Raw genomic sequence first — 115,343 nt, forward strand, 5'->3', positions numbered from 1 at the left:
CCGGATTTAGTGCTGCTCGATTACCATATGCCGCATTGGGACGGCCTGAAAACCACAAAAGAAATGAGGGAAATCAATCAAAAAATCCCGATTATTATCCTCACGGTTGATGAACGTCAGGCAATCGCGGATGCCTTTTTGCAAGCCGGTGCAAGTGACTTCGCCCTTAAACCGATCAAAGCACCGGATCTCATTTCCCGCATTCGCGTCAATTTGAAGATAGCGAGGCTTACAGCTGCGGATGATGATCAGGTGTTTGTCGAAAAGGGCATCAACACATCAACCCTCACATCGGTCAAGCAAACCCTCATTCAGCAAGATGTGCCGATAAGCATCGACGAAATCAGGAAAGAATTGCCCATTGCCTATCAAACCATCCACCGTTATTTAAGCTATCTGGAAACCAAAGGCGAGGTCGAGGTCATTTCCCAATATGGAAAACAGGGCCGGCCAAAAAACACATACAGGTTGCTCCTATGAATGAAGCAAGGTTCTCATATACTCCTGTAGGTAAGAAAGCAATCAAAAATTCTTTCAGAGCTTTCGGAAGGTTCGTGGACAAAATAAGTGTTTATCGAGGAGGGGAACAAAATGAATGTTTGGTATGTCAGTTATGGATCCAACATTTGTGAAGATCGGTTTTTATGCTACATTTATGGGGGTGCACCAGAAGGGTCCAATCAAGCTGAGGCAGGCTGTTCCGACAAGACGCCTCCCAAAAGCACCGGGATAGCGGAACTCCCTTATAAACTATATTTTGCTAAAGAAGAAAGCAAATGGGGTAAAGGCGGCGTTGCTTTTATTGATCATGAAAAGAACACTGAATCCAAGACGTTTGCCAGAAAATATTTAATTACGGCTGAACAATTCACAGGCGTCGTTGAACAAGAAAACAACGCCAAGTGCCTTACCATTGATGTGAATAAGATTATCAATAACGGATACCTGGACATCACAGCTGGCTGGTATGGACGGTTAATTTATCTTGGCGATAACGCCGGCTCACCTATGATGACATTCACCGATACGAAGGATATGAAACGACAAATCATCACCCCGCCTCCCACCTCCTATTTAACAACGGTTGCACGAGGGCTAAAAGAGCTGGGTCTAACAAAAGAAGAAATCATCGATTATTTTTTAACAACAAAAGGGATTGAAAGTTTTTTTACTAGGGATTCCCTTTATCAGTATATGTTTAATTAGAAACGCGCTGCATTCCGTCCCTTGATAGAGGGTGGTGCTAACTTTTGAAAGCCTCGATAGGCTGCAGCTAATTTCGGTATTGAAAACGTCGTCGAAAACTTTTTGCTTCCTTATTTTTCACAGAAAAAAGCTCTGCTGACCGCAGAGCTTTTACCTGTATGCTCCTTATTTACTTTCCAATAAACTGCTGTGTCCAGTGGTTGCCTTGTTCAACATAGCCGACACCGATGTGCGTGAAGTTCGGATTCATGATGTTCTCACGGTGTCCGTCACTGTTCATCCACCCGTTAACGACCTGTTCCGGTGTACGCTGTCCTCTGGCAATGTTTTCACCGGCTGTTTGATATGAAATGCCGAAGTCTTTCATCATATCAAATGGTGAGCCATAGGTCGGGCTGTCGTGTGAGAAGTAGTTACTATACGCCATATCACGGGATTTCTCACGTGCCACTTTGCTTAACTCTGTATCAATTTTGAGCGGATCCAGACCCTGTGCCGTGCGCTCCTCGTTTGTCAGTTCAACCACTTGCTGTTCAAATTCACTTAGCTGCTGTGATTGTGATTGACTTTGTTGTTCTTGCTGCTGTTCAGCTGGCTGCTGTGGTGCCTGTGCTTCAGGCTGCTCAGCCGGCTGTTCTTGTTTGTCTGTTTTCTGTTCTGAGTCACCTTGTTGTTCAGACTGATCCTGCTTCTGTTCTGAAGTGTTTTGGTTTTCAGGCTGTTGCTGATTCTGGTCCGGTTTTTCCTGCTTTGATTCCGCTTTTTGCTCCCCATCATGCTGCTGCTTATCCGAATTCCAATTAATTTGCGGGAAGTACTTATGCAAGTTGCTGAATCGGTCAGATGATAGCTCCGTCCAGTCACTTCCATTAATCGAATAATGAACGTTATACTGATGGGATTGATTTTGCGATTTATCGACATTTGCGGATGCGTCGGCCGTTGTTTGCCATGCGCCCCCAAATAGCAATGCTGCGGTTAGTGAACCGGTCATTAGTTTGTTAAACATGCTTTTTCCCCTCTCCTCTTTTTGATTTGCAACATCATCGTACCATGCTTTTTTTGTAATATTACTGGCACACATTGCCATAAGGTTTTTTCCATTCAGCGACTTTTCAAAAAAGATTATCACAGCAGACTATTAATTCTTTTAAACCAGGCGATTGATAGGAAAAGTTTTTATGGGGTGGTAAAATTTACAACAAAATGGCGGTTGACACTTCTTAAAATTGCATGCATATATTACAAACAGCTGCTAAATGTAAACGAAATGTTACTTGATTTTTCATAGATTATCATTTGAAATAGAGGGGGAGTGAAAGGTTTCCGGGAGACTTGAACAGACAATATTTGTCAGCTATATTTCCACCTCCCGGAATCGATGATATAGTATAATAATGTATAGTCGTTTTTTGCATAACACAGATTGTTTTTAAATCGATTAATATACATCATTGGAGGAACATAATATGTTATCAACTGCAGAAATCGGAATTGATTTGGGAACTGCTAATATATTGATCTATTCCAAGTCAAAAGGAATTGTATTGAACGAGCCATCAGTCGTGGCAATTGATTTAAATACGAAGAATGTGGTGGCTGTCGGATCGGAAGCAAAGGAAATGGTCGGCAAAACACCACAGAATATCATCCCGATCCGGCCATTGAAAGACGGTGTTATAGCGGATTACGATGTGACCGCTCAAATGCTGAAGGCGTTTTTAAAAAAAGTGAGCAAGAAAATGGGACTCTCCATGCGCAAGCCGACTGTTGTCGTATGCACCCCATCCGGTAGCACAAGCGTCGAGCGCCGTGCCATCCATAATGCTGTGTCCAGCTACGGTGCGAAACATGTGCATTTGATTGAAGAGCCGGTGGCAGCTGCCATTGGCGCGGACTTGCCGGTCGATGAACCACTCGCCAATGTGGTTGTCGATATTGGCGGGGGAACGTCCGAAGTGGGCATCATCTCATTCGGCGGTGTCGTCTCCTGCAATTCCATTCGCACCGGCGGCGACAAAATGGATGACGAAATCGTTAATTACATCCGTAAGAAATACAATATTCTAATTGGCGAACGCACAGCAGAAAATATAAAAATGGAAATCGGCCATGCCGATGAAGATCATATTGAGGAATCCATGGATGTCCGTGGCCGTGATATGGTATCAGGCTTGCCGAGAACGGTGACGGTTTCATCTAAAGAAGTATATGCAGCGCTGAAAGAATCCCTTGAACAAATACTGGAAACAATCCGGACAACCTTGGAAAACTGCCCGCCTGAACTGAGTGGTGACATTGTCGATCATGGCATCGTGCTCACCGGCGGCGGAGCTATGTTAAATGGGCTGAAAGATTGGCTCTCAGAGGAAATTTTCGTGCCGGTTCACATTGCGCCAAGCCCGCTTGAATCCGTGGCGATCGGAACAGGCCGTTCACTGAAGATGATTTCCAAATTGCAGAAAGCTGCGAAATAATAACGAGACATGTCCAGACAGGGCCGCGCTTACCAGTAATGGTACGCGGTCTCTTATGATGGATGTGAACTGCTTTCTGTTTCTTCTGTTCATTCTTTCTGGTGTCAATTCCGTTACGCTGCAAAACCACTCCACTCCCCTATTTCCCAACAGAAAATTAACCATAACGGTTTACAAATTTTTCAGAATACCATATAATAAAACCAATCACGCTAAAAGCGCTTCCACGCTATAACGCATGATACTGCCGAAGCAAAAAATCGGCAGCAGACTAATTTTATCAACCGTCTCTGGTTCCATATGAGACAGCCTGACAATCAATAACTGCCTAATCTGTTTTCAGTTCAACGCCAGTTCTGAAGCAACAGACAAAAGCCAGTTCAAAGTAGACTTACAGATGTCTGTAGTCTTTTTGAACTGGCTTATTTTATTTTCAGGAAAGGAGTGAGGCAGTGGCTGGAGCACTCGAAAACATTAAAATTCTCGATCTGTCGCGTGTGCTTGCTGGGCCATATTGCACGATGATTCTTGGTGACCTCGGTGCTGACGTTATCAAAGTGGAAGCACCGGGTGGCAGCGATGAAACACGCAAATGGGGACCTCCGTTTCAGAACGGTGTCAGTGCGTATTACCTTTGTGCCAACCGGAATAAAAAAAGCATCACACTTGATTTAAAATCTAAAGAAGGTCACAAGGCGATTAAAGAGCTCGTCCGTGAAAGTGATGTGATCATCAATAATTTTAAAACCGGCACGATGCAGCGGCTTGGGCTCGATTACGAAGCACTATCCGACATCAATCCGGGAATTGTCTACTGTTCAATCACCGGTTTTGGCGAAACAGGGCCTTATAAAGACATGCCGGGCTATGATTTTATCATCCAGGCAATGAGCGGTTTGATGAGTATTACCGGGGACAGTCAATCCGGCCCACAAAAAGTCGGTGTGGCCATTACGGACATTTTAACTGGTCTGTATGCGTGCATCGGCATTCAGGGAGCCCTAATCGAACGAATACAATCGGGCAAAGGACAAAAGCTCGATCTTTCCCTGTATGATTCAGCTGTCAGTGCGCTTGTCAATGTTGGCAGCAACTATTTGATGGCCGGAAAAACACCGGAAGCCCTAGGCAATCAACACGCCAATATCGTCCCATACCAGACATTTGCAACAATGGATGGGCAAATGGTGATTGCCGTTGGAAATGATCATCAGTTTAAACGACTGTGCACGATTTTGGAAAAACCGGAATATGCAGCAGATGGACGTTTCCGAACCAACCCTGACCGTGTAGCAAACCGGGAAACATTAATACCGATGCTGCGAGACGTCTTCGCGACCAAATCAACTGCCTATTGGCAGGAAAAATGTCAGGAAAACAACATCCCGTGCGGCCCGATCCAAACGATTGATGAGGTAGCCGGTGACCCGCAACTAAATGCGCGGGATATGTTCATTGGTGCCGACCATCCAACAGCAGGCGATATCCGCATGATCGGCAGCCCGCTGAAATTATCACGGACACCGGTTAATGCTAAGCGTCACCCACCGGATGCCGGCGAACACACGGATGACGTACTGGCACAATTAGATTTGACGCAACAAAACATTAGGAGATGATAAAATGGATTTCAATTTTTCAGAAGAACAGAATATGCTGCGCAGTACAGTCAGAAGCTTTGTCGACAACGAAATTATGCCATACATTGCCGAATGGGACCGCGAAGGAAAATTTGACCCTGCCATTATGCAGCGGCTTGCTGATCTTGGTTTGATGGGCGTCTGCATTCCGGAAGAATATGGCGGCAGCGGTATGGATTACAACTCACTGGCCATCGTCTGCGAGGAACTTGAACGCGGTGACACGGCATTCAGAACCGCCGTGTCTGTACACACCGGCCTGAACAGCATGACACTGCTGCAATGGGGAACCGAAGAACAAAAGCAGAAATATCTCGTTCCCCAGGCCAAGGGTGAAAAAGTCGGCGCGTATGGTCTGACAGAGCCTGGGGCCGGTTCTGATGTTGCCTCTTTGCTATCAACTGCGGTCAAAGATGGCGACCATTACATCCTGAATGGCTCAAAAGCATGGATTTCGCTTTGTGATACAGCCGACCACTTCCTTGTATTTGCCTACACTGATAAAGAAAAGCGCCATAAAGGCATTTCCGCTTTCATCGTCGAGCGCGATTGGGAAGGGTTTGACTCAAAAGCGACCAAAGGCAAGCTGGGAATCCGTTCCGGTAACACCGGTGAAATCTTCTTCGATCATGTGAAAGTCCCGAAAGAAAATCTGCTCGGCGAAGAAGGTGAAGGGTTCAAAATCGCCATGGCCGCGCTGGATAACGGACGGTTCACAGTTGCTGCAGGCGCTGTCGGCCAAATCCGGGCCTGCCTGGAAGCCAGTGTCAACTATGCCCATGAGCGCGAAACATTCGGAAAGCCAATCGGGAAACATCAGCTTGTGCAGCAAATGATCGCCAATATGAAAGCAGGCCTGGAAATGAGCAGCTTGCTTGTCTACCGTGCGGGTGAGATGAAAAATACCGGCAAACGCAATACAGAAGAAACATCGATGGCCAAATGGCAGGCGTGTGATTTTGCCAATAAAGCGGCTGATGATGCCATCCAGGTTCACGGCGCATATGGCTACTCGGATGAGTATCCGGTTGAGCGGTATTTGCGTAACTCGAAAGCACCGGTTATTTACGAAGGCACACGCGAAATTCATACGATCATGCAGGCGGAATATGCGCTCAGCTACCGACAGGATAAACCATTAAATAAAATGCTGCCGGCATGGGACGGTAACCATACGACAGTCTGAACAAAACGCGATTATGGCATTGTCGGCGTCCATGACGTCTTCCTTGCCGTCGCCGCAGCCCGTTCAGCGGCATCAAATAGTCCGGCATTGGCAATGAAGGCGGGCACCACGGCATGGACGAATTTTTAGAGATGAAGTATGTCTCGATAGGCATCGACAGCAACTGAATAAAAAATGATAGCCGCATTCCCAGTTTGGATGCGGCTATCATTTTGAATCGCTGTAGATTTATATAAACCCCTTTGAAATCATCGTTTCATCGCAAAAAATAACATCCAGGCTGTATTCTATAAGATGATGAGGCAAAACCTTTTTTCATACGCTTAGCGGCCCGAATTCATAACAACAATGTATACATAAAGAGCCAAAAGAAAATCAAAGGTTGAGAGAAACTTACCGTAAAAACTTAGCTCACGCTCGATTAAAAATTGACAGTATACTTATTTCATTTTATAATCTACTTAGAAATAAGGTGCCGAGTAGCGTTAACTACTCGGCACCGGCAGTTGGCCAGCTGTCTGGCTTGTCGATCCTGAGAAGTAATCGCTGACCTTTGGGGTAGGAGCGGTTACTTTTTTTAATGAATGAATACCAATAAAAGAATATTTGTTCTATTCATCTTTGTTTCTCCTGTCATTTCTTACCTGACAGGATTTTTAATTATGATTCGCCTTATAATGCTCATACTGCCGATACAAATCATGCAATGCCGAGACAAGCGCATTCCCGGCCTTTCCTAAATAATGTGCTTTCATCGTCTCAGAAGGCTTATCAATGCCGTCCTGTAAACTGTGCCCTCTTAACAGTTGATGGACAAACTGCCTCCCGTGATCGGTTGCCAAGGTACAGTTAGCTGCTACAATGACACCATATTTTTTATCAATTTCCGCCGTGATGGTCAGTGTTTCATAGATGCTTTTTGCTGCCATGCCGGATGGTAGTCTGGCGTGACCTGCGATAAAAACCGTATTCATCAATATCGTCCCCTCCCGCTAGAAATCCGGTCCACGATAGCCAAGTTTTCTGGAAATTGTCTCAGCCGTCTCCTTTGTTTCAGCTTTCAAACGCTTCAGGTTGTCCCCTGCAAAACGGCTGGATAGACCGCTTACTGCCAGAGCCGCTATGACACGATCGCTATAATCATAGATTGGATACGAGATGCCCGTTGTATCCGCATCCTGTTCACCAATACTGTATGCATAACCGTCTGCATAAATGGTTTCTAGTTCTTCCAGCATTGCCTTTTGATCAATCGTACCGCGATTTACGGGATGATGCAATTCGGATTCTCCCAAAATCGTTTCCTGCTGTTCACGGGACATATGTGCTAGCAACATTTTCGGGCCCGAACCCAAGTAAAGCGGCGAGCTTTTGCCTACCCTGGTGTTCAACCGGAGGGCTCTTGAACTGTCAACCTTTTCAATATAGGTGGCTTCACCCTGATTAACGATGACTAAGTGAATAACCTCATTAATATCACCAGCCAGCTTCTGCATATCGGGCAAGGCCATTTCCCGAATCTCCAGCTGGTCGGCAACAATCTGACCGAGCTCCAGAAGTTTAAGCCCCAGACGATACTTGCTGTCATGTTCGTTCTCCTTTGTTTTATATAAAAAATCACCAGATTCAAGTGCTGATAACAGCCGGTAAGCAGTCGGTTTCGGGATATCTGCCTTGTTGGCAATTTCTTTCAGCGTTAATTCCGGGGTATCGACTGAAAAATAATTTAATAAGTTGAGTGCTTTGATGACGCTTTGATTCATAGCAAAAACTCCTTGTAGTTGTCTTAATAAGAAAAACTCGGCTCCCGCCTCGTCTTTCTAGAGGTCAGAGGCCGGAAGTCAGACTGGAAGAAATCGGCAAATTAGCCGATTTCGGTACTGAAAACGTACCTAAAACGATATACTCCCTTATCTTAAAAAAGGCTGTCGCATGACAGAAAAACAGCCTACATCACCTATTAGTTGTTGGCACGTACTTTTTCTTTATTGGTTAATTCATAAATAGTAACACCACGTTTAGCCATTTCTTTAATATAGGTGTCACCAGGGACGATCTGCTCAGGCGGGTAAACGCCCCGTTTCATGATCGTTCCGTTTGCAATCATCTGGGCGACAACTGAAATCGTATTGGCTGTCGCCCGAGCCATGGCCGTCACATTATGTTCCCTGTCTTTATAAGTCGTCATTTCGAATACATGCGTTTCAGGCTGACCGTCTTTCTCGCCACCTACTTTAACCCTTAAAAGAACGACATCATCTTTATCGCCAAGTTCGACAATCGGATCAAGCACCTTAAGCAGTATTTCCCTCGGATTGATTTCCTGTCCGTTCACATCAACGGAATAATCCATCCGGGTCAGGTTCAAATCAACGAGCAATTTAAACTTTTCGGCATGACCCGGATAGCGGATGGTTTTATATTCGAGTGTTTTCAATTGCGGATACGATATGGATAATGTCGACGTTCCACCTGATGTATGAAATGCTTCCAGCGGGCCGAATTTTTCGAAGTGAACACGTTCCACCTCGCTTAAAGATTCAATCTCCTGTTTCATCCCATTACGGATAATCAATGCCGGGTCAGTATAGTGATCGAAAACCCCTTCCATTGAAAACACATGGTTATATTCAAACGGCGGTTCTGGGTTAACCGGGATACCGCCGACATATAATTTAATGGCTTCCAGATCATCAAGTTTACTTGCACCATGGCCCGACAAAATGTTGATCATACCAGGGGCAACACCCAAGTCCGGAATAATTGTCACGCCGGTAGCTTGAGCATCTTCTTTCAACGCCAGCACTTTATCGGTGACATGCCCAATATGGCCACCTAAATCGACCGTGTTCACCCCAACGTCAATGGCCGTTTTGGCAACGACTTCATTAAATGAATAAAATAGGGCGTTAATTATCACGTCGAACTGTCGCATGTAGTTGGCCAGTTCCTGTTCGTCCTTGGCGTTTACCTGATACGCTATCAGTTTTGGCGAATTCAGCTGATTAACAACTTCCTGGGCACGTTGGAGGTTAATATCAGCCAGGCCGACTGCTGTCACACCCTCACTTGACACCAAATCGCGTGCTGCTTCTTTCCCCATCAGGCCTGATCCGAGTACACCAATTTTCACACGCATACACTCCCTATAAAAGTAGTCATTTTCAATCTTTCTTACAACGCTTCTCTTGCAAAGAAGGGCGTCCCCCATTTATGTCTGGATAACTCCTGGCATAAATGGGAAAACAGCCTATTCTCACATTATAGCGTTTCTGAATGTCAGCTTAATCTGCCTCGATGCTTTACTCCGTATCAATCTGGGCACGCTGCAGCTTGCCACTGTAATCGATATAGACAGCTTTCCACTCGGTAAAGACATCCAACGCCTGCACACCGGAATCACGATGCCCATTTCCGGTACCCTTTGTGCCACCGAATGGCAAGTGAATTTCTGCACCTGTCGTACCAGCATTAACATAAACAATGCCCGTATCCAGATCGCGCTGAGCTTTGAAGACACGGTTGGCATCCGTTGTGAAAATGGAGCTCGACAAGCCATATGACACGCCGTTATTAACCTCAATCGCTTCATTAAAATTTTTTACCGGGATCAGGGAAACAACTGGGCCGAAGATTTCTTCCTGGGAAATGCGCATATCTGCCGTGCAATCAGTAAACAGCGTCGGGGCAAAATAATGACCGTTTGCATATTTGTCTTCATCCAAAACATATCCGCCGGCCATCAGTTTAGCACCTTCTTCTTTGCCGATTTGCATGTATTTTTCAATTTTATCAAGAGCTGCTTTGTTGATGATCGGGCCGACTTTGTTCGATTCGTCCAAACCATCACCAATTGTCAATTTTTCGATTTCCGCGAGCAGCCGCTCCTCGAGCCGCTTTTTCACGTCCTCATGCACAATGACCCGGCTGGCTGCCGTACAGCGCTGCCCACTGGTGCCGTATGCACTCCAGATGATACCTTCAACGGCTAAATCAAGATCAGCGTCATCCATAACGATGACAGCATTCTTGCCACCCATTTCGAGCGACACTTTCTTCAATTGCTTACCGCACTCACTGGCGATATTGCGGCCCGTGTCATTCGATCCGGTAAAGGAAATCACCCGAATATCGTCATGGTGCACCATCACATCGCCAACAGTAGAGCCCTTGCCATAGACCACATTCAAGATGCCTTTTGGCAGACCGGCTTCTTCAAATATTTTTGACAGCTCATAGGCCATAATCGGTGTTTCCGTGGCCGGTTTCCAGATGACGGCGTTGCCGGCTACAATCGCCGGGAAAGACTTCCAAGTGGCAATCGCAATCGGAAAGTTCCATGGGGTGATAATCCCCACGACACCAACAGGACAGCGCTGACTCATGGAAAATTTATTCGGCAGTTCAGCAGGGGTCGTATGGCCGAACAAACGACGTCCCTCACCTGCCATGTAAAAGGCCATATCGATGCCTTCCTGCACTTCGCCGCGTGCTTCTTCCAGCACTTTACCGTTTTCCATTGTCAACAGCTGGGAAAGGCGCTCTTTACGTTCTTTCATCAACTGGCCAACGTTGAACAAAACGTCCGCTCGTTGCGGTGCAGGTACCAGTGCCCACTCTTTTTGCGCTGTTTTTGCCGCTTCGACCGCACGATTCACGGCCCCGCTATCTGAGAGCGGCACCTTGACAACCGTTTCCCCGTTTGCCGGGTTAATCACATCAGCTGAATCGTTTTCTTCCACCCATTCCCCGTCAATAAAATTGTTCAGCTTTTCGGTTACAAGTAAGCTTTGAGCCATGCAAAATACCTCCTATTTTTGGTTAGGTTGATTTATCCCGCCTTGACAGGCAGGTCGACAAAAACTCGGGCGTCCTGTTGCATTGTCGACACTAGCACGTCCTGTCCGTCGTAAGACCCCCACTTCAGGATTTTAAGGGAAAATGAAAAAAGATAAGTGGGGGCGGGCTGCCTGGCCGATAATAACGCGACGTCCTGTCGCATTATCGGCACTAGCACGTCCTGTCCGTCGTAAATGTCCGATTCTGTTCGGGCCTACAGGATGTAGGTCACAAAGGCGTTGCAACAGGACAAGGAAAGCTACGACAGCCATACACCGCACGAAGAAAAAGTGCTTTCCCTTTTCGAGGACGCCCGCGTACTTAGCCTTTGTTCGGGCCTACAGGATGTAGGTCACAAAGGCGTTGCAACAGGACAAGGAAAACTTCGGCAGCGATACATCGCACGAAGAAAAAGTGCTTTCCCTTTTTCGAGGACGTTGCGAACTTAGCCTTTGTTCGGGCCTACAGGATGTAGGTCACAAAGGCGTTGCAACAGGACGTTGCGAACTTAGCCTTTGTTCCTTAATATCAGCAGGAAAATACACCCAGCTGAATGACGTTTCACTTTATTTCTTGGCACGATCACGGAGTTTTGTAATCGTGGATGAAACAGAAATGTGTTCCTTATCTGTCATAATCTCGATGACGGCCGGCTTGTTCTTCTGTAATGCCGCTTCAAGCGTCTCAGCGAATTGTTCAAGTGTGTCGGCCGTATAGCCATCCGCCCCGACGTTTTGCGCCATCGCTTTAAACGACACATGGCCAAGATCCGTCCCGATAACCTTTTCCGGATAATGGATTTCCTGATGCATGCGAATTGTGCCATACATCTGATTGTTAAACACAAGGGTTATGACCGGGATCTGATAACGGACAGCCGTTTCCAGTTCCTGTATCGTCATCATGAAGCCGCCGTCACCAGCTAGCGCGATGACCGGCTTATCCGGTAGAGCGATTTTGGCTCCCAATGCTGCCGGCATCCCATACCCCATCGCACCTGACGTTGGACCGACATACGTATGTTTTTTCTTAAACGGATAATAAGCATGGAGCCAGCCGGCAAAATTTCCAGCATCATTGGTTAACAGCGCATCATCTGGCAAAATGTATTCCATCATTGCCACTATATGCTTGTTGATGACATCATTATGCGAAACATCGAGACAACTGATTTCTTCAAAAGCCTGGCGCCGCTCAGTCACCCAGCTATTCCAATTACCCTGCACATCGATGTCGGCCAGTTTCTTTAACGCCTGACGAGCATCCGCCACAATGCCAACATCCGGGCTGAAAACCTTGCCGATATTATCATAGCTGATGTCAATATGAATGAGCTTTTTATCCGGTGTGATCACTTGATAGTCCTGTGTGGTCACTTCGGATAGCCGCGTGCCAATTGCCAGAATCGTATCCGCTTCCTCCACAGTCTGCAAAATAGTCGGGTTGGTTCCCAATCCTAGATGCCCAGCATATAACGGGTGATCATTCGGGAATGCATCCTGCCGGCGAAAAGCGGCGATAACCGGTAAGTGGTATTGTTCAGCAAATGTCACCAGCGCTTTTTCAGCCTGTGAACTTTTGATACCTCCCCCGGCAATGATCAGCGGTTTTTCGGCTGAAGAAAGCAAGTTTGCCACCTGGCTGATCTCCTCATCAGCAGGTGCTGGTTTTGGATTGACAGCAGGCGGGCCAAATGTCATTTCCGCTTCAGCCGGGAGGACATCCTCAGGCAGTGAGACGACAACCGGCCCTGGTCTCCCTGTTTTGGCAATGCGGAATGCTCGCTGCACAATCTCCGGCATACGTTCCGGATCCTTCACTTCAACGGCCCATTTGGCGATATGCCCGAAATACTGGTCAAGATCAACTTCCTGAAATCCCTCTCGACCGCGGAATTTGCTGTGCACTTGCCCCAAAAACACAACCATTGGTGTTGAATCCTGGTAGGCTGTATGAACCCCGATGGACAAATTGGATGCTCCCACACCACGTGTGGCCATCACGATGCCTGGCTTTAACGATGATTTGGCATAGCCTTCAGCCATAAATGCAGCGCCACTTTCATGCCTTGCTGATATGAGTTGAATAGACGCTTCATCATGCAGTGCATCTAATAATGGCAAATAACTTTCGCCGGGAACACAGAACACATCACTTACCCCTTCCAATTTCATACAGTCCACAATAGCCTGGGCTGCTGTGACGGTTTTGGTTGATCTTGTTGCTGTGGTTGTTTTCATTTAATTGGTCACCTCCTTGAAATCTAGTTGCGCCATGCGACTGACAGCCTCATCCAATCGTTCGACTGAAACCGTCAATGCCACCCGGAAATACCCTTCTCCCCGCTGCCCAAACGCATTGCCGGGTGTCACGATCACACCAGCGTCCTGCAGTAATTTATCGGCAAAGGCTATCGAGGTGAAGCCATCCGGTACCTTTGCCCAGAGAAAAATCGTTCCGTGTGGCTTTGCTGCCTTAATACCGAGCTTTTGTAACCCTTCATGCAATCTTTCCATGCGTTCCTGATAAACATGATTATGCGCCGCGACAGCGGAAAAGTCACTTGTCAATGCGGTAGCAGCAGCTTTTTGAATTGGAATAAACTGGCTTGTGTCAATATTGCTCTTAAACGTTGCCAGCGCTTGAATGACTTCCTTGTTACCAACGGCATAACCGATTCGCCAGCCGGTCATGTTGAAACTTTTCGATAATGAGCCAAATTCCACCGCCTGTTCCTTAGCGCCGGGAACCTGCATCACACTCGGTGCTTTGGAATCGTGAAACGTGATTAAATCATAGGCCGCATCATGTACGAGCAAAAGCTGATTTTCCCAGGAAAATGCAACCGCTTTCAAAAATGTGTCATAATCTGCCGAGGCCGCAGTTGGGTTGCTTGGGTAATTCAGCAGCATCAATTTCGCCTGTTCAATCGCTTCATGATCGACCTGATCATATAACGGCACATAGCCATTCATATTATCCAGCGGCAAAGAAGCGCTTCTCCCGCCAGCCAGATGAACGGCCGTTCTGTATACTGGATAACCAGGGTCGGGAATGAGAACAGTTTCTCCTGGGTTTAGCGTCGCATGCATCAAATTGGCGATCCCTTCTTTTGAGCCGATAACGGCAAGGATCTCTGAATCCGGATCCAATTCGACGTCATACTGCGTTTGATAAAAGTGCGCAACCGCCTCCCGAAATTCCTGGCAGCCACTGTACGTGGAATAGCGATGATTGGCAGGGTCCCTGGATTCTTCATGAAGCCGGTCAATAATAAAATCAGGTGTCGGCAAATCCGGTGCCCCAATTCCCAAATCAATGACATCAACATCGTCTGCCTGTAACGTCTTTTTCTTTTGCTGAAACTCGGAAAATAAATAAGGCGGCAAATTGGTCACACTATCCGAGATAAATGACATGCCATCCTCCTTATTTCATTTAATGAAACGATATTTCATATATCTGTCATTAGTATAAAGCAGTGACCTAAAAATTGCAATTATTGGACAAGTATTAATTTTGGCTCTTCACCAAAATCTATGTTTGACAAACTGGATTTAAGTAAGTGATGATCCATCGCTGCGGAAGAACACTTGGTGCTCGTCGTGTTGCAAGTTGTTCGGTGAAGCGGCACTCCTCGCAGGTTGAAGCGAACTCGGTGCAGCTTTGCTTGGTGCTCGTCGTGTTGCAAGTTTTTCAGTGAAGCGGCACTCCTCGCAGGTTGAAGCTGACTCGGTGAAGCTTTGCTTTGTGCTCGTCGTGTTGCAAGTTGTTCGGTGAAGCGGCACTCCTCGCAGGTTGAAGCGAACTCGGTGCAGCTTTGCTTGGTGCTCGTCGTGTTGCAAGTTGTTCGGTGAAGCGGCACTCCTCGCAGGTTGAAGCGAACTCGGTGCAGCTTTGCTTGGTGCTCGTCGTGTTGCAAGTTTTTCAGTGAAGCGGCACTCCTCGCAGGTTGAAGCTGACTCGGTGAAGCTTTGCTTTGTGCTCGTCGTGTTGCAAGTTGTTCGGTGAAGCGGCACTCCTCGCAGTAAAGATTGCTCGTCACACTGCGGAGTCTCACCTATGCCTGTGTTCCCGCTGGGAGTCTCCGTGTATTTCCTACGCTCGTTTGGATTACTAACCGTTAATTATGGCAGTAATAGGAAATCGCATCACGCAACTTAACTAGTCCGGGTGAGCGAAGGGCGGTGACTCCTGCGGGAATAGCACGTGCCCGAAGACCCCGCAGAAAAGCGGTCTTTGCTTTTCGAGGAGGCTGAGGCCGTGCCCGCGGAAAGCATCCGCCCGAAGCGATCCCGGACGGCGGGAATGACACGTACTTATAGAAAACTACCAAGCAGCAGTTACGTCGCTGTTTATGGATTTTATGTCAAGAACAACAACCTTCTAGAAAACAGTCTTGTAAAATAGTAACCCGGCTGTTTCTTGACAGGATTGTAGAACCTTCGTGAAATGGTATATAATATTGGGGTATGTATATTTAGAAGGGAGTCAATTATGCGCGAACAATGGTCTTCCAGGATCGGTTTTATTTTATCTTCCGCCGGAGCGGCGATCGGTCTTGGGGCAATATGGAAATTTCCTTATATGACGGGGATGAATGGCGGCGGTGCTTTTTTTCTTTTGTTCATCCTGTTCACGTTAATCATCGGACTGCCGCTATTGATTGCCGAATTCATCATTGGACGAGGGGCGCAAAAAGAGGCGATCAGTGCTTACCAGAAGCTTGCACCAAATAGCGGCTGGTCTGGTATTGGCTACTGGGGAGTTGCCGGAGCGTTTATCTTGCTATCTTTTTATGGTGTTGTCGGCGGATGGGTGCTCATTTATAGTTTTCTGTCCCTATTTGGCTCTGTTATTACTGACAATGCCGATTATCAGCAATTATTTGCGTCAATAACCGGGGATCCGCTTATCGCTATTTCCGGATTAGGCCTCTTTTTGATCACCAGCGTCACCATCGTTTCATTTGGTATCAAAGATGGTATTGAAAAAGCCAGCAAAGTCATGATGCCGTTATTATTTATCTTTTTTATTGTATTGGTCATCCGTTCTGTAACATTTGATGGAGCTGCTGAAGGATTGGTATTCTTCCTGCAGCCTGATTTTTCCCAAATCACCGCGGAAGGAATGCTTTATGCCCTCGGCCAATCCTTTTTCGCGCTGGCTGTCGGTTTTTCGGTGATGGTCACATATAGTTCTTATTTAGGAAAAGACGTCAGTTTGCCTTTCTCCGCAGGTTCTGTTTCGATCATGAACATTTTCGTATCATTATTGGCCGGGCTGGCCATTTTTCCTGTTGTTTTTTCATTTGACCTTGAACCAACAGACGGACCGGGCCTATTATTTATGGTGCTGCCGGAAGCCTTTGCCCAAATGCCATTTGGTGAAGTATTCCTAAGTTTATTCTTATTATTGTTTCTGTTTGCGATCTTCACCTCCGCGTTCAGCATGTTGGAGATTATGACCGCAGCGGTTACGGCCAAACGGAACTATTCGCGCATCAAAGTGACGTGGACTGCCGGTTTAATTGTTTTTATCGCGGGCGTTCCCGCTGCCCTATCATCCAGTGCCCTAGCGGATTTTACTATTTTTGGATTGACGGTATTTGATGCCAGCGATTTTCTTGTCAGTAACATGTTACTCCCGGGTGGCTGTTTACTGATTACCCTGTTTATCGGACTTAAAATGGATCGGCGCTTGATGAAACAGGAATTTTCATATGGCAATAACCTGACTGGCGGTTCGTTTCAGCTCTGGTTTCAGGTGATGCGCTGGCTTGTGCCAATCACGATCGTCATCGTCTTTTTAAATTCATTGGGCATTATCTAAGGAAGTCTCTCGGGTGGCTTCCTTTATTATGAAATTCAGGAAATGAGGTTAATATACGTCACAAAAGGGAATTTTAACTGGGAAGGAGGTCATCATATGTCAAGGAAAATCGTCATTGTCGGCGGTGTTGCCGGGGGTGCCAATGTTGCTGCCCAACTTCGCCGTGATGACAGCGAATCGGAAATTAGCCTGTTTGATAAAGGGGAACATATCGCTTTTTCAACGTGTGGCATGCCCTATTACATAGGTGGCGTTGTTGAGAAGCGGGATCATCTACTCGTTAACAGTGAGAAAATCGCACAAAAATATAACATAGACGTCAACACCAATACAGAAGTGACAGCCATCGATCGGAAAAACAAGCAGCTGACCTACCTTAATACGGCCGGGGAGCAAACAACGGGCTATGATAAGCTCATCCTCGCGCCTGGGGCATCTGCCGTCAAGCCCGATTTAGAGGGGTTGAATGATGATCGTGTGTTCACACTCCACACCATTCCGGATATGGACGACATCAAGAATGCCATTGCAACAAACAAACCCCAAACTTGTGCCGTTGTCGGAGCTGGTTTTGTCGGATTGGAAATGGTGGAAAACTTAAAGGCACACGGTATGAACTGTACGATCATTGATCGCTCCGAACAGGTGATGAAACTTATAGACAACGATATGGCGGCCATTATTGAAGATCACATGAAGGCGAAAGATGTTAACCTTCTGCTGGATGATGGACTGAAGGCATTTTCTAACGACGGTGCCACTCTACATTTAACAAGCGGAAAACGTATTCAGGCTGACATGACCATTCTGGCGGTTGGTATCAAGCCTAACACAAAACTGGCTGAGGCCAGTGATCTGGCAATTGGCGAGACCGGCGCCATTAAAGTGAACAGCTACATGCAAACGAATGACCCGGATATCTATGCTCTGGGTGACGCTGTACAAACAAATGACGTTTTGACCGGAATACCACGGCATGTCGCTCTTGCAGGACCGGCACACCGCCAGGCAGCGATTGTGGCCGGCCATCTGAACGGTGAGGTGACAGCGTACACTGGTACACAAGGAACAGCTATTTTCAAAGTTTTTGATTTAAGCGTCGGCTCCACAGGTTTAAATAAAGCTGTCTTGGATCATTTAGGGGTCCATTATCAGGAAGTCACCCATGAGACGTTATCCCATGCCGGCTATTACCCCGGGGCAGAAAAAATTTGCATCAAACTTCTTTTTGATTCGGATAAAGGGCTTTTATACGGCGCGCAAGTTATCGGGAGAGAAGGGGTCGATAAGCGATTGGCTGTTTTGGCAACAGTTATGAAAGCAAAATTGACCGTCCATGTCCTTCCTGAATTGGAGCTCGGCTATGCACCGCCTTATTCCTCACCGAAGGATCCGATCAACGTTATCGGGTACAAAGCCGAAAGCAAGCTAAAAAAATGACATCGTGAAGCGTGATGAACACCTGCTGCTTCTTAACACTATAAACGCCCGAAAGCCAGAGCCTTCGGGCGTTTATTAAAACCCTTCTTCAAATCGGTAAACCAATCTGAATTTATCTTCATTCAGAAGATCTTTCATATGAACGTTGACATGATGGCCGAAATACACTTCATCTTCTGTCATCGCAACAATCATAGCTTTTGCATCGTTTTCCACATCAAGATAAATATCACCGACAACCGGCCTGTCGAAATTATCCTGTTCCGCCATTAATCCGGCCGATTCATCTTCCAAAAGCTGCTCTTCTGACACAAGCGCTTTATCATAATAGGCGATATCGTCACTATCCTCAGCTTTTCCAGGAACTAGCACGACATATTCGCTATGTTTCACACCATTATCCCGTGTTGTCACGACGTTGCCATCTTCCACATTGTCAACCTTTTCAATTTCGTTCAAGGAATAGTGGTCAAGAAAATCAGGTGCCGGTTTAATAATTAAAATATAGTCACCCGGCTCAGGTTTTTTATGCTTGTCAATGGTGTATCGATTTCCGTAAAAAATGAATGTATCGTTATGTTTGGGCCGGCATGGTTCAATGTTATTAGCACTTGTGATATCTTGATTCATATCCTTTAAACGGTACAAGTGAACGGACTGTTTGAACATTGGTTTTACGGAATAAACCTTATGAAGTTCATTTTTGTAAAAAACAAACTGGCCCTTCCTAACCTGAAATAATTTCATCATAACGCCTCCTTCGCTTTTATACATTATACCTTTTTTATTTTCCATCATACCATATAAATTAAACATAAATTTAGTGAATATGCCAATTTATTTCTCAGCTATGCGACTATTTGGGTAGATGACCAGGTGAAAAGTCTAATTGTTCCCTTGTTCTGCTGCCAATAAAGAAAGTTCCTCCCAGCGTTCCATTTTTTCTTCCAGCTTTGTCTCGGTATCCTGCTGTTCCTGATAGAGTGACTGTACCCTTTCGGCATCGCTCCCGGCGTTCGCTATCTGTCCCTGCAGCGTCTCAAGCGCCGCTTCCAGTTCCGTTATCTCATCTTCAATCGTTTCCCATTCCATCTTTTCATGGTACGACATTTTCTTTTTCCGGTCAGGTTTTGGCTGCGGTTTTTTGACGGTTCTGACCGATTCCTCTGTTTCCCGCTCCTTTTGCCGTTCCAAAAATTCACGATAATTGCCGTAGAAATGCTCAATCGGATCATTTTCTTTAAAAATCAGCATGTGATCAACGACACGATCAAGGAAATATCTGTCGTGTGATACCGTAATCACGACACCCGGGAATTGATCCAAATAGTCTTCCAGGACGCCCAATGTCTGCGTATCCAAATCATTCGTCGGCTCATCCAAAAGCAGCACGTTCGGTTCGGTCATCAGCACTTTCAATAGATACAGTCGGCGTTTCTCTCCGCCAGATAATTTGCGGATATAGTTCCATTGTTCGGAACGGGAAAATAAGAAACGTTCCAACATCTGCTCCGCTGTGATTTCTTGGCCATTTTTCGTATGGATAACCTCGGCAACATCCCGGATATAGTTGATCAGTCGTTTATCCCCGTCAAGGTCTTCGTCGTCTTGCGTGTAATAACCGATTTTAACAGTATGCCCGATATCCATTTCACCCTGATCAGGCGTCACACGGCCTGCCATAATATTTAACAGAGTCGTTTTGCCCGAGCCATTCGGTCCGATAATCCCCAGACGGTCACCGGGCACAACCAGAAAGTCAAAGTCTGTTATCAGCGGCTTGCCGTCATATCCTTTTTCAATCCCTTCAAGCTCGATCACCTTTTTGCCGAGCCGGGCTGATCCAGCTTCAAATGACACCTGCTGCTTTGTCGTATCAAACGTTTGTTTCTTCATTTCCTCTACACGCTCGACACGAGCCTTCTGCTTGGTCCCTCTTGCTTTTGGGCCCCGTTTCAGCCAGGCGAGTTCACGGCGCAATGTGTTCCGATGTTTCTCTTCATAACTCCTTTCCAGGGCTTCTCGCTCGGCTTTTTTCTCCAGAAACAATTTATAATTCCCTTCATACATGTACAGATTGCCCTTATCCAGTTCAAATATTTGGTTCGTCACCCGATTTAGGAAGTAACGGTCGTGTGTGACGAGCAGTAAAGCACCGTGATATGCCGCCAAGTAGTTTTCCAGCCATTCGACCGTTTCATTATCAAGGTGGTTCGTCGGCTCGTCAAGAATCAAAAGGTCAGCAGGCTGGATCAGTGCTTTGGCGATTGCCACCCGTTTCTTTTGACCACCCGAAAGCCCGGCAACATGTCGATGAAAGTCGGTAATCCCCAATTTTGTGAGGACTGTTTTGGCTGCTGTATTGGCTTCCCAAGCTTCATATTCGTCCATCTGTTGTTGTTTATCAAGAAGCCGCGCCTGGATTTTTTCGTTATTCGGATTTTCCTGCAGCTGAAGGAGAACTTGCTCATATTCGCGCATGACCTTCATGATCACCGCTTCACCGTAATAAATTTGCTCAATGACGGTCAGATCGGGTTCCAGCTCAGGCTCTTGCGCCAAATATTCAATATGATAGTCTTTAGCATGCTGGATAGCACCTTTTTCTGCTGTATCAAGGCCGGCGATCACTTTCAAGAAAGTTGATTTTCCTGTTCCATTGACACCAATCAGTCCAATGCGATCATTCGGTTTTATTGTGCAGGAAATATCATTCAGTAATGTTTTGTCCCCGTAGGATTTATATAAATTCTCAACCGTAAGCATATTAATCCCTTTCTAATGTCGAATCATCATTGGTCTTTCGCCTTTTGACCAGCTGGCTTATCAGTGTGACAATCAAAAATAACAGCCATGATGTCGCTACATAAAAGACGAACTTGCTTACCTGGTCCATTTCCTGAAAAAAGAAAGCCATCCCGATCCAGATAACACCTAATCCGATAATTTGGTAAACTAAAAATTTAATGGTGATTCCCCCCGACACGTCGATTCTCTCTCTATTTTATCTTACTGACGGCAACTTTACCATTCGAAACGTTTCAGTGCCGGGAAACGAAAAACATTGATGATTTAACGAGGCCAAATGTTATCCAAACAACTAAAAATGCCTGATGACATTTGCCGTTTCAATCGCCGCAACGGCTGCTTCCGACCCTTTATTACCTGCCTTTGTACCGGCGCGTTCAATCGCCTGTTCAATCGTTTCTGTTGTCAAAACGCCAAAAATGACCGGTTTTCCGGATTGCATGGCAGCATTGGCGATTCCTTTGGCCGCTTCACTGCAGACATAATCAAAGTGTGGCGTTGACCCGCGGATAACCGCGCCGAGTGTCACCACTGCATCATATTCTTCTTTTGCCGCCATTTTTTGGGCAACCACTGGAATTTCAAAGGCACCCGGCACCCAGGCAATATTGATGTTATCTTCTTTGACACCATGCCGTTTCAGCGTGTTTACAGCCCCGTCTAGCAATTTATTCGTTATGAAATCATTAAACCTGGCCACGACTATGCCAATTTTCAAATCCGATCCGACCAGGTCGCCCTCAAATGTTTTTACCATATGACTCATCTCCTTTAGTATTATGAAAACTGAATAAATGACCCATCTTTTGATACTTTGTATAAAGGTAACGCTTGTTTTCATGTCGTTCACCTGACTCAATCGGCAGGCGTGCGGCAATTTGAATGCCATAAGACTGCAAGCCTTGTAATTTTTGCGGATTGTTGGTCAGTAAATCTATATTTTGCACGCCGAGATCCTGTAAAATTAAAGCGCTGATAGGATACTCGCGCATGTCCGGGGCAAAGCCGAGCTGCTCATTCGCCTCAACCGTATCCAGTCCAGCATCCTGCAGCTGATAAGCACGCAGTTTATTGATAAGACCGATCCCGCGGCCTTCCTGTCGCATATAGACTAAAACGCCGGAACCCGCTTCATTAATTCTTTTCAGGGCTTCATGCAGTTGTGGCCCGCAATCGCAGCGATAAGAAGCGAACACATCACCGGTCAGGCACTCGGAATGTATGCGGGTCAGTACCGATTCCTTTCCAGAAATATCCCCTTTAATGAGTGCAATATGTTCCTTATCATCCAAATCATTGGTGTAGCCGCACACCTTAAATGTTCCAAACTCGGTTGGCAGCGTTGTTTCGACCACCCGCTTGACATGCACGTCATGCTGCTTGCGATAAGCAATCAGATCAGCAATCGAAATCAGCTTCAGATCAAACGTCTCGGCCATTTCCCGTAAATCAGGTAAACGGGCCATCGTACCGTCATCTTTTATAACTTCACAAATAACACCTGACGGAAAGGCCCCGCTTAATTTTGCCAGATCAACAGAAGCTTCCGTATGACCTTGTCGAGTCAGAACGCCGCCTGCTTTGGAAACGAGCGGAAAAACATGGCCCGGCTGCTTGAAATCTTCCTCTTTAATATCCGGATCAGCCAATGACTGAATCGTTTGCGACCGTTCCTGTGCGCTAATGCCTGTTGTCGTATCCTTATGATCAATGCTAATCGTAAACGCGGTTCCGAATGGATCACTGCTCTGACTTGCCATCAGCGGCAGCTTCAGTTTTTCGGCCAGGTCCTGTGTGATGGACGTACAGACGAGACCCTTTCCATACGTAATCATAAAATTGATGACGTCCGGTGTCGCCTTTTCCGACAAGGCAACCAGATCGCCTTCATTTTCCCGGTCCTCATCATCAACAACAATGACCGGTTTCCCTGTTTTTAAATCATTGATCGCTTCGTCTATCGTATGAAACATCTTGTCCACTTCCCTCGTTTTAGTCTTGATCATCTGGCTGTTTTGCTGAGCATATTTTCAACGTGTTTGGCCAGCATGTCACATTCAATATTGACGATGTCGCCCTTGTTTTTATCACCCAGGATCGTCTCAGAGACAGTATGCGGAATAAGCGACATGGTAAACGTATCACCGCTGGTATCAAAAACTGTCAAGCTGACACCATCCACTGCGACAGAGCCTTTCGTGATGAAGTAAATCGTCAGTTCATTAGGAACCTCGATATCGTAATAAATCGCATTTTCGTGTTGTTCTTTTCGGATGATTGTTCCTGTGCCATCCACATGACCAGAAACAAAATGTCCGCCAAATCTTCCGTCAGCAGGCATTGAACGCTCCAAGTTAACACGCGACCCCTCTTTCACCATCTTCAGCGAAGTGACTTTCAGTGTTTCCGGCATGACATCCACCTGAAACGACTCACTCGAAAAATCCGTGACCGTGAGACAGATGCCGTTGACTGCGATGCTATCGCCGATATGGATATCTTCCACGATGTTTGACGATCGAATTGTCATATGGATTGATTTTTCCGACACGTATTTCATTTGTTTAATGGTGCCCTTTTCTTCAATGATTCCTGTAAACATCTGCATCGCCCTTTCGCGGTTCCGCTATGATTTTAATGTCCTCACCGAGCATTTCCACGCTAATGATTTCAATCGGCTGTGTATCCGGCATACGCTTTAAGCCATTTCCAGCAATGGTTGTCGGAGCAGTTTTACCGCCGATCAGTTTAGGCGCCATGTATTGCACAAGCTGGTTGAACGTCCCGCATTCCATAAACGAGCCATTTACCTCGGCACCACCTTCCACCAGCAAGGACATGATTCGTTGACTTCCCAAATAGTTAAGCACATGATCGGGATCGAGCGCATCAAGCGGAATGACGCTAACACCTGCTTCCTCATATGGTCTGGTCCGTTGATTTGTTATGGCTGGTCCGGTAAAAATCCACGTATCAGCTTTTTGGTCCGCCACCACATTCGCATTTAGCGGCGTGCGGAGCTCCGTATCCAGGATAATGCGAAGCGGATTTTTGCCACCGTTTGGCAGACGTGCTGTCAGGTTCGGATTGTCTGCTACCACCGTGTTGACCCCTACAAGAATAGCGTCATGGGTATGACGGTAATGGTGAACATCATGTCTCGCCGCTTCACCGGTAATCCACTTGCTGTCACCCGTGTATGTTGCTGTTTTACCATCCAGACTGGCAGCTGTCTTCATCGTCACATAAGGTGTTTTGGTTTGAGTATAGTGGAAAAATACACGGTTCACCATTTCCGCTTCTTTCTGCAAGACACCTAATTCAACATCGATGCCGGCTGTCCTTAGTGTGTCGATCCCACGGCCGGCTACCTTCTCATTTGGATCCTTTACAGCAATAACTACCCGGCTGATCCCCTTTTCAATAATCAAATCGGCACACGGCGGCGTTTTGCCGTGATGGCTGCACGGTTCCAGCGTAACGTAGATGGTTGCTCCCTCTGCTTGGTCCCCAGCCATTTGGAGCGCGTGGACTTCCGCATGTGCTGTCCCTGCCTTCAGGTGGGCGCCAAAACCCAGAATGTCACCATGTTTAACAACTATCGCACCAACCGGAGGATTCGGACTCGTTTGCCCTGAAACAGCTCTTGCCAAGTTAAGGGCAAATTGCATATAGTATTCATCGTTCACAGTCATTCCCTCCTTCTGTTCCAAACAAGTTAATAAAGCGGCAACGGTTACCGATCACCGCTTTTCCAATCGCTTAAAAGAAATAAAAAAACCTCTGAATTCGCTTCAGAGGGTGTACGGGCAGAATTTTTTTACAAGTGTCGTATTATTGATACGTTTATAGCAATGGAAAAATACGCATTGCCTGTACTGGAAATTGATCATACGAAACAACCTGTAAAATTCCTTCTCCCATCCAGACTGTTACTGTCGGTCCCGGATTTTCACCGGGTCCACCGCTTGGTTTAATACCGCACGGGTCACGGACTCTGAAGCTATGCTCCATCACCGTCGGTCGGGAATTACACCCTGCCCCGAAGGAATGTTTTGCATTCATATTAAATTTTATTTGGCTCTTTTCGTAAGAATTGTTGTTATTTAACCCGCTGTCCGAATACACTTCGCTTTCCGCGGGAGTCTACGTGTATTCGGACTGCTCAGAGATTGCAAATGTTTTTCTTCTTATCTCAAAAGCAACAAACTTTGAGAAAACAGCCTTTTATTTATTAGTATAGCACCAGTCGGCCTGCTAATGCAAAAAAACTGCGCCGCCCCTCTTATAATGACAATCGAAAGAAAATGGCAAATGGGGGCGTGAACAAAATTTTTATTGTGTGACGCCCCCTTTTTCGGTCCCGGTTCGATTGTATATATAGAAGGAGCTATCGATTAAAAGGACACTAAACCACCTATGATTTATTGGGTGACAACACAAGATGCCACTATATTTGTTTAGAAAGTTCGCCGATTTCTGCTTTGCTGCCCACAAATCAAAGTGGAAGCTCAAACCAGAATGTATTATCGGACCCTTCCGATTCCAGACCGATTCTGCCGCCGTGATTGTCTATAATTTCCTTGGCAATCGCCAGGCCAAGACCACTTCCGCCTGTCGCCCTGTTTCTGGAATCATCCAGCCGGTAAAACCGTTTAAATATATTGTCAGCTTCTTTTTCAGGGATGACGTCACTTTGGCCGCTTACAGAGACAAAATAAACTGCGTTCCGCCATTCACCCCGTACCTCTATTGTTCCATTGCCGGTATAATAATGGATGGCGTTTTCCAGTAGATTGCTGATTACTTGCTGTAAGCCATCAACATGAACAGATAGTCGATAAGGATCGGCCTCCACCGTCATCGGTATGTTTTCCTGTTCCTGGCGCCAACTGAACATAGCCGTGCTTTGCCTAATTAAATCAGCCATATCTGTCTCTGTATACTGTACATAATTTGAGGATGCAGCATAATCCCATTCCTTGAGCTGCTCCAGCTGTTCCATCATCGCCGTCAGCCGCTTGGCCTCCTGATGCAACGAACTGTACAGTTCCTGGCTGCCTTCGATATCTCCGCGTTCCAGTGACTGAAGGTAACCATTTAAATTAGTCAGTGGCGTGCGCAATTCATGCGATAAATCCGATATAAGCTTTTGGCGATGTGCATCATTTGCCTTCAATTGTGTAATCAAGCCATTAAATTGTACGATGAGTTCGCCCACTTCGCCCTTAGCTGATTCTGCTACAGGATTGGGATAGGCACCTTTTTTCAGCTGTTTAGCTGATTCAATTAAACGTCTGACAGGTTTGATCAGTTTCCCGGTCAAATAAAAATGAAGCAGGCTGCCCCCAACAATTGATATAACGGAAAAAATCAATAAATAATTAAACAGGGCAGCATTGAATTGCCTTTGCTGCGAGTCATTCAACGTCCCCATGGCATCAACTAAAAAACAGGCTGTGTTATAAATGGCAAGGCCGCTGAGCACAATTGCTGAAGCAACGATTACAAAATTTAGCAGCGATAACCGCCACAGGAAACCGTTTGGAAACAGTGACAACACCCATTTACGCACTGACAAATTTATACCCCATTCCCCGGACTGTCTGGATGCGCTTCGGTTCAGATGGGATCTCCTCAATTTTTTCCCGGAGCTTTTTGATATGCGCATCAATAGTCCTATCGAGGACCGTATTATCCGCAAATGGATACAGCTCATTGACCAATTGTTCGCGGTCCAGGACAGTGTCCGGATGTTGCATAAAATAATAGAGGAGGTTAAATTCATGCTTTGTCAAATGCAGCTGCTTATCATAAAGCAGTACCTCACCTTTACGCGGTTTTATGCAAAGCCCGTCATGAACAACTTTTTGACAAAATTGCCCTGTCCGCCTTAGAACAGCTTCCACGTGAGCCATAAGCTCGTCCGGATCGAATGGCTTGGTAACGTAATCATCGGCACCCATCCTTAATCCGGCAATCTTGTCATCCGTCCGGGCTTTTGCCGAAAGCATTATAACCGAAACGTCATTCCGCTCCCGTTCATGCACCCATTGGCAAAATTCCTCGCCACTCGTTTTCGGTAGCATCAAATCAAGAATGACGAGGCACGGATGGTGTTCCAAAAAGGCTTCTTTTGCCTTTTCACCATCAGGGGCTTCAATCACATCATATTGATTTTTTTCCAGATGCAGACGGATCAGGTGCCTGATCATCTGATCGTCCTCCACGACTAAAATTGTCTGCTCCATCGTTAACACCTCTACACCGATTTTACGCCAGACGAGGCCATTATGACATCTTTTCAAACTCTTGCACCATCAGTTCATAATTCATGGCACCTAAAGCCTTAAACTGAATCCGTCCATCAGAATCAATCATAAAGGATGACGGGATTGGCTGTATTTGATACTGATTAGCAACTTCTGTATTTTCATCCAGCAATACCGGAAATGTCATGCCGAAATCCGCAACAAATTCCTGCACATCACTTCTGTTGCTTTCCGTATCAGTAAGGTTGACGGCTAAAATCTCAATATCCTTATTCTCATAAAATTTCTGCAGATCCGGTATCTCAGCACGGCAAGGCGGACACCAGGTTGCCCAGAAATTCACCATGACACGCTGGCCGCGCAGATCGGATAATTTCATTTGTTCCCCTTCCATTGTCTCCAGCTGGAAATCGGGTGCTATATTGCCTACTTCAAGCCCCACTTCGTCCGTGTCAGCAATCGCATCAGACGCATCGTTACTTTCCCGGGTCCCTTCCGAATCTTCAGTCAACTCTTCTTCAGCCGCATCTTCCTCAATAGTAAAATCATTTTCTTCTGTCTGCTGTGTGTCCTGTGAATCGGCGGTAAGATCATAAACCGCCCATGCAAACATCCCTGTTAAAACAACGATAATGATCGCTTTTTTCATTGTATGCCCTCCCATTATCCGAGATTTGATAACCAGGTATCTTCAACCAGTTTCAGCAGGAAATTGGAAATACGTGTCATCTGGCCTGTGAACAGCAGAACGCCCATAAAAATCATGACCGCGCCGCCTGCTTTCATGATTTTTTGACTGTATCGGACAATCAAGCGTGTTGATCCCAGGAAAAACGTCAATACGAGAAATGGAAGTGCAAAGCCAATCACATACACGATGGTATAAATCGTTCCCTGTGCCGGATTACTGGCTGCCACGACCAGTATCGACGCAAAAATTGGTCCAATACATGGCGTCCAACCCGCAGCAAACCCCATCCCGACAAAAATGGTGCCAAGATAGCCAGCAGGTTTACGTGCGAATTGCATGCGTTTTTCCTTCATAAAGGACGTAATATTGAGCCACCCCGCTACGAACAGGCCCATCACGATAATAAACATGCCGGCAATACGCTGGAGGAACAATCCTGAGTCGCCTGTCAGCATCCCTTGAATCCACTGACCGAGGAACGATACACCAACCCCTAGCCCAATAAACACGGTTGAAACACCAAGCAAAAACAATACGGACTGGAACAGCAACCGGCTGCGAATCTTCATATCCTGGTTGTTTTTCAGTTCTTTCACACTAATACCGGTTATATAAGACAGATAGGCCGGAAAAATCGGCAATGTGCACGGAGACAGGAATGAAAGGATCCCGGCTCCTAAAGCAAGCCAAATGGTTAAATCTGCAGCTGCAGTCATGACCTCACCCTCTTTCTGTTGTTGTAAATAAGAACAGTCACGCTTATGATAAATACAACGATTAAAAACCACCTGGCCACTATGTATCCGTATAGCGTCGAATACGGCAGCAGGCACGTTAACAAGAATTGTCCTGCGCTCCAGATGGCAAAAACGTTACCTGCCACGATAACGGCCGGTTTTCGCTCATTAATTGCTAAAAACATCACCGCCACAATCAAAAGTAAGCCCAAGTGCCCCCAGGATAGCGCATTACCATTCACAACAACATCGATAAACTCATAGACGAACGCCGATCCCAGAAATATCGGGACAAGGGCGGACAATAAGGGACTGATATTTAAATGTTTTCGCCTAACTTTGAAGACAACGTTTACAAGCAGCAAAAGAACAGCTGCATAAAAGGCGTACGAGTCGCTTGGGTAAGCCAGGACGGCCAGTGGGTCTGTGACAAAAATACCGATATTCAGCAAAATTTTCCCCACCCATATGAACAGGATAAAATTGATGATCAGTGAAATGCTCTCTTCCAATTGCTGTTTTTTCACGGGTTTTGCTGATTGACTTGTCACATAAAAAAAGGTCAGGCCAGCAACAATGCTGATAACGTTGTAAGCCATTTTGGCTAATACCCAAGCTGATATCATGATATGTATGTCCTCCGTTCAGTTCACATTCATTATAAACTATTTATGTGAAAGTTTGATGAAAAAACAAAGAAATCTTTATTAGTCTATGTCATTTCGTAACGGATAACAGCTTTCTGCATGCAACTGGAATAGTCTGCTATAATTACCTCTATAATCTTTCAGGAAAAGGAGTACCATCGTAATGCAACTGAGCGGGGGAACTTCGGCTCGAGTGGGAAAACTTCAGCCCGAGTGATGCATTGAATAGCAGCATAAGATCCACCTCTATTACGCCGTCATGTTTTTTTATGACTCGCCCGATTTAAATTCTCGCCGTTCATTTGAATCAGATTTAGACTTATTCTTAACTCGCTGATAAACAGCGTCCATTCGGTTAAACACCCATTGCAGCGCCAGTCCTTGAACAGCAATGCCAAGAACAGATACCACTGTCAATGTCCAGATCGAAATAGATTGTTCGATTTCAAAAACCCGGTGACCAAAAAAGAGCAAGTACCCGAGTACAACGAATAAGGCATCAACATAATGATGAACCGAGTTTTCCATTACTTGAATCAGCACAGCCTCGGCAAACAGCAGCAATAAGATGATAGACAAAATCAGTGATTTGGATTGAAACGTCATTTTCTCAGCCAATGGCACAACGTAATATTTGGTGATGGCTTTAATCCGGAATAAATAAATGATCCGTACAATTCTGGCAACCTGAAAGAACTGATCGAACGGAACGATCGCAATTAATAAAAACGGATTTTGTTTAATGAAGCCCCACTTCGCCTTTGTCATGATAAAACGGACCGTGAAATCAACAAAAAACACACCCCACACAACCCAGCTGATCGTGGCGTTATAGCTGTTATCCGTCCATATCGTTATAATTGTAAGCATCACAAGTATAATCATGACACTTTCATAAAACATTTTTGCCGTTTGTTGCATCGTTTGTCCCTCTCCCGGCCAGTTTCCGTACTATATTATCGTAAATAAGCCAGGGGTGTGGAACCCTGGCTTAAGTTCAAACATTTTTATAGCAGCTGTTATTCCGCAAGTAAATCCTGATACGCCGGTGTTTCCTCCATTTTCTTTTTGACATACGGACAGGTCGGATTGATTGTCTTGCCTTCTTCTCGGGCATAGGTGACCATTTTTTCAACAAGTTTACTGGCCATGCCCTCACCGCGTAATTCTTCCGATACATACGTGTGATCCACATTCAATTCATTGTTACCGGATTCCTTAAACGTAATCACCGCTTTCGGATGATGTTCATCATCACCGATATAAAACTTATGATCGCCTTTTTTGATGTCTGCCATCGTATCACTCCTTTGTAATAGTTTTCCCGATATTCAAGTAACTAATTCTTCCGGCTTTATCCAAACCAAGGAAGTGTGACGACAATCGCAGCCACAAAAATAACCATCAAATAATTGACCGATACCATGAACATTTTATCCGCCCATTTACGGGTATCCTTGGCAAACAGACCGCTGATCGCCAGTACGAGATAACCGATATTCAACAGCGTTGCAATGACAACGAATGCTGTTCCGAGTGAAAACAAATAAAACGGAAGCGGCAAGAGGCAAGCGATATAGATAACCATCTGGCGCTTCGTCATCTCCATTCCATGGACGACCGGCAGCATGGCAACATTGGCCGCCTTATACTCATCATATTTCCGGATAGCAATTGCGAACGTGTGCGGCATCTGCCAAATGAAAATGATTAAGGCCAGCACAATCGGCACAATATGTGACGCCGGCTCAAGTGCCGCCCAGCCAATCAATGGGGTCACCGCACCGGAAATACTGCCGATGACCGTATTCAGCGTATACCGGCGTTTGGACCACATCGTGTAAAACACAACATATGTTACCCAGCCAATCAGCGCATAAATGATGGCCTCAAGCGTCGTGAATGCAAGCAATAAAAAACCAAAGCCACTTGCAGCTATTCCGATCCAACGTATCGTCTGCATGGAAATATTTCCGGTCACTGTCGGGCGTCCTTTGGTCCTTTCCATAACCGTATCAATATCTGCCTCATACCAATTATTGAAAACAAGCGCACCGGCCATGACTAACGTACTACCGATAAGCGTCAATAAAAATATATTAAAATGGGTTGCAAAAGATGTTTCTGTAAAATATATCGCCAGCCAAAATCCAGCAAAGACCGGTACCGCATTGGCTATCAGGACAGGTAATTTAAAAAGAGACTTCAAATCTGTCACGATTGACGTTTGGTTGTCCTTATCTGGTGCAAAATCAGTTCTATTTATATCCGATGAGGTGACAATTTGCCTGCTCATCCTATTCATCCTCTCAGAAAACATGACAAATAAAATGCTTCCTCATATATTGTAATCGTTTGGCGCCATTTATGTAAGCAGAATGAACTGGCAGATTCAGCCACAAATGAACCTAAGCCAAAAAATTCAATTGAACAAGGGAACTCAATTGTTGCTGACAGTAAATCTACGACGTATTTTCTGATCCACTACACCGGTTCCAACGTTTCTTGATCATAGAATACATTCCTGTCGGCAAATTCTTTCGGTGCAGTTATGATCCTTTTCACACGTGCTACACTTTCTTCGGGGACTCCTGGTGTATAAGGTTTATCCAGCTTTAACTTTTCCGAATATATCCAGTTATATAATGTTGCTTTCGGCTGCCTGTTGCCGACATACTCAACGACTGCGGCAATCTTTGTCAGCGTTTCCCGCTCTGGCTCGCTCAAATCAGCTATTTTCTGTTCGTCAAAATCCAGCCCTAAGAAATGTTTTTTATAGTCAGATGAATACAAATCAATGAGCAGGTTGGTCAAAGCAACATTAAAATCATCTGCATGTATTAAACCGTAAACTCTTTCCATGGTTTACCAAGGTCCTTTCCAATATAGTTCAGGAACATCTTTTGCCTGTCATGGAGAAACTTTCGGCCAATATATTTATCAAACACATTGAGTACTTCCTCCAGGGTTTCAATGCCGATTAATTCAATCAAATATTCTGCATCGGCAAAGTCCCTGAATGGTTCCGGTCTTGATGATAAAATCTTCATTGCCAGCATTTGATCTGCACTTGGGCGTAAATACTTTGAGATAGTTGTATGTGTAAGTTTCTTTTAAATGCTCATGTTTAACATGTTTTAATGGCTCCTGAATATCCTGATTAATCCAATTTTCGTCCAATCCATATGTTTCTGCTATATCATTCAATATCGTTTTAATCTGTGGAAATGTTTCAAATATCTCATCAATATCTTTCGTTGCCGGCCTGACATCAAAACAAGCCATCATAACCGTCCCGCCATAGATATTTAACGACATACTCAATTTATTTTCTTCAAGCCGCTCATTCAATACTTCCAAAATTTCAAGAAACCGTTCTTTTGTGATTTTTGTCAAATGGAACATTCCCTTTATAACTATTATAACAGTAATGCAACGTCTGCACATCTTATAGCAATCATAATAAAAAGAGTGAAAATCGGCTCATTTTAGAAGTGGCAAGAACAGAAAAAATGTAGTCAACAGTAGTCTTCAAAACATACGGGAGTATAACAGATAACCTAAAATAAATTTTGAAAACTACTGGGTACTTTTTACCAATTATCAAAAAAGTGGAAAAAGTATGATTTGAATCACACCTTAATCTTTCACTATCTGTTAAATTCAATAATGAAACACGGGTAAGTAATTAATTTTGGCAGGGGATTGCTATGAGAAAGTTAAAAGTCGCAATTGTAGCATTGGTAGCTGGTTTTGTTATTTGGTCACTGAACACATCATTTACAACGGAAGCTTCTACACAGGAACACAACGATAGCGCATCTTCGAGGTCAGATAATCCAAAAGGGGAAATCATTTTGAAGTACACAGCAGAAGATATGGACTGGAAGAGTGCTACTAATAAGCAAAAAGAAATATTGAAAGAACAAGGATGGACGTTAGAGAATGGAATTCCTGTATTGTATGTTTCTGTTCCTGAAGAGCTTGAATATAACCAAGGACACGGCCATGATCACAGTCATGAAGGGCACCAAGGTACACTTCAAGTAAACGGTGTTGAAAAAGACATACACAATGGAACGTTTGACGTAGACAGCAACAATGAAACAATTGAAATAACGGTCGGGGAAGAAAAGAAGGAAGTTAAAAAACAAGAAGATGGAACCTATCAGGTTGTTGTAGAAAAGAATCTCAGCCAAATGTTTGAAAACATGGATAAAAAACAAAAAGAAGCTGTTGGGACGCTAGGATACGGCGACACATATTATCCTGGAGATTGGGTTCACTGTAATAGATTTAATGGACCTAATTCTGACGATAGACACCTAAGAAAATGGAATCCACAAGCCTATATTAATTTTTATAAAAGCGATTGCTATTATGGTGCTTTACTATTTTGCACCAATCATAATAATTGTAACATAAATGAAAGACCAGCATATTGCTCATATATGCAAAACCATTCTGTATTATACCATAGGCATTAATTATTTGCTTATAAAAGGGGGCTGACTAAATTTGGTCGGCTCCTTCAATTTGGTCCTTAGGAATACTAACTCTTCCTGATGTTGAAAATGAATCTCCATCATAGTCTAAATACGTAGAAGATTGTGCTGCAAATGTGGCGCTTGAAGGAAAAATAAGAAAACAGTTGCCAAAGCTACAATTGTACGTTTTAATTTTGTCATAATAACCCCATTAAGATATTATTCAAATAAGAAGTAGTAAGGGAGAAGAATGATTCTTATGAAAAAATTCTTTATTTTAATTTTGGTGGCGGTATCGATAGTAGGTTTATTAGGATGCAAAGATCAAGAGACGAAACAAGGAATGCCTATTAATCAAAATATAAAACATGTTGATATAGCAAATTCTTCCGGACTTGGAGGATTGAATGAAAACTTCTGGTTAAGTACAGATAAACCCGGCGTATTAGAGGCTTTACAAGAATTAATGAAGAGCGCAAAAAGAGAAAATATTGATATTGATGAACCAACTTATGATATGGAAATAATATACGAAGATGGCACAAGTAGAGGTTTACATTTATAGCAAAACAAAACCGGACAATTCATACTAATGTTCATCGGCAACGAAGAATATACTTATATTTCAACTCCAAAAGCATCAAAAAATGTAGAGGAAATACTAAACACCTATCATGAAAGAGGAAATAACCCTACCTAAAGGTTAGGGGTAACCTCCTTGCATACAAAGACTAAACCGCAAATCCAAAGGGAGTGATAGTAATCACATTATCATTAATATTTGGGTTAATTGTAGGAGCGATTATGCTTTTAGTATTTGTTGTTCCAGCATTTATAGCTGGTAAAAGTAATGAGAAGGGGGCGGCGCCTCGAAAAGTTTCCTATGGAATTTTAGGCCTGTTGGTATTGAATTGGGTGCTTTTCTTGACTGGATTCTACACTTTATTACCAACGAATATTGCTGACTTAATTTTCACCCCTTTATGGTTCGTGTTGTGTGCGGCAGGCGTGTTGGTAACTGCTTATGAATTTAAAAATAACAAAGGTTTTGCCTTGCCTGTTGCTGGATTAACAACCATTAGTATTTTATTTAGCATTTTAGCTAGCGGAATTTCTAAAATGTAGACTGTGGAGTAAAATCGAATAAAACGTGATATAATGGATAAAGAAATACCCCCTTTTGAATAAACTGATGAAAGACCGCAGTCACTACAATGTCTGCGGTCACAATACGATCCCCATCCGATAGGGTGGCGCAGGTCTAAAAATAACCCCTCACAATGGTCTTTTCGAGAAACCTGTCCATCACAAACCGCTGAAGCAAGCCGCCGATTCCTCTTCGCTGGAGCGGCTCCTAGACAGCCAAATCATCAATTTCCACAACTTCTTCCGACACAATCACATTCATTGTACCAGCCGGCTCTCCTTTATAGTAACCAATCACTTTCATGTTGTTTTTATCTTCAGCAAACTGTTTCTTATTCAACTTCACCTTTTCATTCGCAAAGGTTTCCCCATTCGCCTTATCGGTTTCATACTGCAAATTGATAAAATCATCCAAACTATCCTCAGTCACCTCAGCAACGCGGATATCCTGATTTTCCTTCTGAGCAGGGAAGTCTTTTGGTTCGATGGCATACAGTTCCAAAAACCGGTGTCATAACCGTTATCATCAAAATATTTTTGGAGGCCGGGATTCGGTTTTTTGTTGTCCGGGAATTCGAATTTCAAATGCGCCTGGTTATATTTTTGGTGGAATTTCTTTAAATTTGCCTCTGACTGCTTGAATTCCTCCAGCGACGACATTTATTTAAATTCGACGAAATTGCTGTCGTACTTGATGGGCATTTCCGGATAATGATAGTGCCTGTATTGCTCATTTTCCGTTATAATATAGTCGATTGTCTCAATAGCCCGAAATGTCGGCTTATTCATATGTATTCCCCTTGTATTGATTGTCCCCTTGTGTTTAGCCATTTTATTATTACAGAAAACAGGACACTTCCTGATGAAATGCCCTGTCTTCTTAACGTTTATCTTAACAAAATGAATCTTTCGGTTTTGGCACCGATAACCCGAACATCGGTCTGAGATAAAGCGCTATGAACGTTCCTGCTAGCGCCATCACGCCCCAAATGTAACCATGCAGACTAAAGGAAGCAATACCACCGAAGTAGGCCCCAATATTACAACCAAATGCCAGACGGGCACCATAGCCCATCAGCAAGCCACCGATGATAGAGGCCGTCGCATTCTTACCATTGACCTTGGACAATTTGAACAATCCGCCGGCTGTTGATGCCAGGAACGCCCCAAGAATGACACCAAGATTCAGAACTGTTGTTGAATCAGCAAAAATGGACGATTCCAGTGCAGCGGCATTGGTTCCTTGCCAATAGCCCCAGCTGGCCACATCGATTCCGAAAAACTGCGCTACTTTGGAACCCCATAACGCAAATGCCGATGTAATGCCCCACGGCGCACCACGGGTCATCAGCGTCAAAGCATTAAGTACCGCTAATACAGTGGCTGCTGCAAACAACGGCCATGATCCCCGGACAACACGTTTCCACCCGGTTGCTGACGGTTTTGCTGCCATTTTCGGAGGTCGTTTCTTTCTTTCTACAACGAGGGTAATCCAAGCGATCAGTCCGAATAACGCAATGGATAATATCCAGGCACCGGCATAGCCAAGTCCTGTTGATGTTGCGAGTGAAACAGGTTCAAATGCCGGCATATCGTCCGTCCAAAATGACAAATGATGGGCTCCTATCGTCGAGCCAATGATAAAGAATAATAGCGTGATAAACATGACAGAGTGACCGCCCCCAACGGCATAAAGGGTCCCGGATGCACATCCACCCCCAAGCTGCATCCCAATTCCAAACATAAAGGCACCAACCAAAAGACTGACGCCAACCGGTGACACATAACCGGAAACATCATCGCCAAAGAATGAATAACCGAATGCCAGAATGGGCGCGAACAATGTGACGGCAACCGCCAGCATTAACAAATGCGATCTTAACGCCTGCCCATTCCCAACACTCATCAGTCTGCGAAATGCCGATGTGAAGCCAAATCGGGCATGGAATAATGTAAACCCGAGCAGCAGACCAATGACAAGCAATAACGGCTGCACAACATTTTGCGTTGCCATAAGATAAATCATCAAAATTGCTCCGACAATCAGCCCGCCAATAATCAGCGGCATTTGCGGCTTATTCAAAGTTGTGCTTTTCTGCTGCACAGGCGCTTTCACGTCATTTATCGGTTGAACATTTGTCGTTGAACTCACTTTAAACACCCTTTTCTTATCATTTTAGTAGGTTTTACTTTCTTATCATAACGGCTGACTGATTTTGTGTCAAAAAAGTTTAGTCATCGTTTTGTTTAGGTATATAAACAATCTATTAACCATCATCCGGCATACGCTAGTGACAAAATGAAATAAGTTGTAAAGGGTGATGATAATGCAGGCAAACCAAGCCCCTCGAGGCATTTGTGTTTTTCCCGGCTACCGTTATTGCGGGCCGAGATGCAGTGGACCAGGTGCACCTGCCAATACTGTCGACGCTGCCTGCCAGGCGCATGATGCATGTTTGCAACGAGGCGGATCACCATGTTTTTGCGATCAGCAATTTCTCAGCCGGCTGCGTCCGTTAATTAATCCATATACGATAGAAGGCAGGCATGCAAGAACGATTTATAATGCTATGCGGATTGCGGCCCGTTTCAGGTGTTAATCAATCATTAAAGGATGCCATGCCATTTGACCAGAGCTGTTGTGCCGTATCTGCTATCAAGAGTCATCTTAATCATACATGTTTTGCTGATCTTCAAAAGGGGTATCGGGGTATGAGCAATAGAGGCAGCATTCATCCTTGGAGGTATCACAAATGCAAGATAATCTCGTTTGTTTTCAACATAACACCGAACAGTGCAGTTGCTCAGATGATGAATTGATCGAGGAAGTTCAAGAATTAATTTCCCGATTTCAGGATCCGGGCATATCCGAGAAAACCAGAAAAGAAATATTTAATAAAATTATTCAATTAACGGATCAGCTGACAGATTAATTGGATTGAATTTATCAACAGGTGAAAAGATCCTCCACTTCAAACAACGAAAGGTAAGTGGCGGGTCATTCACCATGCTCGTTTCCTTTGACAGACACTTAATCTACAATTGTAAAACGATTATGTAGAATAAGAAGGTAACTGATTACCTCCTCATTCCTCTCTCTTTAAGTTTTACTGTCGAAACATCGTTTTTCCCTTTAACATAATGATCATTATTTTTCGTTAAATCCTCTAATTTCCGGACAGCTTTATCAAATTCATGTTTTGTAAGTTGTTGAGTGGCTAGTAATGAACATAGCATGGCATATGCCATGGGTGTTGTGTCAATGAGTATACTTATATCAACATCTGAATTACCACTGTCTCTGATAATTGATTCAACCGATCTCTCAACGTCGGCCTTTCGCCTGGCGTCTAATGAATATAAATTATCTAAATTTTCCATGAGTATCCCCTCGCTTTGTAAGACATATATTACCAAAGTGGGATAGAATCATCCCACTTTGATAATTGTTATATTAATATTTTCTTTTCTTATGCTTTTTCCGTCGATTACCCTGATTATCTTGTACGCCGGCCACTTCGTCATCATCTTCAGCGTCTTCACCACATTCAGCTTCGGAATCGGCATCAACTTCCATATCCACATAGGAGTTCCCGCTGTTAACGACTCGAGCGATATTGATATTACGGTTTCTGTTTTTTAAATCATTTTCATTTTCGTTTTCGTTTTCATTTTCAAGCTTTATATCGCTGTCGAAATCAACCTTTGACTTTGAATCGGCATCAGCTTTAGCCTTAGCCTTTGAAAAACTGACCTCCTGATTCCCGTTTTCATCATATTGTTTCCACATACTTGGTCCCCCCTTTCACGGTTTACTGACAATGTATGCCAGTACTGTTCTGATAGGAAAGGCTTCTAACGTATGTCAATCGATGATTTGTTAGAGAATCGCTACCGCCCGAGGGTGTAAAATAATCGATATGACTTATTACGCTAAGGTTGTGCATGAAAAACCCGGAATTCGGAAATGGTTATTTTCACGAAAACCGGGTCTGATGGAAATAGTTATTTTTGGTTAAACACATTCTTCTCCAACCAACACACTGCTTCTACATGATGCGTCTGTGGGAACATATCCACCGGCTGGACTTCCTGTGTGGCATAGCCACCGTCTTCCAGTATGCGCAAATCGCGTGCCAATGTTGATGGGTTGCATGATACGTAAACGATTCGTTTTGGTTCCATGCCGAGCATGGCCTTCAGCAGTTCTTCATCACACCCTTTTCGGGGCGGATCGACGACGATCACGTCCGGACGCATGCCCTGCGCTGTCCACCATGGCATCACTTTTTCTGCTTCACCGACGTAAAACGTAGCATTTGTGATGCCATTCAATTTAGCATTTTTCTTCGCGTCATCAACTGCTTCCGGGACGACTTCCACGCCGTAAACCTTTTTAGCTTCTTGTGCCATAAACAGCGAAATAGTGCCGATTCCACAATAGGCATCGACAACGGTATCATGGCTACCAATTTTAGCATATTCCAGTGCTTTGTCGTATAGTTTCTTCGTTTGGGGCGGGTTGACTTGGTAAAAGGATCGGGCGGAGATGGCAAATTTAATATCGCCGATTTGATCGTAAATATAATCCTCACCCCAGATTGCATGGGATGTTTTGCCCCAAATGGAATTCGTTTTTCGATTGTTAATATTATGGACAATTGACTTGATGTGCGGATAAGTCTGAATTAGTTCCTTAACCAGCTCGTCTTGATGCGGCAACTCAGTTGTCCGTGTGATGATGACAATCATCGTATCGTTTGTCACCTCACCTGTACGGACGACGATATGCCTTAACACGCCGGTATCGTTCTGTTCGTCATAAGCTGAAATACCAAGCCGATCGGCTATCCGGCGTACGGCTTCCACCATGCGGTCATTCACTTCATCTTGGATATTGCACGTTTCCATACCCTCAATAATCCGGTGACTGCGTTTCTGATAAAAACCGGTCCTCAGTTCTCCATCATCCTTTTCCCCCACAGGCATTTGCACCTTATTGCGATAGCGCCATGGGTCCTCCATCCGTATGATCGGGTGAACCGGCACATCCGCCAGATGGGCAATTTTCCGCATTGCGTTTTTGACCTGTTCCTGTTTCATGTCCAGCTGCATGTCATAGCTCATATGCTGCACCTGACACCCGCCGCACTTATAAAATACATCACACGGCGGTTCTACACGTTCCGGGCTTGATTTTGTCAGGTTGAGCAATTTACCGAAACCGAAGTTCTTATTGACTTTAACGACTTTCACGTCGCCTTCTTCCCCCGGCAATGCAAATGGGACAAATAATGGATAGCCGTTAATTTTACCGACACCGCTCCCCTCATGGGTGAGATCTTCAAACTGGAGTGTTACGGTCTCGTTCTTTTTTACTGGTGCTGCTTGTTTCGCCATTGGTATCTTCCTTTTCGGGCATGAATGTGCTTCTTATCTTATCATACCCGTTTATTAAATTAAAAAGACTGCCATTCGTCAGCAGTCTTAGTTATTATGATTCGTCTCTTTTTCAACAAACTTGTCCGGCACAAAAAATTCAATATGCTGTTGCAGATTTTGGAATTCCCCGGGCAGCAGTCCGCCATATTCACCATCTATATTTAACTGCATTTTTTCATCAGTCGTTACGCTGATATTTTGGGCCTGTGTGTATATGATACGCTTGTCGTCAAGATGGGCACCTCTTACAGCAAGGCTGGCGATGCGGACAAATTCAGCCAGATTCATTTTCTTCAAAATCAGCAGATCAAAATAGCCGTCATCCAGCCGTGCATCAGGTGCAAGTTTTTCGAATCCGCCTACTGAATTGGTGTTGGAGACAAGAAACAGCATAATGTCTTCATCCAAAATTGTGCCGTCATATTCTACCCTGGTCCTTATCGGTTTTAATGACGGGAGCATTTCGATTCCCTTCACGTAGTAGGCTAACTGCCCAAGCATTGTTTTGAGCTTGCTTGGCACATCATACGTCAGTTCCGTCAGTTTTCCGCCCCCGGCAATGTTCACAAAGTAGTGCTCATTCACACGGCCGATATCGAGCAGCGTGGATTGGCCCGCCACAATGACATCAACAGCTTTTTCAATGTCACGGGGGATGCATAACGCCCTGGCAAAATCATTGGTCGTTCCGGTCGGAATGATGCCAAGTTTCGGACGATGATCCTGCTCAGCCAAACCATTGATGACCTCATTGATGGTCCCGTCGCCACCTGCTGCCACCACCAGATCAAAACGTCTTTCTACAGCCATTTTGACCGCTTCGATGGCGTCACCTTCACCTGTTGTAGCGTGTGCCGACGTTTCATAACCGGCTATTTCAAGCCGCTCCATCACCGTTGGCAACTCGCGTTTAAAGGCTTCCCGTCCGGACGTTGGATTATAAATGACCCGGGCTTTTCTCATGTTGCTCCCCCCTTCCCGCACAACAAATCAGCTTGGACACCTAACCTTCATCATAGCGCTTTTTATATCTTTTGAAAAGCTATTAACACCAAACGAGAGACTACTGCCATGAAGGTGACAGTAGTCCAATTGAATAATGCCCGTACGGGTTAATTCCACTGCAAGCTGGTCATTCGGCGAATTTGCTGTGAAGTCTGTTGTTTTTCGAGCGTATTTAGCGTTTTCGACACGACGGCCTTACCGCTTATCAATCTCCGCTTGCAAAATCTTGTTGACCATCGGTGGATTGGCCTGGCCTTTGGTCGCTTTCATCACCTGGCCGACAAGATATTTGATCGCCCGGTCTTTCCCGTTTTTATAGTCAATGATCGATTGCTCGTTTTCATCAAGGACCTTCGTGATGATTTCTGTTAGCTGACCTTCATCCGAAATTTGCACCAGTCCTTTATCTTTAACGATTTTCTCCGGAGCGCCGCCATTTTCCACCAGTTCGGCGAAAACTTTTTTAGCGATCTTGGATGAAATGGTCCCATCCTCAATCAGCTTGATCATTTTCGCCAGTGCTTCCGGCGTCAGAGCCAATTCGTCCAGCTCTTTATAATGCTTATTCATATAGGCAGAAACGTCACCCATCAGCCAGTTGGATGCTTGTTTAATGTCAGCACCGTGTTCAATCGCTTCCTCAAAGAAATCGGCCATTTCTTTATTATCGGTTAAAATACCTGCGTCATATTCTGGAAGCTCCAAATCGTCAATATAGCGCTGCTTGCGGGCATCAGGCAGCTCTGGGATTTCACCGCGGATCCGCTCTTTCCATTCCTCATCAATATAGAGCGGCACAAGATCCGGTTCAGGGAAATAGCGATAATCATCGGATCCTTCTTTGACACGCATAAGAATCGTTTCTTTTGTTTTTTCATCGTAACGACGTGTTTCCTGCAAGATTTCCCCACCTGACAGCAGTTCCTTCTCCTGACGCTTCTCTTCAAATTCCAGACCTTTTTGCACAAAGGAGAAGGAGTTGAGGTTTTTCAGTTCCGTTTTAACCCCGAATTCTTCCTGCCCGATCGGACGAATGGACAAGTTAGCATCACACCGGAGTGAACCCTCTTCCATTTTACAATCGGAAACACCTGTGTACTGGATGATATTTTTCAATTTTTCCAGATAAGCATACGCTTCCTCTGGTGAACGGATATCCGGCTCAGAAACAATTTCAATCAGCGGTGTCCCTTGACGGTTAAAGTCAACAAGAGAATGACCGTCATCCTGATGGGTCAGCTTGCCAGCGTCCTCTTCCATATGCAGCCGGGTAATGCCGATCCGCTTTTTCCCGCCATTCACGTCAATCTCAATCCAGCCATTTTCCCCAATTGGCTGATCAAACTGGGAAATTTGGTAGGCTTTCGGGTTATCCGGATAAAAGTAATTTTTCCGGTCGAACTTGGTGTCCGTCGTAATGTCGCAATTTAAGGCCATAGCCGCTTTCATGGCAAAATTGACTGCCTCTTCATTCAGGACCGGTAATACCCCTGGATAAGCGAGGTCAATTGGATTCACGTTCGCGTTTGGCTCATCCCCGAATGCATTCGGGCTTGGGCTGAAAATTTTCGATGCCGTTTTCAGCTCGACGTGTACCTCAAGTCCAATAATTGTTTCGAAGTTCATGATTTGGCACCTCCCAATTGAGGTCGTTTTGTATGATGCTCAGTTGCTTGTTCATAGGCATGTGCCGCACGATAAACCGTGCTTTCGGCAAACGGTTTTCCGATAATTTGCAGACCGATTGGCAATCCTTGTCCGGAAAATCCGCATGGAACGGAAATTCCCGGTACACCGGCCAGATTGACCGGAATGGTTAAAATATCGTTCGCATACATCGTCAATGGATCATCAACATTTTCACCAATTTTAAACGCAGGCGTCGGCGCAGTCGGTCCGATAATCACGTCATAGTCACGCAAAATGTTATCAAAGTCATTCTTGATTAAGGTGCGTACTTTTTGTGCCTTTTTGTAGTAGGCGTCATAATAACCGGAACTGAGCGCAAATGTCCCAAGCATAATCCGGCGTTTCACTTCATCGCCAAAACCTTCACTGCGAGAATAGGTGAACATGTCCATCATATTATCCGCCTTGTCGGAGCGTACACCATAACGGACCCCGTCAAAACGCGCCAAGTTGGCGGATGCTTCAGATGACGCCAGCAGGTAATACGCTGCGACAGCGTACTTGGAGTGCGGCAGCGACACTTCTTCCCACTCAGCCCCGAGCAATTCATAGACTTTTAAGGCATTCATGACTGCCTCTTTGACTTCCGGTGCGACGCCTTCTGCGAGGTATTCTTTAGGTACAGCAATTTTCATACCTTTCATGTCACCGTTCAGAGCATCCGTATATGATGGAACATCTACGTCAGCACTGGTTGAATCCATTTTGTCATGACCGGCAATCACTTCGAGCACACGCGCATTGTCCGCGACATTTCGTGTGATCGGGCCGATTTGATCAAGGGATGAGGCAAAGGCAACCAAGCCGGATCGTGACACACGCCCATATGTCGGTTTCATGCCGACAACACCGCAAAATGATGCCGGCTGGCGGATCGAACCGCCTGTATCCGAACCGAGCGAAAACAGTACCTCACCAGCTGAGACAGCAGCTGCCGAACCACCACTGGAACCGCCTGGCACATGGTCGGTGTTCCACGGGTTACGGGTCGGGTTATAGCTCGAATTCTCGGTGGATGAACCCATGGCAAACTCGTCCATATTTAATTTGCCGACTGTCACTGTTTTTTCTCTGTTCAGTTTGTCGATAACCGTCGCGTTGTAAAGCGGATCGTCGAAGTTGTTCAGAAATTGACTGCCGCATGTGGTCCGCAAGCCTTTGGTGACAATATTATCTTTAATACCGTTCGGGATGCCAAACAGACGGGCATCTGCATCCGGCGCTGCATCCAAATGTTTTGCCTGATTACGGGCATGTTCTTCATCCAGCGTCAAAAACGCCTGAACCTGACCATCAACTTCATTAATACGGTCATACGAAGCCTCAACCAGGTCTTCAGCGGAAATCTCTTTTTTATGTAACATGTCTTCCAATTGTTTGATGCTATGGTCAAATAATGCCATCATTTATTCCCTCCTTACTCCAAAATCGATGGGACACGGAAATAGCCTTCCTGCTCGTCCGGTGCGTTTTTCATTGCATCCTCTTTGGAAATCCATTCTTTCGGCTTGTCTTCGCGCAGAACATTTTTTAGATCCAGCACATGGGTCGTCGGCTCTACATTATCCGTATCCAGTTCATTGAGCTGCTCGGCATACTGTATGATTGAACTCAGATGATCTGTAAACATATCGGCTTCTTCTTCCGTAATGGCGAGCCTTGCTAAATTGGCAACATGTTTGACCTGATCTTTGGAAATATCGGCCAAGGTGAACACCTCCTGAAATTATATGGGTTTATCGTACTATCATATCATTACAATTCATTAAAGACACTTTTGATCATAGCAAAATTCGCCGTCAATAAGCAAACAAACAGAAAAAACCCGCCTCCACGCAGCAACGGGGAAAGCGGGTTTTAAATTTTTCACACCAGCCATCAGTCGTTCAATTTGGCAACAGCCTCATCATATTCTTCTGCCACCCCGGTCGATGGTTTGCCCGCCATACTGACCAATACAGCAACAATCAGGTTAAGCAGGAAACCGGGCGCAATCTCATACAAGTCGAAAACACCGCCTGACAGGATGCCACCCCAGATAATGACCGTCAAAGCTCCGGCCAGGATACCGGCAAATGCGCCATTCCTGGTGAATCTTTTCCAGAACAGGGCGAGTAAAATGGTTGGACCGAACGCCGCCCCGAAACCGGCCCATGCATAACTTACCAATTCAAGCACAGAACTTTCCGGATTCATGGCAATGACAGCAGCAATCAGGGCAATAACCAGCGTCGCCAGCCGGCCAACCCAAACCAGTTCTTTGTCTGTCGCCGCCCGCCTGAAAATCGCTTTATAAAAGTCTTCGGCGACCGCTGATGATGAGACAAGCAGCTGCGAGTCAATTGTACTCATAATGGCGGAAAGGATGGCCGCCAACAGGATGCCGGCAATCACCGGATGGAATAACAGCTGGGAAAAGGCAATGAAAATCTTTTCCGGATCGTCAAGCATTTGGACACCGTTATCCATCACAACGGTAATGCCATATTCACCTAAAACACTGACATCCTGTGTACTGATGAAGGCCAAGCCGACAAAACCGGTAAAGATGGCGCCATACAACCCCAGAACCATCCAAGTCGTGCCAATAAACCGGGCTTTCGGAACATCTTTCGGTGACCTTAATGCCATAAACCGGACGATAATATGCGGCTGGCCAAAATAACCAAGTCCCCATGCCAGAGATGAAATAATGGCCAGCATTCCGACGCCTTCAATCATATTGAGATGACCCGGACTTATATCGCCAACGGCCTGGACAGCCGTATCCCAGCCGCCCATCTGGTTAATCGCAATGATCGGCACGACAATCAGTGTTATAAGCATTAAACTGCCCTGAATAAAGTCAGTCCAAGCGACCGCCAGGAATCCACCCAGCAGCGTATATGAAACCACCACAAGGGTTCCAATCCATAAAGCTGCCTGATATTCCAGTCCGAACGACGCCTCAAACAATTTGGCTCCAGCCACCATTCCGGATGATGTGTAAAAGGTAAAAAACAATAAAATAACAAGTGCGGAAATCACCCGAAGTATATGTGAATGATCCTTGAAACGATTCTCCAGGAAATCCGGAATCGTAATGGCGTTATTGGAAACTTCCGTATAAACCCGCAGACGTTTTGCGACAATCTGCCAGTTTAAATAAGCGCCGATTGACAGGCCAATTGCCATCCAGGCTTCAGCGAGACCAGCCGCATACACAGCGCCCGGCAAACCTAACAAGAGCCATCCGCTCATGTCCGAAGCCCCTGCACTGAGCGCCGCCACCCCAGGACCTAATTTACGACCGCCCAGAACGTAATCGGATAAATTGTTCGTCATCCGGTACATGATGACACCGATTAGAAGGATACCTAGCAAATACACCATAAACGTGACTAGCGTAGCCTGGTCCATTTACTTCCGCCTCCCTTCCGTCCATAGTGTAATAGCCGATAGCAATACGATTATAGGCATCGGGATAAACATCCACATCCATGTTGCGCCCGAAATCGCATAGTCCATTTGTCGATCACTCCTCTCTGATTCATTGATCCTATTATATGTTACAACGATTGAAACTATTATAAAGTGTTGTTGTTCAGGGTTGCAAATGTGAATTAGCCGGATTAAAGACCAAAAAAACCTGAAACAGCTTTCCACACTGCTTCAGGCAAACTAAATTCATATACATATAGTAATAGGGTAAAAAAATTACTGACCTTGCGCTTCAAATAAGATTAAAAATGACTAACGTCCTGACCAACTGAAAAAATAGTAGGCTCCCACTCCATTGCAGAGTCGGCCGGCTTATCTTGTAGAGCCGAAAATCCGACTACGAGCAGAGCGCCAAACGCCACAGTTACCACTAGCTTTTTCATATTTCCCCCTCCTTTACAGGCTAATCAGTTCTTCATAAGTACTGTTAGCCAATTTGTAATATTTAACAGATTCTTTATATCTGTTATTCCCCTCGAAATGTTGTGCCAGCATGTTGGCATAAATAACCATGTTGGCATAATCCTTATGTTTCTTTAAAAAAGGTATGAATTCATCAATTACCAGCGATTCAAATTTTTCAGCTTCCTGATTGATCGCATAATTATAAGTATAGGTAATATAATAGAACAGTTGAAATGTGTCTTGATCATCAACTTCTTGTAATAATTCTAAGCTCAGCTCAACCATTTCTTTTGCCTTATCATAATGACAAATATTATAGTATTCTTTAATTAATGAAGTCTTTGCAAGGATACGTTCAAAAAAGAATATTCCTTCTTCTTTTATAATTTCCTCATAATGATAAATGGCTTTTTCGGTTTCACCTACCGTGGAGTAAAGATAACCTAAGTTTTGATTTGTTAATTGAATAACCTGTTCGTTATGCTTCAGTTCCCCCAAATGCTTGGCAAGATTATAGTTTTTAATCGCCTTATCATACATTCGGATTCTACGGTAGGAGATACCTAACACAATATGGCATTGTGCACACCGTGTAAAGTTATAGGTAATCTGATAAGTAGCAATCGCTTTATCGGCATAGTCAATCGCCTCAAGCGTATTGCGTAATTTACTGTGTGTCACGGCAATCGTGTACTGCAAATCAGCCACTTCTTCTTTTGACAAGTCCAATTGGTTCAACTTTTCTTCAGCCAGTTTATACATCCGCATTGCCTGATTAAATTCATTGTTAGCAGAATTATAATTCCCCTTAAACTTATACCAGTAAAAAAGATGCAGACTGTCAAAATTACCTGCCATTTCGGACAGTTTATTAATTTGACTTAAGGCTCTATCCATATCACCGATAACCAAAAAGTAGCGTATTTTGTATATCTCAAACATGACCAGACCGTCTGCCGAATGATTATCGTACATGAGCTCGTCCAGTTCCTGATAGAGCCGGACGATATCCGCCTGATCATGCTCTGAAGACAAAATACCAAACCATTCCTGCAGTTTTTCCCTGATCATTTCGTCTGTGCTGTTATCCAGCTGAATTCCTAGTCTGGTGCACAATAAACTGACCACATTCGGACTTGCTTCGGTTTTCTCATTTTCAATTTTTGATAAATAGGCACTTGAGACAATCCCTTCAGCCAGTTCTGCCTGGGTCATTTCCTGCTTAATTCGGTGAAGTTTGATATAGGGTCCGATTTCCATCTTTTTACCCACCCCACTAGCTGAATTTTTGAATGATTTGGTTATCGTTCTGTATATCTATCATAACATAAATTCCAAAAATTCATATTGGGAAAGTTAAGGGGTAAATATAGCGATAACCCCCTTCATAACTTGCGGACTTTCCTGAAATCAGGAAAGTTGGTTAAAAATAGCCCTTTTTCCACATACAATCATGAAAAAAAGGGCTTTTCCATTATTTTGGGTCTATTGAATTAAATGATTGACATTTTTTTCATTTATGAATCATAGATATGGACATCCGCTTGGCTACTGCCTGCCTCCCGATAAATCACACTTTCCATTTTTTCGGCGGAATTGATTTTGACTTCCAGATCATAGTAATCCTGGAACATTTCATCAACCAAACCTGACGTGTATTGCGTAAAGCCGATAACTTCACCCTTACTGTAAAACTCCAGCGGGATTTCCAACGTGAGCTTTTGCAATTCTTCGTCAATATAGAAGCCTTCACCAACGACACCTACATAGTTTGGAAAATACGTTTCAATCCGTGAACCAAAATTTTGAACTAATTGGTGTGTATCATAGTATTTTTCTTCACCTTCATCGGAAGGAAACAGAACGTTTTCTTCTTGAACGGTTTCCCACTCATCGATTGATGCCTGACCACTTTCCACGGATGTTTTGGCCACATAATTACCCGGTACCGGCGAGTTCTGGTCTTCTTCCCTGTACAGCGCGATCATGATCGGAATATCACGCATCTCTTCAATATCCCGGACGCGCTCCAGCACGGTTTGAGCAATCTCTTGTCCCTTTTCCAACATTTCTGATTGGGATATATCCTCATGATCGGGGTTTCCTTCAACTTCAAATCGATAGGTCGACTTTAACGCGATACCGATTGAAGCCCCGACCAGCTGGACGGTGTCATCCTCATTCCGCTGCAGAAAATTTTGCTCCAGAATGTGGGAAAGATACTTCGGATTGTTCTCATAATCTTCCTTTGTGGCTGTTTCCTCATTCAGCGGCGGGTTCAACGCCTGCTTTCGTGCATTTAAATCAGCTTCACTAAACGAATCCTTTTCATCTTCCACTCTTTCCTTCATTGTTTCAAGCTGCTCGTCGGTCGGATAGGTGTCCAACCAATTATATAGCATATCAGACGTTAAATACTGGCCTTCTTCAAAAAAGTATTGATCCGGATCATAATATGCTTTGGAAAGTCTTCTTAAACCTGTTTCCATCTCATCAATATCCACCCGGTTCCCCATCTGATTAATAATAACACCACGGGAAGCGCTTGGGCGATAGGGGAGGATTGTCCGATAATTTTCGTCCGACAATTTGCTTGAAACAATCGAGGTTTGCTTTTGCTGTGTCTCTTCTTCATTATTTTGGACAACCTCATCTTCATTGTTGATCGATGGTGAACAGCTTGTCAGAACCAGGATGGCGCCTGCCAGTAAGATCGCTATTTTTTTCAACACGTGTTCCACTCCTTAATCATCCAGGACTTCTCTCAGCTGCTGTTCATTCCAAATGGCCACATCAAGCTTTTTCGCTTTATCCAATTTCGAACCGGCGTCTTCCCCGGCAATAAGAATATCGGTCTTTTTACTGATACTGCCAGTAACCGAGCCACCCAGCTGCTCAATCAGCGCTTTTGCCTCTGATCGTGTAATGTTTTCCATTTTCCCCGTCAATACCACGGTCTTGCCGGAGAATGCTGTATCGTCTGCCACATCCTGTTTGGTTGGTCCTTTGTATGTCATGTTAAGACCAAGGCCGCGCAGGTCATTGAGCAGTTGATTCACTTCATCGCCTGCAAAATAACTGACGATTGAATCCGCTATTTTGTCACCCATTTCATCAATGGTAATGATATCTTCAAAAGTTGCCTGCTTTAGATTTTCCATCATTCCGAAATGGGCGGCAAGTGTTTTCGCCGCTTTGGAACCGACAAATCGAATGCCAAGTCCGAACAAAAGTCGCTCCAGTGAATTGTTCTTTGACGCCGCAATCGCCTTAAGTAGATTATCAGCTGATTTTTCACCCATCCGCTCCAGCGGCAATAAATCGTCACGTTGCAAACGGTAAATATCAGCTATTGTTTGGACCAATTTTTCCCGGAACAGCTGGATAATCACCTTTTCACCCAAACCGTCAATATTCATCGCTTCACGGGAAACAAAGTGAATCAGCCCTTCTTTTAACTGGGCGGGACAGTTTGGGTTCATACAGCGCAGGGCGACTTCTTCCTCAAGACGGACAAGTTCACTGCCGCATTCCGGGCATTCATCCGGCATAGAGAATTCCTTCTCATCACCTGTCCGTTGTTCATCGACAGCACGAATGACTTCCGGGATAATATCGCCGGCTTTTTTTACAACGACTGTATCTCCCAGACGAATGTCCCTTTCACGAATCAAGTCTTCGTTGTGCAGAGAGGCACGCTTGACCGTCGTGCCGGCTACCCGGACCGGATCCAGTAGAGCCGTCGGTGTGATGACCCCTGTCCGGCCGACGCTTAATTCGATAGCACGCAATGTGGTCATCACTTCTTCAGCGGGAAATTTGTACGCAATCGACCAGCGTGGACTTTTGGCGGTATAGCCCAGCTCCTCCTGCTGTTCGAGATTATCGACTTTGATCACAATCCCGTCGATTTCATAATCCAGTTCAGGGCGTTTTTCCTCCCAATACGTTACATAATCAATCACGTCTTCTATTGTGGCACATTTCCGCCATTGCGGGTTCGTTTTAAAACCGAGCTGCTGCAAGTAATCCAGCCGTTCACTATGGGATTCAAGTGTCCCAGTCTCCCATTCGCCAACGCCGTATAGAAAAATATCAAGATGGCGTCGGGCTGCAATTTTCGGATCAAGCTGCCGTAATGATCCAGCTGCTGCGTTGCGCGGGTTGGCAAATGGCTCATCACCGTTCTCCTGCCGCTGTTCGTTCAACTGCAAAAACGATTGATGCGGCATGAACGCCTCACCGCGTACTTCTATCGTATTTTCCTCCTGAATGGCTAGTGGTATACTGCGGATGGTCCGCAGGTTGCTCGTTATATCTTCACCGGTCGTGCCGTCTCCCCGGGTTGCACCACGGACAAATCGGCCATTTTCATACGTTAGCGACACCGCGAGGCCATCAATTTTCAATTCGCACACAAAGGAAATCGGCTCGTCGGCCCCTTCGCTGGCACGCCGGGCAAAGTCACGCAAATCACCTTCGTTAAACGCATTGCCGAGACTGAGCATCGGCACATTGTGCTGCACTTTCTGAAACGCATCAAGTGGTTCCCCGCCAACACGCTGTGATGGCGAATCGGTGGTGACCAGTTCAGGAAACACCTCTTCAAGTTTGATCAGTTCCTGCATTTTTTGGTCATATTCCGAATCGGGGACACTCGGATTATCGCGTACATAGTATTCATAACCATATTGATTCAACAGTTTTCTTAATTCCCGAATCCTTTGTTGTGCCTTCTGTTGATCCATCCATCAAGCACCTCCTACTGTTTCGTGATGGGTGCAAATTTGGCCAGCAGCCGTTTGATTCCGGTCGGCGCCGGAAATGCAATGTCAAGTTCCATTGATTCGCCTTCTCCCTGAACCTTGACGACTGTCCCAACGCCCCATTTTTTATGTTCCGCTTTATCGCCGGGACCCCAGGCCTGTGACTCAGCACCGGTCGTCTGCTGGATTCTTCCGGCCTGGCGTTTCGGTGAATCCGACTTGCTGGCCGGCTTTTCAATCGAACCATACATCGTCTGCCGTGCTTGTTCAATCCCTTCAACCAGCTCTTCTGGAATTTCGTTGATAAACCGACTGATCGGATTCATGTTCGTCCGGCCGTAAAGCGTGCGCATTTTGGCATGGGTCAGATAAAGTTCCTGCTCGGCACGGGTGATCCCGACATAAGCGAGCCGCCGCTCTTCTTCCATCTCTTCTTCGTCGAACATTGATCGACTATGCGGGAAGACATTCTCCTCAAGTCCGATCAAAAATACCACCGGGAACTCCAGACCTTTGGCGGCGTGCAATGTCATAAGTGTCACTTTTGGTTCACTGTCCGCTTCATCCTCATCAACCCGGTCAATATCGGCAATAAGCGCCAGATCTGTCAGAAAGGCAATTAAAGTTTTATCCTCGGCACTCTCCTCAAAGTCCTTGGTGACGGTTTTGAATTCCTCAAGGTTCTCAAGACGGCTTTGTGATTCCAGTGACCGTTCATTTTTCAGCGCTTCCTCATAGCCTGTCCGCTCCAAGATCGCTTCAACCATGTCTGTCGCGGTCAAAAATTCCTGTTGCTGGGCAAGCGTCTGAATGAGACTGCCGAATTCCGCCAATGCTTTGGCCGCTTTATTCGTCACACCGGTAAAATCAACCTCTTTAACGGCCTGGTAAAACGAAATACCATGTTCAGCCGCATAAGCACGAAGTTTATCAACAGTTGTTTTCCCAATGCCGCGCTTGGGAACGTTGACCACCCGTTCAAAACTTATATCATCATCCGGATTGGTAATCAGACGCAAATAAGCGGTTAAGTCCTTAATTTCTTTCCGGTCATAGAATTTAGTGCCGCCAATCATCTGATAAGCAATATCCGATTTGATCAGCGTGTCCTCAACCGCCCGGGACTGGGCATTGGTCCGGTATAAAATCGCCATATCATCAGGGGAGAACCCCATTTCACGGGTCAATGCCTGAATGTTATCTGTTATATACAGCGCTTCTTCCTGTTCGGTTGCCCCTTGATAATAATGGACCTGTTTCCCATCGTCATTTTCCGTCCACAAATTTTTCGGTTTGCGGCCGGAATTGTTGGCGATGACGTTGTTAGCCGCATCCAGAATTGACTTCGTGGAACGGTAATTTTGCTCCAGAAAAATCACCCGTGCGGATGGATAGTCTTGTTCAAATGACATGATATTCGTGATATCAGCACCCCGCCAGCGATAAATTGACTGGTCGGAATCCCCGACAACACAAAGATTCTGATACCGGCTGGCCAGCTGCTTGACCAGGTAATATTGCGCATGGTTGGTATCTTGATACTCATCCACATGAATATACTGGAAGCGGCGCTGGTAGTATTCCAGCACTTCGGGAATGCGCTTGAACAAATGAATGGTCTGCATAATTAAGTCGTCAAAGTCGAGCGCCTGATTTTTCTGCAGCGTTTTCTGATAGCGCTCATAAATTTGTGACACCTGACGCTGGAAAAAGTCCCCGACCCTTTTACTGTATTCTTCAGGCGTGACGAGTTCGTTTTTGGCAGCGCTGATTTGTCCGAGCATCGCCCGTGGATCGAATTTTTTCGGATCAATATTCAAGTCTTTTAAAATTTGTTTGATAACCGATAGCTGGTCACTACTGTCCAAAATGGTGAAATTTTGGTTGTAGCCGATCCGGTCGATATCACGGCGCAAAATCCGGACACACATGGAGTGGAACGTCGACACCCAAATCTGCTCACCACCTGCTCCAACCAGCTTGTTCACACGTTTTTTCATTTCACGGGCTGCCTTATTGGTAAACGTAATGGCCAGCACATTTCTTGGTGAAACGTCCTTTTCCGCGAGCAAATAAGCAATTCGGTGTGTCAGCACCCGCGTTTTACCACTTCCCGCACCCGCCATAATCAGCAATGGCCCGTCCGTATGTTTGACGGCCTCTTGTTGTTCTTTATTTAATCCGTTCAGTAATTCATGCATTGTTTGACTCACAATCGCACCACCTTTAGCTGATGTTCAAAAAGTCACCCTGTTCGGGATGTACCGGCTTTTTGAACTTCCTTAATCTTCTTTAACGGCTTGCACTGTGTTTAATGCTTTTTTGATATCCGAATAAATCAGATTGCCGACAACAATCGTATCAGCATGTTCTTTCATTTCGCGGGCCTGAAAGTTGTTTTCAATTCCGCCGCCATAGACGAGTTTCGTATTGCTGAGCTGTTCCTTGACACTTTTGACAAGCTCAGGGTCGCCATATGTGCCACTATATTCCAGGTAAAAAACCGGCAAATGAAAGATATGCTCGGCCATATACGCATAGGCTGTCACATCCTCATGGTCCGGCATTTCGCATTTTGTCTGCTGAAACGCTTTGGCCTCTTCATTTAAAATGCAATAGCCCTCCACAATGATTTCGTCCCAATTCATGGAATCCTGATATTCTTTAATGGCCTGGTGTTGAATGTCCATCATCCATTTTTTCTCGGTACTATTCATCACCATCGGAATAAAATAATAGTCAAATCCAGGTGTGATTGAATCCATATTGGATATTTCCAGGATACACGGAACGGTGTGACGGCGGATTCGTGACAACAGATCAAGGACACCATCCAATGTCACGTCATCGGTCCCGCCGACAATGACAGCATCCGTTCCGGACTCACAAACGGCGTCAAGATCTTCATCCGATATTTCCCTGGCAGGATCCAGTTTAAAGACATGTTTCTTATTTGTTAATATATCATTCACCGTAAAATCCCCCATATTAAAAAATTGAAATCATCACGTTGAATCTTTTCCAGTGATCGTAAACCTTTCATTCTTAAAGTATACCAAAAAATACACAGTAAATTTAGGATTAAGTGAAGTGATTTTTGCGGATTTCATGAATGTGAAATATGTAGCTTTTCCATTTTCAGGAGGTTAGTTTCCAGTGGCAGGATTGGGAGAAATCGGCGATCAGCCGATTTCCCTTTGTATAAAAGCCCTATCCTTGAATGTGAGGAGAGCTGTTGTCATTCACTGTCAGGCAAAATGCGGTCCAGAGCGATTTTATAGCCGTCACTGCCGTAATTAAGACAGCGGCGCACGCGGGAAATCGTGGCCGTCGAAGCACTTGTTTCCTCTTCAATCACGTTATATGTATGTCCTTCTGTCAGCATTTTAGCTACCTGCATCCGCTGAGCAATCGCGTGAACCTCCGACATTGTGGCAATGTCATCAAAAAATTTATAGCATTCCTCATGATCCTTTAATGAAAGAATCGCATCAAACAGTTGATCCAGCTGTTCACCGCGCAGTTTATCGATCTGCATGATGCCTTCACCTGCTTTCTACTCGTCTGATACTTTAACCAATTGCGACATCCCCGGATTTGCCGGTACGATGTTGACCCATGTTTTGCCCGGTACCAACTTAACCGGCTGGCCATCCTCCACCGGAATGATTCGGCCGTCCCGGTTTTCCCATTTCACTTCCCGGATTTTTCCCTTTTGAATCAGATAAGCATCGCCTCCCGAGGTTATGTCAATCTCCCGCCGCCCGGCATCATCAATGACTTGGTGCGGTGTTTCCACAATGAAGATATTGTCAGTTGTTATTGGCACCTCAGAATTCCTTTCAACCGTTTGTTCCCCGTTGCTATACCGGGTGTAAGTTGCATTGTCTTCATGATAAACGTATGTGACGACATTTTTCATCGCCTCGGAGTAGTCAATCACCACGCTGGTTGCATTATCACCGGAAATGTCGGCTGCTTCGTCCTCTGTGGTGAACGGCAACGGCTCATAGGATTGTGTCACGTCATAGCCTGTTTGTTCGGCTGTATCATACACACCCTCAAACTGTAAATAGGAGTTGTGCGGTGCAAACCGGAATGATTCACGTTTAAACAAATGACCATCATTATCATAAACGGCCCCATCCAAATGTTCAATCCCACGGTTTTGAATCATATCATTCACAAAATTGGCCGCCCCATGGTAAATATATAAGGCATCATAGTTATTCGCCATTTCAAAGTAATACTCCCTGGCGCTGCGGACCGGTCCGACAACATCCGGCCGTTCACTTTGATACATGGCTAAAAAGCGGGTAATGCTTCCTTCCGCTAATATTTCAAAAACAATATCTGCCTTGCTGAGGCCGGTTTGCGGACGTGCCTTTGGATGATTATTGACCATCACACCGACTACCCGATTATGGGCCGTTCCGTCTGCCGGCATGCCTGTCAGCGGAAATGTGTTCAGGTCCTCCGTCGATTCGGCAGCTTGCTCTTTCTCCTCTACCGCTTGTTCTTTTGATTCACTATCCTGTGCATCTGGTTCCTCTTCATCTGAACAAGCAGCAAGGAGAACCAGCATACATAAAAGCAGGCCCAGCAACAACTTTCGCATCGTTCCCCACCCCTTTGAAAACTCGGCTGATGTCTCATCTTCGGTGGTCTGGTGCCGAAAGCCGATTTTTGATACTTTCATCCTATTATACGTCAACGCATCGTGGCTGGAAAGAGGGTCTCCCGTTTTTTGACATCGACAATGCCTTGTTGGGTGATGCGAATATACGGCAAATGGGTCGCTGATAAAATGTGAATCGAGTAAACCGGGTCACCAAATGGATAGCCAAAGTCCTGAAGTAGCTTTTTCAAATGTTTTTCCTTTTCTATCAGTTCATTCATACTGCCGGCAAACATAATACCGCCCAATTCAAGCGGCAGTTCGAATAAAATTTCCCCTTCATGAACAAGGACAATACCGCCGCCCAGCTCTTTCAACCGTTTCCAGGCAAGCAAGATATCCTGTTTGCTTTTACCGATAAAGACGAGATCACCTGTCGTCGAATACGAACTCACCAGTGCTCCGAGCCTGTTCGTAAACCCTTTAATGGCTGTATTAACACGCCATTCGCCTTTCCGGTCAATTAACATAAGAAACGCATCATCTCTCGTGTCTGGGATAACATCGAGAGTGACATCTGTTTTAATGGCATAGGGTTTAATAATGACGTCATTTACCATATCCAACCCAATCGGAACTGAAAATTGCAGGTCTTCCAATTTCAAATCCCAATCAAAGACCACCGGCTCAATCGCATATTTTTCCCAATCGATTTTAGTAGGGATTGTTTGCTCTTGGTGATTTTTCGTTATCCATTTACCTTTTGCCAGGACACTGACCGGATGCGGGTTATCTTTTTCCTGTAATATATTTATATTCGCTATCCGCCCTGGTGCAATACACCCTAGCTCTTCAAGCAGACCATAATGATTAGCAGCATTATGGGAAGCCATTCGGTATGCATCCGCCAATGGCACACCTTTTTCAATCGCTATATCGATACAAACATTCATAATGCCATTTTCATAGAAAGCAGGTGTTGCCCCATCTGTTGTCATCGTGACATGATCGAACGTCTCTAAGCCTTCCGCCAACATTTCTTCCAGTATAACGGGCAAGTCAGGACGGATCGATGAATAGCGCAATCCTGTCTGATAACCCAGCTGTAGCCGTTGGATCGCCTCCTTGCCGGTCATCGCTTCATGGTCTGCCGTCACACCAAGAAGTTTCATTTTGGTCAACGTCTTTTCCGACGCACCAGGCAAGTGCCCTTCCACAGGTTTGCCGAGACGGTTTGACTCCTGCATCCAATAAAGCAGGCGATCATCCCCATCAAGCAAGTGTGGCCATGCTGTCAGTTCGCCGCCTTGGATGACAGAAGGATGTTTCAGCCATGCAAGCACTTTGTTCGTACTGAAGAATTCCCCACTTTGCTGCAGTGCTGTTTGGGAATCAAATCGTGCCCACCAGTACATGGATACCGGCAAATGGTTAAAGGCCTCCAGTAAAGAAAACGCTTTCTTTTGATCCAATAAAAAATGCCACATTAGACTATCATTGATAAATGTGGTCGTTCCGGATTTTGCACCATGCATGGCTAGTTGTTCGGGATTATACAACAGATAGGGATGGGCATGCGGCTCGATATATCCCGGTACCAGATACATATCGTCACAATCCACCATTTCTGCTGACGAACTGTCTCCCGGCAATTGGTCACCGACATACACAATTCGGTCATTAACAATCCAAACGTTCGCACGCAACCACTGTTTCGTATATGTGTTTAAATAAATACCATTTTTCAGGACGATATCCGGTTCTGCGGTTCCATCCATCACAGCTACATGATGTCTTAACTCACGGTTTCTCCAATATATATTCTCTGTCATAACACAACGCTCCAATAGTTGTTTTGTCTATCGTAACATATAAGGCGCTTTCATACGGTGTCGTTTTAAATAATGAGATTGAATTTTTTGTGACAAATGGAGAAAGCGCTAGTGCATCTTCTCAAAAGCTCAGTTAAACCACTCGTAAACATGACAAGGCTGAAATTCATTTTCCTTATTTGAACGGATTATTTTTTCCTTTTCCTCTGTTCATAAAATTCAATAATTATCTTGACAATCCTTTAATTCTCCTTTAATATTATATAATAATAACGATAGTTTAAAAAACGTAATAAGATGGGAGGAGGTCCAGTGGCTATCGGAAGAAATATTAGTGATATAACAATTATAGGTGGAGGGCCTGCCGGGTTATTTGCTGCTTTTTACGGGGGTTTGAGAAATGCTTCAGTAACGATTTTAGAAAGTCTCCCACACTTAGGGGGGCAGCTTACGGCATTATACCCGGAAAAATATATTTATGATGTAGCAGGTTTTCCCAAAGTTAAGGCTCAGGACCTTGTAGATAATTTAGTTGACCAAATGTCTTATTTTGAGAACGATATTTTCCTTGACAATGTCGTTACCGATTTGGAAGTTCAGGATGATGGCATCATTAAACTAATGACTAATCAAGGTGAACATTTCACAAAATCAGTTATTATAACAGGAGGAAATGGGGCATTTTCACCTAAAAAGTTAGCGCTTACAGATGCAGAAAGATTCGAATCAACAAATCTCCATTACTTCGTGGATGATATGAACAAATTTCGCGATCAAAATGTAATCATTTGCGGGGGTGGTGATTCTGCTGTTGATTGGGCTTTAATGCTTGAACCCATTGCTAACGAGGTAACAATTGTACACCGTCGAGATAAATTCCGTGCACATGAGCATTCGATTACGGAATTAATGAATTCTAGTGTTAATGTAAGGACACCTTTTGTCCCAAAAGAATTACTAAGCAGTGGTAATCAAATTGAATCCGTCTTTTTGGAAAAAGTGAAAGAAGAAGATGTTAAGGAAATAATTAAAGTAGATCAAGTTCTTGTCAATTACGGTTTTTCATCGTCCCTGGGTCCTATTAAAAATTGGGGACTTGATATCGAAAAAAATTCCATTGTGGTTAATTCACGTATGGAAACCAATATTCCTGGTGTATATGCTGCAGGTGATATTTGCACATTTGAAGGAAAAGTCAAACTAATAGCAACCGGGTTCGGTGATGCACCTACTGCGGTTAACAACGCAATGTCTTATATAAACCCTGAAGCACGAATACAACCAAAACACAGTACCGCTATCTTTGCTTAATAAGATAAAAATTCTAATCTAATGATATTAATCAAAATGCTTCTGTACCCTTAAATAGACCCAAGTGCGGAAGTACGGAAAAAAGGGAGGAGATTCATATGGCCTTAGTTATTACATCACCTTGTATTGGTGAAAAATCAGCGGAGTGTGTGGAAGTTTGCCCTGTTGATTGTATAGAAGAAGGAGAGGATATGTTTTTTATTGATCCTGATATATGTATTGAATGTAACGCTTGCGAAACAGCATGTCCAGTAGGAGCAATATACGTAGAGGATGAGGTTCCAGCTGAAGAACAGGAATTTATTGAAATGAATCGAAAATTCTTTGAAGAATAAATCCAAAGTAAAAGGTGACGAGAAACGATCCAGTTTTCTGTCACCTTTTACTACAAAAACGTAATTATTCCTAATTAAAACACTTAAGTAACTGACAAATACTTTTGTTTAACATCACGGCTAAATGCTTCCGTCTCTCCCTCAAATGCAACAGCCCCTTTACTTAATATATAGACATAATCTGCTAATTCGGAGGCCATGGAGAGATTCTGTTCGACTATCAGCATAGACATTCCATTTTTCTTTAATTCCTTTATAATTTTTATGACGTCGCTTACTATTAATGGCGATAATCCTTCTGAGGGCTCATCAAGTAACAGTAGTCGAGGATTTGTCATTAAAGCCCTACCAATCGATAACATCTGCTGTTCACCGCCACTTAAATTTCCACCCATGGATTTTTGCCTTTCTTTTAATCTTGGAAACATGGAAAAAATCGATTCAATATCCCAACCATTCTCTACAGGTTTATATGTTGTTAGAAGGTTTTCCTTTACCGTCAAATTGGAAAAAATTCTTCTGCCCTGCGGAACTAAACCAATTCCAGCCCTTGAGATTTGATAACTTGGCTTAGATTGAAGTTCATTCCCTTCGAATAAAACTTTACCTTCTTTTGGAGCAACCAACCCCATAATTGTATGAAGAGTCGTTGTTTTCCCCATTCCATTACGGCCAAGCAGCACAGATACAGATCCTTTCTTCACATGAAGGGAGATGTCATGTAAAATATGACTCTCCCCATAATAAGTGTGAAGATTATCAACGGTCAGCATTAAACTTCAACCTCACTTCCTATATAAATCTCATTGACTCGTTTATCATTTTTTATGACATCAGGTTCACCTTCTACAAGTATTTCCCCATCATGTAAAACGATTATTCTATCGGATAAACCGAATACAACGTCCAGATCATGTTCTACAATCATTAACGTCAATTCTTTTGGTAGCTTTGCCAATAAATCGACAATATAATCGGTTTCTGTTTGAGACATACCCGCTGTCGGCTCATCAAGTAATAAAATCTCTGGTTCTGTAGCAACGCCTAATAAAATCTCTATTTGACGTTGCTCCCCATAGGATAAGCTTTTTACTATAATATTTTTCTGGGATGATAGTCTCCACTTGTCCAGAAAATGTGTCGCTTCCTTATACAAATTCGGGTATTGTTTCTCCCCTCTGAATTTATGCCATGTCTTCCCTATCCCATGCTTTCTCTGCAAGACAAGGAGCAGATTATCCAAAACCGTTAGTTCATTCAACAAGTTATTTTTTTGAAAGGTTCGTACAATCCCATCCCTGGCCCGAATATAATTAGGTGCATTTGTTATATCTTTACCATGATAAGAGATTCCCCCGTGTGACGGTTTCAAATCACCTGTTAACAGGTTGAAAAAGGTGGTCTTTCCAGCACCATTTGGACCGATAATACCAATTTGTTCACCCTTGTTAACATTTAAATTAACATTTTCTAAAATGTGTAAACCTCCAAAGCTCTTTCCAATATGATTAATTGATAAAATAGATTCATGACTCATTCTGCTCGCCTCTTTACATTATTAGGTTTTGATTCGATATGGCGTTTTTTATTGTAAGACAGTAGTTGATCTTTTAAAAATTGATAAATATCCTGACCCATTCCTACAATTCCTTTCGGGAAGAAAACAACAAAAACAATAAACACAGCACCAAGAATCAGCATCCATAGTTCGGTATAGGAACTAACAATTGTTTCCAAAATCACAATCAATCCTGCTCCAAGAATTGGTCCCAACATTGTCCCTGCCCCTCCTATTATGACCATAAACAAGGCATTGCCAGACATTGTCCAGTAAACATCACTTGGAGCGATAAAGCCATTAAAATAAGTGTACATAGCCCCGGCTATACCACCTATACCACCCGCTAAAATAAATGCTGCATACTTATATAGGCCTGTATTATATCCCATCGATTGTATCCTGTCTTCATTTTCACGTATTCCAATTAGAACCGTTCCAAATGGCGAGTTTAATACCATCCTTAATAACAGGTAAACCACCATGAAAAAGATTACGGTCAAATAGAAAATCAAAACCGAATTGGAAAACTGAAAACCTGCTATTTCCGGCGATGGTATTCCAGATAATCCATTCGAACCACCAGTAAGATCCGTTGATTGATGAATAAACGAATAAATCATTTGCGACAATGCGAGTGTCAGCATCAAAAAGTAAAACCCGTTAACCCTGATACATAGCACTCCCAAAATACCGGCAACAAGTAAAGCTCCTAAAATGGCTATCCCCATTGTCATAAATAAATTACTGGAAAAGTGTTGGGCAATAAGCGCAGCGGTATATCCCCCAATTCCAAAAAATGCTGCATGACCCAATGAAATAAGCCCTGTATACCCAACAAGAATATTTAATCCTAAAGCAAATATAGCTAGAATTAATATTTCGGATAACAGATCAATATAAAATAGTGAAAGAAAAAAAGGTGCTAATCCTAATAACACAATCGACAATCCAAATTTTATATAGATGCTTCTCAAGCTTCACTCACCTTCTTTCCTAACAACCCACTTGGTCTGAATACTAGAATGACTGCCATCAGAGCAAAGATAATGAACATGCTTAGTTCAGGAACTAGATAGCGGCCGAAAGTTTCCGCAATACCTACAAGTATACTGGCAATAAATGTTCCACTAATTGATCCCAAGCCGCCAATAACAAGCACAACTAGGGACAAAATAAGTATTTCAAATTCCATATTCGGGTAAATCCCGAGAATTGGTGCTGCTACGACGCCACCTAAGCCGGCTAATACCCCTCCTAAGATAAAGACTGCTGTAAAGACAACCTTTATATTGACTCCAAGTGCACTAATCATATCTTTATCACTTAGACCTGCCCGTATAATAGCCCCCCACTTTGTTTTTTCCTGAATCAACCATAGTATGGCGGCAATCATAACTCCCGCAACAATAACGACTAATCGATATGCCGGAAACGACTGGCCAAAAACAGATACGGAACCAGAAAATATTGCTGGTACACTAATGGAAAGAACGTTTGACCCCCACAAGAGTTTAGCGATATCGTGAATAATATAGGCGAAACCAAACGTTAGCAGAACTTGTGATAAATGACCTAAATGATAGGTAGGGCGGAGCAATGAAAGCTCCACCACTAATGCCAGTACGCCAACGATTATAGGTGCTATGATTAAAGCTAGCCAAAAGCTTTGCGTAAAAGTTGCAGTTACCGAATACGCGATATAGGCACCAAGCATGTAAAGAGATCCATGCGAGAGATTTAAAACACCTAATATTCCAAAAACTAATGATAAACCACACGTGATGATAAATAATAATAGACCATACGATAGCCCATTAATTAGCTGTGCTCCGATAATTTCCACAAAAATCCCCCTTCTTATTCACCTGGATCTTTTACTTTCTCTAATGTGTGAAGAATATTGTTTTCGCTTCCTTCATCATTTGAAACGGTTTCTGTAATATACATATCCTGAATAACATGATGGGTATCTTTATCAAATTTAAATTCCCCACGTGGACTGGTAAATGTTGCATTCGAAATTGCTTCAACGATCCTATCAGGATCTGATGTATCCCCTTCTAAACTTTCCAGTGCGTCCGCAATGACTCGTGCTGCGTCATAACCTTCCAATGACTCTATCGTTGGACGACGATCATAGGCAGCTTCATATGCTTCTACAAACGCCTTGTTTTCTTCCGATTCCAGTGTATAATCCCAGAACGTAGATGCATAAATTCCCTCTGCTGCATCTCCGACAGATTCACGCACATCTTCTGCCACCAACCAAGTAGAACCAATTAAAGGAAATTTCTCTTTTAATCCATACTCATCGTACTGCTGAACAAATCGTGCAGCATCACTGCCCGCAAAGAACCCATACACGCCATCCACGTCTTCATTACTTATTGTTGTTAAATAAGACGCATAATCGTTATTTTCAAGCGGCGGATACACCTCACCTACGACTTCCCCACCTGCTTCGGTATAGGATTCGATAAATGCAGCCGACGCTTCACGGCCAAAGGCATAATCTGCCGCAGTCACATAAATTCTGTCTCCAATGTTTTCATATACCCATTCTCCCATAGAGTTTCCGATTTGCCATGAAGAGAATGAAGTTCTCCAAATATAATCACTGCGCTGTTCCCTGGTTAAATCATTTCCACCCGCATGGGAGGCCACATATGGTAATTTATTTTCATCCACTTCATCACGGATAGCATAGGCAACGGCAGTACTAACAGCACCAGTTAGGAAGTCAACATCGTTTTGATCCATTAGTTTCCTCGTTTTCCTGAGAGCTACTTGAGGATCCGCTTCCGTATCCTCTTCAATCATTTCAATCTCTCTACCTCCTGCTTCCCAATCAATACTATCAAAATACAAGTTCATCCCATCTCTTAAATCTTCCCCAAGCGCTGCATAAACTCCAGAAAATGGTAAAATAGCTCCAATTTTAACTGCTTCATCACTATCCCCACTATCCGCTTCTCCCTCATCTGATGTCGATTCAATTGCAGCTCCACCACATGCGGCTAAAATAATAACCAAAAAAAATGTTCCAGAAATCAAAAATAAACGTTTTAGCATGATTTTCCTCCTTGTTTATTAGGTTTGTACCTATTTTTTAGGGCTCCTTTACCGCGGACTGTATCATTGAAGCTGTTGTCAAATTTGCCAATAAATATTAATATTCCCCTTCCAATCCTGCGTTTTTATTCTGATGCTCTTTTCATACAACTTTTTTACTATTTTTAGGGTAGATAGCGCTTACATTTTTAATTTTAGCCTCCTTTAATTATGACAAGTGAAATTGACAAAATTATTATTATTGAAAAAGCGTCCAGTAAACATTTAGTGTGGGTGCTGATGTGATACCATTTATTAGTATTAAAATAGCACTGAAATGAGTTGGGGGGGGGATGACTAACCCCCACCTCTCTCACTACCGTGCATACGGTTCCGAAAATGGCAATTTCATCTGCATAAAAGTCAACGCGAAAGCAAAAAATCAAGTGGGTTATAATATGACATCTGTTTAGACCTTTACAGGTGATTTTAATTTAAATCGTTGTATTTTTCCGGACGATGTTTTTGGCAGTTCATCCATAAAGGTTATTTCCCTTGGATATTTATATTTTGCAAGATTGCTTCTGACATAATTTTTTAATTCACTTTCTTTTTCTTCATCACCTTTAACGCCTTCTTTCAATACAACATATGCTTTTGGTTTTATAAGCCTATTTTCAACCTCATCACCTACTACCGCGACTTCCAATACATCTTCATGGTCTATTAGAACACTCTCCACTTCAATAGGGGATACCCATATCCCTCCTACCTTCATCATGTCATCTGTCCTACCGTGGTACCAAAAAAATCCATCCTCATCCCTCGAATATTGATCTCCGGTCCTCATCCATTCTCCATGTATTCTTTTTTTATTCTCACTGTTATTAGACCAGTAGCCTGTAAGTATACTATCTCCTTTAATGACAAGTTCGCCTACTTCATTTTCTCCCAATGTTTCAAAATTCTCGTTGACAATTTTAGCTTCATACCCAGGAACTATTCTACCCGTGCTCCCGGGTTTAATATTATCTGGCGTATTCGACAAATAAATATGGAGTGCCTCGGATGATCCAATTCCATCTAAAATATCTAAATCAAATTGTTCCTTCCACTTTGAAACAAAAGTGGCTGGGAGGTTTTCCCCTGCAGATACGCAAAGCCTGATAGACGAAAGATCATAGTTTCTTTCACTCCTGTTTTGAAAATCAAGCATGGCACCATACAATGTTGGAACACCAAAAAATATACTTGGCTTATATTTTTCGATCGCTTCAAAAATAAGTTCAGGTGTTGGTTTATCCTTCAAGAGCACCGTGCTTGCCCCCACACCTAGAGGAAAGTACATTCCATTTCCCAATCCATAAGCAAAAAACAATTTAGAAGCGGAAAGGGTTACATCATTCTCTGTAATACCAAGTATTTTTTTAGCATAGTTTTCCAAGGCATATTCCATACTGTCCTGTGAGTGTATAACCCCTTTAGGTCTCCCTGTACTGCCTGAAGTATACAACCAGAATGCATGGTCATCTTTTGTTGAATGAAACGCCTTTAGATTCGAAGGGCTATCTTTTATAAAATCATTAAAGCCGATGGTACCTTCTGAAGAGCTTTCTTCATCCGACACGACAACGACATGCTCTACATACGCAAATTCTTGTCGAACATCTTTTATTTTTTCCCAGAGATCTTCGTGAACGACTAATACCTTAGCCCTGCTGTGATTTAGATAATAAATATAATCATCGGACGTTCCTAATGTATTAAGAGGGATGGGAACTGCTCCAATTTTTATAGATCCGTAAAAAGAATAAACAAGTTCAGGCGAGTCATGTAAAAGCAGAATGACTCTATTTTCATGTTTTATGTCAGCAGCATATAAAGCGCTTCCAAATTGATCCACTTTTTGTTTCAATTTTGAATAAGTGATTTGGTTGTCTTCAAAATAAATCGCTGTTTTCTCTCCAAATCCTTTTTCAATATTTTCGTCAATAAATCTTACTGTAGTGTTATAAGGGGTACCTATGTTGCTGACAGAGTTGTAATAATCACTCATCACTATCCCTCCATTTCATTAAAATTATAATTATTATAAATATAAGGTTAAAAATAATTGGATGTACTATTTTTTCTACATTTGCACTATGTTTATAGTGTTAAAAGACAATACTTCTCCGTTTTATTCAATCTTTTAAAGCTTGCGTTGCAGTCCACCCGCGTTTACGTTTATCAAGAAATGTTTTAGCCTTTTTGTCCGCCTTCAAGTTAAATTGTCCTTAAGAAAACCCTTTCAAAGCTCTCTACAATAAAGCACGTTGTCTGTTATCTTGGGACCCATTTCGCGGACACATCTATATCAAAATCAGTCATCATCCATCTCTATAATGATAATATTAACCCTATTCAGAATATGGTAAGTAAAAATAATCGGGAAGTATTGCCTTTTTCAATTTTCACACTATGTTTATAGTGTTAAAAGACAATACTTCTCCGTTTAAGTAGTGTTTAAAGGCTTACTTGCCAGTCCACTGAGCCTCACGCTTATCCAAGAATGATTGAAGTCCCTCTTGTGCGTCATCAGAACGGAACAATAGATTTTGTAGTTCACCTTCATAGCGAATGGCGGCATTTAATGGCATTTCTTTTCCATTCATAATCGATAGCTTAATGTTACTAGCGGCATAGGAGGCACTATTGACAATCTTCTGCGCATACTCCTGTGTTTTTTCGCGAATTTCTGCTTGCGGATATAGACGGTCTACCAGCTTTATGTCATGTGCTTCCTGCGGACTAATAGCCTCTCCAGTCAGGTTCATGTCGAGTGCTTTGGAATGGCCAATTTGACGCGCCAAACGCTGTGTACCACCCGTTCCTGCCAATACACCAAGCCCGATTTCCGGCAAGCCAATTTTTCCTGCTTCATCGCCCATGAAACGCATGTCACATGCAAGTGCCATTTCCAGACCGCCACCTACTGTATGACCTTCCAGGCAGGCGATCCACACTTGAGGTGAACGCGCAATTTTATCCAATGTTTCATTACAGTACAGGCAGAATTGCGTTTTAAATTTTGGATCCGAATTTTTCAGAAACTGGACGTTAGCCCCTGCCGAGAAAAACTTCGGCATATCGCTCATTAGGATGGCTACCTTGATATCCTCGTCAAAGCGGATGTCATCAATGGCTGCATTTAGCTCCTGGTAATATTCCAAATCATATGCGTTCGTTTTGTTAACATGAATATGAACCTCCGCTACCCCGTCTGCTTTTGTAACTGTCAGTTGTTTGTTTTCAGTTGCTGTGGTCATACTAAGATCCTCCTCTTATATAATATAAATTTATTTATTCACACATTGATCCATCTAAGATAAGTCCCCAAATGGATGCAATGGGCGTTCACCAATATAAGAAATAACACTTTTTGTTTCCATATAAAGATCCAAGGTTTCTTCACCAAGTTCTCGTCCAAACCCTGATTGCTTATATCCCCCAAAAGGTGATCCAGGGAAAGCTGAAATATGCTGATTAACCATTACGATCCCTGCTTTTATCCCTTTAGATACTCTGACTGCTCTTGCATTATCGTTTGTCCATATTGCTGATCCAAGACCAAACTGTGTATCATTCGCGAGTTTAATGGCTTCTTTCTCATCCTTAAATGTCATAACAACCACGACCGGTCCAAAGATTTCTTCCTGGGCAATACGCATATCATTGGATACATTCCCGATAATGGTAGGTTCATACCAAAATCCATTGCCATATTCTTCACCTTCAGGCCGTTTTCCTCCGAAGAGAATTTCACCGCCCTCTTCTTTTGCCAGTTGTACATAGTCGTCAATAACACTTTCCTGACTCTTTGAAATAACTGCACCCATATGTGTATTGTCATCGAATGGATCGCCTACATTTAATTTCGCAGCTTTTTTCAAAAACTTCTCCATAAATTCATCGTAAATATCTTCCTGGACAAACAGTCTGGATCTAGCTTCACAGGATTGACCAGTATTGTAGAAAATTCCATACAATGACCCTTCTACTGCATTATCAATATTACTATCATTGAATACCAGATTTGGAGATTTACCCCCAAGCTCCAACGTTACTCTTTTCAACGTCTGGGAAGCTTTTGCCATAATATCCTTTCCTGTCTCTGTTTCACCAGTAAAGGCCACTTTGTCTACCTTAGGGTGTTCAGTTAAATAAGAACCAATGTCTGAGCCACTTCCAGTTAGCACATTTACAACACCATCTGGAACACCTGCTTCCTTACAAATATCAGCAAGCATATACGCTGTAATTGGTGTATAACTGGCAGGTTTCAAAATAACCGTACATCCAGCAGCAAGAGCTGGGGCAACTTTCCATGCAGCCATCATTAAAGGATAATTCCATGGAATAATTTGTGCACAGACACCAACCGGTTCTTTTAATGTATAGTTAAAGAAACCATTTGGCATTGGATTTGTTTTTCCACCAAGCGTGGTGATGACACCTGCATAATATTCGAAGTCCTGTACCGCCTGCATAATTTGTCCCTGGGCAGCCTCAACAGTCTTTCCTGTATTTAATACCTCGGCATCAACCAGTTCATTGAAACGTTTACGCATACCGGCAGCAATTTTATTTAACAACCTTGCACGTTTTGCTTCATTTTGCCTTGGCCATCTGCCAGTTTCAAATGCTGTTCTGGCAGCTTCAACAGCCGCATCCGCATCTTCTCGTGTGCCCTTGGATACTTTCGTAAGCACTTCTCCTGTTGCGGGATTCACCACTTCAAATGTTTCTCCATTGCTGCTGTCTTTGTTTTCACCGTTTATAAAGAGCTGATAAAAGTCCTCCAATATTTCTGTTTGTCTCGCTTGTGTTGTTGTTTCCGCCATTCTATTACCTCCTTAGATTTTTTCAACAATGGTGGCGATTCCCTGACCGACCCCTATGCACATGGTGGCCAGACCATATCGGCAATCCCGCTTTTGCATTTCATGAACAAGGGTTGTCATAATTCTTGCACCGCTACATCCAAGCGGGTGACCCAATGCAACAGCTCCACCATTCACATTAACTTTGCTTATATCTAATCCCAGTTCATTTATACAGGCAATGGACTGGGAAGCAAACGCCTCATTAATCTCAATTAGATCCAAATCTTTTACAGTCAGATTTGCTCGTTTTAAAGCCTTTTTAACGGCAGGTATTGGGCCAAGTCCCATATAAGAAGGATCTATCCCCGCAACAGCAGCCGAAACAATACGAACCATTGGCTTTATTCCAAGCTCTTCAGCTCTCTTTTGATTTAGGACGAGTAATGCGCTTGAACCGTCATTAATCCCTGAAGAATTACCTGCTGTTACCGTACCATTTTCTCTAAATGCAGGTTTTAATTTAGCCAGTTTTTCTAAAGTTGCGTTTGGACGAAAATGTTCATCTTGATTAAAAACGATCTTTTCTTTCTTTTGTTTAACGGAAATAGGTACAATTTCTTCTTTAAATCGATTGTTTTCCACTGCCTGCTTTGTCTTCATCTGACTGTTTAATGCAAATTCATCCTGCTCTTCTCTAGAAACACCATACTTCTCGGCAACATTCTCAGCCGTTTCTCCCAGGCTGATTGGTGGATATATTTCTGCTAATTTTTCATTAACAAGCCTCCATCCGATGGTTGTATCATACATGGTCTGGTTCCCTCTTGGACCTGATAATTGTGGCTTCATGGTGACATAGGGGGCTCTGGTCATACTTTCAGTCCCTCCCGAAATGTACATTTCGCCCAGACCTGTTTTAATAGCTGCATAAGCCTGATTAACCGCCTCCATACCTGATCCGCATAAACGGTTAACCGTTGCCCCGGGGACTGTTTCAGGTAAACCCGCCAGTAGCAAGCTCATTCTTGCAACATTCCTATTATCCTCACCAGCTTGATTAGCACAACCGAAAAAAACATCTTCTGGTAAAGAAAGGTCAAGTTCATTTCGTTCCATTAACGTCTTGATAGTATGTGCAGCAAGATCATCCGGCCTCACTTGTGAAAGGGAGCCCATAAATTTTCCAATCGGGGTTCTGACCGCATCCACGATTACTGCTTCATTCAATTCATCACTTCCCCTTTTAAGCGATCTTGATAGTAATAAAATCCTTTTTGAACATCTGCTCCTATCCACCCGGCATAGATTAATTTTCTAATTAGCGGGGCCGGTCTGTACCGATCTTCACCTAATTGTTCAAAAAGCCCTTGAAGGACTGCGTAAACATCTTCTAACCCAATTTTTTCAGCCCATTCCAAAGGACCATAAGGATAATTGGTACCTTTTTTCATGGCTACATCAATATCATGTGCATCTGCTGTTTTGCCCGTCAGTGCGAATGCAGCCTCGTTTATAATCATAGCTAGAATTCTTGGAAAAACTAAACCCACTTCATCTTCAACAACTTCTATCTCTTTACCAAGATAGCCAAAAAATGTTTCTGCAGATCTAAGGTGGAAAATATCTGTTTGAAGTGCAGGCGCTAGTTCCACAAGACCTGACTCGTTAATAGTGGAAAATGCTCCAAAACCTATCACACGTGAACTGTTATTAAGCCATGAAGCAATCTCTGTTGCTGGCATCCTAAGTGAGGTGGATAGAATGGTCGCTTCTGCCTGTACTGAAGTTTCTATCTCTTGAATGGCCTGCTTTTTATGCTCTCTACTACTATTTTCCGTTTCAATAACGACATTTGTATCTTTCCCCCGGCTAAAATCATTCCAGTCAACATTTGCAACTCCCAATTGATTACATTCTTCATAGATTGTTCTTGCAAGAGAATTATGACCAGCAATGATTATTTGACTTTTATTATTCATAGTCATAAAACCCCTTTTTTGTTTTTCGACCCAGTAAACCTGCTTGAACCATTCTTTCCTGATATGGATGTGGCCGAAATCTACTTTCACCAAAAAAACCTTCATGGACTGTCTTAGTAGATGAAAAATTGACATCAATACCGATAAGATCCTGCAATTCAAAGGGGCCCATTTTAAAATTGCCGGCTTCCTTCATAATACGATCAATTTGTTCAGGTGCAGCTATCTGATCTTTCATAATACGAATTGCCTCATTATAAAAAGGGCGGGCAATTCGATTTACAATAAATCCAGGGGTGTCCTCGCATAAAACGGGCGTCTTATGTAACTGTTTCGCAAATTCCATCACCAGTTCTATTGTGGAAGATGTTGTTTTCACCCCTTTTACAACTTCAACTAATGGCATAAGTGGTGCAGGATTGAAAAAATGCATTCCGATGAAATGTTCCGTTTTTTCAACTGACGTAGATATTTGTGTAACAGATAATGAGGATGTATTTGTAGCTAATATTGCATGATCCTTACATATAGTGGAAGCTTCCTCAAGTACATTCTTCTTTAACTCCAGTTTTTCAGGTACTGCTTCTATAATCAGATCACAAACGTTTAAATCTTTCATTTCCGTAGACAGTGTCAAGTTGGATTTGGCACTGTTTAATTCTTTCAAGGTAAGTCGTCCTTTTTCATGCAGACGATTAAGCCTTTTGACAATGGAATTTTTGCCTTTCTCCAAGATATCTTCGTTGATATCATACATAATCGCAGGAAATCCATTTTGCAATATTAATTGGACGATCCCTGATCCCATTGTACCTGAACCCATGACACCCACTTTATTTATTGGCATATTTGATACCTCACTCTATTCATCTCTCCACCGAACATATTCAAAAACACTTTTACATTGATTACAATAATACTGGCTTACAAGCTGAGCTGTCCCAAAAGGGGCTATCTTATTGACATCGTCTGATGAACAAAATGGACATTTCACGGTATCGACGCCTGTTGCCATTTAAACCACCTCACTGATTGGTAGCGCTGTCATATACATCCCAGGTTTTTTAAACTTCTATTTCTTCCCTGAGAAACTCTCTCTCCCTCTGATTCAATTTGTTATCTAAAAAGGACATTGATATTATGTTTTATTTACTTTCGTCTATATATAATAATATATATTATCCGTTCGTAGAAGTCAATAGATTTAAATCATTTTTTATAATCGAATTATTTATAAGCATAAGATAATTCCAAAAAAATCTGTGATTATGACTAACAAATAATTCCCCACCTGTTTTCAGATGGGGATGATACATATTTTATTTGTAAACCGGTAAAGATGTGGATTGAACAACAATGTCATCTTTCTTCACATCGTACAACCCAAATGGTGTGATACGTAACCCAGGGAGAAAGTCACACGTTAAGAATAGCAGTGTGTAAAGAATATCATGGAAAGGGAATCCACGTTCCTGCATGTACTTTAACAATTTGTCGTGGCTTTTAAGGGCCACATCAAATGATGCATCGGTTACCATCATTCCAGTTAATGGTAAGGGAATTTCCAATACAATGGCGTCACCATCCACAATGACAACGCCACCTCCCAGTTCATGTACACGTGCAGCAGCTTTCGCCATTGCGTCCGGATTCCTCCCAGCTACCAGTAATTCCGTTGTTGTATTATAAGTGGAGGCCATACCATCTAAATTGACAGCAAAACCTTCCATTACTCCCCTTGTCATCCAATCTCCTTTTTTTCTGTCGATTAATGCAACATAAACAAGTCCTTCATGTCCATGAATATCCGCATACCCATCAACAATTGGAAGCTCAATATCTTTTCGTTTAGTGATAACATTACTTAAGAAATGAATAACAGGTACCTTTTCATCCGTATCTGCTTGCGGAAATACATAATGATCAGGGTTTTCCAGTACTGATTTTGGAATCTTAAAGGCATCGTCTAATTTATACTCTGTCCAATTAATTTCAGGTAAGCTTGCTTTTAATTGTCCATGTTCTGCAACAATCTCACCATTCGAAATAACCAATTCCGGACGAAAATTAACCAGATCAGGTAAAATTAAGAGATCAGCTTTCTTACCCGGTGCAATACCGCCGAGGCTGTTATCCATCCGTAAATAAGTCGCCGCATTTATCGTGACCATTTGAACAGCAGTCATTACTGGTATACCGAGTTCAACCGCTTGACGGACAAGTCCATCTGCAAAGCCTTCTTTATCAATAAAACTTGGATGTGGCCCGTCTGTTGTCATCAGGACACGGCTCGTATCCACTTTCCCCTCCGTTATAATCTTAGACACTTCTGATAAATCCGGTCTTAAGGAACTGTTACGAAGCACTGTCCACAAACCAAGTCGTAGTCGATTAATGGCTTCATCCGCTTTTATCGCTTCATGACATGCCATCACACCCGATGCCGCAATGGAATTCAATTTTTCATAAGAACAACCTGCGTTATGACCGTCAACCACTTTCCCCATATTTTTTACAACATCAACCGTATCCAGTAAAAAAGGATCCGATTTATACAATAATGGCCAGCGGGTTACTTCAGCTGATCCTGCAACGTCATCCAATTGAAGAAGATCTCTTACATCTTCTTGATTAAACCAGTCCCGTTCCCCAGGATAATCAGATTGAGAAATTAACCGTACTAACCAAAGAAAATTACCTGGTAACTCTCGTAAATCAATCAATAATTCCTTAAACTTTTCAGCGCCCATATCTAAATAAAAAAACAGGTTATCATTAACAGATGTCGTTGTTCCGAGCGGTAAAACTTTCTCAGTCTGACTGACGGGATTATAAAATACCCATGGATGTGAATGCGTTTCAATAAATCCCGGTGAAATATACTTTCCTTTTGCATCAATAACATCGGTGTGCTCCCCAATTGGTGACTCATCTTCCCCGACATAAGCAATACCATCTTTATACACAGCAATATTTTGCTTTAGGAACTCCCCGGAATAAACATTAATCACAGTTCCGTCTTTTATGTATAAATCAGCATCTTGACGCCCCTGTGCTACTTCAATTAATTCATTTTGCGAGACTCTCCATTTCATTATTATCTCTCCCATCCCTAAATTAATTTCATTATCTTTCTATGACGGTCGTTAATTATTATATAATTTATTTTGATTATTTTCAAATTATTGAGTAAAATAAAATGGAATCTAAGATGAAGTCAGATTCATACCCCATGTATCGTTTATCTATTTTGTTACATTGATGATTGAACGATGCAGATACTGAAGTTGATAGTAGATGTAATGGTAGAAAGTAGCCGTATTTGGCAACAACCCTTGTCCACTAAATTTACGAGCTACAAAGAAGCAGACAAGAGATCAATCTGCTTTAGTGTTCCCATCAGGAGCATCCACTCCTCCTATAATTAGGTTGTGGACCACGATGAAAACCACTATGGACCGGCAGCCCAAAAATTCTGAAAAGCATTTTGTTACCTACACGAATTACTTTATGGCTGTTTACGAATTTCTTTGAAAGTTATACCTAGAAAAAGTTAATTCAAACACAGTCAGCAATGAAGAATAAAAATTCTTCGAGCTAATTTTATAAAAATAGTCCGCTAAAAATACTTTATATCATTATTTGAATTTACCAAATAAAGCGAGCATTGAAAGAGTTGTCCAAATTTCGGGGGTTAATCCAAATATGGTGGGACGCTGGGTTCGTGAATACAAAAGTGGCAAATTTCGTGATGCAGATGTCACATCAGTACCCGATCTTGATACGAAACAGCTTTCCAGTGAAAATGACCAATTAAAACAGCTTTTGGGCGAAAAAGATCTTGAAATTGCCGTATTGCGAGATCTTATAAAAAAGAAAAACCCTTACTTGCTGAAAAAATTGAAGTAGCCGATAAATGGATTCAGAAGGGCTATACGATTCGCTAATATTAAAAATAGTCGACATACCTCATTCCACCTATTATTATCGTAAACATTACCGGGTGGAAGAGAAAAAAGTAAGTGAGGGACGACCGGCACCAGACTACTCAACTGATGAAGACGGGGAAAAAGTCCCCGACGAACAAATAAAAGAGTTTTTATTAGAGCTTATAGCCGGCGAGTACAGTAATTTCGGCTATCGTAAACTGACTAAAATGCTCCGGCGTATTTACAAGCTTCAAATCAATAAAAAGAAGGTGTATCGTCTATGTAAAGAACTGGGTATTCTATGCCCACAGAGAAGGAAACGGATCAAACATCCAAGGAAAAATTGGTACGAAATCGTGTTATCACAGCATCCAATCAGCTTTGGGAGGCTGATATCAAATATGGCTATATTCAAGAAGAAAACCGATTTTCTTCATCTGTTCGCTTATTGATATTTATGACAGATTCATTATTGACTACCATGTTGGACTTGAATGCACAGCCGAAAATATCGTGCAGCCCTGAACAGGGCACTGTTGAAAAGGCAACAATTTGAACACCAGGAAAAGCCCGTGATTCGAACGGATAATGGTCCACAGTTTATTTCAAATACGTTTGAAAAGTCGTGTGAGGCCTATGAGATGGAACATAAAAGGATTCCACCTAAACGCCAAATATGAATGCTCATATCGAGTCATTTCATCGCATTCTGGAAGATAACTGTCTCTCAGGCTGTGAGTTTGAAACATATGGGGAAGCATACAAGGCCATTATAGAATTCATGGATTTTTATAACAATCGACGCATTCATTCAAGTATTCTGGGCCTGACTCCAAAAGAATTTTATGAGCTGCAAAAAAGTGGCAAGACTGGGATCAAAGACATCCGGGTTTACCCCCCCATTCCATTTTTTCTTCGTTTTGTCCCTGCCCTAAAATCAGCCAATTCTTGAATGGAATCAAGGGCTGAGCGTAAGCGAAGGGCAAAGCCTTTACCCTTGATGGAATAGAAGCATTGGCTATTATCTTGAAAGGGACAAAAGAAAGAGATAATCAATGAAAAACTAAAGAATTTTAAGTATGAGTTAGATTAAGAGTGTAATTGTCCAAATTTGAGGGGTTAAGCCGGTTCACTATTACTGACAGACCCGATTTAGGTTCAATCATTAGCATTATAAATTTTTCCCCCTTACTTTATGATTTTATATTTATATAACCCAACTTTCTCACTTAAAAACATAAGAAAACCGTTGATATGACTGGGGTCTTTCGCAAAATAATATTAAAATCAAACAAAAATACATCCCGATCTAGTAAAATATAGTCACCACAACCAATAACCAGACAGGGAAGTATTTATTGGCTACTATTTCACCAAAACCTGAACCAAAAAAACGAGGCTAATTCTTACATTTCGCGCTTTTTCAAGGAAAATAGACCTGGAACATTGCTTAAAGTTGTGTATATAAGTAGCACTTCGGGCTAGAATCAATTGCCTACCTTAGTTATTGGTTTCAGAATATATCCATGTCTTTAAAGTAGGATTTATGGTAGTGACTCTTTTAACCCTGTGGCTTCAATTTTCTTTAAAACCTCTTCGCTTGAAGCAACTTCTGCCGTACACATGGCTAAGCTTGTTAATGTTGCTTTTTGTACTTCACCCGCAGTCATAGGACCAGTGCCGAAGCCGGGGTGATCCATGGTACCTGTTGCATCCGATACAAAAATCACTTGATAATCTCGATGTTGGGCATCTCTCGCTGTAGCTTCGCAGCACATGTTTGTAACTGTACCAGTGATTATTAATGTTTCAACTCCTCTATTGCGGAGTTGGGTCTCTAAGTCCGTATTGTAAAATGCACTATATCGATGTTTTTTAATAACTAAATCTCTTTCTTTTGGCATAATTTCTTCATATATTTCTATTCCTTCTGTATTATCCACTAAGGCCGTCTGCTCCCTGATTGGTTCCCATATTGCTTCCATTGTTCCCATATCTCCGCGATCTTTTCCATGCACATGAGTGGTATAGATAACGGTAGCACCTTCTTTTCTACAAGCATCTAGCAATTTTTTTACATTAGGTAACATATCATTAGCCATTTGTACAAACATTGAACTACCTGGTCTTACAAAATCATTTTCCATATCAATCACCATAATAGCTACTTTTTTCATATCAACAATATCGAACTTCAACAATAGAAACAACTCCCTTTATATTATAATAGTATTAATTGTGACTATCTGCCCCTATTGGAGGAAGTGTCTGTCTAAACAAAGAATTTAAACAAACAAATGCCGAACTATATAGACTTGGTATATCGGCGGGCAATCCCCAGCGTGAAATTGGGTACCTGAAGTAAGTAACTTACTTACACAACTTAGACTTTCTGTATCCAATAATGTATACCATTCTAGAGTCTTAATTTTTTGTTTCCATCCTATTGACCTAGATCCCAAAATAAGCAGTAATACCTGATTTTCCCTATATAAATTCTTTCAAAAATCAAGTGACTTATTTTGGCAAAGCAATAAATCCTAATATTCTGCATTATTATCCAATAATGAATCATCCTAATAAAATGAATATTTTGACTTAATTAGAGTATAAATTAATTATATATAGTAAGTCAAGAAAATTTTAATTTTAAAGATTTTACAGAATGTTAATGATAGTCCCTATAAGTAGGGAATTCTGTACGATTCTCAAACAGCCCATATGGATTTTACAGAAATTCCAAAAAAGTCGTTCGAAAAAATGTCAAAAAAGAAGGCTGAGTCTGCGCTTCACTTTCATAATTGCATGACCGTTTCTCTTGTTTGCTGAAGGCGAAAATAAACCCCATTCCATAATGGTGCTTTTCTTCTCCAAATTTCCCTTCTATTGCGTTACGCTCCGCGGCACTGTTACAGACGAGTGTAAAATTACGAATATATCCGGAATAACTTTTTAACCTGGATTCCCGCCATCACATAACGATAAATCGGGTGAAAATCCGATAATATTGGGCTTCATGCCCATTTTTTATTGTTTTTATACTCGTTATGTGTTACAATATACATAACGAGGAGGCGAAAAAATGGCTATCGTCTATCAAACAGATAAGCGATCAGGGATCACCTATGCGTATGAGTCCATTTCATACTGGGATAAGGACAAGCAGCAATCCCGATCTAAAAGGACCTTAATTGGACGGGTTGACCATAATACCGGGGAAATTGTCTCGACAGACGGAAGAGGACGGAAAAGTAATGAGGAGCATACCGTGACAAAAAGGGGTCCTGTTCCATCTGTGCAAACGTCACGTTATTTCTACGGTGCCACTTATCTTCTGGATGAAATCGGTGCCAATACCGGGATTACAGAAGATCTGAAAGCGTGTTTTCCCGACACGTACCGCCAGATTCTATCCATCGCATACTATCTGGTTCTGGAGGACAACGCTCCGCTCTACCGTTTTGAAAAATGGAGTCATTTACATAAACATCCTTACGGTCAAAACATCACGTCTCAGCGAAGCAGCGACCTGTTCGCGTCCATCACCGAAGACGCGAAGTATAAGTTCTTCCAGCTGCAGGGAAAACGGCGGACGGAAAAGGAATTTTGGGCCTATGATATCACCACCATATCCAGCCAGTCTGAACTTTTGAGACAGGTCCAATACGGCAGGAATAAAGAAAACGATCCACTGCCTCAGCTAAACCTGGCGTTGGTGTTCGGCGAAACATCCAACCTGCCGTTTTATTATCGCAAACTGGCCGGTAATATCCCGGATTCCAAGACCGTCAGAAAACTGCTTGCTGATTTGGATATGCTTGGCTTCTCCAAGGTGAAGCTGGTCATGGACAGAGGCTTCTACAGTCAGGAAAATATCAACGCTTTATTGAAAAACCATCTGAAGTTCCTGGTCTCCGTTAAAATGTCTCTTACTTTCGTCCGGAAAGAACTGGATGCCATCTATGACGGCTTTCGATCGTTTGAACACTACAGTGAGAAATACGAGTTATATGCCCGCACGGTCCGGACAACGTGGCATTATACGCAGCAACGTCCTTATAAAGGAGACGCCCTGACACAGTCCAGGCGTATGTACATTCACTTTTATTACAATATTGACCGGGCCGCGGAGGATGAAAAAGCATTTGACCGCAAGTTAATCAACCTGCGTCGTGAATTGGAATCAGGGAAAAGGCTCCCGGAACATGAAAAGCAGTATCAAACGTATTTTGAGACAAAAACCACACCGAAACGCGGGACAAAAGTCACCGTCAAAGAAGAGGCTGTCAACAAAGCCAAGCGATATTTTGGATATTTTGCGCTGATGACCAATGAAACGATGGGCGCCATCGCTGCATTGGAGCTTTACCGCAATAAGGACGTTGTTGAAAAAGCGTTCGGGAATCTGAAGGAACGGCTGAACATGCGCCGCACACTGGTATCATCCGAACAGAGTCTTGATGGGAAACTTTTTGTGGAGTTTGTGGCGCTCATCTATCTTTTTTATATCAAAAAACAAATGCAAGATACCGATTTATTAAAAAAATATACGTTACAGAGCGTGCTGGATCAACTGGATGTTATAGAATACTTTGAAGCGCCAGGGAAAGAACCGCGTATTGGCGAACTTCTTAGCAAGCAAAAAGAGATTTATGGAAAATTAGGTGTTACCCCGCCTACCTCGTTATGAGTAGGCGGGAATCCAGGTTTTAAAGTATCGCCACTTTTCAACCGTTATAGATTATAATCATACTCTCGGAGTTTCCGAAGTGAAAATTATGGAATTGTTAAAAATTTACTGGAAATGAGTGAATTTCATAATTCTTAGCCCTTATCTCGCAAGGACTCGCAAACGTAAAAAAGGAAGTACCTCCCCAAATCTTGTATAATGGTAGTTGACTAAAACATCCCAAAAAGACTGGAGGAATACTTCCCATGACCATTATACGACAACCGAGCTTATTTGGCATCCAAGAACTTTACGAAATGGAACCTACCCAAAAATATGAGGCCATCATTTCCGCAATTGATTTGGATGCCATTCATCATGAAGTTGCCAAAAAATCACGACTTGGCGCGCCTGAAGAGCTAAATTATGCAGCAATGATTATTTCCATTTCAAGAAGAACAGTGAAGGCAAAAACGAATTCTGGTTTGGCTATAAAGGCCATCTGGCGGTTGGTGCATCGAGTCAATATATTTTACAGTCTCTTTTTTCGTCAGGAAATATGAACGACGGAAAAGCCGCTATTCCATTACTGAATGGAATTGATGAATGCTTGCCTCTTTCGGACTTACGTTATCAAACGATGGATGCCGGTTATGATTTTGAACCGATTTATGAGCAAGTGTATCAAATGGGGCAGCAATCCATTATTGCCTATAACAAACGCAATGAATCGGAACCGATTGGTTTCGACAAACATTTTGCCCCGACGTGTTTCCGTGAACATTCGTATCGTTATGATAGTTACGATGCCAAATATAAAACACTGAAGTACACGAGCCCGAAGGAATGCATAGACTGCCCTTTAGCCAATGAAGACATATGCCAAAAAGTGTTCACGATGAAAATCACCAAAGATCTCAGACGATACACAGCGCCGGCCCGGGGTTCCAAAGCTTGGGATGACATCTACAAACGTCGTTCGGCAGTCGAGCGTGTCAATGCGTATTTAAAGGAATTTTTTCAGCTGGGCAATGTTCGTAATCGTACAGAAAAACGCGCCAAAGTTCATTTTGCTATCGTTACCTTGATGTATAATGCTTCAGAATTAGCTGCAGACCGTATCAACGAAGAACTAAACCAACAACAGGCTGCTTAACCATTGCTTTTTGATAGAAAAGAACGCGCTAAGCAGTCCGAATACACGTAGACTCCAGCGGGAGGCAAGAGATAGGCAAGACCCCACAGGGCGTATGCCCGAGGAGGCTTGCCACTCGCCCGCGGAAAGCGAAGTGTATTTGGACTGCGGCTGAATAACAACAATCACAGCGAATAGCTTTTTTAAAAAATCACTTTTAAATATTCTGCAGGTCTTTGTGTTTTTAAAAAGAGCAATTATGAAATTGATTCGAAATAGGTGAGATTTCAGAGAGTGGATACCATTTTCATGTAGTTTTCAAAAAAAGGCATGTAAAATAAGCTTGGTCCATTGTAAGCCTGGAAAACCCCGGACAAAGGGAAAAGTTGAATACTCGGTAAAATACGTCCAGAACAATTTCCTGCAGCGGAAGCATGAACCTTCTTTGGATGCCTGGAACGAAGATGCTTTGGAATGGCTTCGAACGGCGGCAAATCACAAGCCCAATCAAACGACTGGCGTAGCACCTGATGAGCGTTTTAAAAAGGAACAGGACAAATTACAGCCAATTACAGGAATTAAATCTTAAACCGTTACAAAAATGGGAAAAGCACATCGTACATGACGGTTATATCTTGATCAAATCCAAAAGATATTCCGTTCCGGGCCAACCATCATTAAAAGAGGTTCGAATTCGTTGGACAGATAGGGATACCTTTGGAGTATGGGATCACGAGCATAAAGTCACGGATTATGTAGTTGATACCAATCGGAAAAAACCGTTGTTTACCGGCCTGAACATCTACCAAAAATAAAAGGAACTCCTGACGAAGGAGATATGGGTTAGGCGACCTCCCCACAAGTTCAGAAAGCCCCGGATGTAGAAGTTCGATCCCTCGACTATTACGAGAATTTAAAGGAGGAATCCGATTTATGTAAGCAATAGATGACCTGTATGAACGATGTTTACAGCTTGGGTGGAAGTCGGTGGTTCAAGACCTCGACACCATCTTGGAACAGGCTTCTAGTAAAAGTATAACATATACCGAATTTTTAAGCACGATTCTTTAACATGAAGAAGGTTTTTAAAAAGAGGCATCTTGGACTCAAAGAGTCAAAAAAGCAAAATTTCCACTTGTGAAATTCATAACAGAGTTTGATTTTACAATTCAAACCAGTGTCAGTGAAAAACGTATTCGTGATCTTATTTCGCGTTCTTTTTATCGGGATGGGAACAATATTTTACTTCTGGGACCTCCTGGGGTAGGAAAAACTAATTTGGCCGTCGCCATTGCCCTGGAAGCCATTGATCAAGGAGAAACAGCCCTGTTGATCCGGGCTGATGACTTTATCGAAGCCGCAAAGGGGCTACGGAGCTCAATCAAGTCAAAAAGTTCCTGCGACAATAAGCGCGGCCTACCATTCTAATTATGGACGAGATTGGATACGCTCCATTTGATGCCACCAGTGCCCAAATCATGTTTCAGGTGGTCTCTAAACGGCATGAGGAAGGCTCCCTCATTATTACCAATAAATCTGATAGTGAATGGGGAGATATGCTTGGCAGTTCCATATTGGCAACGGCTATTCTGGACAGACTTCTGCACCAGTTCTGTTTATTTACAACATCAGGGGCTACTCCTACCGTCTGAAAGAAAAGATCCAAGCGGGTGTTGTACCGTCAAAAGCAGAAACGGGGGGCTATGATTATCAAGTACAGTATGCATTATGACTAGGATCAAGATCAGTGGTTAGTTGAGCTGCTGGGAAGGGAATACGCCCTCCATTGCGGAGAAAGTTTTGAACTATACATTGGGTTAAAATCCATTCCCTGTCGACTGGAATTAGCAGACAAGTGGTATGTCATTATGGGAGATGCACGTTTTGATTTACGGGAGAATAACCAATACCTGATTAATTTATAGGAAAGGTGCCCACAGCCAACCCGCCAGCCGGCGGCGAAATTTTGGTGAAGGAGGTGGGTTAACCCACCTCCTTCACCAAAATTCTGGCTATACTCTAAAAAAGTAAACCGGCTATATTATAAAATTTTCCTTAACAACAGTGGCCTATAAGAAGTTATTTTGTATATAAGATAGGGTTAGACGCTATTCGATTGATTTTTTCTTGATCAACCAAGTATTCCAGATGGGCCAGCGTTTCCGAAATGGCAAAGCGCCATTGATGGGCATTTAATTCTTTTTCAGCAAAAAGCTCACCTGCAATTTCAGATCCTGATTTTTGGGTCGCCAAATCGGCAATTTTATTTAACCGGTTCTCGTGATGCTCGATTAATTCATCGATTCTCTTGTTCACCTCATCAATGATCCCACCATGGCCTGGCCAAGCCCGTGATATAGACAACTGTTTCAAATCTTTTAGGGAGTTCAGGTAATCCTCGAGTGGTCGATCACTTCCGCCAGGCCAAAGACTGATATTTGGTGTTATCTTATCCAGTATCATGTCACCAGCTAGTAAAATATTTTCATCTTCCTGATAGAAACAAAGATGTCCCTGACTATGCCCTGGTGTTTCAAGGATTCGCCAAGCCCGTCCGTCCAAATTCCAATTTTTTTTGGTAATCGAATTCACTGTCGCATAGGGTTGTACTCTTTCGGTGATATTTTCTAAGTTATTCAAGATCGCCTTTCGAAGCTCTTCATTTACTCCATGATTGGATAGAAGTTTATTCACATCAATGGCCTGGATATCATTTTTCATAAATGCTAATTGAAACATTTTGCGGTCTGTATCACTCATCCATACATTTGCATTTGTTTTTTCCTGCATCCATCCGGCAAGTCCGGAATGATCCGGATGAAAATGGGTAATTATAATGGTATGGATGTCATCCGGCTTAATAGCAAGTTCCTCAAAAACTTCTTCCCAGGCTGCTTTCGCTTTCTTATAATTAAGTCCAGTATCGACTAACGTGTAACCGGATTCATTTTCCATTAAATAACAATAAACATATTTCACCGGAAACGGTACAGGAATACCGATGCGGTGGATCCCCTCTTTCAAGCGAATTAATCTTGACAGGTGCTCTTTTTCCATTATACTTATTCCCCTTTAAACACAGGGGCTCTTTTTTCCTTAAAAGCCTCCAGCGCTTCAACCCTGTCAGAAGTCGGAATGATCCGATCATACGCTTGTGACTCTATTTTCAAGCCAGTATACGTATCAGCATTCGCACCATTATTAATGGCATATTTTGCCTGAGCAACTGCGAGTGGACCATTGCCTAAAATTTCTTCAGCAAGGGAATTAACTTCATTCAATAAATCATCCCTTGGAACCGCTTTATTAATCACGCCGGAAACAACGGCTTCTTCCGCTTTAAATCTTCTGGCAGTCAGAATCCACTCTTTTGCTCTAGAGATACCTATCAATCGGGTTAGTCTTTGGGTGCCTCCACCCCCAGGAACAATTGCCCAGCTTACTTCAGGAAGGCCTACTACTGCATCCTCTGCTGCGATACGGAAATCACAAGCCAGAGTTAATTCAAAGCCACCACCAAGGGCATAACCGTTGATTGCCGCAATAGAAGGTTGTGGCAACTCTTCCAGTGTGATGAAGACGTCTCTTATCTTGTTTACATTTCTTTTGACTTCTTTCTCCGATAATGTTCTTCTCTCTTTTAAATCTGCCCCGGCACTAAAAGCCTTATCTCCTGCACCAGTAATCATAACGACCCGTACATCCTTGGAAAGTTTGATATCTTCTAATACATCAGCTAATTCGACTAATGCCTGGTAATTAAAGGTGTTCAACTGTTCCGGCCGGTCGATTGTTATTTCAGCAATGTAATTATCAATTTTTACTTTTATATGTTCCATTACCTCACCTTTCCTGCTAATCATACTTTTTTTGAAATAAAAGACATAGGGAAAGGATCCCTATTTCCATTAAGAATAGGCACTTGGGAATGGGTTGATAGCCTGATGACGGTTTGGCGTTATTTCTTGATCGGGTGGTCCCTTAAAAGTTGAGTCGAAAAAACGGACAGCAGGTAGTGCAAGTAGTTGATGAATTTCTCCAAAAAGTTCATAAGCTTTTGTTCCTGACCAATAGGAAGGTTGCAAATCGATAGGGAATCCAGGATCTTCAAATAAAAACTTTCTAAATTCATGGACGAGCGAAGTCCTTTCTATAAAACATAACTCATTTGTCAATTGATCGTTAAATGCTTTTTCCCTTAATTTTTCTAATTTGTCTATATAACTATCAATGAAAAAATTATATTGTTTGGATATCCTTTTCAGATCCCAACCTTTATTTATAATTTTTTCTGTGGATGGGGAAACGATCTCCGATGAAGTCAAAAAAGTGACATTATCTTCCAACTCATATGTGTGTATTAGATTTTTCACTTGCTTTTCGACTGGATTAGGGTTAATCCATGTACTATTTGAGATTAATCCAAAACCCAACCAGTTTAATTCTTTTCTTATTTGGTTTCTTAATTCCCTTTTTTCTTCAGGAAAAGAATAAGTTAGTATTCGCCATTTCTTATCCCACATAAAGTTTCTCGACGTATAAACTCTATGTACACCATCAATGACATTTCGTTTACCTTCATCTGTAAGAGAATAATAACTTTTATTCTTCACTTTTCTTGTTTTTAAGTAATTTTGCTTTACCATCCTGAAAATTGCCCCACGCACAGAGGATTCCGATATACCAAACCTGTTCATTAGCTGAACTAAACTACCAACCCATATTTCTCCATCATAATGTTGAATATATTCTCCAAATAACGTAAACATTAGTGATCTTGGTTTCACGTTTTTGCACCATCCATTTTATAATGATGTGGCTATTTTATCACATCCTAATCTGTTTTTCATTGTGTTTACCTTTAAGCATTTAACATTGGTCTTTGATCACTATCAGTTGTATGTTTATCTTCCTCTAATACTTGTCTAATATTGTCAGGTATATGTTCTGTTTTTATCCCATGTTCTGACTGTTTTACCCAGCCCCTTATTTCATAGCCACGTCCCATTACTGTCTCACCTCTGGCAATGATATGACGGAATTTTATTGTTTTGCTTGTTAACTTCTCTACCTCTGTATGAATGGTAATAATGTCATCATACAGTATGGGGTTTTCAAAAGTACATTGAGCGTCAAGAAGTGCTACAATGGTATTATGTTCTTTTTCCAGATAGGCCGGAGAAATATTGCAATCCCGAAAAAATTGGTGACCAGCTATATCAAACCATTTAAAGAAATTCGGATAATAAACAATTCCTGCTTTATCTGTATCTCCCCAATTCACACGTAAATTGATACTGTTTTTTCTCATAAATTGCCTCCTACTCTGGCTAAAATTCATGTTAATAGATGGCGTGACCTTCAATTCCCTCTAAAAGCCGGAATTTTATCCACTTTATTTGGTTAAATACCGATTAATGAACAACCATGGATACTTATTCCTTTCCACAATTTCCTTATCTTTTTCCCGCATCTATAGATCTTTAAAAATAGCGATATCGTTTTTCGATATCGCTATTCAAACGATGGATATTCACCCTAATTACTTTCCAGTCCACTGAGCCTCACGCTTATCCAGGAATGATTGAAGTCCCTCTTGTGCGTCATCAGAACGGAACAATAGATTTTGTAGTTCACCTTCATAGCGAATGGCGGCATTTAATGGCATTTCTTTTCCGTTCATAATCGATAGCTTAATGTTACTAGCGGCATAGGAGGCACTATTGACAATCTTCTGCGCATACTCCTGTGTTTTTTCGCGAATTTCTGCTTGCGGATAAAGACGGTCTACCAGCTTAATGTCATGTGCTTCCTGCGGGCTAATAGCCTCTCCAGTCAGGTTCATGTCGAGTGCTTTGGAGTGGCCAACTTGACGTGCCAAACGCTGTGTACCACCCGTTCCTGCCAATACACCAAGCCCGATTTCCGGCAAGCCAATTTTCCCTGCTTCATCACCCATGAAACGCATGTCACATGCAAGTGCCATTTCCAAACCGCCACCTACTGTATGACCTTCCAGGCAGGCGATCCACACTTGAGGTGAACGCGCAATTTTATCCAATGTTTCATTACAGTACAGACAGAATTGCGTTTTAAATTTTGGATCCGAATTTTTCAGAAACTGGACGTTAGCCCCTGCCGAGAAGAACTTCGGCATATCGCTCATTAGGATGGCTACCTTGATATCCTCGTCAAAGCGGATGTCATCAATGGCTGCATTTAGCTCCTGATAATATTCCAAGTCATATGCGTTCGTTTTGTTAACATGAATATGAACCTCCGCTACCCCGTCTGCTTTTGTAACTGTCAGTTGTTTGTTTTCAGTTGTTGTGGTCATTCTTTTTTCCTCCTTTAAAATGTTTAGTCTACGTGTTACCATCCATATTATTTTGCATAAACAACATCTTCATTGAAAGAAATGCTGTTAATTTCTTCATTAAATAATTCAATCAAACTGGTGTTTTTTTCAATAATCTCTAAATGTCTCAGCCGGTCATCATTTTCCCAGTAAAGAAGCCAATCGTATGCTTCTTTTTTTGCTTCATTAAAATCTCTTTGAAATTTCACTGGGACATTCCCTTTATCATTTGCCAGCTGATTACACCAGCTTCTGGCATAGGTAATATTGTCTTTCTGCTCTTTTACCATTTTAGTGATCGTTTTTGTAGAGTATGGTGAATTCGCCACAACATCCAAAATAACCTTCGACGTTGCGTTCGTTATAAATAAGGAAGCAATCAGGGAAATCCAATCTTCAGTGTCCATAGCGGTTGAAAAAGCTTTTCCAGTTTGGTTTTTGATTTCAATTTTTCTCTTTTTTCCGTGTTTCAACTCCTCTACCCAGTTATAAAGTAATCTTGCATGACCAAGCTCAGACTGCGCCATGGCAACAGATGATAGTGATGCTTCTAAATTCGGACCACTGACACCAATTTCTACAAGATGGTCACCCATGATAAATTTGTTATCTGCAATCGTTTCCAATAGTTCAATTAGTACATCATTTTCAGTATTAACCATTATTTCACCCCTTCCTGTTCGAAGAGTCCATCTGGAGCCTTGACCTTAATCAGATGATTCTGACGAACGACATGCATTTCTGACCAATCCTGCTCATCATAGATTTTTTGAGCGTAAACGGTTGCTATATCGTCATCCGGGGCTTCAAAAGAGCCGATCTGAATAAGGTTATCTCCCCGTTGTAGTCTGGTAAACACATCATAACTTCTTAATTGCTGATAATCTGTCAAGCTCTCACGCCCCATCGCCTTAATTGTTTCTTTCCTTCTTCTGTCAAGTTATCTACGGTCCATGCAGGTTCCCATACAACATTTATTTCAACATTTTCGACATTATCTTCTTCAAGTAATCGGTCGCGAATATCGCTTTCAATCCAATGCATGCATGCACATCCGGTTGAAGTATAGGTCATCTTGACATGTAGTGTCGTGTTGTCTTGATTAATTTCATAGATTAGACCCATATCTACCACACTTATAGGAAATTCGGGATCCATTACTTCTTTTAACGCATCCCAATAACGCTGGGTGGAAGTAGCTGCAATCTGTTTACTCATTTCCGTTCCCTCCATTTCTCATATTCTCTAATTCTTTGACACCCTTTTGAATTCGTTCAACAAATTCATTATTATTAGGTCCGCGTTCTTTAAAACGCTCGATCGCCCCGTCCCAAGTATCTGGCTGGTCATATAACCATTTTCTGTTCTCTACATCAAATTTGCATGGGAATGGAACATCAATGACATATTTTTCTTGCGCTTCATCATAATGCGCAGGAACTTTTACACCAATCGATTCACAGAATGGAACCGCTGTTGACATGAACTTCTGGCGTAAGCCATCATTCGATCTGCCTTTTAATTGGTAATCAAGCTGTGCCGAGCGGCTTTTCAAATTATCAGCGACTCCAAAAAATTCAAGTGACATTAAAAACATCCAATCGACAGCTTCCTGTACCTGCTTTGCGGTTTCTTCGTTCTTCATTCCCTTTTTCATAATTGTCTCACCATTACGCAGGTGGAATAACTCTTCTTTATCCACTTTTACCAGAGCTCTTTTCCACGGACCATAAGATGTGTGTTCAAATGCATCACCAAGTAGTGTATATCCCGCTCTGTCAAATAACGCATTAAACACGCCCAACTCAATCCAGTTATTGAGCTTAAAATCGAATGCATATGGATTCTTCCAACGGTGTGGTTCTCTTTCATACAGTAGTTCTTCTTTATCCACCCCAAGGTCTTCAAGTAGCCTATAAGCTATGTGTGCGTGCCCAATCTCATCCTGCATAACCGCCAATGCCGTTATTTTTAAATTTAAGTTAGGCGCTTCATTGTAAACAGTCAGTAATGGAGGAACACTTAAAAGCTCAGTATCACCAACAATATTAAGTGTTTGTTTTAATGCTTTTTTGTACTCTTCATTCATATCTTCTGGTAATTCAACAACAAAGCCTTTCTTAATCTTCTCCATTAAAACATTTGAGTCCATCGTAGCCTCAGCCAACCCAGTCACCACCCCTTAATATGTTTTTTGCACTTTCGTATTTAATCCATACTATATATTGTTTTCTGCCTATTGTCAATAATTTTTATTATGTTTTCAGATTTGACGTCTTAATAACATAATAAATTTGGGGTCAACACCAAAATCAATAGTTGAAATATATGGACAAATATGTTATTGACAACTGGCTAGCGGAGGGAAAACACGGAGACTCCTGTGGGAAAGCGCAGAGTGAAGACCCCGCAGAAAAAAGCGAACTTCTTTTTTCGAGGAGGCCGAGCTCAAGCCCACGGAAAGCGTAGTGTTTTTCCGTAGCGGTTGCCTCTATCAATTTAAATCCGGTTTGTCAAACATAGATTTTGGTGAAGAGCCTAAATCTGGCTGCTAATTATCATGTTCTTCCTTGAGCCAAGTTCGGTATCATGTCGAGTTTTCGCCCATTTTGTAAAAGAATTTAATCTCGATCTATAATAATGGATTATACGCTTTTTAAGGGAGTGTTTTCTTCTAAGGGATTTTTATGTAAATGGGTAAGGGGATTGTGGTGAAATGACAAAGTGGGATCAGAACTGTCTTAGTTGAGATGAAGCAGTTCGTTCGATCAATCAAGTGGACCTATACGATGTATAGAACGAACTGCTTATTTTAGTTATAATGCTTAATACTTAAATTCCAGCTTCATATACCTTTCCATCACGAACCTTATCAAATGTTTCTTTTGCCCTATGAAGAATATTATCTTTGTTTTTGAGTAAGTCGTAAGCTGAAAGGGCCATCGTGCTTGCGGCAAGATGCATGCCTTTATATCCGATTTGGGTTCCGAATGAAGCGGTGGCCTGCCAGGAGTGTAGAGCGGTTCCTAAAGGTGCGCATGTTGTGGTAACCATGCCTGTTGGTACAATCCAGCTCACATCACCGACATCGGTAGACCCGGGCATCGATGAACCTGCTTGATAGGGCTCAAAAGAAACGGAAGTCGGCAGTAATTCTTCTATTGATTTTTCAGTAGATGGTAGTGTTTTTGCAAGACTTTGGGCAAATTTCTGCTCCTCCTCTGTATATACCAGCGAATTACTTTCCTGCATATTTTCATACATTAATTCATTCAGAGGGTCATTTGGCAGGGTATCATAAGCAAACGCCAAAATCTCGGAATCTACTTCTGTTTCATTCATCAGTGCTGCGCCTTTGGCAATATTTTTTACTCTACGAAGGATTTCTTCCACATCTTCCTTTGACCGTGCTCGAAGAAAATACCAGACCGTGGCGGCCTCCGGGACGATATTCGGTGCCAGCCCTCCATTCGTAATGGTGTAATGCATGCGTGTGCCATCCGGAACATGTTCACGCAAGTAGTTTGTCCCAATATTCATTAGCTCGACACTGTCAAGGGCACTTCTTCCTGCTTCAGGGGACGCAGCTGCATGTGCTGGCTTTCCCTTGAAGTGAAATTTAACCGAAACCATGGACTGCATGCTTTTATACATGACGGCATTGTTTGTCATTGGATGCCAGGTTATGGCACTATCAAGGTCGTCAAAGACACCTGCTTTAGCCATGTATGTCTTTCCGGATAACACTTCCTCTGCTGGACAACCGTAATAGCGGATGGTCCCTTGAATTTTTCCCTTTTCCATGATTTCTTTCAGAGCAATAACCGCTTCTACACCCGCCGTTCCAAGAAGATTGTGGCCGCATCCGTGTCCGGGGCCATTTTTGACCACTTCTTCTTTAACCGGACTTCTCTTTTGTGAGAGCCCTGGGAGGGCATCAAATTCACCAAGGATGCCGATCACCGGCTTGCCCTGACCGTACTCTGCTACAAATGCTGTGTCGATATTATCTACTTGATGCTTAATGCTAAATCCAGCTTCTCTCAATGCATTTCTTTGTAATTCACTCGCATATGCTTCCTCATAAGCAGTTTGCGGATGGTCCCAAATATCCTGTGCCATGGCTGTATAAATTTGTTTATTCTGTTCAATCCATTCAATGATATTTTCTTTACTCAATTGTGTTCACTCCTTATTTATACCTGTTTTTCTCTTTACGTCTTTCTAGCTTGAAGACAGATTAAGACTGTCAGTACAATGCAGAATAGACACTAATACCTTGAAAAATAACAATCCCAATAACGCTTGAAGCAATTATCCAAACAATACTGCTGTTAGCAAGTTCCACTGGCTATTGCATCTGTTTCACCTCTTTTCTTTTTAAGATGGTTCTCAACAGTTGGTCGATGCCATGGATCAGATAAATCATACATGACGACCGAAGTTGCCTTATTGCCTTCGTCTGTAATGGAATAATGGCTAAGCATCCAAATCATCCATTCATTTGGGTTTTGTCTCTACTTACCAATACGACAGATGATTTGGATTTTCCTTTTTTTAAATATTTGTCGAATTATGCTCCCCCGTCAATTGTAACTGAACCAAATGTTTAAAACTGGGAAGACCTGATTAGCAAACCAGACTGTTGGTGATCGAGTCTCCGAGAACTTACTTCGGGCGACTAAAATTGCAAAACAGTTTGATTCAACTAAGTTGTTGAAGGAGAATTAAAAATTTTCTTTTAGATGGCATGCAAGTTGGATTTGCAAAAAATCTTTTGGGTCATTCAAGTTCAAATTTAACAATTGCTCAATTTTTTTCAGGCGCTGGTAAAGTGTGTTGATATGTATGTGAAGTTTTTCAGCGGCTTGAGTTGCGGATTTGTTACAGGCAATGTAGGTATCCAAAGTTTTTTCCAAATCCTTTGTTTTTCCCGTGTTTAATTGTAGAGGACCTAATGTTTCATTTAAAAATGCTGCAATTTCTTTTTTGGATTGGTTTAAAAATAAACGGTTCACACCAATTTCATTGTATTGTATAAAATTTACATATTTTTGAGAGCTTAAATAAGAAAGAGCTTTATTGGCTTCGTCGTGGCTTACCGCGATGTTTTCGATTCCCCGATACGGATTACCTGCACCCGCATGCAATTGAGAGTATTCATTCGTTTGCCATCTTGCTACAATAGAGCGAATGGACTCCGATATTTTTATGACTTCTGACGGGGATGAAATAGAGACCAATAATGTAGCCTTGTTATAAAAACCGTATATTAAAATATCATAGCGCTGGAGAGCCTTTTTAATTTTTGTTACCAACCGGTGGATATCCGACTCCTGCTGTTGAAGATCACGTGATTGAGAGATTTCAAACAATGATACAAATAAAAATTGTGACATGTCCAGTCCATATTCTCTCCCCCTTGCAAACAGGGTGTCCGAATCATGGTTTTGCAACAATTCGTTAAAATACTCATGGGTTTTTTTGTAATAAACTTCTGCCAAAGTATGCTTTTTAACCAGCTCAAGGGTTAGTGCTGTCCCGCCTTGTTCGATGGCGATTTGATCCATACGTGTGAAAGGGGCCTCCGTAAGGGTGACAATTAAACACCCCAGAAAAACGGTTCTATTGACTAACGGATAAAGATAATAGTTTTGACCATAGGATGTCACAAACAGAGGTTCTTGCCTATCAGAGAAAAATTTTGATATCTCTTCCATACTAAAGGCCGAGGATTGTCCGGAACGTTTCGGGTAAAACTCTCCCTCCAAAAAATTAATAAAGGAAGTTGATGAGGTCATCATTCCGTCCAAAGCTGTAACAATGGATTCAGTCCCCTCGTTTTGTAGAGAGAGTCGGGTTAATGTATCATGGATTTGATTTCCTTTCAAAAGTAATTCATTTTTCTCTTTTAACTGCACACTTAACCCAGTCACCTCTTTTAAGCTTTTCGTCACTTCTGTATACAATTGTGCATTTTGAATGGCAATGGCCGCTTGTCCTGCAAAAACTTCAAGTAAATGAAGGTCCCGGTTGGTCAGTTTTCTTTGTTTGTAGACATGAATAGTCATCACTCCGATGTGTTTTTCACCGATTGATACCGGTGCACACATCAAAGCATTCGGCATGTTATTTCCAATAAGTGCTGCATGAAGATAATAGAAATTATTGTCGGATATATTATCCATGTTCTTATAAATTTCCTCAATGGAATGATAAATTCTTGCTGTTCCGTCCTGGTAGGTCTTCCCTGTAACCGATTCTCCAATTTTTGTCTTAAAAAATTGAATGTTTTTTTTAAGGCCGGAAGATGCTTTTGGAACCAACAGGCCCGTTTCAGGATCATAAAGCTGCAGATAACATGCATCTCCGCCGGAAATAACTGTCCGGGTGTTGGTGACGATTTTTGTCAGCAACTCATCCAGGTCAAGGGAGGTAGTAATTGAACGGATGCCTTCAATTAATTTTTCTAATTCTGCATCTTTCATTTTCTTTACCCCTATTTTTATAAATAATGTGAGAATATACATTTAATTAAAGTTTATTATATAGAAACGAACATTGCAACAATGTTCTTATTCTTTGTATAATTAACATGAGATAGAATTTTTAGAATTATAGAAAGGAAGTGACCTGCTTTTTAAGGAAAGTGGTCTTATGAGGGTAAAAACAGCAGTCGGACGCATTGAAAATGGTGATGGCGACAAAGGTTAAGAAATAGTTTAATAAAATGGGAGGTATTAATCTTGGAAGAAGTACTGCAATTAGCAAATAGTTTACCACTTTGGATTCTTGCTTCGCTGGTAGTTGGCTTTGTTATATTTCAGGCAATTATGTTTATCCGACTTTGTTCAAGAACAAGTTCATCTGTTGGAATGACTTCCACAGAGGTCAGAGCCGCTATAAGAGCGGGAGCGATCAGCTCCTTAGGACCTTCTCTGGCAATCGTATTTGTAGCTATTGCCATGATTACACTAATAGGAGACCCGGTTACTTTAATGCGAATTGGGATTATTGGAAATGCGTCTATAGAAACTGTAGGTGCCAGCCTTGGTGCACAAGCAGCCGGAGCTGATCTCGGATCCGCTGGCTTTACTGAGCAGACTTTTACAGCTGCTGTTTGGACAATGTGTCTTGGTGGCATGGGTTGGTTATTATTCACAGCTTTGTTTACAAAATCACTTGGAAAAATACAAGATAAAGCTGTTTCTAAAAGCAAAAATGTAAACGTTTTAACTGCTGTCTCAACTGCAGCGATGATAGGAGCCTTCAGCTATCTTGGAGGTAGAGAAATGGTTAAAGGCTTTGATGAATCAATTGTGCTGGTTGTCGCATTTGGCGTCATGCCAATCATTATTTGGGTCGCAAATAAGTTTGGATTTAGTTGGTTAAAAGAATGGTCACTTGGATTGGTGATCATGGTTGGATTAACAGTAGGATACTTCATATCTTAATAAGAAAGGTAGGGGAAGATGTAATGTCCATCAGTAATGAGAGCAAAAATTTAGAGCCTAATAAAGGTGGTATAGAGACAAGGCAAGTCGCGAATACGAAAATGATAGATTTTGAAACATTTCATGACAAATCCCATTTCTGGGGCCGTTTGACGCTTTGGTCAGTTATCATTTTAACGTTAATGGTACCTGCTTATCTTTCATTTGTTCTCGGCTACCATCCCGGATGGAATGTAATTCTTGCAGGTTTCACTGCTTATGCATCCATTGTTGCACTTGTATGGGCAATTGAACCTATCAGTTACTACCCGGTTTTAGGTGTATCCGGAACATATATTGCTTTTCTAACCGGTAATATCGGAAATATGTGCCTTCCTTGTGCATCAGTTGCTCAAAGCGTTGTTGGTGCGGAACCCGGGACAAAAAAAGGTGAACTTACCGCGACACTTGCCATAGCTACAGCCTCTCTTGTAAATATTATCATCCTTATATTCGTTATACTTGGGGGGTCTTATCTTATATCACTAATGCCGGATTCTGTCGTGGATACATTTCGATTTGTCCTTCCCGCTATATTTGGCGGAGTCATCGCGCAATTTGCAATTCGTAAACCTATATGGGGAGTAGTTGGAATAGCCTTTGGATTATTCGTGAATATCGGACCGGTACCACGTGCTTTACAAACCTTTTTATGCATACTTGGAACAGTCGTTGTTTGTATGCTTTTGGAAAAAATAAAAGGGCAAAAAGGAGAAGTATAAATTAGTGGCTGTTAAATAACTGTATACAGTGCTAAAAAATAATAGTGATTTTTTACAGCCTGAAAGCACATTTTTGATCATATCATGTAAAAAAATACAAAAAAATATCCTAGAGGATCTTTTCAAGGTTCATAGTCAGGAAACTGGATGGAAATGACCGTGTCACTTGAAGGCATGCCAATATGTGGCCAAGCCCGTTGTTCGCTTGCCTTCTCCAAATTTCCCTTCCATAGCATTTCGCTATACAGCGCCCTGGCATTCAATCTGTTTTGGAAGTCGATCCTCTTGTACATTTTTGGAAGGGCTACCTAACTTTGAACCAATTAGCCGGATGTCGCGCTCCTTGCAGTATTGACGGTTCTCGGCACACTGCTTAACAAGGCAAACATTCAAAAAGAGGATGGTGTTTCGCCATTATTCCTTTTCCAGTTTATTTTCTCGCTTGTCCTGCATGGTAAGAATCTTTATCGTATCTTTGATTCAGGCCACATACAAGATGCGCCTGAAAAGAATACGGTCTATCGCTTACTCCGTGTTCTATATACTCTTAAATAAACAGTCAGCAATACTATTTTGCTGACTGCTTTCATTCTTTATTAGCTTGTAAATCATTTAACACGCTTTTATCCCTTCATACCTAGTTACCTCTAATTTCTTCCATCATTTTTATTAAATGTACAATAAAACGATTAACCGGAACTGAAATCTGATACAAATCAGCTTTTTTAACGATAGCTCCATTTAGAAAGTCAATTTCTGTTTTTCTTCTGTTCACCATATCCTGATGCATTGAAGGAAGATGATTCCCCGACATTTTTAGATCAAAAACGGCTGTTATCATATTCATAATACTATCCTTATTTAGATAAATCTCTTCCTCTCCTGCAACTAAGATAATTTCATCGATAATTTCATTGATCACATCATTTATTTCACTATAGCTGCCAACCGCGCTCACAGTATCTCTCATTAATGTACAAAGTGTGTTAAGTACACAATTAAAGGCTACTTTATTCCAAATACTCACTGATACATTTGCTGATATCTCAACGTTCATTCCTGCTTCGTTCATTATATATGCAACTTCTTGTATTTCCTTTGTTTCTTCCCTATCGGCCTGCATAATTTGAACCCTTCCTGAACCCAAGGCCTGGATTTCCCCTGGTCCAAGCAACTCAGTTCCAAAAGTTGTAACACCCGCTATTATTCTATTCCTCGGCACATATTTTTCTAATGTTTCAATGTTTCCCAAACCGTTTTGCAAGGTTACTACTCTTGTATTTTCGCCAATTAGCTTTTGACACCTATTAACCATGGATTCCGTATGCATTGCCTTAGTGAAAACAATTAACAAGTCAACCTTATCTCCTGCTTCTTCTGGTATGCAAGCAGTTATTTTTTGATTATGAGTTCCGCTTTCATTTATGATTGTTAACCCGCGGTTGTTAATCGTTTCAATATGCTCCTTCCAATTATCAACCAATAAAACGCTATTCCCAGACTCGTCTAACATTGAACCAAATCGACATCCCATCGCTCCAGAACCTGCTATAGCTATATTCACCATGCATCCCTCCATACATTCATCTAAAAAGCATATCTTTTTAAAGTAGTCTTCAATAGGAGGCTTCAATCGTCATTTATACTTAATTCTCTATGTCACAGTTAACTATCCCCAACTAAACCATTTCCATAAGCAATAAATTGGGGTATTTTAAAAATTCAATTATCTTTTTCAAAAAATAGGAAGCCATTGCGCCGTCAATTATTCGGTGATCAAAACTCAAACTTAACCCCACCATGTCTCTTACTTCAATTTGATTATCGTCCAAGATGACAGGCTTTTTCTGAATTCGGTGGACACCTAAAATCGCTGCTTCTGGGTGATTGATTACCGGAGTACCGAATAACCCCACACCAGTTGAACCAATATTAGTAATCGTGAATGTACCTCCGCTCATCTCATCTAAAGTTAAATTCTGGTCTTTGGATTTCTCGGCTAAATTAGTAATTTCGTCTGCAATTTTCAGCATATTTTTAGAGTCAGCGGATTTTATGACGGGAACCATTAACCCTTTTTCTGTATCTGTTGCTACTCCGATGTTGTAATTATACTTCAGAACGATTTCCTCAGTGCTGTCATCCATAGAAGAATTTAAGTATGGGAATTCCTTTAAAGCAGGTATCACAGCCTTAATGATGAAAGGTAAATAAGTTAAATGAATCCCTTGTTGTTTTGCTGTTTGAGACAATTGCTTTCGTAAATTTACTAAATTAGTCACATCAACTTCCTCAAGTATCGTTGAATGGGCAGCAACAGTCGTTGAAGTTGCCATTTTATTAGATATGCTTCTTCTAAGTCCTTTTAATGGTATCCTTTCTTCAACAACCTCTTTTTGCTGAGTAAGAAAACTCTGATTCTTATTTTGTAATCCGGTTGTCTCAGAAATTTTTTCTTTCCTTTGGATCGTATTGTTTTTGTTTTCAGACCCTTCGTATAAATCCTCTTTTAGCACTCTCCCGTTTTTCCCACTGCCTTTTATCTCGTGAAGATCAATATTCATTTCTCTAGCAAGTCTTCGAACAGAAGGTGCAGCAATTGCCCTTTTTCTATGGGCCGGTGTCGCTACTGGCTCAATAGATTCAGGACGTAATTTGTCTTCAGTGTTCATTTCAGTATTGTTTGATTCCTTTTGACCTGATGATTCTTGAGAACCTTCAGTTTCAAAGCTGATAATAACTGTGCCTACATCAACTACATCTCCTTCATTAAAATGGATATCCTTCACCGTACCATTAACAGGAGAAGTGATCTCAATAAGTGCTTTATCTGTTTGTATTTCCGAAATAGGCTGCTCCTCTTCTATTTGTTCTCTTCTTTCAACCAGCCATTTAACAATTTCACCTTCCGCAATTCCTTCCCCTACGTCAGGTAATTTAAATTCGTAAACCATTCTTTCTCCTCCCATCTATTAAAATGTTAGTACTTTTTCGACAGCACTCGTTAATCGCTGCGTATTAGGCAACCATTCATTTTCTACTTGAGGAAAAGGGTATGGAGTGTCGAAGCCGGTAACCCTTTCTATAGGACACTCCATGTATAAAAAGGCTTCTTCCATAATTCTTGTAGCAATTTCACTTCCAAAACCTCCTGTTTTAACAGCTTCATGCATGACAATTCCCCGACCTGTTTTTGTAATTGAATCTGTGATGGTTTTCATATCAAGAGGAGCCAAAGAGCGTACATCAATGACTTCAATAGAAAGGCCTTTTTCTTTTTCTAATTGTTCTGCAGTATCTAAGGCGACTGGCATCATAGCTCCCCAGCTAATAATAGTTAAATCTTCCCCTTCCAATGCTACACTTGCCTCTCCGATTGGAATCTCGTACATTTCTTCAGGAACTTCCTGTTTGATGGATCGGTATATTCGCATCGGCTCAAAAAATACTACTGGGTCCGGGTCTTTAATTGCAGATAGCATAAGACCCTTAGCATCGTACGGATTACTTGGAATAACCACTTTCAAACCGGGAGTATGTGCAAAGAATGCTTCATAACTGTCGCAATGTAATTCCAAGGCATGTACCCCGCCGCCATAAGGACCACGGATTACCATAGGGGCAGAAAAGCTTCCTTGCGATCTAAAACGAACCCTAGCTGCCTGGGAACATATTTGATCCATTGCTGAATAAATAAATCCCATAAACTGCATCTCAACGATTGGTTTCATACCATTAACTGCTAGCCCAATTGCAGTTCCAACTGTTCCTGATTCCGCAATTGGTGTATCTATGACCCTATCTTCCCCGTATTTATCCTGCAGTTTATCAGTAACACGGAATACACCACCATTTTTTCCTATATCCAGCCCCAACATCATAACATCAGGATCTTGGCCCATTGCCTGATCTAAAGCTTCATTAATCGCCTGTACAATTGTTTTATTCCCCATAATTATCCTCCCTAATTGGTTAGTGTAAAGTCTTCTTTTACTTCTTGCTGAGCCTTTATTAAGTCATCTGATTGAGTTTCGTATACATGTTCAAATATATCAGCTAAAGTTGTTTTTTGTTCTGTTTCCGCTTCCCTAACAGCTTCATTGATGATTTCTTTCATTTTCTCTTTTGCTTCTCCATCTTTTTGTTCACTCCATAAGCCACGTTTTACCAAAAATTGTTTATATAATTCAATCGGATCACGCTTTTGCCATTTTTCAGTTTCTGACTCCTCCCGATATCTTGTTGGATCATCTGAAGTAGTATGTGGCCCAATCCTATAAGTCAATGCTTCAATTAACGTTGGTCCTTCTCCGTTTCTTGCCCGAATAGTTGCTTCTTTTGTAACTTTGTGAACCGCTAATACATCATTGCCATCTACACGGACACCCTCCATCCCATACGCGACTGCCTTTTGAGCTATTGTTTCTGAAGCTGTTTGTTTATCAATAGGAACACTAATGGCCCATTGGTTATTTTGACATAGAAATATGGCTGGAGCTTTATAGACAGCTGCCATATTTAATCCTTCATGAAAGTCTCCTTTTGACGTTCCTCCGTCTCCTAGAGTGGCCAGTGCCACACGGTCTTCTCCCCTCAATTTACTAGCCCAGGCTGCACCAACTGCCTGTGGTACTTGGGGTGGTATCATGATAGCCAACGGAAAAATATTCTTACTGTCACTGCTTCCATTCTTATGGCCCATTGTATAAAGTAAGGCGCTTTTTAAATCTTTTCCAAAGGTAAAACAAGCTGCCAAATCTCTTCCGTATGGAAATAGCCAGTCGCCTGATTGAAGATTAAAGGCAGCTCCAACCTGTGCCGCTTCCTGACCTTTAAATGGTGGATAAGTTCCGATTCTCCCCTGTCTTTGCAAACGAATTGCTCTTTCATCAAAAATTCTTGAAAAAAGCATTTTTTCGTACATCTCACAAAGCTCTTCATCAGTCATATCTAAACTTACACCTTCAATTAAATCCCCATTATCATCCATTACACGCACAATTTCATAATTATTATCAGTCATTGTAAGCCTCCTCCTAATTCTTTCATCTCGTTGCAAAAGTAGACACATTGATAGTATTACTACACATACTACACAATTTGTTCATATAATGAATAATATGTTCATTAAATGAAAATAACTAATCTTTTCTAAAAAGTTGTTGGATGCTCCTGAACTATTTTTTTCAACTTTTGGACTGATTTATCAAAAGCTTTCTGTTCATCTGCCACAAGGTCCCATTCCATGATCCTTTGAATCCCATCCTGATTTATAACAACCGGTACTCCTATACTTATTTCTTTAGCACCATATTCTCCATCCAATACAGTAGAAGCAGTCATAACTGTCCCTTCTTTTTGCGAAAGGGCATCAATGATTTTTCTTATTCCAACCCCAGTAGTCCAGCCAGTGGTTCGCGGTATATTCAAACTGTTAAACCGAACAAACCATGTTTTAATTTCCTGATAAATTTGGCTTTTTTGTTCGGTTGTAAACTCTATCCTTTCATCATTTCTTTTTACTTTTGAAAAAACAGGAACCTGTGTATCGCCATGTTCGCCTATAACAGGACTATACACGTCTTTGTTCGTATTCAACGTTTTATTGATCGCCCACCCAAATCGATATGAATCATTTAACGTATAACCGATTAACTGATTTTTTTGGAAACCCATTTTTTTATAAAGGTAATAATTTAATAGATCTACAGGATTTGAAGCGGTTACAATAATTGCGTCAGAGGCATACCTAGCTATATTACTGCCAATCTTATTAAAAATATTTATATTATCCATTAAATATGCTTCTCGTGAAGTTTCTTCATTTCGATTGGGAACCCCAGCAGTTATAACTATAATAGAAGAACCTTTAAGGTCTTCATATGTCCCACGATAAATATTTTTATCAGGGAACGCATTCTCCAAATCCATTAAATGATTATCAAGAAAGTTTTCATTAACATCAATTAAACAAAGCTCATCAGCATAACCTTCCAAAGAAATTGTCATTGCACAGCTTGATCCGAGCGTGCCAGCTGCTCCGATAATAGATATTTTTGACATGTCCATCTCCCTTTACTTTTTATAAGTAGGTCCTTCTCTTATTTTAATGTAATTAATATATCCCCATATTTTTTTGAATAAAAGAACTCAGTAGTCTTTCAAGATTATAGGGGGCTTATATCACCGTTGTGAACCACCATTATATTCAAATGACTCCTTTTTTAATCAACTAAAAACATTACTGATTGTGGAAAAAATGTTATAAAAAGTAAAAGAGCAAATAATACAATAACAGGTAGCATAACCCGTTTTGTAAGAATCGAAATACTTACTTTCCCCACACTAGCTGTAGTAAATAAACAAACCCCAAATGGGGGTGTTACCAAACCAATAGCAGTATTTATAGTTGCTATGATCCCGAAGTGTACAGAATCTATCCCTAAGTTTGTCATTATAGGTAAAAATAATGGTACTAAAATAACCAAAGTGGCCGATGTTTCCATAAATAAACCAATTATCAAAATGATTAGGTTAACAATAAGTAAAATAACAATTGGATTTTCAGAAAGTAATAACAACGTATTCGCAATTTGTTGCGGCAACCCTTCAGTGATAAGCATCCATGCCAATAAAGAAGCATTAGCAATAATAAACATTATATTTGCAGTCATTTTTGCTGACCCTAAAAAGACTCCCAATATTTCCTTCAAACCCATTTCTCGGTAAATTACAACACCAACAAATAATGCATAAACCACTGCAACTGCAGCAGACTCTGTAGGTGTGAAAATTCCTCCGAAAACGCCCCCTACTAAAATGATTGGTGTACCCAGCGCCCATATCGACTCTTTAAACGACTTCCAAAACTCTTTCAAATCAAATGAAATACTTTCTTCTTTAATATTTTGTTTTTTAATAAGAAAATAGTATAGAATAATTAATCCTGCACCAATTATCAGTCCTGCTGGTAACCCTGCCCGGTACAAATCAGACACCGAAGCATTTGTTAAATTACTATAAATAATAAAAGATATACTGGGGGGAATGATTACTCCCAAAGGACTTGCAGTTGCTACAATGGAACTAGCAAGTCCTCTATCATATCCTTTTTCTATCATTGAAGGGATCATTAAACTTCCTAGTGCTGCTGCAGTTGCTACCCCACTGCCGGAAATTGCAGCGAAGAACATACATGCAATAATAGTTACGATTCCCAGGCCCCCGTTGACTTTTCCTACAAGGGAGCTCGCAAATCTAATCATTCTTTTTGCAAGCCCTCCTTTTCCCATTATGTCCCCAGCTAATATAAAAAGAGGGATTGCAAGTAAAGCGGTTACATTTATGCCGCTAATAATTTGCTGTACGATAATATTAATTGGAATTTCGTTTATCAAAATATAAGCTATTGGGATTAAACCAATTGTAATAGCTACTGGGACGCCTAAAGCCATCAATAGCAATCCTGAAACTAGATATATTAACATTAATTGTCCTCCTGTCCCTTTCTTCTAAAAAACTGGACAATAAGGTGGATGAACATCAATATAGACATTACAGGCACCGCAGCATAGACAAAACTCATTGAAATGCCCATATTTGGTGAACGTTGCGCTGAAACTAAATCAAGCGTTCCCCATCCAACATATAGTAAAAAAATTGAGTAAAGGAGAATAGTTACCAACTTGAAATAGTAGAGCACTTTTTTTGCATTTGGAATAAAATTATCAACGATATTCACGCTCATTAAGGTCCTGTCTTTTAATACAACTGATGCGCCCAGTAATACAAGCCATATTGTCGCAAAACGAGCGGTTTCTTCTGTCCAAAAAGTACCAGTATCAAATATAAATCTTGCTACAACTTGTAAGAACAACACAACTGAGACTATTAATAACAAATAGGTTATAATATTCTTACATATTTTATTAAGAATTTCACTAACTTGTATAAAGATTTTCATTGGCACTTTCCTCTCTCTAAAGATTGGAAGTGATATTATAGTCTTGGAGTGTAATAAGTCAGTCAAATAAAGCTTTTATATCTTGGAAATACGTACTTCCATACTGCTCACTGTATTTCTCTTGCGTATCCGAAACTGCTTCAATAAATGAATCTTTATCTACTTCATTTATTTCCATACCTTCTTCTTCAATCTTTTGACGCAAGTTATCAGCTTCTGCAAGATTATGCTCACCCATACTTTCTGTGGCCTCAACTGCAGACTCTTCAATAATTTTCTGCAAATCTTCAGGTAACTGTTCTATGTTGCTAGTGCTTCCCATTAACGTATTAACCGCAAAAATATGTTCAGTCAACGAAAGGTATTTTTGAACTTCAGGAACATTTTGTGTATATATAATAGAGTAATCATTTTCTTGTCCATCAATTGCTCCTTGCTGCATCGCAGTATAGGCATCTCCCCATGGCATTGCTGTAGCTGTAGCCCCCATCTCATTTATTGTGTCTAAGTAAACTTCACTCTCAATCACTCGAATTTTAAGTCCATCCATATCTTCAGGATTTTCAACTGGATGATTCGATGTAGTGACACTTCTAAAACCTCTCGGTACAAATCCGTACGTTTTTATTCCTACCTCTTCTGTTTCCTTCAATAACTTATCTGCAATATTAGATTCAACGAACGTGTTTGCCTGATCCCAGTCCTCAAATAAATACGGAATGTCCAAAACACCAAATTCAGGAACAAAGTTTGTCACTGGAGAAGTTGTAATTACTGCTAAATCCAAATTCCCAAAAGTCATTGCTTCAAGTAATTCTCTTTCTTCACCGAGCTGTGCATTTGGAAAAATATTGATTTTTAGTCTACCATTCGAGCGTTCTTCAACTAATTCCTTAAATTCTTCGGCAAGTAAATGATAAGGATTAGTTTCAGTTGCAATATGTCCAAGCTGTAATTCGATTACCTCCTTACTATTACTATCTTCTCCGCTTACACTTTCCTGCTCTCCGCCGCACCCAGCTAAAACTAACAATAAAGACATGAATATTAATACAGTCTTTATTCCAATAATTTTTTTCATTCTCTTATCCTCCCTTGTATGATAGTTTTTTAAAACTTTAAACAGTTCCTTGTGGTGTTTTATTAACGGATTCTGTGATGTTATTAGCATTATTCAATAATTCCTTCAAGATTTTTTCCTTATTCTTTAACATCCGAGTTGTTGGTCCTGAAATACTTACGGCAGCAATCACCTCCTCACGGTGGTTTTTAATAGGGGCTGCAAAACAGGTTAATCCTTCAACCATTTCTTCTGCATCAATGGAATAACCCTGTTTACGAATTTTGGCTATATCCTGTATGAAAACTTCCTTTTTAATTAGGGTGCAATCTGTGAATTTTTTAAAATCTGTTTTGTTTATATATGAATTGATATGTTCATCCTCTTTTGAACTCAGTAATAACTTCCCAGATGCCGTCGAATATAAAGGTGCTGTCCAGCCTATATAAGATCCCATGTTAATGTCTTCGTTAGCTACTACTTTGTCAACGAAAGCAGCCAGATTATTACTCAAAACAACTAAATGAATGGTTTCATAAATTTTATCTCTTAATTCACACAAATACGGATGAGCAATTGTTTTTACATCCAGTCGTTGTAACAGGAGTGAAGAAAGGTGGATTATTTTCATACCGAGGCGATATTCTCCGGTTTGGGGATCCACTTCCAGCACTCCACGAGAACGAAGTGTATACAATATCCTGTATAAATTTGTACGGTTCATATGTGTTTCTTGCTGTATTTCTTTTATGGTAAGTGAATGTTCTCTTTCAAAAAGACTTAATACATCAATCGCGTTTGATAAAGTTTTTAGTGTGTATTGATCTGTCATGGCCATTCCAACTTTCTATTAAGAGTTATAAAAATTTTAATATTTTTATATTAATTCATATAATGAACAATAAGTTCAATATATGCACAATTTTTTCTTCATTTTGTTCTGATAGTGAATTAATTGTTCACTATTAGAACAAAATTTAAGGAAGCGAGTATCAAATGATTATAGTAAGCGCTTTCTATTTATGGAGAATTAAATCAGTTGATATGATTAATAAATATTTTTGTTTTCTAAATAATAAGATAACAATCTCATTAATAAATGTCAACATTTTTTTCAGTCTTTTTAAATAAATCTGGTTACTTATTACCATTTATGTTCTCGTAACCCAAGTTTTAGCTTGAAAACGTAGAAATCCCGTCACACCCGTATTCCTAATTTTCACGAGCTCGGGATGTGCACACACTTTAGGGTTAAAGTCCTAACGGTGAAGATCGTTGTAGTCGTTAGCTGGGGGCAAAGGTGTCCAGGGCAACCTGGAATGTAAAGGAAGCTGGAGGCAAATTTCCGACCGAGGAAAACGCACCTCATATTAGGTTGTAACTCTTGAATGAGACTGCTAAACAATTCGAAGCTCATGGTTGCAATGAATAGGGCGGGTCACAAGAATGGAAGTTGGTGCACTTTATGGCCTTGGCTGACTTCTGATGGTTCAGCGGATATTCGTATATCCGGTTATACAAAGTGTTGCGCATGTCTATCAGATCCCCCCGGGAGTACCGAGCATTTCTAGGTTGCTCAGGAAGGGCTGAATTTTTTAAAAATAATTGCCACTTCACGTACACAATGCTTGATGAAAGCAGAAACATGATAAACTTCCTAATAAGCAACAGTGGGCACACTTAAAAACGAGAGGGGATAACCCCTCCCGAACAAGTCATTCATCCAGCATCGTATCAACAATTTCTTCAGCTAATGCTTTCGCTGACAACACACCGCCAATGACCGGTGTATCACCAGGCAAGAAATGTGTATTTCCTTCTTCAACAAAGCTTAAATTTTCCCATACCGCGTTTCCTTCCAGCTGATCTTCAAAAATATTATCATCTTCTTGCACAACCGCGAAAAATTGCAAATCATCTTCCTGGAAGTTTTGCAAGGTTTCCACGCCAACTTCAGTGAACCCATACGGCTCGGGCTCCTCCGTTTGATAAACATTTTCAAAGCCCAGTTTTTCCATCACCGCTGCCGGATATGACGTATCCGTATAAAGCCTTAATATCGGGGAGTTTTGTGAAGAAAAGGTCATCGTTGCGATATATTTAGTGCCATCAAACCCGGCATCTGCCAGACGCTGCCGCTGCTTCTCATAAAATTCGTCTAGCTCGGCAACCGATTGTTCCGCTTGTTCTTCTTTCCTTGTCAATTTGGCAATCGTTTCAAATTCACCCATTAATTCGTTATACAGATCAGCTGAACCTTCTTCACTGTACGGAGCAAACATCACGACAGGTGCAATGTCCTCCAAACGGTCCATTATTTGCTCATGTCTGAATTCGGCCGCAATGATCAAATCGGGATCCAATCGGGAGATAGCTTCCAGATTCGGCTCTTCTCTTGTACCGACATCTTCAACACTGTCAGCCAGTTCTTCTTCGATATTCATCCAATCGTTGAAGCCATCGATATTAGGCACACCAGCTGGCTGCATCCCCAAGGAAAGCAATTGTTCTGCATTATACCATTCCAAGACGACAATATTTTCGGGGACATCTTCAATCGTCTTTTCTCCTGTCGCATCCTTTATCGTTATGGCGTCGTCCGTTGTTGCGTCGTCTGCACTGCTCCCTGTATCACGCTCATCCGACCCACATGCTGTTAATACAACCACTACGACCACACTTATCATTAAAAAAAGCCATTTCCGCATTGCGTTCACTCCTTGGATATGTATGTCTGTATGTCAATTGAGAATTATTCTCACTATTGTGCCAGTAAACTTTAGCGCCAATTGATCCGATTGTCAATCTTTTCTTTCCAGGTCAAATCGTGTATAATCAAATGAGAATGATAATCAGTTACTTGTACGCTGAGGAGTGAACGGACATGACCAAAGACGAACTATTTGATGTAACCGTTATAGGTGGCGGGCCTGCCGGGCTCTTTTCGGCCTTTTATAGTGGACTCAGAGACATGAAAACAAAAATCATTGAATATCAACCTCATCTGGGCGGCAAGGTTCACGTTTATCCCGAGAAAATGGTCTGGGATGTTGGTGGATTACCGCCGTTGACTGGAGCCAAATTCATTGAACAGGCCGTCGAGCAGGGATTGACCTTTGATCCTGACGTGGTGTTGGACGAACGCGTGACATCGATTACACGAAATGATGACGGCATTTATGAAATGCACGCAGCTTCAGGTCAGGTTCATTTTTCCAAAACGGTCATTGTGGCAGTTGGCAGCGGCATCCTCAACCCTAAAAAACTGGCCATCGAAGGAGCCGAAAAATTCGAGAATTCAAACCTTCATTACGCCGTTGAGTCGTTACAGCGTTTTAAGGATAAAACCGTGATGATTTCAGGCGGGGGAAGTTCGGCAACTGACTGGGCAAACGAACTGGAGTCTGTCGCCAAGCACGTCTTTATCACTTGCCGGAAAAATAATTTCGACTGTCATGAATCACAAGCAACCCAATTGAAAAACAGTTCAGTCGTCTGTTTCTTCCACTCAGCGATTACTGACTTGATAGCTGATGACGACGGCGAAACGATTAGGGAAGTTGAACTGAGCAACCATGAAACCGGCGCGGTCAATTATTTACCTGTTGATGATGTGATTGTCAATCATGGTTATGAACGCGATACGTCCCTGTTGGAAAACAGTCAGCTTGATATCGCCATTGCCGATAACTATTTTATTGCAGGCAGTGCCAACAGTGAATCATCGCTGGATGGCTTGTATGCGGCTGGTGATATTTTGATGCATGAAGGTAAATTAAACCTGATAGCAGGCGCCTACCAGGACGCGGCAAATGCCGTCAATCAGGCCAAGCAATTCATCCAGCCTGATGCTGATAAAGCTGCCATGGTCTCCTCACATAATGACGTGTTTGCTAAGCGCAACGAGGCATTAAAAAAGCAAATGATTCCATAACGTTTTAAGCGAGAAACCCGCATTCTGTTCGGAAAAGAATGCGGGTTTTTTGTTATGGTGCCTTATGGACCACTGCGTCAGATTCCCGCTGACCGATATCTTTACGGTAAAAGAAGTTTTCGGATTGAACATGTTGTCCCAGCCATTGATAGGCGGCTGCCGCTGCATCAGCCAAATCGGCACCCTTTGCACCTGCAAGCAGTACCCTTCCGCCATCGGAAACGAGCCCAGCATCTGTTTTACGCGTCCCGGCATGGACGACAAACGTCTTCGCATCAGGTCGTATATCCGGCAAACGCATGCCTTTTTCATAAGAGCCAGGATACCCTTTTGCCGCAACAACCACCCCTGCACAGCATTGTTCTTCCCACTGCAGGCCGGGGTCTTTTCCATTGAGGACATCCTGGAAAACCTGCAGCAAGCCATTTTTTAAAAGCGGCAGAACAACCTGTGTTTCCGGGTCACCGAAGCGGGCATTAAATTCAATGACTTTAGGACCAGCTTCCGTCATTATTAATCCTGCATACAATATGCCGGTAAATGGGGCTCCCGCTTCCATCATTCCGTCGGCAGCTTTTTGCAGGACATGTTCAGCTGCAAACGCCAGCGTATCCGGTGACACGGTTTGCGCCGGTGCAAATGCTGCCATTCCGCCCGTATTCGGTCCGCGATCATGATCATAAGCGCGCTTATGGTCGCGGGCAGGGATCATCGGGAACACACGATTTTCGTGAACAAACGCCATAAGGGAAAATTCTTCACCGCTCAGGCATTCTTCAATCACAACTGCCTTGCCCGCCTTTAAAAAAGCCCCGTGAACCAGAATGTCATCAACAGCTTTCCATGCTTCTTTAACAGTAGCGGCAACAGTCACACCTTTACCGGCAGCAAGTCCGTCAGCTTTGACAACAATTGGAGCACCCTTTTCTTCTATATACGCCTTGGCCTCATCAGCATCCGTAAAACTGGCGTATGCTGCGGTTGGAATATGATAGTTTTCCATGAACTTTTTCGCATAGTGCTTGCTTCCTTCGATTAAAGCAGCTTCTTTTGTTGGGGCAAAAATAGCCAGCCCTGCTTCATCAAATCTGTCGGCAATCCCGGCAAGAAGTGGTTCTTCCGGGCCGACAATCGTCAAATCAATCGCCTTTTGCCGCGCAAAGTTGATCAGTTTATCAATTTCGAGCTCATCAATAGTCACACAAGTTGCAACATCAGCCATTCCGCCATTTCCCGGGGCTGCATAAATATGATTGGTACGATCGCTTTCCGCCAGTTTCATCGCGATACTATGCTCACGCCCGCCGCGGCCGATAACGAGTAGATTCATAGGAAAACACCTTCCATCCTAATGTTTGAAATGCCGTGTTCCTGTCATTACCATCGCAATGCCATATTGATTGCACACATCAATCGAGTCTTGATCACGCTTGGAACCGCCGGGCTGAATAATGGCCTTGATTCCTGCCTTGGCTGCTTCCTCGGCCGTATCCGGCATCGGGAAGAAAGCATCCGAAGCGAGCACTGCCCCTTCCGCCTTGTCGCCGGCCTGTTCAAGTGAAATCTTGGCGGCCCCGATACGATTCATCTGCCCGGCGCCAATTCCGATGGTTTCCTGATCCTTCGCCAGTACAATCGCATTGGATTTAACGTGTTTGACCGTTTTCCAGGCAAACCATAAATCCGTCATGTCCGCTTCTGTCGGTTTTGTTTCGGTTGGGAATATCAGGTCGTCATGGTTCAGCTCTTTGGGGCCATTACCCTGAATCAGCACACCACCCTTTACCGTGGTTAGTTGATGGTCGGCCGATTTTGCCTCATCCATTTTCACTTCCAGCAGCCGGATATTTTTCTTTTTCGTTAAAATCGTGAAACCTTCATCGGTAAATCCCGGTGCGATAATAATCTCCAGAAAGATGCTGCTCAATTGCTCTGCTGTGTCGACATCGATTGGCCGATTACAGGCGACGATCCCGCCAAAAATCGAAACCGGATCGGCACGGTATGCTTTGGAAAAAGCCGTATTCACGTCTTCCGAAACGCCAATACCGCATGGATTCATATGTTTCACGGCCACGGCTGCCGGTTTGGCGTATTCAGCTATGATCTCAAGGGCCGCGTTCGCATCCTGGATATTGTTATAAGAAAGTTCCTTACCATGCAGCTGTCGGCCCGACGCAAGACTCATTCCCTGTTCATATGGTTTTTTATAAAATGCGGCCTGCTGATGTGGATTTTCGCCGTATCGTAATGTCTGCACCTTTTCATATGTAACGGTAAAGTTTTCCGGAAATGCCTCATCCGTAAAATAACCAGCGATCAGTGTATCGTATTGTGCCGTGTGGCGGAAAACCTTCGCGGCTAATTGTTTCCGCATTGGTGTATCGAGTTTGTCATGTTGAATAGCCTGTAAAACGTCTTTATAATCATCCGGATCAACAACCGCCGACACATAACGGAAACTTTTGGCAGCCGCACGCAGCATGGCTGGCCCACCGATATCGATGTTTTCAATGACTTCTGCCTTGGTGACACTTGATTGATCAAACGTTTGTTTAAACGGATAAAGATTGACGACAACGATATCGATCGGATTAATACTTTTGTCCAACATTTGCTGGCGGTGGCGGTCATCATCCCGTTTGGCCAGTAACCCGGCATGAATAATCGGGTGGAGCGTCTTCACCCGCCCGTCCAGCATTTCCGGAAAACCAGTCACATCCTCTACCGCTTTGACCGCAACCCCTGCTTCCTTCAGTGTCCGCAGTGTCCCACCGGTGGAAATGATGTCGTAATTCAGCGCCGCAAGTCCTCTGGCAAAATCAACGATGCCCGTTTTATCAGAAACACTTATTAACACCTGCTTGTTCATGGAAACACTCCTTGTTTTAGTAAATCTTTGCGCTGTTGTCGCGCAAGTTAGCGTTGCTCTCGCTCGAGTTGGCGTTGCTCGCGCTCAAGTTTGTGCTGCTCTCGCTCGAGTTTGTGCTGCTCTCGCTCGAGTTTGTGCTGCTCTCGCTCGAGTTTCGGCGCTTCTCGCTCGAGTTAGCGTTGCTCTCGCCCGAGTTTGTGCTGCTCCCGCTCGAGTTTCGGCGCTTCTCGCTCGAGTTAGCGTCGATCTCGCTCGAGTTGGCGTTGCTCTCGCTCGAGTTGGCGTTGCTCGCGCTCAAGTTTGTGCTGCTCTCGCTCAAGTTTGTGCTGCTCTCGCTCAAGTTGGCGTTGCTCTCGCTCGAGTTAGCGTTGCTCTCGCTCGAGTTAGCGTTGCTCTCGCCCGAGTTTGTGCTGCTCTCGCTCGAGTTATCCACTTTCGTAAATGCAGTGTATAAATCAGCATTGATGACCAAATCATTCCTCGTACTTTAGCAGCTGCTGAATCACGTGCGGATATAACGTGTGCTCAACTTGCTGAATACGTTCCGTCAATCGTTCTATGGTGTCATCAGGGAAAACCGAGACCTTCCGCTGTGCAATAATCGGGCCGGTATCAATGCCATCGTCAACATAATGAGCCGTAACGCCTGTCGTCTTTACCCCCGCTTGATAGGCCTGCCCAATTGCATCTTTACCTGGGAAATCCGGCAGTAGTGACGGGTGGATGTTAATAATCCTATTCGGATACGCATTTAAGAGGATTGGACCGATTAGCCGCATATATCCCGCCAAAAAAACCCAAGTTACGCGTGCAGCGCGCAGCCTCTCCAGCAATATCTGCTCATAGTCAGCCTTTGAATCAAACACTTTCGGATCAAACACCAATACCGAAACACCAAACTGCTCGGCCCTATCAATCACAGCGGCATCATGTTTGTCACAAACAAGTAACTCAATGTCACAGAGCAAATCATCCTTCTCCATAATGGCCTGAAAGTTACTGCCGGCACCGGATGCAAAAATAGCTGCCTTTACGTTATTCATGGCGACATATGCACCCCTTCATCCGGCACGACCCGGCCGATAATTGACGCCGTTTCACCTTTCTCTCTGAGAATGTTCAGCGCAGCCTCTGTATCATCTTGTGCAACCACAATGGTCATCCCGATTCCCATATTAAAAATGCCATACATGTCCTCATCGGTCATGTCACCAAGCTGCTGTAGAAATGGGAAAATGGCAGGGCGCTCCCAGCTGGATAATTCAATTGCCACACCAAGCCCGGCCGGCAATATCCTCGGCAAGTTTTCGTAAAATCCGCCGCCGGTTATATGGGAAATCCCTTTGACGGGTACTTCATTCATAACGGCACCCACCGCATCAGCATAAATTCTGGTCGGCGTTAACAAAACGTCATCAAGCTGCTTCCCGCCAAGACTTTCATATGTTGTCGTCAGATCCAAATCTTGCACTAATTGCCTCACAAGTGAGTAGCCGTTGGCATGAATACCGCTTGATGCCAGGCCAATCACAGCGTCACCCGCTGAAATCGCCTCCCCGGTTACAAGTTCGGATTTTTCCACAATACCGACTGTAAACCCGGCTAAGTCATATTCACCCTCATTATACATCCCCGGCATTTCCGCTGTCTCCCCACCAATCAATGCGGCTTCCGCTGCCACACATCCGTCCGAAATACCAGCGACAATCTGCTCAATCACGGCTGGATCATTTTTGCCGCATGCAATGTAATCAAGGAAAAATAACGGACGCGCACCCTGGGCAACGATATCATTCACACACATAGCAACAAGGTCAATACCAACCGTGTCATGTCTTTCCAACGCAAACGCCAGCTTTAATTTTGTTCCGACACCATCTGTTCCGGAAACGAGCACCGGCTCCTGATAGTTGAACGACATGAGGTCAAATAGGCCGCCAAACCCGCCAATACTGCTCAGCACTTCTTTGCGTGGGGTTCTGGCGATATGTTTTTTCATACGTTCGACCGCATTATAACCTTTTTCAACATCCACGCCGGCCGATTTGTACACATTTTCCATGCTTTGAACCACCTTTTCATCAGTCCCTATAAACAACTTGCTGCTCCCTGTCTTCTGTTATCGGATAATTCCCGGTCATACACGCTGTACAAATGCCCTGATGGATCGTTTTATCCTTTACAATGGCTTCTTTCAGTCCGATAACCGACAAATATTCAATACTGTCCGCTCCGATCATCTTACCTATGTCACCAACCGAATGATTGGCGGCAACTAATTCGTCCCGTGTTGACATGTCAATCCCGTAATAGCACGGATACTGTATCGGCGGTGAGGCGATTCGGACATGAACTTCCGAGGCACCAGCCTGTTTCAGCATATGGACAATCCGTTTACTTGTCGTTCCGCGAACAACCGAATCATCGATCATAACGATCCGCTTGCCCGCAACAATGCCCCGGACCGGTGCCAGTTTTAGTTTGACCCCTTGTTCTCGCAATTCCTGGGAAGGTTGGATGAACGTTCTGCCGATGTAGCGATTCTTGATAATGCCCATTTCATACGGGAGCCCGCTCGCTTCCGCATAGCCGATAGCCGCCGAAATGCTGGAATCCGGCACCCCGATGACCATATCGGCGTCGACCGGTGCTTCTTTTGCCAGTTCCATTCCCATCCGTTTTCGTGCTGCATGAACATTCACCTCATTGACATCACTGTCTGGCCGTGACAAATAGACATACTCCATCGCACACATCTTCCGCTGCCCTCTCATGGCAAAGCGGGTCGACGTTATGCCGTCATCACTGATGGTTATCAGTTCACCGGGCAAAACTTCCCGTTCAAATGTTGCACCAATCTGGTCAAAAGCGCACGTTTCGGATGCCATCACATAGGCACTGCCCAACCGACCGATCGACAGCGGTCGAACACCACTCGGGTCAAGCGCTGCATACATTTTGTCTTCGGTTAGAATGAGAAATGCATATGCGCCGGTAATCCGGTTCAGCGCGGCGGTAATTGATGTTTCATTAATCGCCATGCCATCGCGTTTAATCAGATGGGCAAGCACTTCGGTATCGGAAGACGTCTGTAAAATGCTGCCCTGGTCTTCAAGCTGACCGCGCAATTTGTCGGCATTTATGATATTGCCGTTGTGAGCGAGTGCCATGCCTTCTGTTTGTGACCGGAACACTAACGGCTGAACATTTTCGTGAGTCTTCCCGCCCTGTGTGGAATAGCGGACATGGCCGACTGCCTTATCGCCGGAAAATTCGCTAAACTTAGCTTGTTTAAAGACATCATTAACAAGGCCAAGTCCTTTATGAACGTTTAATTCCCGGCCGTCGCTGACAACCACACCTGCACCCTCCTGGCCGCGATGCTGCATCGAATGAAGGCCGTAATACGTCAGTTCGGCTGCTTTGTCATGACCCCAAATCCCGAACACGCCACACTCTTC

The 115,343-nt window shown here is 42.7% G+C and carries 109 protein-coding genes, 3 pseudogenes and 1 riboswitch (2 of these 113 cut by a window edge); of the genes and pseudogenes, 27 read left to right on the forward strand and 85 right to left on the reverse strand.

Annotated elements, in window-relative coordinates; all coding sequences use genetic code 11:
* Positions 1 to 480, forward strand: partial view of a response regulator gene (locus ACFQ4A_RS03540; protein ID WP_382397646.1) — the 3' portion only. It extends 138 nt beyond the left edge of the window; the window shows 480 of its 618 coding nt (coding positions 139-618); the start codon falls outside the window, past its left edge; its stop codon occupies positions 478 to 480.
* 111 nt (positions 481 to 591) lie between these two features.
* Positions 592 to 1,206, forward strand: a complete 615-nt coding sequence (locus ACFQ4A_RS03545) for a hypothetical protein (RefSeq protein WP_382397648.1) — start codon at positions 592 to 594, stop codon at positions 1,204 to 1,206.
* A gap of 169 nt (positions 1,207 to 1,375) precedes the next feature.
* On the opposite strand, the gene ACFQ4A_RS03550 is transcribed toward ACFQ4A_RS03545, so the two are convergent.
* Positions 1,376 to 2,215: a CAP domain-containing protein gene (locus ACFQ4A_RS03550; protein ID WP_382397650.1), complete on the reverse strand. Its 840-nt coding sequence runs from the start codon at positions 2,213 to 2,215 to the stop codon at positions 1,376 to 1,378.
* Positions 2,216 to 2,675: 460 nt separating this feature from the next.
* Here ACFQ4A_RS03550 and mreBH point away from each other — a divergent pair, with 460 nt between their 5' ends.
* The 3 genes from mreBH to ACFQ4A_RS03565 all read left to right on the forward strand — a co-directional run bounded on the left by mreBH (position 2,676) and on the right by ACFQ4A_RS03565 (position 6,509).
* Complete coding sequence (gene mreBH / locus ACFQ4A_RS03555) at positions 2,676 to 3,683, forward strand: rod-share determining protein MreBH (protein WP_382397652.1); 1,008 nt, start codon at positions 2,676 to 2,678, stop codon at positions 3,681 to 3,683.
* Positions 3,684 to 4,135: 452 nt separating this feature from the next.
* Positions 4,136 to 5,302: a CaiB/BaiF CoA transferase family protein gene (locus ACFQ4A_RS03560; protein ID WP_382397654.1), complete on the forward strand. Its 1,167-nt coding sequence runs from the start codon at positions 4,136 to 4,138 to the stop codon at positions 5,300 to 5,302.
* Positions 5,303 to 5,306: 4 nt separating this feature from the next.
* On the forward strand, positions 5,307 to 6,509 hold the full coding sequence (locus tag ACFQ4A_RS03565; RefSeq protein WP_382397656.1) for an acyl-CoA dehydrogenase family protein: 1,203 nt from the start codon (positions 5,307 to 5,309) through the stop codon (positions 6,507 to 6,509).
* 656 nt (positions 6,510 to 7,165) lie between these two features.
* Here ACFQ4A_RS03565 and ACFQ4A_RS03570 read toward each other — a convergent pair.
* From ACFQ4A_RS03570 to ACFQ4A_RS03595, 6 genes are all read right to left on the reverse strand, one after another.
* Positions 7,166 to 7,483 carry a DUF3870 domain-containing protein gene (locus ACFQ4A_RS03570; RefSeq protein WP_382397658.1) on the reverse strand — a complete coding sequence of 106 codons (318 nt, stop codon included), beginning with the start codon at positions 7,481 to 7,483 and terminating at the stop codon, positions 7,166 to 7,168.
* Positions 7,484 to 7,501: 18 nt separating this feature from the next.
* Entirely contained in the window at positions 7,502 to 8,272 is a 771-nt protein-coding gene (locus ACFQ4A_RS03575) for an IclR family transcriptional regulator (protein ID WP_382397660.1), read from the reverse strand.
* A gap of 197 nt (positions 8,273 to 8,469) precedes the next feature.
* On the reverse strand, positions 8,470 to 9,642 hold the full coding sequence (locus tag ACFQ4A_RS03580; RefSeq protein ID WP_382397662.1) for a saccharopine dehydrogenase family protein: 1,173 nt from the start codon (positions 9,640 to 9,642) through the stop codon (positions 8,470 to 8,472).
* A 169-nt stretch (positions 9,643 to 9,811) separates the two neighbouring features.
* Positions 9,812 to 11,308: an aldehyde dehydrogenase family protein gene (locus ACFQ4A_RS03585; RefSeq protein ID WP_382397664.1), complete on the reverse strand. Its 1,497-nt coding sequence runs from the start codon at positions 11,306 to 11,308 to the stop codon at positions 9,812 to 9,814.
* Positions 11,309 to 11,914: 606 nt separating this feature from the next.
* Positions 11,915 to 13,588, reverse strand: coding sequence for a thiamine pyrophosphate-binding protein (locus ACFQ4A_RS03590; protein ID WP_382397666.1), 1,674 nt, complete (start codon positions 13,586 to 13,588; stop codon positions 11,915 to 11,917).
* Positions 13,589 to 14,767 (reverse strand): aminotransferase class I/II-fold pyridoxal phosphate-dependent enzyme, encoded by a 1,179-nt coding sequence (locus ACFQ4A_RS03595; protein ID WP_382397668.1) that lies wholly within the window; start codon positions 14,765 to 14,767, stop codon positions 13,589 to 13,591. It abuts the gene before it with no gap.
* Positions 14,768 to 15,845: 1,078 nt separating this feature from the next.
* On the opposite strand from ACFQ4A_RS03595, the gene ACFQ4A_RS03600 reads away from it, so the two are divergent.
* Entirely contained in the window at positions 15,846 to 17,180 is a 1,335-nt protein-coding gene (locus tag ACFQ4A_RS03600) for a sodium-dependent transporter (RefSeq protein ID WP_382397670.1), read from the forward strand.
* A gap of 96 nt (positions 17,181 to 17,276) precedes the next feature.
* Complete coding sequence (locus ACFQ4A_RS03605) at positions 17,277 to 18,620, forward strand: CoA-disulfide reductase (RefSeq protein ID WP_382397672.1); 1,344 nt, start codon at positions 17,277 to 17,279, stop codon at positions 18,618 to 18,620.
* A 75-nt stretch (positions 18,621 to 18,695) separates the two neighbouring features.
* Here the strand turns inward: ACFQ4A_RS03605 and ACFQ4A_RS03610 are convergent, their stop codons facing one another.
* The 17 genes from ACFQ4A_RS03610 to ACFQ4A_RS03690 all read right to left on the reverse strand — a co-directional run bounded on the left by ACFQ4A_RS03610 (position 18,696) and on the right by ACFQ4A_RS03690 (position 33,171).
* Positions 18,696 to 19,367 carry a hypothetical protein gene (locus ACFQ4A_RS03610; RefSeq protein ID WP_382397674.1) on the reverse strand — a complete coding sequence of 224 codons (672 nt, stop codon included), beginning with the start codon at positions 19,365 to 19,367 and terminating at the stop codon, positions 18,696 to 18,698.
* A 138-nt stretch (positions 19,368 to 19,505) separates the two neighbouring features.
* On the reverse strand, positions 19,506 to 21,386 hold the full coding sequence (locus ACFQ4A_RS03615) for an ABC-F family ATP-binding cassette domain-containing protein (RefSeq protein WP_382397676.1): 1,881 nt from the start codon (positions 21,384 to 21,386) through the stop codon (positions 19,506 to 19,508).
* A gap of 1 nt (position 21,387) precedes the next feature.
* Positions 21,388 to 21,606, reverse strand: coding sequence for a hypothetical protein (locus ACFQ4A_RS03620; protein WP_382397678.1), 219 nt, complete (start codon positions 21,604 to 21,606; stop codon positions 21,388 to 21,390).
* Between the two features lie 114 nt (positions 21,607 to 21,720).
* The gene (gene ribH, locus ACFQ4A_RS03625) at positions 21,721 to 22,185 is read right to left on the reverse strand and encodes a 6,7-dimethyl-8-ribityllumazine synthase (RefSeq protein WP_382397680.1); all 465 of its coding nucleotides are present in this window, start codon (positions 22,183 to 22,185) and stop codon (positions 21,721 to 21,723) included.
* Positions 22,169 to 23,401, reverse strand: coding sequence for a bifunctional 3,4-dihydroxy-2-butanone-4-phosphate synthase/GTP cyclohydrolase II (locus ACFQ4A_RS03630; RefSeq protein WP_382397682.1), 1,233 nt, complete (start codon positions 23,399 to 23,401; stop codon positions 22,169 to 22,171). The genes ribH and ACFQ4A_RS03630 overlap by 17 nt, the downstream gene beginning before the upstream one ends.
* 29 nt (positions 23,402 to 23,430) lie before the next feature.
* Positions 23,431 to 24,030 carry a riboflavin synthase gene (gene ribE / locus ACFQ4A_RS03635; RefSeq protein WP_382397684.1) on the reverse strand — a complete coding sequence of 200 codons (600 nt, stop codon included), beginning with the start codon at positions 24,028 to 24,030 and terminating at the stop codon, positions 23,431 to 23,433.
* Positions 24,011 to 25,123, reverse strand: a complete 1,113-nt coding sequence (gene ribD / locus ACFQ4A_RS03640; protein WP_382397686.1) for a bifunctional diaminohydroxyphosphoribosylaminopyrimidine deaminase/5-amino-6-(5-phosphoribosylamino)uracil reductase RibD — start codon at positions 25,121 to 25,123, stop codon at positions 24,011 to 24,013. The genes ribE and ribD overlap by 20 nt, the downstream gene beginning before the upstream one ends.
* Positions 25,124 to 25,336: 213 nt before the next feature.
* Positions 25,337 to 25,482: riboswitch (FMN riboswitch) on the reverse strand.
* Between the two features lie 444 nt (positions 25,483 to 25,926).
* Entirely contained in the window at positions 25,927 to 27,003 is a 1,077-nt protein-coding gene (locus ACFQ4A_RS03645) for a sensor histidine kinase (RefSeq protein WP_382397970.1), read from the reverse strand.
* Entirely contained in the window at positions 26,996 to 27,679 is a 684-nt protein-coding gene (locus tag ACFQ4A_RS03650) for a response regulator transcription factor (RefSeq protein ID WP_382397688.1), read from the reverse strand. Before ACFQ4A_RS03650 ends, ACFQ4A_RS03645 begins: the two co-directional genes overlap by 8 nt.
* A 40-nt stretch (positions 27,680 to 27,719) precedes the next feature.
* Complete coding sequence (locus ACFQ4A_RS03655; protein ID WP_382397690.1) at positions 27,720 to 28,349, reverse strand: peroxiredoxin family protein; 630 nt, start codon at positions 28,347 to 28,349, stop codon at positions 27,720 to 27,722.
* Between the two features lie 14 nt (positions 28,350 to 28,363).
* Complete coding sequence (locus tag ACFQ4A_RS03660; protein WP_382397692.1) at positions 28,364 to 29,107, reverse strand: cytochrome c biogenesis CcdA family protein; 744 nt, start codon at positions 29,105 to 29,107, stop codon at positions 28,364 to 28,366.
* On the reverse strand, positions 29,104 to 29,754 hold the full coding sequence (locus ACFQ4A_RS03665) for a hypothetical protein (RefSeq protein ID WP_382397694.1): 651 nt from the start codon (positions 29,752 to 29,754) through the stop codon (positions 29,104 to 29,106). Before ACFQ4A_RS03665 ends, ACFQ4A_RS03660 begins: the two co-directional genes overlap by 4 nt.
* Before the next feature lie 288 nt (positions 29,755 to 30,042).
* On the reverse strand, positions 30,043 to 30,696 hold the full coding sequence (locus ACFQ4A_RS03670) for a transporter (protein ID WP_382397696.1): 654 nt from the start codon (positions 30,694 to 30,696) through the stop codon (positions 30,043 to 30,045).
* Between the two features lie 98 nt (positions 30,697 to 30,794).
* Complete coding sequence (locus ACFQ4A_RS03675; protein WP_382397698.1) at positions 30,795 to 31,073, reverse strand: GNAT family N-acetyltransferase; 279 nt, start codon at positions 31,071 to 31,073, stop codon at positions 30,795 to 30,797.
* Between the two features lie 56 nt (positions 31,074 to 31,129).
* Positions 31,130 to 32,071 (reverse strand): heme o synthase, encoded by a 942-nt coding sequence (gene cyoE, locus ACFQ4A_RS03680; protein WP_382397700.1) that lies wholly within the window; start codon positions 32,069 to 32,071, stop codon positions 31,130 to 31,132.
* 188 nt (positions 32,072 to 32,259) lie between these two features.
* Entirely contained in the window at positions 32,260 to 32,637 is a 378-nt protein-coding gene (locus tag ACFQ4A_RS03685) for a hypothetical protein (RefSeq protein WP_382397702.1), read from the reverse strand.
* Between the two features lie 123 nt (positions 32,638 to 32,760).
* Entirely contained in the window at positions 32,761 to 33,171 is a 411-nt protein-coding gene (locus ACFQ4A_RS03690; RefSeq protein WP_382397704.1) for a hypothetical protein, read from the reverse strand.
* A gap of 314 nt (positions 33,172 to 33,485) precedes the next feature.
* On the opposite strand from ACFQ4A_RS03690, the gene ACFQ4A_RS03695 reads away from it, so the two are divergent.
* From ACFQ4A_RS03695 to ACFQ4A_RS03705, 3 genes are all read left to right on the forward strand, one after another.
* Positions 33,486 to 34,262: a hypothetical protein gene (locus tag ACFQ4A_RS03695; protein WP_382397706.1), complete on the forward strand. Its 777-nt coding sequence runs from the start codon at positions 33,486 to 33,488 to the stop codon at positions 34,260 to 34,262.
* Between the two features lie 259 nt (positions 34,263 to 34,521).
* Positions 34,522 to 34,827, forward strand: coding sequence for a hypothetical protein (locus ACFQ4A_RS03700; RefSeq protein WP_382397708.1), 306 nt, complete (start codon positions 34,522 to 34,524; stop codon positions 34,825 to 34,827).
* Positions 34,828 to 35,066: 239 nt separating this feature from the next.
* Positions 35,067 to 35,387 (forward strand): hypothetical protein, encoded by a 321-nt coding sequence (locus ACFQ4A_RS03705; protein ID WP_382397710.1) that lies wholly within the window; start codon positions 35,067 to 35,069, stop codon positions 35,385 to 35,387.
* A 229-nt stretch (positions 35,388 to 35,616) separates the two neighbouring features.
* On the opposite strand, the gene ACFQ4A_RS03710 is transcribed toward ACFQ4A_RS03705, so the two are convergent.
* From ACFQ4A_RS03710 to ACFQ4A_RS03725, 4 genes are all read right to left on the reverse strand, one after another.
* Complete coding sequence (locus ACFQ4A_RS03710) at positions 35,617 to 35,910, reverse strand: hypothetical protein (RefSeq protein ID WP_382397982.1); 294 nt, start codon at positions 35,908 to 35,910, stop codon at positions 35,617 to 35,619.
* Entirely contained in the window at positions 35,835 to 36,068 is a 234-nt protein-coding gene (locus ACFQ4A_RS03715; RefSeq protein ID WP_382397712.1) for a DUF5613 domain-containing protein, read from the reverse strand. The genes ACFQ4A_RS03710 and ACFQ4A_RS03715 overlap by 76 nt, the downstream gene beginning before the upstream one ends.
* A complete protein-coding gene (locus tag ACFQ4A_RS03720; RefSeq protein WP_382397714.1) occupies positions 36,069 to 36,197 on the reverse strand; it encodes a DUF5613 domain-containing protein in 129 nt (42 codons plus the stop codon).
* A 103-nt stretch (positions 36,198 to 36,300) separates the two neighbouring features.
* A complete protein-coding gene (locus ACFQ4A_RS03725) occupies positions 36,301 to 37,560 on the reverse strand; it encodes a YeeE/YedE family protein (protein WP_382397716.1) in 1,260 nt (419 codons plus the stop codon).
* 175 nt (positions 37,561 to 37,735) lie between these two features.
* On the opposite strand from ACFQ4A_RS03725, the gene ACFQ4A_RS03730 reads away from it, so the two are divergent.
* A complete protein-coding gene (locus ACFQ4A_RS03730; RefSeq protein WP_382397718.1) occupies positions 37,736 to 38,008 on the forward strand; it encodes a phospholipase in 273 nt (90 codons plus the stop codon).
* A gap of 153 nt (positions 38,009 to 38,161) precedes the next feature.
* Positions 38,162 to 38,341, forward strand: coding sequence for a hypothetical protein (locus ACFQ4A_RS03735; RefSeq protein ID WP_382397720.1), 180 nt, complete (start codon positions 38,162 to 38,164; stop codon positions 38,339 to 38,341).
* A gap of 145 nt (positions 38,342 to 38,486) precedes the next feature.
* Here ACFQ4A_RS03735 and ACFQ4A_RS03740 read toward each other — a convergent pair whose 3' ends face one another.
* The 17 genes from ACFQ4A_RS03740 to ACFQ4A_RS03820 form a co-directional block, all read right to left on the reverse strand.
* Complete coding sequence (locus ACFQ4A_RS03740) at positions 38,487 to 38,789, reverse strand: hypothetical protein (RefSeq protein WP_382397722.1); 303 nt, start codon at positions 38,787 to 38,789, stop codon at positions 38,487 to 38,489.
* 73 nt (positions 38,790 to 38,862) lie between these two features.
* Complete coding sequence (locus tag ACFQ4A_RS03745; RefSeq protein WP_382397724.1) at positions 38,863 to 39,198, reverse strand: hypothetical protein; 336 nt, start codon at positions 39,196 to 39,198, stop codon at positions 38,863 to 38,865.
* A 215-nt stretch (positions 39,199 to 39,413) separates the two neighbouring features.
* Entirely contained in the window at positions 39,414 to 40,808 is a 1,395-nt protein-coding gene (rlmD, locus tag ACFQ4A_RS03750; RefSeq protein WP_382397726.1) for a 23S rRNA (uracil(1939)-C(5))-methyltransferase RlmD, read from the reverse strand.
* Positions 40,809 to 40,895: 87 nt separating this feature from the next.
* Complete coding sequence (locus ACFQ4A_RS03755; RefSeq protein ID WP_382397728.1) at positions 40,896 to 41,813, reverse strand: diacylglycerol kinase; 918 nt, start codon at positions 41,811 to 41,813, stop codon at positions 40,896 to 40,898.
* A gap of 237 nt (positions 41,814 to 42,050) precedes the next feature.
* Entirely contained in the window at positions 42,051 to 43,481 is a 1,431-nt protein-coding gene (gatB, locus tag ACFQ4A_RS03760) for an Asp-tRNA(Asn)/Glu-tRNA(Gln) amidotransferase subunit GatB (protein WP_382397730.1), read from the reverse strand.
* Positions 43,478 to 44,947, reverse strand: coding sequence for an Asp-tRNA(Asn)/Glu-tRNA(Gln) amidotransferase subunit GatA (gene gatA, locus ACFQ4A_RS03765; RefSeq protein ID WP_382397972.1), 1,470 nt, complete (start codon positions 44,945 to 44,947; stop codon positions 43,478 to 43,480). The genes gatB and gatA overlap by 4 nt, the downstream gene beginning before the upstream one ends.
* A gap of 14 nt (positions 44,948 to 44,961) precedes the next feature.
* The gene (gene gatC, locus ACFQ4A_RS03770; RefSeq protein WP_382397732.1) at positions 44,962 to 45,252 is read right to left on the reverse strand and encodes an Asp-tRNA(Asn)/Glu-tRNA(Gln) amidotransferase subunit GatC; all 291 of its coding nucleotides are present in this window, start codon (positions 45,250 to 45,252) and stop codon (positions 44,962 to 44,964) included.
* A 170-nt stretch (positions 45,253 to 45,422) separates the two neighbouring features.
* Positions 45,423 to 46,943 (reverse strand): sodium/proline symporter PutP, encoded by a 1,521-nt coding sequence (gene putP / locus ACFQ4A_RS03775; RefSeq protein ID WP_382397734.1) that lies wholly within the window; start codon positions 46,941 to 46,943, stop codon positions 45,423 to 45,425.
* 323 nt (positions 46,944 to 47,266) lie between these two features.
* On the reverse strand, positions 47,267 to 47,407 hold the full coding sequence (locus ACFQ4A_RS03780; RefSeq protein WP_382397736.1) for a hypothetical protein: 141 nt from the start codon (positions 47,405 to 47,407) through the stop codon (positions 47,267 to 47,269).
* A 13-nt stretch (positions 47,408 to 47,420) separates the two neighbouring features.
* Complete coding sequence (locus tag ACFQ4A_RS03785) at positions 47,421 to 48,689, reverse strand: helix-turn-helix domain-containing protein (RefSeq protein WP_382397738.1); 1,269 nt, start codon at positions 48,687 to 48,689, stop codon at positions 47,421 to 47,423.
* 257 nt (positions 48,690 to 48,946) lie between these two features.
* On the reverse strand, positions 48,947 to 50,161 hold the full coding sequence (locus ACFQ4A_RS03790; protein WP_382397740.1) for a CamS family sex pheromone protein: 1,215 nt from the start codon (positions 50,159 to 50,161) through the stop codon (positions 48,947 to 48,949).
* A 12-nt stretch (positions 50,162 to 50,173) separates the two neighbouring features.
* A complete protein-coding gene (ligA, locus tag ACFQ4A_RS03795) occupies positions 50,174 to 52,177 on the reverse strand; it encodes an NAD-dependent DNA ligase LigA (protein WP_382397742.1) in 2,004 nt (667 codons plus the stop codon).
* 14 nt (positions 52,178 to 52,191) lie between these two features.
* Positions 52,192 to 54,396 (reverse strand): DNA helicase PcrA, encoded by a 2,205-nt coding sequence (pcrA, locus tag ACFQ4A_RS03800; RefSeq protein WP_382397974.1) that lies wholly within the window; start codon positions 54,394 to 54,396, stop codon positions 52,192 to 52,194.
* A gap of 81 nt (positions 54,397 to 54,477) precedes the next feature.
* Entirely contained in the window at positions 54,478 to 55,158 is a 681-nt protein-coding gene (locus tag ACFQ4A_RS03805; RefSeq protein WP_382397976.1) for a heptaprenylglyceryl phosphate synthase, read from the reverse strand.
* A gap of 275 nt (positions 55,159 to 55,433) precedes the next feature.
* Positions 55,434 to 55,733, reverse strand: a complete 300-nt coding sequence (locus ACFQ4A_RS03810; RefSeq protein ID WP_382397744.1) for a YerC/YecD family TrpR-related protein — start codon at positions 55,731 to 55,733, stop codon at positions 55,434 to 55,436.
* Between the two features lie 18 nt (positions 55,734 to 55,751).
* A complete protein-coding gene (locus ACFQ4A_RS03815; protein ID WP_382397746.1) occupies positions 55,752 to 56,813 on the reverse strand; it encodes a DUF3048 domain-containing protein in 1,062 nt (353 codons plus the stop codon).
* Positions 56,814 to 56,905: 92 nt separating this feature from the next.
* A complete protein-coding gene (locus ACFQ4A_RS03820; protein ID WP_382397748.1) occupies positions 56,906 to 58,645 on the reverse strand; it encodes an adenine deaminase C-terminal domain-containing protein in 1,740 nt (579 codons plus the stop codon).
* 312 nt (positions 58,646 to 58,957) lie between these two features.
* Between ACFQ4A_RS03820 and ACFQ4A_RS03825 the strand changes: the two genes are divergently transcribed.
* Together ACFQ4A_RS03825 and ACFQ4A_RS03830 are read left to right on the forward strand one after the other, a co-directional pair.
* Positions 58,958 to 59,956, forward strand: a complete 999-nt coding sequence (locus tag ACFQ4A_RS03825; RefSeq protein ID WP_382397750.1) for an NAD(P)/FAD-dependent oxidoreductase — start codon at positions 58,958 to 58,960, stop codon at positions 59,954 to 59,956.
* 98 nt (positions 59,957 to 60,054) lie between these two features.
* Positions 60,055 to 60,291 (forward strand): indolepyruvate ferredoxin oxidoreductase subunit alpha, encoded by a 237-nt coding sequence (locus ACFQ4A_RS03830; protein ID WP_382397752.1) that lies wholly within the window; start codon positions 60,055 to 60,057, stop codon positions 60,289 to 60,291.
* Positions 60,292 to 60,374: 83 nt separating this feature from the next.
* Here ACFQ4A_RS03830 and ACFQ4A_RS03835 read toward each other — a convergent pair whose 3' ends face one another.
* The 13 genes from ACFQ4A_RS03835 to ACFQ4A_RS03890 all read right to left on the reverse strand — a co-directional run bounded on the left by ACFQ4A_RS03835 (position 60,375) and on the right by ACFQ4A_RS03890 (position 74,842).
* A complete protein-coding gene (locus tag ACFQ4A_RS03835; protein WP_382397754.1) occupies positions 60,375 to 61,064 on the reverse strand; it encodes an ABC transporter ATP-binding protein in 690 nt (229 codons plus the stop codon).
* On the reverse strand, positions 61,064 to 61,828 hold the full coding sequence (locus ACFQ4A_RS03840) for an ABC transporter ATP-binding protein (protein WP_382397756.1): 765 nt from the start codon (positions 61,826 to 61,828) through the stop codon (positions 61,064 to 61,066). The genes ACFQ4A_RS03835 and ACFQ4A_RS03840 overlap by 1 nt, the downstream gene beginning before the upstream one ends.
* Positions 61,825 to 62,826 carry a branched-chain amino acid ABC transporter permease gene (locus ACFQ4A_RS03845; RefSeq protein ID WP_382397758.1) on the reverse strand — a complete coding sequence of 334 codons (1,002 nt, stop codon included), beginning with the start codon at positions 62,824 to 62,826 and terminating at the stop codon, positions 61,825 to 61,827. The genes ACFQ4A_RS03840 and ACFQ4A_RS03845 overlap by 4 nt, the downstream gene beginning before the upstream one ends.
* Positions 62,823 to 63,695 (reverse strand): branched-chain amino acid ABC transporter permease, encoded by an 873-nt coding sequence (locus ACFQ4A_RS03850; protein ID WP_382397760.1) that lies wholly within the window; start codon positions 63,693 to 63,695, stop codon positions 62,823 to 62,825. The genes ACFQ4A_RS03845 and ACFQ4A_RS03850 overlap by 4 nt, the downstream gene beginning before the upstream one ends.
* A 14-nt stretch (positions 63,696 to 63,709) precedes the next feature.
* A complete protein-coding gene (locus ACFQ4A_RS03855; RefSeq protein ID WP_382397762.1) occupies positions 63,710 to 64,924 on the reverse strand; it encodes an ABC transporter substrate-binding protein in 1,215 nt (404 codons plus the stop codon).
* Positions 64,925 to 65,372: 448 nt separating this feature from the next.
* Positions 65,373 to 66,959: a benzoate-CoA ligase family protein gene (locus ACFQ4A_RS03860; protein ID WP_382397764.1), complete on the reverse strand. Its 1,587-nt coding sequence runs from the start codon at positions 66,957 to 66,959 to the stop codon at positions 65,373 to 65,375.
* A gap of 457 nt (positions 66,960 to 67,416) precedes the next feature.
* Positions 67,417 to 68,211 carry an enoyl-CoA hydratase/isomerase family protein gene (locus tag ACFQ4A_RS03865; RefSeq protein WP_382397766.1) on the reverse strand — a complete coding sequence of 265 codons (795 nt, stop codon included), beginning with the start codon at positions 68,209 to 68,211 and terminating at the stop codon, positions 67,417 to 67,419.
* Positions 68,212 to 68,265: 54 nt separating this feature from the next.
* Positions 68,266 to 69,786, reverse strand: coding sequence for an aldehyde dehydrogenase family protein (locus tag ACFQ4A_RS03870; RefSeq protein ID WP_382397768.1), 1,521 nt, complete (start codon positions 69,784 to 69,786; stop codon positions 68,266 to 68,268).
* Positions 69,787 to 69,798: 12 nt separating this feature from the next.
* Positions 69,799 to 70,995 carry a thiolase family protein gene (locus tag ACFQ4A_RS03875; protein ID WP_382397770.1) on the reverse strand — a complete coding sequence of 399 codons (1,197 nt, stop codon included), beginning with the start codon at positions 70,993 to 70,995 and terminating at the stop codon, positions 69,799 to 69,801.
* Positions 70,992 to 71,747, reverse strand: coding sequence for a 3-hydroxyacyl-CoA dehydrogenase family protein (locus ACFQ4A_RS03880; RefSeq protein ID WP_382397772.1), 756 nt, complete (start codon positions 71,745 to 71,747; stop codon positions 70,992 to 70,994). Before ACFQ4A_RS03880 ends, ACFQ4A_RS03875 begins: the two co-directional genes overlap by 4 nt.
* Positions 71,740 to 72,594 carry a 3-hydroxyacyl-CoA dehydrogenase family protein gene (locus ACFQ4A_RS03885; protein WP_382397774.1) on the reverse strand — a complete coding sequence of 285 codons (855 nt, stop codon included), beginning with the start codon at positions 72,592 to 72,594 and terminating at the stop codon, positions 71,740 to 71,742. The genes ACFQ4A_RS03880 and ACFQ4A_RS03885 overlap by 8 nt, the downstream gene beginning before the upstream one ends.
* Positions 72,595 to 72,609: 15 nt before the next feature.
* Positions 72,610 to 72,762 (reverse strand): PaaD-like zinc ribbon domain-containing protein, encoded by a 153-nt coding sequence (locus tag ACFQ4A_RS18945; protein WP_449280303.1) that lies wholly within the window; start codon positions 72,760 to 72,762, stop codon positions 72,610 to 72,612.
* 304 nt (positions 72,763 to 73,066) lie between these two features.
* Positions 73,067 to 74,842 (reverse strand): adenine deaminase C-terminal domain-containing protein, encoded by a 1,776-nt coding sequence (locus tag ACFQ4A_RS03890; RefSeq protein ID WP_382397776.1) that lies wholly within the window; start codon positions 74,840 to 74,842, stop codon positions 73,067 to 73,069.
* A gap of 610 nt (positions 74,843 to 75,452) precedes the next feature.
* Between ACFQ4A_RS03890 and ACFQ4A_RS03895 the strand changes: the two genes are divergently transcribed.
* The 3 genes from ACFQ4A_RS03895 to ACFQ4A_RS03905 all read left to right on the forward strand — a co-directional run bounded on the left by ACFQ4A_RS03895 (position 75,453) and on the right by ACFQ4A_RS03905 (position 76,628).
* Positions 75,453 to 75,656, forward strand: coding sequence for a hypothetical protein (locus ACFQ4A_RS03895; RefSeq protein ID WP_382397778.1), 204 nt, complete (start codon positions 75,453 to 75,455; stop codon positions 75,654 to 75,656).
* A gap of 7 nt (positions 75,657 to 75,663) precedes the next feature.
* Positions 75,664 to 76,128: an IS3 family transposase gene (locus ACFQ4A_RS03900; RefSeq protein WP_382397780.1), complete on the forward strand. Its 465-nt coding sequence runs from the start codon at positions 75,664 to 75,666 to the stop codon at positions 76,126 to 76,128.
* A 224-nt stretch (positions 76,129 to 76,352) separates the two neighbouring features.
* The gene (locus ACFQ4A_RS03905; RefSeq protein ID WP_382397782.1) at positions 76,353 to 76,628 is read left to right on the forward strand and encodes an IS3 family transposase; all 276 of its coding nucleotides are present in this window, start codon (positions 76,353 to 76,355) and stop codon (positions 76,626 to 76,628) included.
* A gap of 592 nt (positions 76,629 to 77,220) precedes the next feature.
* Here the strand turns inward: ACFQ4A_RS03905 and ACFQ4A_RS03910 are convergent.
* The gene (locus tag ACFQ4A_RS03910; RefSeq protein WP_382397784.1) at positions 77,221 to 77,877 is read right to left on the reverse strand and encodes a cysteine hydrolase family protein; all 657 of its coding nucleotides are present in this window, start codon (positions 77,875 to 77,877) and stop codon (positions 77,221 to 77,223) included.
* Between the two features lie 881 nt (positions 77,878 to 78,758).
* Between ACFQ4A_RS03910 and ACFQ4A_RS03915 the strand changes: the two genes are divergently transcribed.
* The 6 genes and pseudogenes from ACFQ4A_RS03915 to ACFQ4A_RS03940 all read left to right on the forward strand — a co-directional run.
* Positions 78,759 to 80,366, forward strand: a complete 1,608-nt coding sequence (locus ACFQ4A_RS03915) for an IS1634 family transposase (protein ID WP_382397786.1) — start codon at positions 78,759 to 78,761, stop codon at positions 80,364 to 80,366.
* A 245-nt stretch (positions 80,367 to 80,611) separates the two neighbouring features.
* A pseudogene (locus tag ACFQ4A_RS03920) lies at positions 80,612 to 81,501 on the forward strand (transposase).
* 424 nt (positions 81,502 to 81,925) lie between these two features.
* Positions 81,926 to 82,069: a hypothetical protein gene (locus ACFQ4A_RS03925; RefSeq protein WP_382397788.1), complete on the forward strand. Its 144-nt coding sequence runs from the start codon at positions 81,926 to 81,928 to the stop codon at positions 82,067 to 82,069.
* A gap of 527 nt (positions 82,070 to 82,596) precedes the next feature.
* Positions 82,597 to 82,908 (forward strand): annotated as a pseudogene (locus tag ACFQ4A_RS03930) (ATP-binding protein); the annotation flags it as partial.
* Positions 82,909 to 82,910: 2 nt separating this feature from the next.
* Positions 82,911 to 83,132, forward strand: coding sequence for an ATP-binding protein (locus ACFQ4A_RS03935; protein ID WP_382397790.1), 222 nt, complete (start codon positions 82,911 to 82,913; stop codon positions 83,130 to 83,132).
* A 99-nt stretch (positions 83,133 to 83,231) separates the two neighbouring features.
* Positions 83,232 to 83,405: pseudogene (locus ACFQ4A_RS03940) on the forward strand (DUF5348 domain-containing protein); the annotation flags it as partial.
* Positions 83,406 to 83,559: 154 nt separating this feature from the next.
* Here ACFQ4A_RS03940 and ACFQ4A_RS03945 read toward each other — a convergent pair.
* The 11 genes from ACFQ4A_RS03945 to ACFQ4A_RS03995 all read right to left on the reverse strand — a co-directional run bounded on the left by ACFQ4A_RS03945 (position 83,560) and on the right by ACFQ4A_RS03995 (position 94,326).
* Positions 83,560 to 84,537 carry an MBL fold metallo-hydrolase gene (locus tag ACFQ4A_RS03945; protein ID WP_382397792.1) on the reverse strand — a complete coding sequence of 326 codons (978 nt, stop codon included), beginning with the start codon at positions 84,535 to 84,537 and terminating at the stop codon, positions 83,560 to 83,562.
* 5 nt (positions 84,538 to 84,542) lie between these two features.
* Positions 84,543 to 85,319 carry an enoyl-CoA hydratase-related protein gene (locus ACFQ4A_RS03950; protein WP_382397794.1) on the reverse strand — a complete coding sequence of 259 codons (777 nt, stop codon included), beginning with the start codon at positions 85,317 to 85,319 and terminating at the stop codon, positions 84,543 to 84,545.
* Between the two features lie 69 nt (positions 85,320 to 85,388).
* Positions 85,389 to 86,267, reverse strand: coding sequence for a PaaX family transcriptional regulator (locus tag ACFQ4A_RS03955; RefSeq protein ID WP_382397796.1), 879 nt, complete (start codon positions 86,265 to 86,267; stop codon positions 85,389 to 85,391).
* A gap of 74 nt (positions 86,268 to 86,341) precedes the next feature.
* Positions 86,342 to 86,791: an acyl-CoA thioesterase gene (locus ACFQ4A_RS03960; protein WP_382397798.1), complete on the reverse strand. Its 450-nt coding sequence runs from the start codon at positions 86,789 to 86,791 to the stop codon at positions 86,342 to 86,344.
* Between the two features lie 231 nt (positions 86,792 to 87,022).
* Complete coding sequence (locus tag ACFQ4A_RS03965) at positions 87,023 to 87,817, reverse strand: enoyl-CoA hydratase/isomerase family protein (RefSeq protein ID WP_382397800.1); 795 nt, start codon at positions 87,815 to 87,817, stop codon at positions 87,023 to 87,025.
* A gap of 47 nt (positions 87,818 to 87,864) precedes the next feature.
* Positions 87,865 to 88,500: a Phenylacetic acid catabolic protein gene (locus ACFQ4A_RS03970; RefSeq protein ID WP_382397802.1), complete on the reverse strand. Its 636-nt coding sequence runs from the start codon at positions 88,498 to 88,500 to the stop codon at positions 87,865 to 87,867.
* Positions 88,500 to 88,730, reverse strand: a complete 231-nt coding sequence (locus tag ACFQ4A_RS03975; RefSeq protein WP_382397804.1) for a hypothetical protein — start codon at positions 88,728 to 88,730, stop codon at positions 88,500 to 88,502. The genes ACFQ4A_RS03970 and ACFQ4A_RS03975 overlap by 1 nt, the downstream gene beginning before the upstream one ends.
* Positions 88,727 to 89,056, reverse strand: coding sequence for a metal-sulfur cluster assembly factor (locus tag ACFQ4A_RS03980; protein ID WP_382397806.1), 330 nt, complete (start codon positions 89,054 to 89,056; stop codon positions 88,727 to 88,729). Before ACFQ4A_RS03980 ends, ACFQ4A_RS03975 begins: the two co-directional genes overlap by 4 nt.
* Positions 89,049 to 89,990: a Phenylacetic acid catabolic protein gene (locus ACFQ4A_RS03985; RefSeq protein ID WP_382397978.1), complete on the reverse strand. Its 942-nt coding sequence runs from the start codon at positions 89,988 to 89,990 to the stop codon at positions 89,049 to 89,051. The genes ACFQ4A_RS03980 and ACFQ4A_RS03985 overlap by 8 nt, the downstream gene beginning before the upstream one ends.
* 680 nt (positions 89,991 to 90,670) lie before the next feature.
* The gene (locus ACFQ4A_RS03990; protein ID WP_382397808.1) at positions 90,671 to 92,017 is read right to left on the reverse strand and encodes an amidohydrolase; all 1,347 of its coding nucleotides are present in this window, start codon (positions 92,015 to 92,017) and stop codon (positions 90,671 to 90,673) included.
* A gap of 548 nt (positions 92,018 to 92,565) precedes the next feature.
* Complete coding sequence (locus ACFQ4A_RS03995) at positions 92,566 to 94,326, reverse strand: helix-turn-helix domain-containing protein (protein ID WP_382397810.1); 1,761 nt, start codon at positions 94,324 to 94,326, stop codon at positions 92,566 to 92,568.
* A 258-nt stretch (positions 94,327 to 94,584) separates the two neighbouring features.
* Between ACFQ4A_RS03995 and ACFQ4A_RS04000 the strand changes: the two genes are divergently transcribed.
* Positions 94,585 to 95,292: a DUF5058 family protein gene (locus ACFQ4A_RS04000; protein WP_382397812.1), complete on the forward strand. Its 708-nt coding sequence runs from the start codon at positions 94,585 to 94,587 to the stop codon at positions 95,290 to 95,292.
* Between the two features lie 23 nt (positions 95,293 to 95,315).
* Complete coding sequence (locus ACFQ4A_RS04005; protein WP_382397814.1) at positions 95,316 to 96,053, forward strand: small-conductance mechanosensitive channel; 738 nt, start codon at positions 95,316 to 95,318, stop codon at positions 96,051 to 96,053.
* A 637-nt stretch (positions 96,054 to 96,690) separates the two neighbouring features.
* On the opposite strand, the gene ACFQ4A_RS04010 is transcribed toward ACFQ4A_RS04005, so the two are convergent.
* The 10 genes from ACFQ4A_RS04010 to ACFQ4A_RS04055 form a co-directional block, all read right to left on the reverse strand.
* A complete protein-coding gene (locus ACFQ4A_RS04010; protein ID WP_382397816.1) occupies positions 96,691 to 97,617 on the reverse strand; it encodes a ketopantoate reductase family protein in 927 nt (308 codons plus the stop codon).
* Between the two features lie 115 nt (positions 97,618 to 97,732).
* Positions 97,733 to 99,007 (reverse strand): dihydrolipoamide acetyltransferase family protein, encoded by a 1,275-nt coding sequence (locus ACFQ4A_RS04015; RefSeq protein ID WP_382397818.1) that lies wholly within the window; start codon positions 99,005 to 99,007, stop codon positions 97,733 to 97,735.
* Between the two features lie 18 nt (positions 99,008 to 99,025).
* Positions 99,026 to 100,006 (reverse strand): alpha-ketoacid dehydrogenase subunit beta, encoded by a 981-nt coding sequence (locus ACFQ4A_RS04020; protein ID WP_382397820.1) that lies wholly within the window; start codon positions 100,004 to 100,006, stop codon positions 99,026 to 99,028.
* An 11-nt stretch (positions 100,007 to 100,017) separates the two neighbouring features.
* Positions 100,018 to 101,076: a pyruvate dehydrogenase (acetyl-transferring) E1 component subunit alpha gene (gene pdhA, locus ACFQ4A_RS04025; RefSeq protein WP_382397822.1), complete on the reverse strand. Its 1,059-nt coding sequence runs from the start codon at positions 101,074 to 101,076 to the stop codon at positions 100,018 to 100,020.
* 128 nt (positions 101,077 to 101,204) lie between these two features.
* Entirely contained in the window at positions 101,205 to 102,116 is a 912-nt protein-coding gene (locus ACFQ4A_RS04030; RefSeq protein WP_382397824.1) for a malate dehydrogenase, read from the reverse strand.
* Between the two features lie 161 nt (positions 102,117 to 102,277).
* A complete protein-coding gene (locus ACFQ4A_RS04035; protein WP_382397826.1) occupies positions 102,278 to 103,540 on the reverse strand; it encodes a TRAP transporter large permease in 1,263 nt (420 codons plus the stop codon).
* Entirely contained in the window at positions 103,540 to 104,016 is a 477-nt protein-coding gene (locus ACFQ4A_RS04040; protein WP_382397828.1) for a TRAP transporter small permease, read from the reverse strand. Before ACFQ4A_RS04040 ends, ACFQ4A_RS04035 begins: the two co-directional genes overlap by 1 nt.
* Before the next feature lie 58 nt (positions 104,017 to 104,074).
* Positions 104,075 to 105,097 carry a TRAP transporter substrate-binding protein gene (locus ACFQ4A_RS04045; RefSeq protein ID WP_382397830.1) on the reverse strand — a complete coding sequence of 341 codons (1,023 nt, stop codon included), beginning with the start codon at positions 105,095 to 105,097 and terminating at the stop codon, positions 104,075 to 104,077.
* 37 nt (positions 105,098 to 105,134) lie between these two features.
* On the reverse strand, positions 105,135 to 105,908 hold the full coding sequence (locus tag ACFQ4A_RS04050) for an IclR family transcriptional regulator (protein ID WP_382397832.1): 774 nt from the start codon (positions 105,906 to 105,908) through the stop codon (positions 105,135 to 105,137).
* Positions 105,909 to 106,791: 883 nt separating this feature from the next.
* Positions 106,792 to 107,784: an ABC transporter substrate-binding protein gene (locus ACFQ4A_RS04055; RefSeq protein WP_382397834.1), complete on the reverse strand. Its 993-nt coding sequence runs from the start codon at positions 107,782 to 107,784 to the stop codon at positions 106,792 to 106,794.
* 176 nt (positions 107,785 to 107,960) lie between these two features.
* Between ACFQ4A_RS04055 and ACFQ4A_RS04060 the strand changes: the two genes are divergently transcribed.
* Entirely contained in the window at positions 107,961 to 109,010 is a 1,050-nt protein-coding gene (locus tag ACFQ4A_RS04060; protein WP_382397836.1) for an NAD(P)/FAD-dependent oxidoreductase, read from the forward strand.
* Positions 109,011 to 109,062: 52 nt separating this feature from the next.
* Here ACFQ4A_RS04060 and purD read toward each other — a convergent pair whose 3' ends face one another.
* Complete coding sequence (purD, locus tag ACFQ4A_RS04065; RefSeq protein ID WP_382397838.1) at positions 109,063 to 110,340, reverse strand: phosphoribosylamine--glycine ligase; 1,278 nt, start codon at positions 110,338 to 110,340, stop codon at positions 109,063 to 109,065.
* A gap of 18 nt (positions 110,341 to 110,358) precedes the next feature.
* Positions 110,359 to 111,882, reverse strand: coding sequence for a bifunctional phosphoribosylaminoimidazolecarboxamide formyltransferase/IMP cyclohydrolase (gene purH / locus ACFQ4A_RS04070; RefSeq protein WP_382397840.1), 1,524 nt, complete (start codon positions 111,880 to 111,882; stop codon positions 110,359 to 110,361).
* 35 nt (positions 111,883 to 111,917) lie between these two features.
* Between purH and ACFQ4A_RS04075 the strand changes: the two genes are divergently transcribed.
* Positions 111,918 to 112,373, forward strand: coding sequence for a hypothetical protein (locus ACFQ4A_RS04075; protein ID WP_382397842.1), 456 nt, complete (start codon positions 111,918 to 111,920; stop codon positions 112,371 to 112,373).
* Here ACFQ4A_RS04075 and purN read toward each other — a convergent pair.
* The 3 genes in view from purN to purF are tightly spaced (at most 19 nt apart) and all read right to left on the reverse strand, a layout consistent with a single transcriptional unit that may run on beyond the window.
* Complete coding sequence (purN, locus tag ACFQ4A_RS04080) at positions 112,356 to 112,925, reverse strand: phosphoribosylglycinamide formyltransferase (RefSeq protein ID WP_382397844.1); 570 nt, start codon at positions 112,923 to 112,925, stop codon at positions 112,356 to 112,358. The two genes, ACFQ4A_RS04075 and purN, sit on opposite strands and share 18 nt — an antisense overlap.
* Positions 112,922 to 113,944: a phosphoribosylformylglycinamidine cyclo-ligase gene (purM, locus tag ACFQ4A_RS04085; RefSeq protein WP_382397846.1), complete on the reverse strand. Its 1,023-nt coding sequence runs from the start codon at positions 113,942 to 113,944 to the stop codon at positions 112,922 to 112,924. The genes purN and purM overlap by 4 nt, the downstream gene beginning before the upstream one ends.
* 19 nt (positions 113,945 to 113,963) lie before the next feature.
* On the reverse strand, positions 113,964 to 115,343 hold the 3' portion of the coding sequence (gene purF / locus ACFQ4A_RS04090; RefSeq protein ID WP_382397848.1) for an amidophosphoribosyltransferase. The gene runs 27 nt beyond the window's last position; 1,380 of the gene's 1,407 nt are visible here — the last part of the coding sequence; the start codon falls outside the window, past its right edge; it ends in the stop codon at positions 113,964 to 113,966.

It is taken from the genome of Lentibacillus salinarum, from assembly GCF_042679865.1.
GTDB lineage: Bacteria > Bacillota > Bacilli > Bacillales > Amphibacillaceae > Lentibacillus > Lentibacillus salinarum.

Excerpts from the sequence above, each read along its gene's own strand:
- ACFQ4A_RS03735 (WP_382397720.1), top strand. The coding sequence starts at position 38,162 with ATGCAAGATAATCTCGTTTGTTTTCAACATAACACCGAACAGTGCAGT.
- ACFQ4A_RS03855 (WP_382397762.1), bottom strand. The coding sequence starts at position 64,924 with ATGCTAAAACGTTTATTTTTGATTTCTGGAACATTTTTTTTGGTTATT.
- ACFQ4A_RS03865 (WP_382397766.1), bottom strand. The coding sequence starts at position 68,211 with ATGACCACAGCAACTGAAAACAAACAACTGACAGTTACAAAAGCAGAC.
- ACFQ4A_RS03705 (WP_382397710.1), top strand. The coding sequence starts at position 35,067 with ATGCTTTTAGTATTTGTTGTTCCAGCATTTATAGCTGGTAAAAGTAAT.
- ACFQ4A_RS03810 (WP_382397744.1), bottom strand. The coding sequence starts at position 55,733 with ATGCAGATCGATAAACTGCGCGGTGAACAGCTGGATCAACTGTTTGAT.
- ACFQ4A_RS03730 (WP_382397718.1), top strand. The coding sequence starts at position 37,736 with ATGCAGGCAAACCAAGCCCCTCGAGGCATTTGTGTTTTTCCCGGCTAC.
- ACFQ4A_RS04015 (WP_382397818.1), bottom strand. The coding sequence starts at position 99,007 with ATGGTTTACGAATTTAAATTACCTGACGTAGGGGAAGGAATTGCGGAA.
- ACFQ4A_RS04020 (WP_382397820.1), bottom strand. The coding sequence starts at position 100,006 with ATGGGGAATAAAACAATTGTACAGGCGATTAATGAAGCTTTAGATCAG.
- gatB (WP_382397730.1), bottom strand. The coding sequence starts at position 43,481 with ATGAACTTCGAAACAATTATTGGACTTGAGGTACACGTCGAGCTGAAA.
- ACFQ4A_RS03590 (WP_382397666.1), bottom strand. The coding sequence starts at position 13,588 with ATGAAAACAACCACAGCAACAAGATCAACCAAAACCGTCACAGCAGCC.
- pcrA (WP_382397974.1), bottom strand. The coding sequence starts at position 54,396 with ATGCATGAATTACTGAACGGATTAAATAAAGAACAACAAGAGGCCGTC.
- rlmD (WP_382397726.1), bottom strand. The coding sequence starts at position 40,808 with ATGGCGAAACAAGCAGCACCAGTAAAAAAGAACGAGACCGTAACACTC.
- ACFQ4A_RS03835 (WP_382397754.1), bottom strand. The coding sequence starts at position 61,064 with ATGCTGACCGTTGATAATCTTCACACTTATTATGGGGAGAGTCATATT.
- ACFQ4A_RS03575 (WP_382397660.1), bottom strand. The coding sequence starts at position 8,272 with ATGAATCAAAGCGTCATCAAAGCACTCAACTTATTAAATTATTTTTCA.
- ACFQ4A_RS03545 (WP_382397648.1), top strand. The coding sequence starts at position 592 with ATGAATGTTTGGTATGTCAGTTATGGATCCAACATTTGTGAAGATCGG.
- ACFQ4A_RS03610 (WP_382397674.1), bottom strand. The coding sequence starts at position 19,367 with ATGAAATTATTTCAGGTTAGGAAGGGCCAGTTTGTTTTTTACAAAAAT.
- ACFQ4A_RS03960 (WP_382397798.1), bottom strand. The coding sequence starts at position 86,791 with ATGAGAAAAAACAGTATCAATTTACGTGTGAATTGGGGAGATACAGAT.
- ACFQ4A_RS04040 (WP_382397828.1), bottom strand. The coding sequence starts at position 104,016 with ATGAAAATCTTTATACAAGTTAGTGAAATTCTTAATAAAATATGTAAG.
- purN (WP_382397844.1), bottom strand. The coding sequence starts at position 112,925 with ATGAATAACGTAAAGGCAGCTATTTTTGCATCCGGTGCCGGCAGTAAC.
- ACFQ4A_RS03860 (WP_382397764.1), bottom strand. The coding sequence starts at position 66,959 with ATGAGTGATTATTACAACTCTGTCAGCAACATAGGTACCCCTTATAAC.
- ACFQ4A_RS03995 (WP_382397810.1), bottom strand. The coding sequence starts at position 94,326 with ATGAAAGATGCAGAATTAGAAAAATTAATTGAAGGCATCCGTTCAATT.
- ACFQ4A_RS03780 (WP_382397736.1), bottom strand. The coding sequence starts at position 47,407 with ATGAAAAAGCTAGTGGTAACTGTGGCGTTTGGCGCTCTGCTCGTAGTC.
- ligA (WP_382397742.1), bottom strand. The coding sequence starts at position 52,177 with ATGGATCAACAGAAGGCACAACAAAGGATTCGGGAATTAAGAAAACTG.
- ACFQ4A_RS03600 (WP_382397670.1), top strand. The coding sequence starts at position 15,846 with ATGCGCGAACAATGGTCTTCCAGGATCGGTTTTATTTTATCTTCCGCC.
- ACFQ4A_RS03570 (WP_382397658.1), bottom strand. The coding sequence starts at position 7,483 with ATGAATACGGTTTTTATCGCAGGTCACGCCAGACTACCATCCGGCATG.
- ribH (WP_382397680.1), bottom strand. The coding sequence starts at position 22,185 with ATGGTAAAAACATTTGAGGGCGACCTGGTCGGATCGGATTTGAAAATT.
- ACFQ4A_RS03745 (WP_382397724.1), bottom strand. The coding sequence starts at position 39,198 with ATGTGGAAACAATATGATGAAAACGGGAATCAGGAGGTCAGTTTTTCA.
- ACFQ4A_RS03630 (WP_382397682.1), bottom strand. The coding sequence starts at position 23,401 with ATGTTTCATACGATAGACGAAGCGATCAATGATTTAAAAACAGGGAAA.
- ACFQ4A_RS03905 (WP_382397782.1), top strand. The coding sequence starts at position 76,353 with ATGAATGCTCATATCGAGTCATTTCATCGCATTCTGGAAGATAACTGT.
- ACFQ4A_RS03650 (WP_382397688.1), bottom strand. The coding sequence starts at position 27,679 with ATGGAGCAGACAATTTTAGTCGTGGAGGACGATCAGATGATCAGGCAC.
- ACFQ4A_RS03655 (WP_382397690.1), bottom strand. The coding sequence starts at position 28,349 with ATGAAAAAAGCGATCATTATCGTTGTTTTAACAGGGATGTTTGCATGG.
- ACFQ4A_RS03945 (WP_382397792.1), bottom strand. The coding sequence starts at position 84,537 with ATGGAAAAAGAGCACCTGTCAAGATTAATTCGCTTGAAAGAGGGGATC.
- ACFQ4A_RS03665 (WP_382397694.1), bottom strand. The coding sequence starts at position 29,754 with ATGATATCAGCTTGGGTATTAGCCAAAATGGCTTACAACGTTATCAGC.
- purM (WP_382397846.1), bottom strand. The coding sequence starts at position 113,944 with ATGGAAAATGTGTACAAATCGGCCGGCGTGGATGTTGAAAAAGGTTAT.
- ACFQ4A_RS04030 (WP_382397824.1), bottom strand. The coding sequence starts at position 102,116 with ATGTCAAAAATATCTATTATCGGAGCAGCTGGCACGCTCGGATCAAGC.
- gatA (WP_382397972.1), bottom strand. The coding sequence starts at position 44,947 with ATGGCATTATTTGACCATAGCATCAAACAATTGGAAGACATGTTACAT.
- ACFQ4A_RS04055 (WP_382397834.1), bottom strand. The coding sequence starts at position 107,784 with ATGCGGAAATGGCTTTTTTTAATGATAAGTGTGGTCGTAGTGGTTGTA.
- ACFQ4A_RS03675 (WP_382397698.1), bottom strand. The coding sequence starts at position 31,073 with ATGGCAGACATCAAAAAAGGCGATCATAAGTTTTATATCGGTGATGAT.
- ACFQ4A_RS03670 (WP_382397696.1), bottom strand. The coding sequence starts at position 30,696 with ATGCAACAAACGGCAAAAATGTTTTATGAAAGTGTCATGATTATACTT.
- ACFQ4A_RS03820 (WP_382397748.1), bottom strand. The coding sequence starts at position 58,645 with ATGACAGAGAATATATATTGGAGAAACCGTGAGTTAAGACATCATGTA.
- ACFQ4A_RS03695 (WP_382397706.1), top strand. The coding sequence starts at position 33,486 with ATGAGAAAGTTAAAAGTCGCAATTGTAGCATTGGTAGCTGGTTTTGTT.
- ACFQ4A_RS03885 (WP_382397774.1), bottom strand. The coding sequence starts at position 72,594 with ATGCCAATAAATAAAGTGGGTGTCATGGGTTCAGGTACAATGGGATCA.
- ACFQ4A_RS03890 (WP_382397776.1), bottom strand. The coding sequence starts at position 74,842 with ATGAAATGGAGAGTCTCGCAAAATGAATTAATTGAAGTAGCACAGGGG.
- ACFQ4A_RS03785 (WP_382397738.1), bottom strand. The coding sequence starts at position 48,689 with ATGGAAATCGGACCCTATATCAAACTTCACCGAATTAAGCAGGAAATG.
- ACFQ4A_RS03815 (WP_382397746.1), bottom strand. The coding sequence starts at position 56,813 with ATGCGAAAGTTGTTGCTGGGCCTGCTTTTATGTATGCTGGTTCTCCTT.
- cyoE (WP_382397700.1), bottom strand. The coding sequence starts at position 32,071 with ATGAGCAGGCAAATTGTCACCTCATCGGATATAAATAGAACTGATTTT.
- mreBH (WP_382397652.1), top strand. The coding sequence starts at position 2,676 with ATGTTATCAACTGCAGAAATCGGAATTGATTTGGGAACTGCTAATATA.
- ACFQ4A_RS03615 (WP_382397676.1), bottom strand. The coding sequence starts at position 21,386 with ATGCTTACGGTTGAGAATTTATATAAATCCTACGGGGACAAAACATTA.
- ACFQ4A_RS18945 (WP_449280303.1), bottom strand. The coding sequence starts at position 72,762 with ATGGCAACAGGCGTCGATACCGTGAAATGTCCATTTTGTTCATCAGAC.
- ACFQ4A_RS03740 (WP_382397722.1), bottom strand. The coding sequence starts at position 38,789 with ATGGAAAATTTAGATAATTTATATTCATTAGACGCCAGGCGAAAGGCC.
- purD (WP_382397838.1), bottom strand. The coding sequence starts at position 110,340 with ATGAATCTACTCGTTATCGGCCGCGGCGGGCGTGAGCATAGTATCGCG.
- ACFQ4A_RS03830 (WP_382397752.1), top strand. The coding sequence starts at position 60,055 with ATGGCCTTAGTTATTACATCACCTTGTATTGGTGAAAAATCAGCGGAG.
- putP (WP_382397734.1), bottom strand. The coding sequence starts at position 46,943 with ATGGACCAGGCTACGCTAGTCACGTTTATGGTGTATTTGCTAGGTATC.
- ACFQ4A_RS03965 (WP_382397800.1), bottom strand. The coding sequence starts at position 87,817 with ATGACCACAACAACTGAAAACAAACAACTGACAGTTACAAAAGCAGAC.
- ACFQ4A_RS04005 (WP_382397814.1), top strand. The coding sequence starts at position 95,316 with ATGTCCATCAGTAATGAGAGCAAAAATTTAGAGCCTAATAAAGGTGGT.
- ACFQ4A_RS03660 (WP_382397692.1), bottom strand. The coding sequence starts at position 29,107 with ATGACTGCAGCTGCAGATTTAACCATTTGGCTTGCTTTAGGAGCCGGG.
- ACFQ4A_RS03950 (WP_382397794.1), bottom strand. The coding sequence starts at position 85,319 with ATGGAACATATAAAAGTAAAAATTGATAATTACATTGCTGAAATAACA.
- ACFQ4A_RS04050 (WP_382397832.1), bottom strand. The coding sequence starts at position 105,908 with ATGACAGATCAATACACACTAAAAACTTTATCAAACGCGATTGATGTA.
- ACFQ4A_RS04045 (WP_382397830.1), bottom strand. The coding sequence starts at position 105,097 with ATGAAAAAAATTATTGGAATAAAGACTGTATTAATATTCATGTCTTTA.
- ACFQ4A_RS03715 (WP_382397712.1), bottom strand. The coding sequence starts at position 36,068 with ATGTCGTCGCTGGAGGAATTCAAGCAGTCAGAGGCAAATTTAAAGAAA.
- ACFQ4A_RS03880 (WP_382397772.1), bottom strand. The coding sequence starts at position 71,747 with ATGAATAATAAAAGTCAAATAATCATTGCTGGTCATAATTCTCTTGCA.
- ACFQ4A_RS03550 (WP_382397650.1), bottom strand. The coding sequence starts at position 2,215 with ATGTTTAACAAACTAATGACCGGTTCACTAACCGCAGCATTGCTATTT.
- ACFQ4A_RS03915 (WP_382397786.1), top strand. The coding sequence starts at position 78,759 with ATGGCTATCGTCTATCAAACAGATAAGCGATCAGGGATCACCTATGCG.
- ribD (WP_382397686.1), bottom strand. The coding sequence starts at position 25,123 with ATGACTGTGAACGATGAATACTATATGCAATTTGCCCTTAACTTGGCA.
- ACFQ4A_RS03900 (WP_382397780.1), top strand. The coding sequence starts at position 75,664 with ATGGATTCAGAAGGGCTATACGATTCGCTAATATTAAAAATAGTCGAC.
- ACFQ4A_RS04035 (WP_382397826.1), bottom strand. The coding sequence starts at position 103,540 with ATGTTAATATATCTAGTTTCAGGATTGCTATTGATGGCTTTAGGCGTC.
- ACFQ4A_RS03755 (WP_382397728.1), bottom strand. The coding sequence starts at position 41,813 with ATGAGAAAAGCCCGGGTCATTTATAATCCAACGTCCGGACGGGAAGCC.
- ACFQ4A_RS03870 (WP_382397768.1), bottom strand. The coding sequence starts at position 69,786 with ATGGCGGAAACAACAACACAAGCGAGACAAACAGAAATATTGGAGGAC.
- ACFQ4A_RS03980 (WP_382397806.1), bottom strand. The coding sequence starts at position 89,056 with ATGAGTAAACAGATTGCAGCTACTTCCACCCAGCGTTATTGGGATGCG.
- ACFQ4A_RS04060 (WP_382397836.1), top strand. The coding sequence starts at position 107,961 with ATGACCAAAGACGAACTATTTGATGTAACCGTTATAGGTGGCGGGCCT.
- ACFQ4A_RS03565 (WP_382397656.1), top strand. The coding sequence starts at position 5,307 with ATGGATTTCAATTTTTCAGAAGAACAGAATATGCTGCGCAGTACAGTC.
- ACFQ4A_RS03895 (WP_382397778.1), top strand. The coding sequence starts at position 75,453 with ATGGTGGGACGCTGGGTTCGTGAATACAAAAGTGGCAAATTTCGTGAT.
- ACFQ4A_RS03840 (WP_382397756.1), bottom strand. The coding sequence starts at position 61,828 with ATGAGTCATGAATCTATTTTATCAATTAATCATATTGGAAAGAGCTTT.
- ACFQ4A_RS03970 (WP_382397802.1), bottom strand. The coding sequence starts at position 88,500 with ATGGTTAATACTGAAAATGATGTACTAATTGAACTATTGGAAACGATT.
- ACFQ4A_RS03935 (WP_382397790.1), top strand. The coding sequence starts at position 82,911 with ATGGACGAGATTGGATACGCTCCATTTGATGCCACCAGTGCCCAAATC.
- ACFQ4A_RS03985 (WP_382397978.1), bottom strand. The coding sequence starts at position 89,990 with ATGGACTCAAATGTTTTAATGGAGAAGATTAAGAAAGGCTTTGTTGTT.
- ribE (WP_382397684.1), bottom strand. The coding sequence starts at position 24,030 with ATGTTTACAGGAATCATTGAAGAAAAGGGCACCATTAAACAAATGAAA.
- ACFQ4A_RS03585 (WP_382397664.1), bottom strand. The coding sequence starts at position 11,308 with ATGGCTCAAAGCTTACTTGTAACCGAAAAGCTGAACAATTTTATTGAC.
- ACFQ4A_RS03720 (WP_382397714.1), bottom strand. The coding sequence starts at position 36,197 with ATGAATAAGCCGACATTTCGGGCTATTGAGACAATCGACTATATTATA.
- ACFQ4A_RS03700 (WP_382397708.1), top strand. The coding sequence starts at position 34,522 with ATGAAAAAATTCTTTATTTTAATTTTGGTGGCGGTATCGATAGTAGGT.
- pdhA (WP_382397822.1), bottom strand. The coding sequence starts at position 101,076 with ATGACTGATAATAATTATGAAATTGTGCGTGTAATGGATGATAATGGG.
- ACFQ4A_RS03595 (WP_382397668.1), bottom strand. The coding sequence starts at position 14,767 with ATGTCATTTATCTCGGATAGTGTGACCAATTTGCCGCCTTATTTATTT.
- purH (WP_382397840.1), bottom strand. The coding sequence starts at position 111,882 with ATGAACAAGCAGGTGTTAATAAGTGTTTCTGATAAAACGGGCATCGTT.
- ACFQ4A_RS03685 (WP_382397702.1), bottom strand. The coding sequence starts at position 32,637 with ATGGAAAGAGTTTACGGTTTAATACATGCAGATGATTTTAATGTTGCT.
- ACFQ4A_RS03605 (WP_382397672.1), top strand. The coding sequence starts at position 17,277 with ATGTCAAGGAAAATCGTCATTGTCGGCGGTGTTGCCGGGGGTGCCAAT.